At 44.2% G+C, this 115,343-nt stretch carries 92 protein-coding genes and 6 tRNA genes (2 of these 98 only partly in view); 70 read left to right on the top strand and 28 right to left on the bottom strand.

The features are described from left to right. The 8 genes from NEE14_RS08790 to NEE14_RS08755 form a co-directional block, all read left to right on the top strand. Window positions 1-217: the 3' portion of an O-acetylhomoserine aminocarboxypropyltransferase/cysteine synthase family protein gene (locus tag NEE14_RS08790; RefSeq protein WP_251968388.1), read on the top strand. The gene continues 1,064 nt to the left of window position 1, outside the view; the window shows 217 of its 1,281 coding nt (coding positions 1,065-1,281); the start codon falls outside the window, past its left edge; the stop codon is at window positions 215-217. Between the two features lie 186 nt (window positions 218-403). Then, window positions 404-1,792 carry a PepSY-like domain-containing protein gene (locus NEE14_RS08785; RefSeq protein ID WP_251968387.1) on the top strand — a complete coding sequence of 463 codons (1,389 nt, stop codon included), beginning with the start codon at window positions 404-406 and terminating at the stop codon, window positions 1,790-1,792. A gap of 78 nt (window positions 1,793-1,870) precedes the next feature. Next, window positions 1,871-3,196, top strand: coding sequence for a tRNA (N(6)-L-threonylcarbamoyladenosine(37)-C(2))-methylthiotransferase MtaB (mtaB, locus tag NEE14_RS08780; protein ID WP_251968386.1), 1,326 nt, complete (start codon window positions 1,871-1,873; stop codon window positions 3,194-3,196). A gap of 106 nt (window positions 3,197-3,302) precedes the next feature. Next, window positions 3,303-4,211 carry a lysophospholipid acyltransferase family protein gene (locus NEE14_RS08775; protein ID WP_251968385.1) on the top strand — a complete coding sequence of 303 codons (909 nt, stop codon included), beginning with the start codon at window positions 3,303-3,305 and terminating at the stop codon, window positions 4,209-4,211. Continuing rightward, the gene (locus NEE14_RS08770) at window positions 4,198-5,235 is read left to right on the top strand and encodes a glycosyltransferase family 2 protein (RefSeq protein ID WP_251968384.1); all 1,038 of its coding nucleotides are present in this window, start codon (window positions 4,198-4,200) and stop codon (window positions 5,233-5,235) included. The genes NEE14_RS08775 and NEE14_RS08770 overlap by 14 nt, the downstream gene beginning before the upstream one ends. Before the next feature lie 51 nt (window positions 5,236-5,286). Continuing rightward, a complete protein-coding gene (locus NEE14_RS08765) occupies window positions 5,287-7,272 on the top strand; it encodes an OmpA family protein (RefSeq protein WP_251968383.1) in 1,986 nt (661 codons plus the stop codon). Window positions 7,273-7,419: 147 nt separating this feature from the next. Continuing rightward, entirely contained in the window at window positions 7,420-8,691 is a 1,272-nt protein-coding gene (locus NEE14_RS08760) for an adenylosuccinate synthase (RefSeq protein ID WP_251968382.1), read from the top strand. Window positions 8,692-8,868: 177 nt separating this feature from the next. Beyond that, window positions 8,869-9,549 carry a zinc metallopeptidase gene (locus NEE14_RS08755; RefSeq protein ID WP_251968381.1) on the top strand — a complete coding sequence of 227 codons (681 nt, stop codon included), beginning with the start codon at window positions 8,869-8,871 and terminating at the stop codon, window positions 9,547-9,549. A gap of 74 nt (window positions 9,550-9,623) precedes the next feature. Here the strand turns inward: NEE14_RS08755 and NEE14_RS08750 are convergent, their stop codons facing one another. From NEE14_RS08750 to NEE14_RS08740, 3 genes are all read right to left on the bottom strand, one after another. Next, window positions 9,624-10,565: a ribose-phosphate pyrophosphokinase gene (locus NEE14_RS08750; RefSeq protein ID WP_251968380.1), complete on the bottom strand. Its 942-nt coding sequence runs from the start codon at window positions 10,563-10,565 to the stop codon at window positions 9,624-9,626. Between the two features lie 99 nt (window positions 10,566-10,664). After that, complete coding sequence (locus NEE14_RS08745) at window positions 10,665-12,362, bottom strand: alpha-amylase family glycosyl hydrolase (protein WP_251968379.1); 1,698 nt, start codon at window positions 12,360-12,362, stop codon at window positions 10,665-10,667. 24 nt (window positions 12,363-12,386) lie between these two features. Next, entirely contained in the window at window positions 12,387-13,217 is an 831-nt protein-coding gene (locus NEE14_RS08740) for a patatin-like phospholipase family protein (RefSeq protein ID WP_251968378.1), read from the bottom strand. Between the two features lie 460 nt (window positions 13,218-13,677). Here NEE14_RS08740 and NEE14_RS08735 point away from each other — a divergent pair, with 460 nt between their 5' ends. From NEE14_RS08735 to NEE14_RS08690, 10 genes are all read left to right on the top strand, one after another. Then, window positions 13,678-15,867, top strand: coding sequence for a glutamine synthetase III (locus NEE14_RS08735; protein WP_251968377.1), 2,190 nt, complete (start codon window positions 13,678-13,680; stop codon window positions 15,865-15,867). Window positions 15,868-16,084: 217 nt separating this feature from the next. Then, window positions 16,085-17,083, top strand: coding sequence for a type IX secretion system protein PorQ (gene porQ / locus NEE14_RS08730; RefSeq protein WP_251968376.1), 999 nt, complete (start codon window positions 16,085-16,087; stop codon window positions 17,081-17,083). A gap of 10 nt (window positions 17,084-17,093) precedes the next feature. Beyond that, window positions 17,094-17,792, top strand: coding sequence for a (d)CMP kinase (gene cmk, locus NEE14_RS08725; protein WP_251968375.1), 699 nt, complete (start codon window positions 17,094-17,096; stop codon window positions 17,790-17,792). Then, window positions 17,777-18,652, top strand: a complete 876-nt coding sequence (locus NEE14_RS08720; RefSeq protein WP_251968374.1) for a 4-hydroxy-3-methylbut-2-enyl diphosphate reductase — start codon at window positions 17,777-17,779, stop codon at window positions 18,650-18,652. Before cmk ends, NEE14_RS08720 begins: the two co-directional genes overlap by 16 nt. A gap of 88 nt (window positions 18,653-18,740) precedes the next feature. Next, the gene (gene pfkA, locus NEE14_RS08715) at window positions 18,741-19,721 is read left to right on the top strand and encodes a 6-phosphofructokinase (protein WP_251968373.1); all 981 of its coding nucleotides are present in this window, start codon (window positions 18,741-18,743) and stop codon (window positions 19,719-19,721) included. A gap of 177 nt (window positions 19,722-19,898) precedes the next feature. Next, window positions 19,899-21,083, top strand: a complete 1,185-nt coding sequence (locus tag NEE14_RS08710) for a 6-bladed beta-propeller (protein ID WP_251968372.1) — start codon at window positions 19,899-19,901, stop codon at window positions 21,081-21,083. Between the two features lie 9 nt (window positions 21,084-21,092). After that, window positions 21,093-23,060, top strand: coding sequence for a dipeptidyl peptidase 3 (locus NEE14_RS08705; protein WP_251968371.1), 1,968 nt, complete (start codon window positions 21,093-21,095; stop codon window positions 23,058-23,060). A 102-nt stretch (window positions 23,061-23,162) separates the two neighbouring features. Continuing rightward, window positions 23,163-23,855 carry a DNA alkylation repair protein gene (locus NEE14_RS08700; RefSeq protein ID WP_251968370.1) on the top strand — a complete coding sequence of 231 codons (693 nt, stop codon included), beginning with the start codon at window positions 23,163-23,165 and terminating at the stop codon, window positions 23,853-23,855. A gap of 62 nt (window positions 23,856-23,917) precedes the next feature. Beyond that, window positions 23,918-24,136 (top strand): hypothetical protein, encoded by a 219-nt coding sequence (locus tag NEE14_RS08695; protein ID WP_022457151.1) that lies wholly within the window; start codon window positions 23,918-23,920, stop codon window positions 24,134-24,136. 9 nt (window positions 24,137-24,145) lie between these two features. Further along, entirely contained in the window at window positions 24,146-24,550 is a 405-nt protein-coding gene (locus NEE14_RS08690) for a putative toxin-antitoxin system toxin component, PIN family (RefSeq protein WP_251968369.1), read from the top strand. 139 nt (window positions 24,551-24,689) lie between these two features. Here NEE14_RS08690 and NEE14_RS08685 read toward each other — a convergent pair whose 3' ends face one another. From NEE14_RS08685 to NEE14_RS08675, 3 genes are all read right to left on the bottom strand, one after another. After that, the gene (locus NEE14_RS08685; RefSeq protein WP_251968368.1) at window positions 24,690-30,362 is read right to left on the bottom strand and encodes an MG2 domain-containing protein; all 5,673 of its coding nucleotides are present in this window, start codon (window positions 30,360-30,362) and stop codon (window positions 24,690-24,692) included. 111 nt (window positions 30,363-30,473) lie between these two features. Further along, window positions 30,474-30,971, bottom strand: a complete 498-nt coding sequence (locus NEE14_RS08680; RefSeq protein WP_251968367.1) for a dihydrofolate reductase — start codon at window positions 30,969-30,971, stop codon at window positions 30,474-30,476. Between the two features lie 33 nt (window positions 30,972-31,004). Continuing rightward, a complete protein-coding gene (locus NEE14_RS08675) occupies window positions 31,005-31,799 on the bottom strand; it encodes a thymidylate synthase (protein WP_251968366.1) in 795 nt (264 codons plus the stop codon). Window positions 31,800-32,136: 337 nt separating this feature from the next. Between NEE14_RS08675 and NEE14_RS08670 the strand changes: the two genes are divergently transcribed. The 7 genes from NEE14_RS08670 (at window position 32,137) to NEE14_RS08640 (ending at window position 42,570) form a co-directional block, all read left to right on the top strand. Next, window positions 32,137-33,357 (top strand): S-adenosylmethionine:tRNA ribosyltransferase-isomerase, encoded by a 1,221-nt coding sequence (locus tag NEE14_RS08670; RefSeq protein ID WP_251968365.1) that lies wholly within the window; start codon window positions 32,137-32,139, stop codon window positions 33,355-33,357. Window positions 33,358-33,549: 192 nt separating this feature from the next. Further along, window positions 33,550-34,776 carry an MFS transporter gene (locus NEE14_RS08665; protein WP_251968364.1) on the top strand — a complete coding sequence of 409 codons (1,227 nt, stop codon included), beginning with the start codon at window positions 33,550-33,552 and terminating at the stop codon, window positions 34,774-34,776. A gap of 422 nt (window positions 34,777-35,198) precedes the next feature. Then, a complete protein-coding gene (locus NEE14_RS08660; RefSeq protein WP_251968363.1) occupies window positions 35,199-36,953 on the top strand; it encodes an alpha/beta hydrolase in 1,755 nt (584 codons plus the stop codon). Continuing rightward, complete coding sequence (locus tag NEE14_RS08655; protein ID WP_251968362.1) at window positions 36,946-38,340, top strand: alpha-L-fucosidase; 1,395 nt, start codon at window positions 36,946-36,948, stop codon at window positions 38,338-38,340. Before NEE14_RS08660 ends, NEE14_RS08655 begins: the two co-directional genes overlap by 8 nt. A 444-nt stretch (window positions 38,341-38,784) precedes the next feature. Beyond that, a complete protein-coding gene (locus tag NEE14_RS08650; RefSeq protein WP_251968361.1) occupies window positions 38,785-40,260 on the top strand; it encodes a sulfatase-like hydrolase/transferase in 1,476 nt (491 codons plus the stop codon). A 64-nt stretch (window positions 40,261-40,324) separates the two neighbouring features. After that, window positions 40,325-41,188, top strand: coding sequence for an alpha/beta hydrolase (locus NEE14_RS08645; protein ID WP_251968360.1), 864 nt, complete (start codon window positions 40,325-40,327; stop codon window positions 41,186-41,188). Between the two features lie 32 nt (window positions 41,189-41,220). Further along, complete coding sequence (locus tag NEE14_RS08640; RefSeq protein WP_251968359.1) at window positions 41,221-42,570, top strand: Gfo/Idh/MocA family protein; 1,350 nt, start codon at window positions 41,221-41,223, stop codon at window positions 42,568-42,570. A 128-nt stretch (window positions 42,571-42,698) separates the two neighbouring features. Here the strand turns inward: NEE14_RS08640 and NEE14_RS08635 are convergent, their stop codons facing one another. Then, window positions 42,699-44,009, bottom strand: a complete 1,311-nt coding sequence (locus NEE14_RS08635) for a Gfo/Idh/MocA family oxidoreductase (RefSeq protein WP_251968358.1) — start codon at window positions 44,007-44,009, stop codon at window positions 42,699-42,701. A gap of 249 nt (window positions 44,010-44,258) precedes the next feature. Here NEE14_RS08635 and NEE14_RS08630 point away from each other — a divergent pair, with 249 nt between their 5' ends. The 3 genes from NEE14_RS08630 to NEE14_RS08620 all read left to right on the top strand — a co-directional run bounded on the left by NEE14_RS08630 (window position 44,259) and on the right by NEE14_RS08620 (window position 48,156). Continuing rightward, window positions 44,259-45,338 (top strand): DUF2027 domain-containing protein, encoded by a 1,080-nt coding sequence (locus NEE14_RS08630; protein ID WP_251968357.1) that lies wholly within the window; start codon window positions 44,259-44,261, stop codon window positions 45,336-45,338. A 66-nt stretch (window positions 45,339-45,404) separates the two neighbouring features. Beyond that, window positions 45,405-45,878, top strand: coding sequence for a CYTH domain-containing protein (locus NEE14_RS08625; RefSeq protein WP_251968356.1), 474 nt, complete (start codon window positions 45,405-45,407; stop codon window positions 45,876-45,878). Window positions 45,879-45,996: 118 nt separating this feature from the next. Continuing rightward, entirely contained in the window at window positions 45,997-48,156 is a 2,160-nt protein-coding gene (locus NEE14_RS08620) for a S46 family peptidase (RefSeq protein ID WP_251968355.1), read from the top strand. Between the two features lie 78 nt (window positions 48,157-48,234). On the opposite strand, the gene NEE14_RS08615 is transcribed toward NEE14_RS08620, so the two are convergent. From NEE14_RS08615 to hemW, 3 genes are all read right to left on the bottom strand, one after another. Beyond that, a complete protein-coding gene (locus NEE14_RS08615; protein WP_251968354.1) occupies window positions 48,235-48,405 on the bottom strand; it encodes a hypothetical protein in 171 nt (56 codons plus the stop codon). Then, the gene (locus NEE14_RS08610) at window positions 48,398-48,973 is read right to left on the bottom strand and encodes a zeta toxin family protein (RefSeq protein WP_022456869.1); all 576 of its coding nucleotides are present in this window, start codon (window positions 48,971-48,973) and stop codon (window positions 48,398-48,400) included. The genes NEE14_RS08615 and NEE14_RS08610 overlap by 8 nt, the downstream gene beginning before the upstream one ends. A gap of 142 nt (window positions 48,974-49,115) precedes the next feature. Then, a complete protein-coding gene (hemW, locus tag NEE14_RS08605) occupies window positions 49,116-50,243 on the bottom strand; it encodes a radical SAM family heme chaperone HemW (RefSeq protein ID WP_251968353.1) in 1,128 nt (375 codons plus the stop codon). Window positions 50,244-50,447: 204 nt separating this feature from the next. Here hemW and NEE14_RS08600 point away from each other — a divergent pair, with 204 nt between their 5' ends. The 13 genes from NEE14_RS08600 to NEE14_RS08540 all read left to right on the top strand — a co-directional run bounded on the left by NEE14_RS08600 (window position 50,448) and on the right by NEE14_RS08540 (window position 68,801). Beyond that, window positions 50,448-50,807: a helix-turn-helix domain-containing protein gene (locus NEE14_RS08600; RefSeq protein WP_251968791.1), complete on the top strand. Its 360-nt coding sequence runs from the start codon at window positions 50,448-50,450 to the stop codon at window positions 50,805-50,807. Continuing rightward, window positions 50,708-51,802, top strand: a complete 1,095-nt coding sequence (locus NEE14_RS08595; protein WP_317259029.1) for an IS3 family transposase — start codon at window positions 50,708-50,710, stop codon at window positions 51,800-51,802. Before NEE14_RS08600 ends, NEE14_RS08595 begins: the two co-directional genes overlap by 100 nt. 486 nt (window positions 51,803-52,288) lie before the next feature. Then, on the top strand, window positions 52,289-53,437 hold the full coding sequence (locus NEE14_RS08590) for an aldose epimerase family protein (protein ID WP_251967797.1): 1,149 nt from the start codon (window positions 52,289-52,291) through the stop codon (window positions 53,435-53,437). Between the two features lie 143 nt (window positions 53,438-53,580). Then, window positions 53,581-55,368 carry an aminopeptidase P family protein gene (locus NEE14_RS08585; RefSeq protein WP_251967729.1) on the top strand — a complete coding sequence of 596 codons (1,788 nt, stop codon included), beginning with the start codon at window positions 53,581-53,583 and terminating at the stop codon, window positions 55,366-55,368. Window positions 55,369-55,453: 85 nt separating this feature from the next. Continuing rightward, window positions 55,454-55,990, top strand: a complete 537-nt coding sequence (locus NEE14_RS08580; protein ID WP_251967730.1) for a gamma carbonic anhydrase family protein — start codon at window positions 55,454-55,456, stop codon at window positions 55,988-55,990. Window positions 55,991-55,996: 6 nt separating this feature from the next. After that, window positions 55,997-57,100 (top strand): carbohydrate-binding family 9-like protein, encoded by a 1,104-nt coding sequence (locus tag NEE14_RS08575; protein WP_251967731.1) that lies wholly within the window; start codon window positions 55,997-55,999, stop codon window positions 57,098-57,100. 233 nt (window positions 57,101-57,333) lie between these two features. Further along, window positions 57,334-58,695, top strand: a complete 1,362-nt coding sequence (locus NEE14_RS08570; RefSeq protein WP_251967732.1) for an MATE family efflux transporter — start codon at window positions 57,334-57,336, stop codon at window positions 58,693-58,695. A 104-nt stretch (window positions 58,696-58,799) separates the two neighbouring features. Next, complete coding sequence (gene mnmA, locus NEE14_RS08565; protein ID WP_251967733.1) at window positions 58,800-59,894, top strand: tRNA 2-thiouridine(34) synthase MnmA; 1,095 nt, start codon at window positions 58,800-58,802, stop codon at window positions 59,892-59,894. 75 nt (window positions 59,895-59,969) lie between these two features. Continuing rightward, window positions 59,970-61,325 (top strand): histidine--tRNA ligase, encoded by a 1,356-nt coding sequence (gene hisS, locus NEE14_RS08560; RefSeq protein WP_251967734.1) that lies wholly within the window; start codon window positions 59,970-59,972, stop codon window positions 61,323-61,325. Between the two features lie 273 nt (window positions 61,326-61,598). Beyond that, on the top strand, window positions 61,599-62,147 hold the full coding sequence (locus tag NEE14_RS08555) for an RNA polymerase sigma-70 factor (RefSeq protein ID WP_251967735.1): 549 nt from the start codon (window positions 61,599-61,601) through the stop codon (window positions 62,145-62,147). A gap of 106 nt (window positions 62,148-62,253) precedes the next feature. Then, window positions 62,254-63,339 carry a FecR family protein gene (locus tag NEE14_RS08550; protein ID WP_251967736.1) on the top strand — a complete coding sequence of 362 codons (1,086 nt, stop codon included), beginning with the start codon at window positions 62,254-62,256 and terminating at the stop codon, window positions 63,337-63,339. Window positions 63,340-63,361: 22 nt separating this feature from the next. Next, window positions 63,362-66,898 carry a TonB-dependent receptor gene (locus tag NEE14_RS08545; RefSeq protein WP_422394642.1) on the top strand — a complete coding sequence of 1,179 codons (3,537 nt, stop codon included), beginning with the start codon at window positions 63,362-63,364 and terminating at the stop codon, window positions 66,896-66,898. Window positions 66,899-66,917: 19 nt separating this feature from the next. Then, complete coding sequence (locus tag NEE14_RS08540; RefSeq protein ID WP_251967738.1) at window positions 66,918-68,801, top strand: RagB/SusD family nutrient uptake outer membrane protein; 1,884 nt, start codon at window positions 66,918-66,920, stop codon at window positions 68,799-68,801. A gap of 173 nt (window positions 68,802-68,974) precedes the next feature. Here the strand turns inward: NEE14_RS08540 and NEE14_RS08535 are convergent, their stop codons facing one another. Then, a complete protein-coding gene (locus tag NEE14_RS08535) occupies window positions 68,975-69,727 on the bottom strand; it encodes a DUF6261 family protein (protein ID WP_251967739.1) in 753 nt (250 codons plus the stop codon). 600 nt (window positions 69,728-70,327) lie between these two features. Between NEE14_RS08535 and NEE14_RS08530 the strand changes: the two genes are divergently transcribed. The 7 genes from NEE14_RS08530 (at window position 70,328) to NEE14_RS08500 (ending at window position 76,128) form a co-directional block, all read left to right on the top strand. Beyond that, entirely contained in the window at window positions 70,328-70,558 is a 231-nt protein-coding gene (locus NEE14_RS08530; protein WP_251967740.1) for a hypothetical protein, read from the top strand. Beyond that, window positions 70,542-70,724 carry a hypothetical protein gene (locus NEE14_RS08525; protein ID WP_251967741.1) on the top strand — a complete coding sequence of 61 codons (183 nt, stop codon included), beginning with the start codon at window positions 70,542-70,544 and terminating at the stop codon, window positions 70,722-70,724. Before NEE14_RS08530 ends, NEE14_RS08525 begins: the two co-directional genes overlap by 17 nt. A 52-nt stretch (window positions 70,725-70,776) precedes the next feature. Continuing rightward, the gene (locus NEE14_RS08520; RefSeq protein ID WP_251967742.1) at window positions 70,777-71,961 is read left to right on the top strand and encodes a 6-bladed beta-propeller; all 1,185 of its coding nucleotides are present in this window, start codon (window positions 70,777-70,779) and stop codon (window positions 71,959-71,961) included. Window positions 71,962-72,048: 87 nt separating this feature from the next. Then, complete coding sequence (locus NEE14_RS08515; protein ID WP_251967743.1) at window positions 72,049-73,527, top strand: glycoside hydrolase family 30 protein; 1,479 nt, start codon at window positions 72,049-72,051, stop codon at window positions 73,525-73,527. A gap of 152 nt (window positions 73,528-73,679) precedes the next feature. Next, on the top strand, window positions 73,680-74,531 hold the full coding sequence (locus tag NEE14_RS08510; RefSeq protein ID WP_022455273.1) for a sugar phosphate isomerase/epimerase family protein: 852 nt from the start codon (window positions 73,680-73,682) through the stop codon (window positions 74,529-74,531). 39 nt (window positions 74,532-74,570) lie between these two features. After that, window positions 74,571-75,608 carry a DUF6340 family protein gene (locus tag NEE14_RS08505; protein WP_251967744.1) on the top strand — a complete coding sequence of 346 codons (1,038 nt, stop codon included), beginning with the start codon at window positions 74,571-74,573 and terminating at the stop codon, window positions 75,606-75,608. A 58-nt stretch (window positions 75,609-75,666) separates the two neighbouring features. Further along, window positions 75,667-76,128, top strand: a complete 462-nt coding sequence (locus NEE14_RS08500; RefSeq protein ID WP_251967745.1) for a hypothetical protein — start codon at window positions 75,667-75,669, stop codon at window positions 76,126-76,128. Between the two features lie 37 nt (window positions 76,129-76,165). On the opposite strand, the gene NEE14_RS08495 is transcribed toward NEE14_RS08500, so the two are convergent. Beyond that, on the bottom strand, window positions 76,166-77,146 hold the full coding sequence (locus tag NEE14_RS08495) for an IS30-like element IS4351 family transposase (protein WP_005794072.1): 981 nt from the start codon (window positions 77,144-77,146) through the stop codon (window positions 76,166-76,168). A gap of 176 nt (window positions 77,147-77,322) precedes the next feature. On the opposite strand from NEE14_RS08495, the gene NEE14_RS08490 reads away from it, so the two are divergent. The 6 genes from NEE14_RS08490 to NEE14_RS08465 all read left to right on the top strand — a co-directional run bounded on the left by NEE14_RS08490 (window position 77,323) and on the right by NEE14_RS08465 (window position 83,226). Further along, window positions 77,323-77,395 (top strand) — tRNA-Thr (locus NEE14_RS08490). A gap of 333 nt (window positions 77,396-77,728) precedes the next feature. Beyond that, window positions 77,729-78,739, top strand: a complete 1,011-nt coding sequence (locus NEE14_RS08485) for a DUF4373 domain-containing protein (RefSeq protein ID WP_251967746.1) — start codon at window positions 77,729-77,731, stop codon at window positions 78,737-78,739. Further along, the gene (locus NEE14_RS08480) at window positions 78,705-79,379 is read left to right on the top strand and encodes a hypothetical protein (RefSeq protein WP_251967747.1); all 675 of its coding nucleotides are present in this window, start codon (window positions 78,705-78,707) and stop codon (window positions 79,377-79,379) included. Before NEE14_RS08485 ends, NEE14_RS08480 begins: the two co-directional genes overlap by 35 nt. An 88-nt stretch (window positions 79,380-79,467) precedes the next feature. Next, window positions 79,468-80,046, top strand: coding sequence for a porin family protein (locus NEE14_RS08475; protein WP_251967748.1), 579 nt, complete (start codon window positions 79,468-79,470; stop codon window positions 80,044-80,046). A 123-nt stretch (window positions 80,047-80,169) separates the two neighbouring features. After that, window positions 80,170-82,638, top strand: coding sequence for a replication restart helicase PriA (gene priA / locus NEE14_RS08470; protein ID WP_251967749.1), 2,469 nt, complete (start codon window positions 80,170-80,172; stop codon window positions 82,636-82,638). A 96-nt stretch (window positions 82,639-82,734) separates the two neighbouring features. Beyond that, on the top strand, window positions 82,735-83,226 hold the full coding sequence (locus tag NEE14_RS08465) for a low molecular weight protein-tyrosine-phosphatase (RefSeq protein WP_251967750.1): 492 nt from the start codon (window positions 82,735-82,737) through the stop codon (window positions 83,224-83,226). On the opposite strand, the gene NEE14_RS08460 is transcribed toward NEE14_RS08465, so the two are convergent. Beyond that, window positions 83,198-85,231 (bottom strand): HD family phosphohydrolase, encoded by a 2,034-nt coding sequence (locus NEE14_RS08460; protein ID WP_251967751.1) that lies wholly within the window; start codon window positions 85,229-85,231, stop codon window positions 83,198-83,200. The two genes, NEE14_RS08465 and NEE14_RS08460, sit on opposite strands and share 29 nt — an antisense overlap. Window positions 85,232-85,443: 212 nt before the next feature. Here NEE14_RS08460 and gltX point away from each other — a divergent pair, with 212 nt between their 5' ends. Together gltX and NEE14_RS08450 are read left to right on the top strand one after the other, a co-directional pair. Then, window positions 85,444-86,961 carry a glutamate--tRNA ligase gene (gltX, locus tag NEE14_RS08455; protein ID WP_251967752.1) on the top strand — a complete coding sequence of 506 codons (1,518 nt, stop codon included), beginning with the start codon at window positions 85,444-85,446 and terminating at the stop codon, window positions 86,959-86,961. Between the two features lie 182 nt (window positions 86,962-87,143). Continuing rightward, window positions 87,144-88,391 carry a 3-deoxy-D-manno-octulosonic acid transferase gene (locus NEE14_RS08450; protein ID WP_251967753.1) on the top strand — a complete coding sequence of 416 codons (1,248 nt, stop codon included), beginning with the start codon at window positions 87,144-87,146 and terminating at the stop codon, window positions 88,389-88,391. Between the two features lie 58 nt (window positions 88,392-88,449). On the opposite strand, the gene NEE14_RS08445 is transcribed toward NEE14_RS08450, so the two are convergent. Together NEE14_RS08445 and NEE14_RS08440 are read right to left on the bottom strand one after the other, a co-directional pair. Then, entirely contained in the window at window positions 88,450-89,031 is a 582-nt protein-coding gene (locus NEE14_RS08445; RefSeq protein ID WP_251967754.1) for an acyltransferase, read from the bottom strand. A 1-nt stretch (window position 89,032) separates the two neighbouring features. Next, on the bottom strand, window positions 89,033-89,737 hold the full coding sequence (locus NEE14_RS08440) for an SAM-dependent methyltransferase (RefSeq protein WP_251967755.1): 705 nt from the start codon (window positions 89,735-89,737) through the stop codon (window positions 89,033-89,035). Between the two features lie 53 nt (window positions 89,738-89,790). On the opposite strand from NEE14_RS08440, the gene NEE14_RS08435 reads away from it, so the two are divergent. Further along, window positions 89,791-91,182 carry an RsmB/NOP family class I SAM-dependent RNA methyltransferase gene (locus tag NEE14_RS08435; RefSeq protein ID WP_251967756.1) on the top strand — a complete coding sequence of 464 codons (1,392 nt, stop codon included), beginning with the start codon at window positions 89,791-89,793 and terminating at the stop codon, window positions 91,180-91,182. Here the strand turns inward: NEE14_RS08435 and NEE14_RS08430 are convergent. From NEE14_RS08430 to NEE14_RS08420, 3 genes are all read right to left on the bottom strand, one after another. Next, window positions 91,177-92,172, bottom strand: coding sequence for a DUF4837 family protein (locus NEE14_RS08430; RefSeq protein ID WP_251967757.1), 996 nt, complete (start codon window positions 92,170-92,172; stop codon window positions 91,177-91,179). The two genes, NEE14_RS08435 and NEE14_RS08430, sit on opposite strands and share 6 nt — an antisense overlap. An 878-nt stretch (window positions 92,173-93,050) precedes the next feature. Then, window positions 93,051-93,716, bottom strand: coding sequence for a hypothetical protein (locus NEE14_RS08425; RefSeq protein WP_251967759.1), 666 nt, complete (start codon window positions 93,714-93,716; stop codon window positions 93,051-93,053). 5 nt (window positions 93,717-93,721) lie between these two features. Next, the gene (locus NEE14_RS08420; protein ID WP_251967760.1) at window positions 93,722-95,803 is read right to left on the bottom strand and encodes an RNA degradosome polyphosphate kinase; all 2,082 of its coding nucleotides are present in this window, start codon (window positions 95,801-95,803) and stop codon (window positions 93,722-93,724) included. Between the two features lie 59 nt (window positions 95,804-95,862). Here NEE14_RS08420 and NEE14_RS08415 point away from each other — a divergent pair, with 59 nt between their 5' ends. After that, on the top strand, window positions 95,863-96,357 hold the full coding sequence (locus tag NEE14_RS08415) for a metallophosphoesterase family protein (RefSeq protein ID WP_251967761.1): 495 nt from the start codon (window positions 95,863-95,865) through the stop codon (window positions 96,355-96,357). A gap of 2 nt (window positions 96,358-96,359) precedes the next feature. Here NEE14_RS08415 and NEE14_RS08410 read toward each other — a convergent pair whose 3' ends face one another. The 4 genes from NEE14_RS08410 to cysK all read right to left on the bottom strand — a co-directional run bounded on the left by NEE14_RS08410 (window position 96,360) and on the right by cysK (window position 101,997). Next, window positions 96,360-97,511 carry a hypothetical protein gene (locus NEE14_RS08410; protein WP_251967762.1) on the bottom strand — a complete coding sequence of 384 codons (1,152 nt, stop codon included), beginning with the start codon at window positions 97,509-97,511 and terminating at the stop codon, window positions 96,360-96,362. Between the two features lie 174 nt (window positions 97,512-97,685). Then, entirely contained in the window at window positions 97,686-98,531 is an 846-nt protein-coding gene (gene lipA / locus NEE14_RS08405) for a lipoyl synthase (RefSeq protein ID WP_251967763.1), read from the bottom strand. 2 nt (window positions 98,532-98,533) lie between these two features. Then, window positions 98,534-100,705: a S9 family peptidase gene (locus NEE14_RS08400; protein WP_251967798.1), complete on the bottom strand. Its 2,172-nt coding sequence runs from the start codon at window positions 100,703-100,705 to the stop codon at window positions 98,534-98,536. Window positions 100,706-101,064: 359 nt separating this feature from the next. Next, window positions 101,065-101,997: a cysteine synthase A gene (gene cysK / locus NEE14_RS08395; protein ID WP_251967764.1), complete on the bottom strand. Its 933-nt coding sequence runs from the start codon at window positions 101,995-101,997 to the stop codon at window positions 101,065-101,067. A 188-nt stretch (window positions 101,998-102,185) separates the two neighbouring features. On the opposite strand from cysK, the gene uraH reads away from it, so the two are divergent. Both uraH and NEE14_RS08385 read left to right on the top strand, forming a co-directional pair. Then, the gene (gene uraH / locus NEE14_RS08390) at window positions 102,186-102,596 is read left to right on the top strand and encodes a hydroxyisourate hydrolase (RefSeq protein ID WP_251967765.1); all 411 of its coding nucleotides are present in this window, start codon (window positions 102,186-102,188) and stop codon (window positions 102,594-102,596) included. 104 nt (window positions 102,597-102,700) lie between these two features. Continuing rightward, a complete protein-coding gene (locus NEE14_RS08385) occupies window positions 102,701-103,462 on the top strand; it encodes a DUF5036 family protein (protein ID WP_251967766.1) in 762 nt (253 codons plus the stop codon). 210 nt (window positions 103,463-103,672) lie between these two features. On the opposite strand, the gene NEE14_RS08380 is transcribed toward NEE14_RS08385, so the two are convergent. The 3 genes from NEE14_RS08380 to mutA all read right to left on the bottom strand — a co-directional run bounded on the left by NEE14_RS08380 (window position 103,673) and on the right by mutA (window position 108,019). Further along, on the bottom strand, window positions 103,673-103,858 hold the full coding sequence (locus NEE14_RS08380) for a DUF6722 family protein (RefSeq protein WP_317259017.1): 186 nt from the start codon (window positions 103,856-103,858) through the stop codon (window positions 103,673-103,675). 130 nt (window positions 103,859-103,988) lie between these two features. Beyond that, window positions 103,989-106,136: a methylmalonyl-CoA mutase gene (scpA, locus tag NEE14_RS08375; RefSeq protein ID WP_251967767.1), complete on the bottom strand. Its 2,148-nt coding sequence runs from the start codon at window positions 106,134-106,136 to the stop codon at window positions 103,989-103,991. Window positions 106,137-106,150: 14 nt separating this feature from the next. Further along, a complete protein-coding gene (mutA, locus tag NEE14_RS08370) occupies window positions 106,151-108,019 on the bottom strand; it encodes a methylmalonyl-CoA mutase small subunit (protein WP_251967768.1) in 1,869 nt (622 codons plus the stop codon). A gap of 170 nt (window positions 108,020-108,189) precedes the next feature. Between mutA and NEE14_RS08365 the strand changes: the two genes are divergently transcribed. After that, window positions 108,190-108,262: transfer RNA gene (locus tag NEE14_RS08365), tRNA-Glu, on the top strand. A 95-nt stretch (window positions 108,263-108,357) separates the two neighbouring features. Then, on the top strand, window positions 108,358-108,642 hold the full coding sequence (locus tag NEE14_RS08360) for a hypothetical protein (RefSeq protein WP_251967769.1): 285 nt from the start codon (window positions 108,358-108,360) through the stop codon (window positions 108,640-108,642). Between the two features lie 443 nt (window positions 108,643-109,085). Here NEE14_RS08360 and meaB read toward each other — a convergent pair whose 3' ends face one another. The 3 genes from meaB to NEE14_RS08345 are packed head-to-tail and all read right to left on the bottom strand — an operon-like array spanning window position 109,086 to window position 111,736. Next, window positions 109,086-110,186, bottom strand: a complete 1,101-nt coding sequence (meaB, locus tag NEE14_RS08355) for a methylmalonyl Co-A mutase-associated GTPase MeaB (protein WP_251967770.1) — start codon at window positions 110,184-110,186, stop codon at window positions 109,086-109,088. A 12-nt stretch (window positions 110,187-110,198) separates the two neighbouring features. Then, the gene (locus tag NEE14_RS08350) at window positions 110,199-111,314 is read right to left on the bottom strand and encodes a DUF1573 domain-containing protein (RefSeq protein WP_251967771.1); all 1,116 of its coding nucleotides are present in this window, start codon (window positions 111,312-111,314) and stop codon (window positions 110,199-110,201) included. Window positions 111,315-111,355: 41 nt separating this feature from the next. Next, window positions 111,356-111,736, bottom strand: coding sequence for a DUF1573 domain-containing protein (locus tag NEE14_RS08345; protein WP_251967772.1), 381 nt, complete (start codon window positions 111,734-111,736; stop codon window positions 111,356-111,358). Window positions 111,737-112,240: 504 nt separating this feature from the next. Here NEE14_RS08345 and rpsU point away from each other — a divergent pair. From rpsU to tuf, 8 genes are all read left to right on the top strand, one after another. Next, window positions 112,241-112,432, top strand: coding sequence for a 30S ribosomal protein S21 (rpsU, locus tag NEE14_RS08340; protein ID WP_251967773.1), 192 nt, complete (start codon window positions 112,241-112,243; stop codon window positions 112,430-112,432). 69 nt (window positions 112,433-112,501) lie between these two features. Continuing rightward, complete coding sequence (locus NEE14_RS08335) at window positions 112,502-113,413, top strand: tyrosine-type recombinase/integrase (protein ID WP_251967774.1); 912 nt, start codon at window positions 112,502-112,504, stop codon at window positions 113,411-113,413. Then, the gene (gene hpf, locus NEE14_RS08330; RefSeq protein ID WP_243323038.1) at window positions 113,403-113,702 is read left to right on the top strand and encodes a ribosome hibernation-promoting factor, HPF/YfiA family; all 300 of its coding nucleotides are present in this window, start codon (window positions 113,403-113,405) and stop codon (window positions 113,700-113,702) included. The genes NEE14_RS08335 and hpf overlap by 11 nt, the downstream gene beginning before the upstream one ends. A 93-nt stretch (window positions 113,703-113,795) precedes the next feature. Further along, window positions 113,796-113,869, top strand: a tRNA-Thr gene (locus NEE14_RS08325). A gap of 83 nt (window positions 113,870-113,952) precedes the next feature. Next, window positions 113,953-114,035, top strand: a tRNA-Tyr gene (locus tag NEE14_RS08320). A 10-nt stretch (window positions 114,036-114,045) separates the two neighbouring features. Continuing rightward, window positions 114,046-114,118: transfer RNA gene (locus NEE14_RS08315), tRNA-Gly, on the top strand. Between the two features lie 5 nt (window positions 114,119-114,123). Continuing rightward, window positions 114,124-114,195: transfer RNA gene (locus NEE14_RS08310), tRNA-Thr, on the top strand. A 47-nt stretch (window positions 114,196-114,242) separates the two neighbouring features. Continuing rightward, window positions 114,243-115,343, top strand: the 5' portion of a protein-coding gene (gene tuf, locus NEE14_RS08305; protein ID WP_251967775.1) for an elongation factor Tu. Its footprint extends 87 nt past the window's final position; the window shows 1,101 of its 1,188 coding nt (coding positions 1-1,101); it begins with the start codon at window positions 114,243-114,245; its stop codon lies beyond the right edge, outside the window.

Genomic DNA, 115,343 nt, shown 5'->3' with positions numbered 1-115,343 from the left:
TATCCGCTTTATGGATCATCTGAAACTGGCAGCAATTGTTACCCATGTGGCCGATGCTCGTACTTGTGTTTTACATCCGGCCAGTCATACGCATCGTCAGTTGTCGGATGAACAATTGAAAGAAGCCGGTATTGCTCCGGACCTGATCCGTTTCTCAGTGGGTATTGAAAATGTAGATGATATTATTGCTGATATCGAACAGGCTCTGAACGCTTAATCCTTATCAGAAACGATAAAGAGTGAAGGCACGGAATCGCTCTCAAAAGAGCAGGATTTCGTGCCTTTCATTTATTATTTATCACTCGTCAACAAGTTTTGGCAACACTAATTAACGTCCGAATCATAGAATCTCTTCTGGTTTTCTGTAAGTTTGTAACATCAGTAATCAATAAATCATTGTATCATGGAAAAGAGAGTTGATAGAATATGTAGTTTCCTGATGGCATGTTTACTCCTGATTCATATCAGTTGTACTGAAAATAGTCGGGTAGAAGATCTTCGGAAAGAGTTGCCTGAGAATATTCAAAGTAGCTTGCAAGAACTTTATCCGGATGAGATTCCTCAGTCGACTGAGCAGATTATTGATCCGAGTACAGAAGAGGTCTGTTATTATGTAAGTTTTTCTGATGGAATCTATTTTGTATTTAATGCCGCAGGTGAGTGGACAAGTATCCATTTCAATTCGAAGGAACTTCCGTCTTCTATCCAGACTACCTATGAAGATGCTATCCGGCAGATCGAAGCCGAAACGACATCACCTATCCAGGCTCTCGATAAGACATTATATGGTATTGCTTTTGGTTTGGAAGACCAAAGATGGCTGGCTTACAGTACGGAGGATAAGAAATTATTGGGTAAGGAAATGGAACATAACACAGGCCTGCAGCCCAACCAATATTTGCCGGATCAGGTGTATGTTTTTGCGAGCTTTTCTTTTGATGCGGAAATCGAACATGTCATTGTCCCGCTGGATGAAAGCCAGTCCGACTTTCGTTATTCTTTGTGGTTAAGCAATCATATTGTTGTCGACTTCGACCAGAACAATGATTGGTTGGAGGTTCGCCATGCGGAGAAGGCGTACTTGCCTGATAGCTTTTATTCGTCGTTGCCAGGAGATGTGGTAGAACAGTTAACAGAAGCCTGTCCGGAAAAGAATATTTATCTGGTCCGGCAGATGAAGTCTGAACAGACGATTCAATATGATTTTGAAACAGACGATCAACAAATATGGGGGTTCTCCATTCCGAATCCGGATTATACGTCTCCAACTATACTCCCAGATAAAGAGGTCCGTGCTTTTATAAATAGATATTTTGGAGGATCTTTGTCTAATTCTATGGTCTTGCCTTTAGATAGTAAAGATCGGGTTGTGGTTTCTCTGTCGAATGGCTTCGACTTTACGGTCAATATGCAAGGCGAATGGATGAATATCGATAACCATAATTTCGGGTGGTCTGCGCTGAAAGAAGAACTTATATCTTCGGAAATCCTGAAGGCTGTAGAAGAAAAATATCAGACTACCATCACTTCGATCAGTCGTCCGCTCGACCAACCGCAAGTCCAATATATTCTGGCTGATGAGGGCGATCAAGTCTATTATGTGTATTCGGCAACAGAATTTGTAGCACAGGATTCACCACGTACTCCTTATGAAAAAGCCTATCGCTATATTCGTTATCATTATCCTACAGAGATTTCCTTCTGGCTTTCATATGAGCAGGGGAAATACCGGGCATTGTTGGATGACGGAACTTCATTACTCTTTGATGGGAAAGGCGAGTTGATCAAATGAAATTTTAGTTTATAAGGAAATTACCAGCTATTTTCCGTAATTTTGCAAACTATTAGTTCAGGAGATTGTTTTATAGATATGATTGATCATACAGTTTTTGAAAATAAGAAAGCAGCTTACTATACATTAGGCTGTAAATTGAATTTTGCCGAGACATCTACGATCGGGAAGGCCTTGTCTGAACAAGGCATCCGAAAAGTCCGCCCAGGAGAGAAGGCAGATATCTGCGTTATCAATACGTGTTCCGTAACAGAACTGGCCGATAAGAAGTGTCGTCAGGCTATCCGTCGTATCAGTAAGCAACATCCAGGTGCTTTTATTGTGGTAACAGGCTGTTATGCCCAGTTGAAACCTGAAGAAGTAGCCCATATAGATGGGGTTGATTTAGTTTTGGGAGCAGAACAGAAGCTGGATATTTTGCATTATTTGGATAATTTGCATAAAACGGAGGCTGATGGGGTAATTCATACTTCAGCCTCAAAGGATATTCGTACTTTTACTCCATCCTGTTCTGCCGATGATCGGACCCGGCATTTTCTGAAAGTACAAGATGGATGCGATTATTTCTGTAGTTACTGTACGATACCTTTTGCCCGTGGCCGTAGTCGCAATGGCTCAATAGAAAGTCTGGTAAAACAGGCGGAAGATGTTGCTGCCCAAGGAGGAAAAGAGATTGTTCTGACAGGAGTAAATATCGGAGACTTTGGAAAGACAACGGGTGAGACTTTCATCGATCTGATCCGAGCCCTGGATGAGGTAGAAGGCATTGAGCGGTATCGTATTTCCTCAATTGAGCCGAATCTGATTACGGATGAGGCAATTGATTTTGTGGCAGGCAGCAAACGGTTTGCCCCGCATTTTCATATTCCGTTACAGAGTGGAAGTGATGATGTGCTGAAACTGATGCGCCGTCGGTATGATACAGCTTTGTTCCGTCATAAAATCGAGAAGATCAAGTCGATTCTTCCAGATGCTTTTATCGGAGTAGATGTAATCGTCGGCACACGTGGGGAAACGGATGCCTACTTTGAAGATGCCCGTCGTTTTATCGAAAGTCTGGATGTTACGCAATTACATGTATTCAGTTATTCCGAACGTCCGGGAACACAAGCCCTGAAGATTGACTATGTAGTGGACCCGAAGGTAAAACATGCCCGCAGTCAAGTATTGCTGGAACTGTCAGAGAAAAAACTTCAGGCATTTTATGAAGCTCATATAGGCCGGGAAGCCAAAGTCTTGTTCGAGCATACGAAGAAAGACGGCATGATGCACGGATTTACGGAAAACTACATCAAGGTTGAAACACCTTATGATACTTCATTAATAAATGAAACGAGACGGATTCGTTTGGGTGGTTGGAATTCAGATAAATCAGCTTTGCAAGTTGAGTCATTTATCGGATAAATACAGGAGATGCAAAATTCTCCTTGGAGGAGGAAAATCCTGCAAAGGAGGAACGCCGGAGCGAACAGTAGGAGATGTCAATGACGAACGGATGTAAACATACTTTATGTGGACGCGTATACAATATATATTAATTTACGGATGGATTAAAATACATGCACTGCTGCCTATGCGGCTTTTGTATGTATTATCTGATTTTCTCTATTTGATTATTTCTTGGGTAATCAGATACCGTGTTCCTGTTGTACGTAAGAATTTAAAGTCTTCTTTCCCAGATAAAAGCGAAGAAGAACTTAGACAGCTGGAAAAGGCTTTCTACCATCATTTTGCTGATTATATTGTGGAAACACTTAAGTTGGCTCATATCTCTCTTCAGGAATTGCAGGAAAGAGCTTATGTCCAGAATCCTGAACTCATTGATAAGTTGATGGATAATGGACATCCTTGTTGTTTGTTCCTGATGGGACATTATGGTAATTGGGAGTGGTATTCGGGCTCAAACTCTCGGTTTAAAGATGCCCGTTTATATCAGATTTATCGCCCATTAAATAATAAGGCGGTTGATAAGATATTTATACATTTACGGACGAAGTTCGGCTCGTTGGGTATTCCTAAGAATGATACAGGCCGTGAAGTGGTACGGCTTGTAAGAAATAAAGTCAGATCGGGAGTTGTATTCTTGGCAGACCAAACACCAAGTCCAAGTAATTTACATTACTGGACAAATTTCCTGAATCAGGATACTTCTGTCTTGACTGGAGCAGAACGGCTAGCCCGGAAGTTAAATACACCTGTGGTCTTTCTGGATGTCCAGATGGTAAAGCGTGGCTATTATACTCTCGAAATCCAATTAATTACTGAGAATCCAAAAGAGACTCCTGAAAATTGGATTACAGAAGAATATGCTCGGTGTTTGGAAAAAAGTATTCTGCGTAAACCGGAAGGATGGCTTTGGACGCATAAGCGGTGGAAATATAAACGAAGTGACGCTGTGATACATCATGGAAATAACTAAGAGTAAGAAAATAGCAATTGTTATATTGAATTGGAACGGCTCTGCATTGATGGAACGATATCTTCCTTCTGTTGTCCGTTATTCGCCAGCAGAGTGGGCTGATGTGATTGTCGCAGACAATGGTTCAACGGATGATTCGCTACAAATGCTGGCTGATAAATTCCCTTCGGTGCAGATTATCCGGATGGATAAGAATTATGGATTTGCAGAAGGTTATAATCAGGCCTTAAAGCATATAACGCATCCTTATTGTGTCTTGCTGAACAGTGATGTAGAAGTAACACCTCATTGGCTGGAAGCTCCTTGCCGGTTATTGGATACACAAGCGGATGTGGTAGCTGTTCAGCCGAAGATTAAAGCAGATTTGCAGCGCTCTCTTTTTGAATATGCCGGCGCTTCGGGCGGTTTTATGGATAAATATGGTTATCCGTTCTGTCGGGGTCGTCTGCTGCATGTTGTTGAAGCAGACAAAGGGCAATATGATTCTCCGATTGATGTACTTTGGGCAACGGGAGCCTGTTTATTTATCCGTACAGATATCTATAAGGCTGTTGGCGGATTAGATGGCGATTTCTTTGCGCATCAAGAAGAGATTGATTTGTGCTGGCGTCTTCGCTCTCGTGGACACCGGTTGGTTTGTACACCTCAGTCGGTAATTTATCATAAAGGTGGCGGTACTTTAAATGCCGAGAGTCCACGAAAGACTTTCCTGAATTTCCGGAATAATCTGCTGATGCTGTATAAGAATCTGCCGGAAAAAGATTTGAAGCCGGTGATGCGCTTGCGTTTCTGGTTGGATTATCTGGCGGCTCTTAAGTTCTTCTTGACGGGGCATGCTGCGAATGCCCGGGCAGTTTATCAGGCGCGGCGTGAATTTTATCAGTTACTCCCGAAGTTTGAGCCTAAACGTCTGGAAAATCAGCAAAAGACCATTCTATCAGAAATACCGGAATTGAAATCATACAGTTTGTTGTGGCAGTTTTATGTGAGAGGACGAAAACATTATTCGGACTTACCGCAATAATATCCTGGATTTTACGTTATAAGTAAGATATTTACCGAGATGTCCAAAGCAATGAATCAACATACATCCTACATATTAATTGGTTTGCTGGGTATTTTTCTGTCATCGGTGTTCTTCTCCTGCAAAACTGCTAAATTAAGTGATGCAGAAGAAAAGCAACGTATCGGAGAATACTATGAAGCTGCAGCTATTTACCGTAAAGTTTATACGAAAACTTCACCTAAGAAACGTGACTTGCGTGGATACATCGCTTTCCGTATGGCTGAATGTAATCGGTTGATCAATAGTACGGACAAAGCCATCAGCGGATATATGAATGCCTTGAGGTATGAATATCCGGATTCTATCTTGAATCTGCGTTTAGGTCAGATGCTTCAGCGGAAGGGCCGTTATACGGAGGCCATTAAACAATATGACGCTTATTTAATGTATAATCCCGAAAGCCAGTTGGCGTTTAATGGGATAGAAGGTTGCCAGCTGGCTCCTGAATGGAAGAAGAATCCAACCCGGTATGAAGTTCGCCGTATGGAGAAATTTAATTCACGTCGGGGCGAATTTTCTCCTATGCTGACCGGTGAGAAATATGATCAATTGTATTTTGCTTCTTCCCGGACAAAAGATAAAGAAGCCAAGGTGAGTGCAATTACCGGCCAGTATAATAACAACTTCTATTTGGTGAAACAAGATGAAAATGGAAATTGGTTGAATCCGGAAGAGCTGGAAGACGAAGTAAACACGGAGTTTGATGAAGGAACGCCTTCGTTTTCTGCGGATGGAAATACGATGTATTATACGTATTGTTCGCAGGATGAAACAGGCGACCGGACTTCTGAAATATATGTTTCTACCCGTAGTAGTGCCAAATGGGGAAAAGGTTCACGGACGACGATTGTAAAAGATTCGGTAACGGCTTTAGGGCATCCGGCTATTTCTCCGGATGGAAAATATCTTTACTTCACGTCGGATGTAGTGGGCGGCTTTGGAGGAAAAGATTTATATCGGGCTCGTGTCGCAGGAAGTGATTTTGGTCCTATGGAAAACTTAGGTCCGGAGATTAATACAACAGGCGATGAGATGTTTCCTTATGTACGTGATTCCGTAACTATATATTTTGCATCCAACGGTCATCCTGGAGCTGGCGGTTTGGATTTGTTTAAGGCAACTCAAGATAGTACAGGTCATTGGAAAGTAGAGAACTTAGGATTCCCGATCAATTCTTCAAGTGATGATTTCGGTATTACGTTTGAGGGAAATAAAGAGAAAGGCTTTTTCAGTTCGAACCGGAACGATGCTCGTGGGTTTGATCATATTTATTCGTTTGAAAAACCAACCATAACAGTCCGGATTGAAGGGATTGTTAATGATGTGGACGAATATCCAATTGAAGATGCAACGGTTCGGATTGTGGGCAAAGACGGACTGAATGCCAAGGTGCAGACTAAAAAGGATGGAACTTATGAAGTGGAACTGGAACGGGATATTAAATATGTCATGATGGCCAGTGCCCGTGGTTTCCTGAATCAGAACTATGAACTGCACACCAGTCCGGAAGAAAAGAGTGAAACGTATATTGTTGATTTCTTCCTTTCACCGATTAGCAAACCTGTTGTTATTGAGAATATCTTCTATGACTTTGATAAAGCAACTTTGCGTCCAGAATCGAAAAAGGCTTTGGATGAAATGATCAAGATGCTGAATGATAATCCGAATGTGACGATTGAATTAGGAGCACATACTGACCGGAAAGGTACAGACAAGTATAATGAAAAGCTGGCCCAGCGGCGTGCCCAGTCAGTTGTCGATTATCTGATTGCCGGAGGAATCGCTCCTGATCGGCTGGAAGCTAAAGGATATGGAGAGAGTGTTCCGAAAACGATCAATAAGAAGATGGCCAAACAGTTTGATTTCTTAAAGGAAGGAGACGTTTTGACGGAAGACTTTATCTTGAAACTGACTCCCGAACAGCAGGAGATTGCGGATCAGATCAATCGTCGTACAGAGTTTAAGGTTTTAAGGACGAATTACAACTTGTTCTAATTGGCTTGACTGGAAAAAAGTGGGGAGAATCGTTCGGTTTCTCCAATAAAACCACTACCTTTGTCAATTGTGTTGAGGCTTGTATGTGAAGTGGCAAGCCTGTCACGCATACAATTGAAATATTAACGGCCTATATAAATAAAAGCAATGAAAGTAGATGTTTTATTAGGATTGCAATGGGGTGACGAAGGCAAAGGTAAAGTAGTCGACGTTCTTACTCCGAAATACGATGTGGTCGCTCGTTTTCAGGGCGGACCTAATGCTGGACATACATTAGAGTTCAAAGGTGAAAAATATGTGCTGCGTTCTATTCCTTCCGGAATTTTCCAGGGTGGAAAAATCAACGTGATTGGTAATGGTGTTGTACTGGATCCGGTATTGTTTAAGGAAGAGGCAGAAGCTTTGGCTGCCAGTGGACATGATATTACGAAGCAATTGTATATCTCTAAGAAGGCTCATTTGATCCTGCCGACTCATCGTATCCTGGATGCGGCTTACGAAGCAGCAAAAGGCGCAGGCAAGATTGGTACTACCGGAAAAGGTATTGGTCCGACTTACACAGATAAAATCAGTCGTAATGGTGTGCGTGTAGGCGATTTGTTGCGCGATTTCAAATCTATTTATAGTGCCGCTAAAGCCAGACACGAAGCTATTCTGAAATCATTGAATTATGATTATGATATTACGGAACTGGAAGCAAAGTGGTTTGATGCTTTGAATTACCTGAAACAGTTCAAGCTGATTGATAGTGAACATTTCATCAATAATTTATTGAAGAGCGGCAAGAATGTATTGGCTGAAGGCGCTCAGGGAACTATGCTGGATGTCGATTTCGGTTCTTATCCATTTGTTACTTCTTCGAATACGATTTGTGCAGGTTGCTGTACAGGCTTGGGTGTTGCTCCTCGCAATATCGGTGAAGTATATGGTATCTTCAAAGCTTATTGTACTCGTGTCGGCAGTGGTCCGTTCCCAACAGAACTGTTCGATGAAGCAGGTGACAAGATCGGTCAGATTGGACATGAATTTGGTGCAGTAACTGGACGTAAACGTCGTTGTGGATGGATTGATTTGGTTGCTTTGAAGTATGCGGTAACTATCAATGGCGTCAGTCAGTTGATCATGATGAAGGGCGATGTGCTTGATTCTTTCGAGACCATTAAAGCCTGTGTTGCTTATAAGATTAATGGGGAAGAAGTAACAGAATTCCCTTATTCAATCGATGGCGATGTAGAACCGGTTTATGTTGAATTACCGGGCTGGCAGACGGATCTGACAAAGATGAAGAGCGAAGATGAATTCCCTGAAGAATTCAATGCTTATTTATCATTCTTGGAAGAAGAATTAGGTGTGCCCATCAAGATCGTTTCAGTAGGTCCGGATCGTGAGCAGACAATTGTCCGTTATACCGAAGAATAAAGAAAAGACAAATTGACCGAAAGACAGGCAGATAGCTTTTTCTGTCGGGTAAAGATATTGTCAGGAATGGCAGAAGATGTGTTCGATATGGCACATCTTTCTGCCATTTCTTTGTTTGGTAAGGATTTTGTTCTATATTTGAGAACTGAATTATTTTATTTATAGTAATTTACAATTATGTATTGGATTATTTTTATAGGATTCGCCCTATTGAGCTGGTTAGTTTCATCTAACCTGAAGCGAAAATTCGAGAAGTATTCTCAAGTACCCTTACCCAATGGAATGACAGGACGCGACGTTGCCGAACAAATGCTTCATGACAACGGTATTTATGATGTTCAAATCACTTGTACTCCAGGTATGTTGACTGACCACTACAACCCGATGAACAAAACAGTCAATCTGAGTGAAGGCGTTTATTATAGTAATAGCGTAGCTGCTGCCGCTGTTGCCGCACATGAATGCGGTCATGCCGTTCAGCATGCCAAGGCTTATGCGCCGTTAAAGATGCGTTCAGCGTTAGTTCCGATTGTGAGCTTTGCTTCCAATATTGTTTCTTGGGTATTATTAGGCGGCATGTTGTTATTGCATACTTTTCCGCAGCTGATGTTGTTTGGTATTATTCTTTTTGCCACAACCACATTGTTCAGCTTTATCACACTGCCTGTTGAAATCAATGCGAGCCAACGTGCTTTGGTTTGGTTGAATAGAGCAGGAATTACGAATGTTTATACACATGATAAAGCCGAAGATGCCCTGAAGTCGGCTGCCTATACATATGTTGTAGCAGCTTTAGGTTCGCTGGCTTCTCTGATGTATTATATTCTGATTTTCTTAGGTGGAAGTCGTGATGAATAATGAAATAATGGATAAAACAAAAAGAACCGGATGCTTTTGCACCCGGTTCTTTTTGTTTGTATAGTTGTTTGTTATTAGATCGTATACAGAGAGCTGATAGATTCGCCACTGCAAACACGGCGGATAGCTTCAGCAAACATATCTGCGATAGACAGAATCTTAACCTTTTCGCATTTCTTGGCGTAAGGAATAGAATCGGTAAAGATCATTTCTGTCAGAGCTGACTGATCAACGCGAGTAGAAGCCGGATCAGACATCACTGCATGACTGGCGATTGCACGAACAGACTTAGCACCGTTTTCCATCATCAGGTTGGCTGCTTTTGTGATAGTACCGGCTGTATCAACCATATCGTCTACCAACAGGACATCCAATCCCTTTACATCACCGATGATGCGCATTTCAGCTACTTCATTGGCACGCAGACGAGATTTATGGCAGATTACCATCGGCAGTCCTAAATATTTAGAATAGCTGCTGGCACGTTTTGTTCCACCTACGTCGGGAGTTGCGATACATAAGTTGTCTAACGGCAGTTCGTTCTTGATATAATCCAGGAATACGCTTGATGCATACAAGTGGTCAACCGGCACATTGAAGAATCCCTGAATCTGGTCAGCATGCAAATCCATTGTGATCAGACGATTGATTCCGGCTGCGCTCAGCATGTCGGCAATTAATTTTGCTCCGATTGCTACACGGGGTTTATCCTTTCTGTCTTGACGTGCCCAACCAAAGTAAGGGATAACTGCGATAATAGAATGGGCAGAAGCACGTTTGGCAGCATCAATCATCAGGAGCAACTCCATCAGGTTGTCTGAATTTGGAAATGTAGATTGTACTAAAAATACATCACGCCCACGAATAGATTCTTCGTACGAAACAGAGAATTCTCCATCTGCGAAGTGTTGAATATTCATTTGTCCCAGAGGACAACCTAAACTATTGCAGATTTTTTCTGCCAAGTAACGGGAATTTGTTCCCGAAAATACTAAGAAAGGAGTTTGTGCACTCATTATTCCGAATATTTATCTTTAGTAAAATAGATTATTTGATCTGCAAAATTACAAAACAATTACAAAAGGACAACTATATGGTCCGAATAATCTCTATTTCTAATAGGTAAACTTCAATACTTTACCCGAACATGCCGGTAATTTCACTTTAAACGGCCAGGCTGTAGTCAGTGTACTGATCGTTTCTTTTCCTGTCATCAGATCTTTCTGTATCGCTGCTTCGTTATCTTTTATACCGAGTGTTCTGAAGGCATCTTCCGGTATATTTACCCATACATTCTGTTCTGAATGGGTGAAATTGGCAACGACCAGAATAACTTCGTTTTTGTATTTCCGCAAGAACGCATATTGGTTGCGGTTGTTGAAGAAACGGTTCTTTTCGTTGGTATACATCAGGTCGAAGAAGTCTCCTTGCGTAATTGCCGGTTCATTTTGGGCAATATTCAGAATGGTGATGTATTGCTGGCGCAGCTGTTTCTGCTGATCCGTCAGTTTGCCGCCATCAAATTTACCTCCGTTCTTCCAGTTGCGCAATGTCGAAACACTCCAATAGTCAAAGATGGTAGTGCGTCCGTCGAGTCCACTGAATCCTTCTTCATCCATGCCTCTTTCGCCTAATTCCTGTCCGGCATAAATCATGAACGGATTCGTATTCATCAGCGCAGAAACCAGCAGACCGGATATTCCGGCAGCAGGATCTTTGGCAAAGAAGTCGGATGCCAGGCGCTGTTCGTCGTGATTCTCCAGGAAATTCAGCATGTGCGACTGAATACCTTCCAGCGATTGCCAGCAGGCCGGAATGTTACTGGCCGGAGCCTGTCCGCAAATAACAGCCCGCAAGGTGTCGTACAGGCCTACTTTATCATAGAGATAATCAAAATGCCCGGTAAAGATGTAGCTTCTGTATAAAGCCGGATTATATACTTCGGCAATGAAGATAACCGGATAATCTTTCTTTACAAGCGGAATAGCCCATTCCCAGAATTCGACCGGCACCATTTCTGCCATATCGCAGCGGAAGCCGTCTATCTTTTTGCCGGCCCAGAAGCGGAGGATGTCCAGCATTTTATACCATGTGTTGGGTATCGGGTTAAAATGCTTGCTTCGGCCATTCAGATAATCTACTCCGTAGTTCAGTTTGACGGTCTCATACCAATCGTTACAGGTCGGGAAAGCATCAAAACGGTCATTGCCGGTCGCCTTGGCCGGGAATTCGCTGTATTGCAATCCGTCGTCATCATCCGTAAACGGAAGAGTCAGCGGTTGTCCCGGGATGTAATAGAAATTGTTGTTCGGATCGAAGGCTTTAGACGTGTTGTCATTTTGTCCGAGTTCTTCGATGAAATTGTACTGGGCATCCGAATGATATTGCCGCGCTACGTGATTCGGAACGAAATCGATGATGACTTTCATGCCGGCCTCGTGGGTCCGGGCTACCAAAGCCTCGAATTCTTCCATTCGGTTTTCCACATGGTCGGCCAAATCCGGATCGATATCGTAATAGTCTTTGATGGCATAAGGCGAACCGGCTTTACCTTTTACAACGGCTGTATGGTCTTTCTGTATGTGATAGGCCGTATAGTCTGTCTTTGTAGCATGTTCGATAACTCCTGTATACCAGATATGTGTGGTTCCTAACTCCTTGATTTTACTCAGTGCCAATGGCGTGAAATCCGAAAATTTGCCTACTCCATTTTCTGCAAGGCTTCCGTTACGGATTAGTTTTGTTTTTGTATTTCCAAACCACCGGGGAAACACTTGATAGATGATCATCTTTTCTGTTTTTCTTGATTCCATATTTTTTGAATTATTATTGACGATTTATGGCAGCATGCCGTTTGGGTGTGAGTTTATGGCTTTGATCAGGGTTTCGTGTTTGTTCTCCTGTACTACTTTCTGAAAAGCCTCGACTGCTGCTTCATAGCCTATTTCAGAAATCAGGTTAATATTTTCCAGATCAAATGTCTTGTAAAGTCCCACTTCTTTAGCTTCAATTAGTATATCACATAATTCTCTGTCCTCAATAGCATTTGCCTTGAATACGTAATGATACGTTCGTTGGGCGATATGCAAAAGGGTCTGTTTGTATCGTTGAGGAATCAGCGGACTTACGTTTACACCGATTACGTATTCGCATTCGTCACGTATGGTCGAAACCGGGAAATTCCGGAAAAGTCCGCCGTCTACGTAATGTACGCCATCAATAAGAACCGGACTGAATACAATGGGCATACAGCAGGATGCGGTGACAGCTTCAACGATAGGTCCTGAACGAAATTCATGGCTGCAACCACGATCCAGATCAGTGGCAACGATTACTGTCGGAATCGGCAGATCTTCAATCCGCTTGGTCCGTAAATGTCGTCTTAAAAAGTCCTGAAAACGATCGTAGTTGAATAAACCGGATTTTGGAATCTGTAATTGTGCAAATTCAGAGAATTCTCTTCCGATAAACATGTTTTTGATTTCTTCGGCCGAATATCCGTCGGCAAATAATACACCCATGAGTGAGCCTGCACTTGTTCCTGAGATGATTTCCGGTTTCAGTCCACTTTCTTCTAATAATTTAAAAACGCCCAGGTGTGCAAATCCTTTGGCGCCGCCTCCGCTGAGCGCTAAACCAATTTTATAGGGTTTCGGTGTCGCTTCCATTGTTGTTCCTCAATTTTTGAATATCAACTTAAACCGGGGTCAAATATGAGACTTTTTTTACAATATCAAAAGGATTTGGACTTTTTTCTTTCGTTTTTCTTGCAGGTCGGGGAAAAACAGGGCTGTGTCTGAAAGTAAATTGTTAGAAAGACGCCTGGAAAAGATAGAAATATGGTGTATTAAAAAGTAGAAAGATACGAGAGAAACTTTAGTTCACGGCGTGAACTAAGTAATCCACGGCGTGAACTAAGTAGTTCCCGACGTGAACTAAGTAATTCCCGGCGTGAACTAAAGTTTTCTTCGTGACTCTTGATCTTTTATTCAGGCAGGTTCGGAACAAGGTCTAGGCAGGAAGGAATGAATTGTATAGCCCAACCATCGACTTTCTACTTTTAGGTATGGTAATATTCCAATTTCTTTCTCTAATTTTGCAGTCGAAACATTTTCTAATAAGTACGTTATGTCTATATTCCGCTTTAATGCAGTAGAAAAAGCTTCCAACCGGAAGGCTGTGGAAGCCAGTACACCCGATCAGAAAGTATCGGAATATTTTGGAGAAAACGTCTTCAACCAGAAGACTATGCAGAAGTATCTCTCCAAAGAAACCTTTAAAGCTTTGACCCAGTCTATCGATAACGGTACGCCAATTGATCGCGAGATCGCTAATCATGTAGCTGCGGGGATGAAAATGTGGGCACTCGAAAAAGGTGTGACACATTATACACACTGGTTCCAGCCGTTGACTGATGGCACGGCCGAGAAGCATGATGCCTTTGTCGAACACGACGGCAATGGCGGTATGATTGAAGAATTCAGTGGCAAGCTGCTGGTACAACAGGAACCGGATGCTTCGAGTTTTCCGAACGGAGGCTTGCGCAATACCTTCGAGGCCCGCGGTTATTCTGCCTGGGATCCGTCTTCTCCTGCATTCATTGTTGATGATACCTTGTGTATCCCGACTGTATTTATCGCTTATACCGGCGAGGCTCTTGATTATAAGACTCCGCTGATCCGCTCGATCGAAGCGTTGAACAATGCGGCAACCGAGGTTTGCCGGTATTTCAGTGACGATGTGAATAAGGTGTTTGCCTACTTGGGATGGGAACAGGAGTATTTCCTGATTGATGAAGACTTGTATTCGGCTCGTCCGGACTTATCGCTGACTGAAAGAACCTTGCTGGGACATGAAAGTGCCAAGAACCAGCAGTTAGACGATCATTACTTCGGGGCAATTCCTTCGCGTGTGCAGGAATTTATGAAAGACCTGGAAGTAGAATGTTACAAATTGGGTATTCCGGTCAAGACGCGTCATAATGAAGTGGCTCCGAACCAGTTTGAGTTTGCGCCTATCTATGAAGAATGTAATCTGGCAAACGATCATAACCAGCTGCTGATGTCGGTGATGAAACGGGTAGCCCGCCGCCATAATTTCCGGGTACTGTTGCACGAGAAACCATTCAAAGGAGTAAACGGTTCGGGTAAGCACTGCAACTGGTCAATGGGAACCAATACGGGCATCAACTTGTTCTCGCCGGGGAAAGACCGTGAAGACAACCTGCGCTTCATTACCTTTATTGTCAATACCATTACAGCTGTTTATAAATATAATGCTTTGTTGAAGGCTTCGATTGCTTCGGCTACCAACGCTCATCGTCTGGGAGCCAACGAAGCGCCTCCAGCTATTATCTCTACATTCTTGGGTACTCAGATTTCTGAGATACTGGATCGCTTTGAAAACAGTTCAATTGAGGATGCCATTGAAGTGGATGACAAGAAACGTCTGCACTTAGGCTTCGGACAGATACCGGAACTGCTCTTGGATAATACCGACCGTAACCGTACTTCTCCGTTTGCCTTTACCGGAAACCGTTTTGAATTCCGTGCCTTGGGCTCGTCGGCCAATTGTGGTTCGGCCATGCTGGCCCTGAATTCGGCCGTGGCTTATCAGCTCCGTCAGTTCAAATCGGATGTAGAATCGCTGCGGGCTGAGGGAAAGAGCAAGGAAGCGGCTATCTTTGAGGTGCTGAAAAACTATATCAAAGAATCTAAACCAATCCGTTTTGACGGTAACGGATACAGCGAAGCCTGGAAGGAAGAAGCTTTCCGCCGCGGACTGGACTGTGAGAACAGTGTGCCGTTGCAGTATGATGCTTATCTGAAGCCGGATGTTATCCGGATGTTTGAAGAGACAGGCGTATTAAGCCGGAAAGAACTGGAAGCCCGTAATGAAGTGAAGTGGGAAATCTATATCAAGAAGGTACAGATTGAAGCCCGTGTACTGGGTGATTTATCGTTGAATCATATCATTCCGGTGGTGATCCGTTATCAGACGATTTTACTTGAAAACGTAACGCGTCTGAAAGATGTATTTTCGGCAGAAGAATATGAAACTGTTTCAGCCGAACCGCGTCGTCTGATCCGTAAAATTTCTGCCCACATTGCCGCTGTCACCACGAAGGTGGATGAAATGGTAGAGGCTCGTAAGAAAGCGAACCGGATTACCGATATGCGTGAAAAGGCAATTGCTTATCATGATACGGTGGCTCCTTATCTGGATGATATCCGTGATCACATTGATGATCTGGAACTGATGGTCGATAACCAGAGCTGGCCGTTGCCGAAATATCGGGAATTGCTGTTTATCCGTTGATCAATATGTTTGCCATAAGCATATAAGTTTGGAATTGGCGGGGCTTCATCCGAAGTTCTGCCAATTTCTTTATAAAAAGGTGTGTCCTGACTGTATTCAACCATGGCCTGTGTCTTGTCTTAGCGCAATAAATCACTCTTCCATATACTTTTTTACTTTTTTATCCGTTTTCTTTACATGAAATCGGCGTATCTTTGAACTCTGTTATAAAAGAAGTATGAGAAAAATCCTGTTTTTTCTGTTGGTAAGCCTGTGGGCGACTACGATTTATGCGCAGTTGGGCGATGAAGCGTACAGCTTTCTTCGTATCCCTTCTTCTACCCGTGTCAGTGCTTTGGGCGGCGACAATATATCGGTAGTGGAGTGTGATCCTTCCTTGGGTTTCCATAATCCGGCCTTGTTGGGGAAAGAAATGGACAATATGTTGAATCTGAATTATATGAATTATATTTCGGATGTAAATATCGGAAGCGCTATCTATACGAAGGCCTTTAAGGAAAAAGGAGCGTGGGGCGTAGGAGCCAGCTTCTTCAGCTATGGCAAGATACCGGGTTATACGGAAGAAAACCAGCAGACGGGCGATTTGTCAGCAAAAGACATCAACATTCAAGGCTTCTTTTCGTATGATTTAAGTGAGAAATGGCGCGGTGGCCTTTCTCTGAAGTTCCTGTATTCTTCGATGGCCGAATACAATTCATTCGGGATGGGCGTAGATGCCGGATTGAGTTATTACGACTCTGAGAAGAATTTCTCTTTCGGTTTTGTCTTGAAGAATATCGGAGCACAGTTCAAGTCGTATTATGACGAACGGCAGAAGATGCCGTGGGATATCCAGATGGGTATCAGCAAGCGGATGGCTCATGCTCCGATCCGTATTTCATTGACGGCCGTGCATTTGAACCGCTGGAAGTTCGACTATGTGGATGATTCGGATAAAGAATACGACGGCGATTCGTTCGCGCAAGCTTTGTTAAAGCATTTCGTCGTTGGTGTAGACTGGCTTCCGTCGGATAACTTCTGGGTTGGGGTTGGTTATAATCCGAAACGGGCGATGGATATGAAGCTGAGCGGAGGAAATGCCTTGAGTGGCTTTTCGGCAGGAGCCGGTATTCATGTCAAGATGTTTGACGTGAGTGCTTCGTTGGCCAAATATCATCCGTCGGCCCTGTCGATGATGATTACGGTGACGACTTATATATCTGATTTCAAGTTGTAAGAATCTATATATGGAGAAAAAGATTATCATAGCAATTGATGGCCATTCGTCGAGTGGTAAAAGCACGATGGCGAAAGATCTGGCCCGTGAGATTGGTTACATTTATATTGATACAGGTGCCATGTACCGTGCAGTGACACTGTATTGCCTGCGGAAAGGATATATTCAGGGTGACAAGATTCAGGAAGAGGCATTGAAAGCCGATCTGGACAAGGTGGATATATCATTCCGGTACAATGCCGAAACCGGTCGTCCGGATACTTATCTGAACGGGGAAAAGGTAGAAAAGGAAATTCGCAGCATGGAAGTAGCCGATAAAGTCAGTCTGGTGGCTGCTTTGGGCTTTGTCCGTCGGGCCATGGTTGCCAAGCAGCAGGAAATGGGCAAGGCGAAAGGCATCGTGATGGACGGCCGTGATATCGGTACGGTTGTTTTTCCAAATGCAGAACTGAAAGTCTTTGTAACGGCTTCACCGGAAGTACGGGCACGCCGCCGTTTGGAAGAATTGCAGGCCAAAGGCGAGCAGACTACGTATGAAGAAGTATTGGCGAATGTAAAGAAACGGGATTATATTGATTCCACCCGCGAAGAGAGTCCGTTGCGTCAGGCGCCGGATGCGTTGGTGCTGGATAATTCGAATATGACAATCCCGGAACAGAAACAGTGGTTGCGTGATAAATTTGAGGCTGCGGTATGTTCATCGAAATAGACAGCGGATCGGGTTTCTGCTTTGGTGTGGTGAATGCCATCAGCAGTGCGGAGCGGGAACTGAAGAATACGGATATTCTGTATTGCCTGGGTGACATTGTGCATAACAGTCTGGAAGTGGAACGGCTGGAAGCAATGGGCCTGCGAACAATCGATCATGAGGAATTTGCCCGGCTGAAAGGAGAGAAGGTCTTGTTGCGGGCGCATGGCGAACCGCCTTCAACCTATGCGGTAGCCAAACAGAATCAGATTCAGATTGTAGATGCAACCTGCCCGGTGGTTTTGCAGTTGCAGAAGAAAATTCACCGGTGTTATCAGGAAACGCGCGACAGTCATACGCAGTTAGTAATCTATGGCAAAAAAGGGCATGCCGAGGTGAATGGCCTGGTCGGACAAACGGAAGGCACGGCAATCGTAATCGAGAAGGTGGAAGATTTGGATAAACTCGACTTCAACCGCAATATCGCCTTGTTTTCGCAGACAACCAAGTCGCTCGATGGTTTCCGGCAAATCGTCGCAGAGATAGAGAAACGGATTTCTCCGGAAGTTTCATTTCAGTATCATGATACGATCTGCCGGCAGGTTGCCAACCGGTTGCCGAATATTCAGCGCTTTGCTTCGGAACACGACTGGGTCTATTTTGTGGCCGGCAAGAAGAGCTCCAATGGAAAGATGCTTTTCGAAGAATGCCGGAAAGCCAATCCCAATACGCAATTCATTTCTTCGGCATCCGAAATTACGGAGCGTTTGCCCGAACAAGTCATGCGTGTAGGCGTTTGCGGTGCGACTTCCACGCCGAAATGGTTGATGGAAGAAATCGCAGAAAGAGTAAGAGAATTGAATCAGCCCGTTAAGGGTTGAACGAAAATTGATAACATTTTGTTCACTAAAGCGTGCGCCGTAAAAGAAGAATTACTACTTTTGCAGCGAACATTTAAATTTAAATCCTATGCCAGCAATAAAGTGTGTCGGAATCTTAACCTCAGGAGGTGATGCTCCGGGTATGAATGCAGCTATCCGTGCCGTGACACGTGCTGCTATTTATCAAGGGCTCAAGGTAAAAGGTATTTATCGTGGTTATAAAGGAATGATCACGGATGAAATCGAAGAGTTCAAAACACAGAATGTTAGTAATATAATCCAGCGTGGAGGAACTATCCTGAAGACGGCTCGTTGTGCTGAATTCAAGACGGCTGAAGGACGTAAGCAGGCTTACGACAAGCTGATGGAACATGGCATCGACTCGCTGGTAGTTATTGGTGGTGATGGTTCACTGACAGGTGCCCGTATCTTTGCGGAAGAATACAATATGCCTATCGTGGGACTGCCGGGTACAATCGATAACGACTTGTATGGTACGGATGTGACGATCGGTTACGACACAGCATTGAATACCATCATGGAATGTGTCGATAAGATCCGTGATACGGCTACATCACACGAGCGTTTGTTCTTCATCGAAGTCATGGGTCGTGATGCCGGATTCTTGGCTTTGAACGGAGCGATTGCTTCGGGTGCTGAAGCAGCTATTATCCCGGAAATCTCGTTGGAAAAAGACCAGTTGGCAGAGATGATCGAAACCGGTTTCCGTAAATCAAAGAACAGTAGTATCGTCCTGGTGGCTGAAAGCGATGTAACAGGCGGTGCGATGGGCGTAGCTGAACGTGTGAAGAAGGAATATCCACAGTTTGATGTCCGCGTTTCTATCTTGGGACACCTGCAGCGTGGTGGTTCTCCTTCGGCTCAAGACCGTATCTTGGCTACTCGTATGGGTGTTGCGGCTATTGATGCGTTACTCGATGGTCAGCGTAATGTGATGATCGGTGTCCAAAACGATGAAATAGTCAATGTTCCTTTCTCTAAAGCGATCAAGAACGATAAACCAATTAATCGTGATTTGCTGGATGCCTTACGCATCTCGTCTATTTAATAGCGAATACATAGAAATGAAGATAGGGAAGTTTCTTTGGGAGCTTCCCTTTTTTATGTTAGGCAATTATAAAGTTTCCGAGTTATATATCTGACAGATGAAAAAGATGAACTATCATACTTACTTTTTGCCTGGGTAATCGTATATTTGTGAAATTCATTTTTAATACAGGTATTTATGAAAAACTTACATTACTTTACTGCAGCAGTATTAGCAGGTTCTTTGTTGGTAGCTTGCCAGTCGCCATCAAAAGAAGGAGAAGGTGTGATCACAGTTCCGGTTCGTACTCAATTGGCACAGCAAGACGTTATCCCGGTATCGGATGATGTGGAGAAGATAGAGTATATTCCACTGGAGACGAACGATTCTTGTCTGATCAGCAATATTCTTTCGATGCAAGTCAGCCGCGATTACCTTTTTATCTATAATGGAAAGACCAGCCAGGTCTTGCAGTTCGACCGTGCAGGCAAATTCGTGCGGACAATCGGACGTGCGGGCAACGGACCTGGAGAATATACGCTGGTGAGCGATCTGGCAATCGACGAAGCCAATCAGCAGCTTTATATCTTCTGTTATGGAGAAGCACCTCGGGTATATGGTTTTGACGGGCAGTATCAGCTGTCTGATACAACCCTGCAAGGTAGTAGCTCGGCCGTTCTGTTGGATGAACAACATATCGCGATGAGAGGCTTGCGAATGTATCCGAATGCTTGGCTGGCTGCTTTGAAAGAGAAAGGTGGAGAATTTACGATGAAGATCGATCCGTATGAAGCTTCATTGGCCGAAGACGTCAGTTATATGGAGAATCCGATGCTTGTTCCGGCCGGTAAATCAGCATTGGCTTTCTCAACCTGCAATGATACTGTGTTCCGTCTTTCGCCTGAAGGTATCGAACCCGCTTATTGTCTGGCACGGCAGAATCGGGAGGCTTTCTATACGGATGTAGCGGATATTCGTCAGCGAAAGAATAATCCGATTCAAGATACGGATTTGGATTTGTATGATTTCTTCGAGACGCCGCGTTATTTATACTTACGTGTTACACAGGCCGGAGAAATTTATATTCAGCGTTATTCGAAGGAAGACGGAACCTGCCTTTCATGCCGTGTTCCCGAAGCCTATCTGTCGTGCAGCCGGATGATACCGGGGAACAATGTAATTGGTTTGACCAACGATGTCGATCAGGGTGTTCCTTTCTGGCCGGAGTTTGCTATGAATGGCCTAACAAGCGCTCAGGTAGTAACATACGATCTGGTCAGCGGATTACAAGAAGAAGGATATTTGAAAGATATGCCCGAAGCCTTGAAGGCGTTGGGCGCGGATGATAATCCGCTTATTATCATTTATACATATAAGCAGTAATAACAAACAATGAAAGAAGAGTTTTCTTACATAGTTGATCAGTTTGCCGATTTGCAAATTCTGCGCTACCAAGTGCCGGGATTTGCAAATCTCTCTTTGCGTCAGAAGCAGTTGCTCTATCATTTATCGGAGGCAGCTTTGATGGGACGCGATATTTTATTTGACCAGAACGGTCGTTATAATCTGGTAATACGCCGGACGCTCGAGGCGGTTTATCTGTACGGGAAAGTAGATAAATCATCGGCCGATTATCAGGCCTTCGAGGTCTATTTGAAGCGGGTTTGGTTTGCCAACGGTATTCATCATCATTACGGAGAAGATAAGTTTATACCCGGTTTCTCGGAAGCCTTCTTCGATGCGGCTGTCCGTTCGGTTGATACTTCTCTATTGCCTTTGAAAGCAGATGAAACAGTTGATGCCTTGCTGGCTTGTTTGAAGCCGGTGATCTTTGATCCGTCTGTGATGCCTAAACGTACTGTTCAAAGCGGAGATACTGACTGGATTCAGGCGTCGGCCAATAATTACTATGGCGAAGATGTTACCCAGGCTGAAGTAGAAGCCTTTTACGGGAAGATGAAGGCCGAAGGCGACAGTCGCTGTCCACTGTCTTATGGTTTGAACAGTCGATTGGAAAAAGAAAACGGTCAGTTAGTCGAACGGGTATGGAAAGTAGGTGGCCTGTATTCGGAAGCCATCGAACGGATTGTGGCCGAACTGGAGAAAGCAACTGCTTTTGCCGAGAACGAGAAACAACGCCGGATCATCGCTACACTGATAGATTATTATCGTACCGGCGATCTTCGTACCTTCGATGCCTATTCTATTCTTTGGGTGGAAGATACCGACTCGCAAGTTGATTTCGTGAATGGCTTTATCGAAACCTATGGTGATGCCTTGGGATTAAAGGCCAGCTGGGAATCGACGGTGAATTTTCGGAACGAAGAAGCCACTCGTCGCACACAGATCATCAGCGAGAATGCTCAGTGGTTTGAAGATCACTCGCCTGTGGATAAACGGTTCAAGAAGGAACGGGTAAAAGGTGTGAGTGCGAAGGTGATCACGGTTACGATGTTGGGTGGCGACTGTTATCCTTCTACGCCGATAGGAATTAATCTTCCGAATGCCGATTGGATTCGTCGCGACCACGGTTCGAAGTCGGTTACCATCGAGAATATTATGGAAGCCTATGACAAGGCTTCGCAGGGCAGCGGCTTTAGTGATGAGTTCGTCTGGAGTGATGAAGAACGCAATCGCATTAAGACATACGGTTTCCTGACGGATATGCTGCATACTGATTTGCATGAATGTTTGGGTCATGGTTCTGGTCAGCTGCTTCCCGGCACAGATCCGGATGCCTTGAAAGCCTACGCTTCTACATTGGAAGAAGCCCGTGCCGATTTGTTCGGCTTATATTACCTGGCTGATCCGAAGATGCAGGAATTAGGCTTGGTTCCTGACGGCGAAGCCTTTAAAGCCGAATACTATAAATACATGATGAACGGCTTGCTTACCCAGCTGGTTCGTATCGAAGAAGGTAAGGATGTAGAGGAAGCTCACATGCGAAACCGGCAGTTAATCGCCCGCTGGGTATTTGAACAGGGAGCAGCTGATAAGGTAGTAGAACTGAAAAAGCGTGAAGGAAAGACCTTTGTTGTCATCCATGATTATCAGCAGTTGCGCGTTTTGTTCGGGAAACTCCTGGCAGAAGTTCAGCGTATCAAGAGCGAAGGCGATTATGAAGCCGGACGATCGCTGGTGGAAAACTATGGTGTCAAGATCGATCCTGTATTGCATCATGAGATACGTGAACGCTATGTCCGTTTGCATCTGTCGCCTTATAAAGGATTTGTCAATCCGGTTATGCGTGAAGTTAAGGACAATTCCGGTCATGTAACCGACATTACGTTGGATTATACCGAAGGATATGCCGAACAAATGCTGCGTTACAGTCGGGATTATTCTTATTTGAGTTTGTAAGTAAAGTTTCAGTTGACAGGTCAACAAGAAACGGGTAAACAGGGTGTTTAAGTTTATAGAGAACCTTGTCAACTTTAGTTATAGATTTTAGTTTATACAATTGTGGAAGATTTAAGAGATATACGAAAACAATTGCGGCTGGCGATGAACGGAGTGATTTCTACCAGCATGCGTCAGAAAGGAATGAATTATAAGCTGATCTTCGGTGTTCCATTTCCGGAGATCAAGCGGATTGCCGCTACACACGAACCCGATGCTGAACTGGCTCGTGCCATGTGGCAAGAAGATGTCCGGGAAATGAAAATCCTGGCAACCTTACTTTTCCCAACGGGTAGTATGACGCAGGAAGAAGCTTTGGCCTGGATGCGTGAAATCCCTTATCCGGAGATTGCCGAACAATGTTGCAATAACCTTTTCCCTTCAGTACAACAACCGGATCAGCTGGCTTTGAAGTTCTTGGCAGATAAGAAAAGTCCGTTCGGACGCATGTGTGGTTTTCTGCTTTGGGCACAGTTGTTCAAGAAGAACCTGGCAGTCGAAAAGAGTCGGGTAGAAGCCTTTCTGGCAGAATGTACGTGTACGATGCATCCGGATGTAGAGGCTGGAGCTGCTGAATCTTCTTGGCAAGAGAAACAGGCTGCGGTACAGGCGTTGAAATTCTTCGGTCGTCTTTCTCCGGCAAATGCTCAGGATGCTTTATCGGTTATCGCAGAAGACGGACAGCCGGAAACGGAAGAATTAAAAGCCTATTACGATGATCTGCAGTTTGAGTTCGCTTATTATGAGGAAAAGTAAACCAGATTTGATTGAAATAAAAAGAAAATCGTATCTTTGAGAAATTCAATCAGAGATGTGTTATGGAATCTACCGAATTTAATCAAGCCCAGATGCAATTGTTAGAGATGATGTCGTTTGTTCGAACTCCTGAATCTCTTGCAGATTTAAACAAAGTTATTTCTGATTATTTTGCGCAGCAAGCACAAGAAGAAATAAATCGTTTATGGGCGACTGGAGAATTGAACGATGAGAAAGTTGAGAACTTTCGTCATTTGCATGAACGTACACCTTATAAATAGGCATTGATTATGCAGTCGATAGTTCTTGATACGAATGTTTTGGTGATGTCTATTTCTGCCCGCAATGTTTATCATAAGGTATGGCAAGCGTTTCTGCAAGGAGATTATACATTGTGCGTAAGTAATGAGATTTTGGAAGAATATGTGGAAGTATTAACCCGAAATATCAATGCTCGTGTTGCAGAAGCAGTTGTTTATGCAATTTTGACTCGATGGAATGTTCGTAAGCTAGATCCTCATTATCGATTTCATTTGATTAAAACAGATGAAGATGATAATAAATTTGTGGATTGCGCAATTGCCGGAAATGCACGTTATATTGTAACAGAAGACCATCATTTTGATGTGCTAAAGGAAATTTCGTTTCCTAAAGTCGCTGTGATAAATATTGATGATTTTGCAAGCCAATTTTAAAGTAGATAAATTTTCATAGACAAAGCCCCAATCATTCCTCCATAAAATAAACGAGAATCGGAAATGTTTCCCTTTGGATTCATTCCCGATTCTCGTTTGTTTTGAAAGGCTATGCTGTAAGAATAGCCGGTGTCTGTGATTACTCGGTTACCAAGAGCCGGTTGCCTTCGGTGCGACTGATGAATTCGGGCGCATACAAACACTGAATGGTGCTGATGCCACCGGTGTATGAACCACTCCGGGAGACAACGACCGGATATTCCAATACAAACGTACCTTGTGGCAGATGTTCGATATAGATGTTCTCGGAAAGATCTTTCGATGAACGATAATACCAGATGCCATCCCGGTATTGGCTGCCGGAAAGCGCTTGGGTTGGCTCGAAACAGCCGGCACGCAAATCTTTCAGGAATACGTATTCCATATCACGATCGGAACGGACGGTCAGACGGACGATGACTTTATCTCCGACTTTCAACGGCTGTGCTTCGGTTACCGGACGAATTTCTCTCTTACCTGATTCGTTCGTTTCCACAAACAGTTTCTTCTCTACATTCAATACGCCCTTTTGCTTCTCTACTTCGTCTAAGGGTGCAAAATACTGGATATAGATGGAACCCCAAGCCGGAGCCTTTCCGCTTTTCTGGATACGGACAACCGGACTCTTCACGGATGTAAGCTGGGTGATTGTCGGATTCACTTTCAGATAACCGGTGCCTGTCTCACCATCTGTAGTGCTCCAAGTCGCATCATTCAGGCGGATGTGGCAGACATTCGTCTCTTCTATCCACGAATTTCCCGTCAGTAACAAGGCATAGATGGCATTTTGTGTTGCCGGAACCGATTCCCAATTCTGGGTTCGCTTCTGGTTCAACAGCCATTGTTTCATCCGGTCGGTCTGTTCCTGATTCGGATCGGTCTGCTGGAAGAGAGCCATGATCAGACAATGCGTCTCAATGGCACTCCGGTTAGATGCAAACGTGTTCCGGTTGTTAGCCCAATACATACCTTTCTCGGCATGATCGGTTGCCGTCTTCCGAAACCACGCGACGATATCTTGTGTCGTTTCTTTCTTTCCATTTTGATACATGAGCCAGGCTATGGCTGCCCGGCTGTACAATCCGTATTCTTTCCAGTTCGTTTCTGCCTGCCGGGTGTAGTAACGGATGGCTTCACGGGCTTCACCCAATTCCGGAATATCCCGATATAAACTGCGGACAAACAGATATTCTACTTGTTCGTCGGTTGGAATAGCTGTAGGTTCTCCTGTTATCTTCAACAGTTGTTCGTAATCTTCCTGTATGGACTGATCCAGGAAACGAAGCGCTTTTATCTGCATTTCCTTTTCGGTCTGGTTGTATGTTACGGCATTCAACTGAATGAGTTGTGCCATACCTTTCAGAATCTGTAAGGTGATATACCGGCTGGCGGGCATACCTTTCATCCAGCTCCAGCCACCATTCGGAAGCTGTTGTTTCAGCAATTGCTGCAAGGCTTCTTCCCGTACTTGCGAAGTTCGGTTCGTATCAAACAGCAATTGTAGGCGTTGTTTCTGTTCGGTCTCGTTGGCAGCATCCAGTACCCAAGGTGTTTCTTCCAATAAAATTGTCTTCAGTTCCTCATTCTTTTCCAGGTTGGAAAGAAGCGTTTCCATATTTTCTCCGGCCGCTTTCCATTGGTCGATTACCTGTTTGATACGCGGATGAGCCTGGGCTATATAAGCAGATAACGTATTGCTGTAATAAACGCTGAACCACGACAGGATATCTTCCTGCTTCGGCTCGTTTAATGTGGATAAAGCTTGCACGACATACCAGATTGGATTACTGCTGACTTCGAAAGTGATCCGGTACGGATTCGTCAGGGCCTGTTTCGGAAGCTTGATGGCCAGTACCTTTTCATCCGTCAGGTAGAAAGGAATACTTTCCGTAATCAGTGTCTGGTTCGGGAGAACAGGCAGCAGATGCTGTTCACCGTCACTGTCGGCTGCACCGACAGCCTGAATACGACAACCCACTACACCCAGTTTATCCCAGTCTTTTACCTGGAAGTTCCATTGTATCGTTCCGGTTTCATCGGCTGTCAGCGAGAACGGCTTCTCTACCTTCAACAAGATTTCTTCGGTCTCCGGATTGAATAATTCCAGTTTAGCCTTTCCTTGGATAGCTTCCGCCATCTGGTTGATGATCTGTGTTGAGATGACGGCTTCATCTCCGTTTCGCAGGAAGCGGGGTAAATAAGGAGAAACCATGATTGGCTTACTGGTGACGGCTTCTTTCGACAGATGCCCGTATTTCATGTCTTTGGTCTGTGCCAGTAATTGAAGTTTCCAGGTAGTATTACTTTCCGGAACGGTAAAGTTGAAGGAAACATGTCCGGTCTCATCGGTCTGTAATACCGGGTAGAAGAAAGCCGTTTCGGCAAAGTTTTCCCGGAAGGAAACGGTTTCTGTCTGGGCTGGTGCCGGAGCTGCGCTGGCTTCTTCTGCCATGACGGTATTCGCACTGCTTACTTCCGGTTCACTCAATACAGCACTGTCTTCGGTTATTTGTAAGGCTTCGATAACATTGGCTGCTGATTTAGCCATCGTGCCGCGTAGCTTCAGTCCACCTGTCAAGGATCTGGTCGACGATGCCGCATAGAACCGCAGATTCTGTTGCAGCATTTCCGTCCAGGCCTGGTACATCTGGTCGTAACTGTAAGCCGGAACATCCTGCAAAGACAGTTCTGCGTATTGCGAACGGTTCTGGGTCTGGAAAGAAAGTCCGGTCTGGAAATAGTTTCTCCAGAGAGATACGTGCCGCTGAGGTGTGAAATACCAGTGGAAAGGCAGGATCTGATCTAAAGAAGCATCATACATACTGGCCAGGACTTCTGCCTGAACAGCCGAAGAATCGGCATCTACCAGCCGGAATTTCCAGTTTTCCTGACTACCCGGTAGCAGATGATCCCGGAATGTTTCCGTATGGAATGTCAGTTTCCGCTCCGGTTCTTTCCGAACGATGGAACAGCTATTACTATACAGCTTGCCACCTTTGACGAAAGAGAAAGAGGCTGTCATGCCTTCGCCATACGATTCCTGGTACAATACCGGGAATGCCCGGTTCTCATTCCGCATAGAAACGAGTTCCCGATGAATACGGGTTCCGTTGGCGGCAAAGAGTTCATATATGACGTATGCCGGACTTTCGGAAGTACCGAAATAGACATCGATGGTTTCTCCCGGAAGCGCTTCATAATTTCCTTCCGGCATCCAGGAAGATATGAATACCGGCATATGGCGATCTTGCAGACTGTATAAAATGAAATCACCTTCTGCCCTTACCGTCACGCCTTTCTGATCCATTGAATGGACTTGTAAGCGATATCGTCCGGCTGCCAGGTTCTTGAAGGCATCCGTAAGGGTTTGATCCGTAGAGAAAGGTCCGACGGCCAGGATCGAATCCGTCTCGTAAACGATTGAACCGGTTTTCGGGTCTTTCTTCTCTGCCAGTTTATAAAGGGTATAAGAACCTTGTGCCTTTACCTTTTCTCCGTTGAGGGTTTGCGCGATGACTTTCGCTTCGGCTTTTTCCTTTTCCTGCCAGTAATTGAGTTGAAGAGAAAGCACGATGCCAGCATCTCCTACTGAGAATACATACGATGTCTCCTGTGTCTCGCCTTTACTGTCGGTCAGGCGTGCCTTTACTTCATACGACTGGCAAACCGGGCGGTCGGAATCGGTTTGTTCTCTTTCCGGAACAAAGGTGAATTGGAATTGCCCTTTCTGATTAATATCGGCTGTTCCTTGGGCTACTTGTTCATAACTTTGGTTATAAGGATCAGGCATATACGCCCGTAACCAGAACGGAAGGCGGGTGATGGTCCATTCTACTTTCCCTTCTTGCAATGCTACGCCTGAGAACGATTCGGCTTTTCCTTGGATTTGAATTTCTTTTCCGAAGCTGACTTCTTCTTTTATCGGTCCGATATCCAGTCGGAACGAAGGACGTTTATATTCTTCTACGCGGAAAGAAGCAGAGGTTTTATCTGTTACCAGGGTAAAGTTTCCATTCAATCCTTGTTGAGGCAAGATGAATTCACCGTGGAAAGAACCAAAAGCATTGGTTGTAAATTCTTTCCGGGCAATTTCCTTGTAATTGGCATCACGCAGGGATACCGAAACCGTTTCACCTTCGTTGGCAGTTAACTGCTTTTTATCGTCTGTATAGACAATTCCCTTGAAGGCAACCGTTTGTCCCGGTCGGTAAATACCCCGATCTGTAAACAGGGAAACATACGTTTGCGACTTGTTGTCGGTCATCTGTCGGTATGAAGCCGAAATACCTGTCAGCAAAGCCGCTGTATCCTGAGGCAGAACCGGACGGACTGCATCAATCTGATTCCGGTTTTTAACGGCAAGCAAGGCAAATCCCTTTGCATCGGTCTTGACGGTTGCCAGTTCTTTTACTACCCATTGCAGCGTCGTGTTGTAACAGATCACCGGAATATCCGCCAGCGGTTTTCCCGTTTCAAAGTCGGTTACAAACACTTCCTGCAAGCCTTCTGCATTCGGACGATAGGTAAGAGCTAAGCGACTTACACTAAACGGCGCACGGTTTGTCAGACTTTTATCGGTTGTGGATACTTCATACATAAACAATCCCGGTTGTTCCATCGGAATAAGTAAGGTTGTGTCTTTTGTCAGCAAAGGAGAAGCTTGGGGCAAACGGACGGTCATCTCTTTGACGAGCTTTCCGTAGTAAGCCGTATTGTCTTTGCTTCCCTGACGTAAGGCCGTTACCGTAGCAGCCTTGTTTTGGTACACTTTTACCTGGAGTTCCGTTACATGCTTATAACGGATTTTGAGTTCTTGTTCTTTTCCCGGATAAACCTGGTTCTTATGCTGGATAGAGACAGAGGCCTGTTCCATCCGTTCGATGGCGTTCTTGAACTCATTGGCCCGAGGATAAGCGGCAAATGCCTGGACTTGCTGCTGGCAGAAGTCGTAAACGAGTTGGCGTACCGAATCCTGCTGGGCATTGTTCGCGTAATAATACGGTTCTTGCTGTAACCACTCCAGGCGGTTCAGCTGTATTTCCAGCTGGGATTCCGGATCAGTCGTACGAGTCAGTAAAGAGTCGAGCGACTGTTTGTACATACTTCTTGTTTTCTCTCCTTCCCGGTATTGGTATTGCAGGTAATCCAAGGCTACTAAGGTTTCAGCTTTTGGATTCGTTTGCGTCTTGCGGAATTGTAACCAAGCCTGATAATAGGCATCGTCGGCCTGTATGTCGATTGCCCGTTGCAGCAGGAAATCATATAAGGTAGGGCGCAATGTCCGGGCATCCTTTCCCTGTTTCATCACCTGGGCAAATCTTTCAGCCGGTGTGTTCTGAAGTGTCTGAACCGGAGATAAGGACTGCTTCAGTTCATCTGTTATCTTTTCTTCAAACAGATTAGATGTCCATTCCCGCATATCTTCCGGAACATAACCTTGTAGCGGCGTACGCTGGCGAATCGTCCATCCTTTCTGGTTATAGTAGGACTGATACATTTCGGCCAGCAGTGAATGTAAGAAGGCTGCGGTGGCCGAATCCTGAACCTGCCGGGTATATTCGGTCGTTTCCTGGATCAGATCCGGAAACTTATCCGCATCTTTCTCCAGTTCATCGTGCATGTGCTGTACGAGTGTCTGAATGACTTCCGATGGACTTTTATCTTTCGGAATCGAAAACCCGGAGCTTGTTTCCTGGTGGGCAGCCGCATAGTAGGCAGTTAAAGCAGCTACCGGGATCAATAGGGCGGAAAAAAATAATGCTCTTATCTTCATATCTTATATGTTTTAAGCTTCGCCATGCGCACGAAACTTGAATTGTCTTTATATATAAGATAAGAAGTAAGAGCAAAAAGTTGTAAAGAATGTGTTAAATTCAAGTAAAACTTATGCTTTGCGAACGTATGTCAGGAAAGTATAAGGATAAGTATTCTTCTCGTCTGCCGGGAATTCCTGTCTGTCTACTTCTTCCCATAAATCCCAGTTCACTACCGGGAAGAAAGCATCCGCATTTTCAAACTCATGATGTACACGGGTAATGTACATTTTGTCGGCTTTACTTAGAGCCTGACGATATACCAGAGCTCCTCCGATAATGAATATTTCGTCTTCCTTTTCACACAAATCCAAGGCGTCGCGCATGGACTCACAAGGGAAACAGTTTACGAAACCTGCTTCAGGAAGCGTAGTCAGTACTACATTTTTACGCTCTGGCAACGGACCGTTGGGCAGGGATTCGAAAGTCTTCCTTCCCATAATAATAGCATGACCAGTTGTCAATTCCTTAAAATGCTTCATGTCGGCCGGTAAATGCCACAGAAGCTGCTGATTTTTGCCAATAGCATTGTTGTCGGCTATGGCAGCGATAATAGAAATAGTACTCATAGTATAACACAATTATTATATATCCTTATTTGATCAGACAGCGACAACGCCCTTGATGTGCGGGTGTGGGTCGTAACAGATCAAATGAAAATCTTCATATTGGAAATCGAAGATACTTTTGACATCCGGGTTCAGCTCCATACGCGGAAGCGGACGAGGCTCGCGCGTCAGCTGGAGTTTTACCTGCTCCATATGGTTGGAATAGATATGGGCATCGCCTAATGTATGGACAAAATCTCCGGCTTTCAATCCGGTTACCTGCGCCATCATCTGCAATAACAGGGCATAGGAGGCAATGTTGAACGGAACGCCCAGAAAGATGTCGGCACTACGCTGATACATTTGCAGGCTCAATCGTCCGTTTGCCACATAGAATTGAAAGAAAGCATGGCAGGGCGGCAGATTCATATTCTCCAAATCTCCCACATTCCAGGCACTGACAATGATACGGCGGGAATCGGGATTGTGTTTGATCGTCTCGACAGCTTCGCTGATCTGATCAATCGATCCTCCTTTATAATCGGGCCACGAACGCCATTGATAACCATAAATGTGTCCTAAATTCCCGTCCGGATCGGCCCATTCGTTCCATATCCGCACGCCATTGTCCTGCAAATACTTTACGTTGGTATCACCTTTCAAGAACCAGAGCAATTCATAGATGATGGATTTCAGGTGAAGCTTTTTCGTTGTCAGCAACGGAAAGCCCTCTTCCAAGTTGAATCGCATCTGATGGCCGAAGATACTGGTTGTGCCCGTACCGGTACGATCTTCTTTATGAACGCCTTCTGTCAGTACACGGTTGAGCAAATCAAGATATTGTTTCATTCTATTTTTCTGCTTAATGGAACAAAGGTACTATTTATTTCTGTATTTCCGGGTGTGATGGCGGAATTCTTTCATCAGAAAGCGCCGGGATATTTCTTTTGTTGCCTGTAGATAAACTTCCGAAGGTGCCTGGAAATTCTTTAGTTCACGGCGCGGATTACTTAGTTCACGGCTTGGATTAAGTAGTTCACGTCGTGGATTACTTAGTTCACGCCGTGAACTAAAGAATTGTTCGTCTCTTTCGGATGTATTCTTGCCGGGATTTAGGAAATAAACCGGAGGCAGGAAGTATTTATTCAGCCTATATTTGTACTTTTGCAGGATAAAAAACAGGAAGATGAGTAACAAGACACAACAGATACGCATAGAAGATTACGATTATCCGCTGCCGGATGAGCGAATTGCCAAATTCCCTCTGGCAAAACGGGATGAATCGAAACTGTTATTATATAAAGACGGACAGATTTCGGAAAGTGTATTCAAGCATATAGCCGATTATTTGCCCAAGGGTTCACTGCTGGTTTACAACAATACGCGGGTTATTCAGGCAAGGCTTTTGTTTCAGAAGGCAACCGGTGCGCGGATTGAGGTATTTTGCCTGGAACCTGCCGAACCGCATGATTATGCCTTGATCTTTCAACAGACGGAACGATGCAGTTGGATTTGTCTGGTGGGAAATCTGAAGAAATGGAAAGAAGGTATTCTGACCAAGAAGGTGACTGTTCAAGGCGAGGAAGTGACGCTTTCGGCCGAAAAGAAAGAAAGTCATGGCGACAGCCACCGGATTGAATTTACCTGGGATAATCCAAAATATACGTTTGCCGACCTGCTGGATGCGGCCGGAGTTCTGCCGATTCCTCCTTATTTGCACCGGGAAACGGAAAAGAGCGATTTGGTAACCTATCAGACGGTTTATTCTAAGATAAAAGGATCGGTAGCGGCTCCGACTGCCGGTTTGCATTTTACACCCGAAGTTCTGGCGGATGTAGATGCGCATGGTATCGGCCGTGAGGAAGTAACCTTGCACGTGGGTGCCGGGACTTTCAAGCCGGTCAAGAGTGAAACCATCGAAGGGCACGAGATGCATACGGAGTTTATTTCCGTCCGTCGTTCGTCAATCGAACGTATTCAGAAGAACTTGGGAAAGATAATTGCCGTGGGAACTACTTCTGTGCGTACTTTGGAAAGTCTGTATTATATAGGAGTGAAACTGGCTTTTCATCCGGATGCTACTTCAGAAGAGCTGGTTGTGAACCAATGGATGCCTTACGAGGAGGCAAACAACCAGATTCCGGTAGCCGATGCCCTGCAGTTGATTCTGGATTATCTGGACCGACATCAGGCCGATAAGCTGGTTACGGCTACGCAGATTATTATTGCCCCGGGCTATGAGTTTAAGGTTGTCCGTGGAATCATTACGAATTTCCACCAGCCCAAGAGTACATTGCTGTTGCTGATCTCGGCTTTTGTCAAAGGGAACTGGCGGACTATCTATGATTATGCCCTCAGTCATGATTTCCGATTCTTGAGTTATGGCGACAGCTCGTTGCTGTTATAAAGAATAGTTGTGATTAAATCAGACAAGGTTTCAGTCTCTGCAAGCAGGCAGTAAGGCTGAAACCTTGTCGTTTTATGCCCTTTTTCGGTTTTATCAATAACGCTTATAGAAAAAAAGAATTTTTGTCATACCAGGCCTTTCCGACAAATCATCTACTTTTGGGGCATCAAACATTATGTATTCAACATTATCATGAAGTATTCATCAGCTATACATCCGAGCGACGAAGTGAAGAAATTCCATCGGATTCGCAATTGTATGTTTCTTTCCGGCTTATCCGTATTCGCCCAATTATATTTGTTTCAGCCCATGTTGTCAGATTTGTGTCGTTCTTTTCAGGTCGATTTGCCAACCAGCAGTCTGGCTGTATCCACTTCAACCATCGGAATGGCAACGGGTTTGTTGTTCTTTGCTTTCAAGGCCGACGCTTTTCGGCGGGAGAAACTGATGGGCATGGCTCTGCTGCTCTCTTCTTTGCTGACGATAGCCTCTTCGTTTATCACCGGATTCATGTGGCTGCTGGTCATCAACTTCATGAAAGGCTTTGCCTTATCGGGAGTATCGGCCGTCGCTTTGGCTTATCTGACCGATGAAGTAGACCGGTCGGTCATCGGACTTGCCATCAGTCTTTATTTAAGTGGCAATACCATTGGCGGAATGTCAGGTCGTGTTGCCAGCACATTGCTTTCGGGTTGGGGCGGATGGCAGTACGCAGCGGCGCTGATAGGTCTGGTCAGTTTGCTGTTAGGCTATATTTTTGTCCGGAAGATTCCGGCATCACAGCATAATATCCGTAGGAAGCTTTCCGTAAGACAGCAGGTAAATCAGATGAAGATACTCTTGGGGCAGCCTGTCTTTCTCCGGATGTATGGAATTGCCGCCCTTTCCATGGGAACTTTCGTCAGTGTTTACAATTATCTTTCCATCCTGCTGGAATCCCCTTCGTTTGGTTTGCCCCATCAGTGGGTTGCCATGATCTTTATGATGTACATAACCGGAGTAGCCGGTTCGATTGTAACCGGGACCTTGTCAGACCGGTATCGCCCGGAAGTCCTGTTACAGGCTTCGCTGCTTCTCATGTGTATAGGTCTGTCTCTGCTCTGGATTCAGCAGTTGGTCGCCATTATCGTCGGATTAGGAATCTTTACCTTTGCCTTTTTCAGTGCCCATACAATGGCAAGCCGGATTGTTTCCATCCATGCCGGCGAAGCCAAAAGCAGTGCGACCAGCATTTACTGGCTGTTTTATTATGCAGGTTCCAGTTTGTTAGGTTCGTTAACCGGCATTATTTTATCACAATACGGCTGGAATATCTTTGTCGGAGTTCTGCTTATCCTCTTGATGATGGCTTTAGCCACATCTTTTCATGCCGTATATTATCGAATGAGCTGGGCTTTGAAGAAGCTACATAGAAGCTGACAGATTTTATGAAGAGTAAAAACCAGAAATAAAAAGAAACCGTTTCAAATTTATAGTTAAGGCTGTCTCTTACGGTGAATAATGTTTATATTTGCACAATCGGGAAATCTGAAGAGGTAAATTAAGTACAGCTTTTTGAATACGGCTCTTTGATGTTAAATGAAGTTATACCTTCTTTGGATCTGAGAAAGTCAAATATGGAAAAGTATTCATATTTGAATGAAGTTGAAGCAGACTACGGCAACCCATGATTGTATGACATTATGTAAAGGATACGTGAAAGACATATCTCCTAATTGAGTCGGGATGAAAAGCCCGCCAGTAATTCCGCATTATGATTATTAACTACAAAAATGGTAAACCGGTTCGCAATGTTGAATAAGCACTGAGTTAATTCCGTTAATATGTTAATAGTGAAAAATATGGATGCAAAAGTTGAATTGAAGAGGGTAATGTTTCTCTTGGTTGGGCTGTTATGTGCCTTTTATGGTAATGCCCAAGAACGTCAGCCTATCTGGCCTGCAGACAAGATGCCGGATGCGCAGTCACATCAGATAGCTTCTATGTTGGATGAGGCAGAGAAGGCTGACTTTGATGCCGACAAACATCGGATTGCTTATCTGGAATGGTATGAAAAGCCGGATCCGGCCATAGCCAATAAGGCATGTATGGTGCTTATATCAGGTGGCGCTTATAACAGTTGTTGTGATATGAATCTGATTGAACTGTGGAAGAAAACATTCTCTGATTTAGGATTTCAATGTGTGAATCTGGTTTATCGTACGCCTCGTCCCATCGGAATACCTATTTATCAGACGGCTTGGGAAGACGGACAACGCGCAATCCGCCTTGTTAGAAGTGAAGCGGGGAAACATGGCTTTGATCCTGAAAAAATAGGGGTTATTTCCATGTCGGCAGGTTCTCATCTGGCGTTGATGTTGGCTACGAGTTCTTCTGTTCCGGCCTATGAAGCGATTGATCAGTTTGACACAATCCCTTGTCATATCAATTATGCGATTGTAAATGCACCTGCTTACGTAACAACGGATGGTGAAGCCGGAATACCTGCCTGGTTACAAGGATACGGACCTGATGTACGGCTGTCTGCTTGTTTCCGTTTTGATGATAAAACCTGTCCGATGAGTCTGCATCATGGAGGAATGGATGAATATTCTCCCAACGGCAGTACGTTGGTTTATCATAAACTGCGCAGTATGAATATACCGGCTGAATTGCATTTGTATCCTAACAAAGGGCATGGAGCTTATGGCTTAGAGCGCGGAGTCGAGTTCCTTCGCCAGATAGGTATTATGGGACCGCTTGATCAGGAGGTTGATATTATGACACGTTATGCGGGTGATGAAGACCGGAAAGAAGTAGTGAAACAAAATGTATGGCCTGACGGTAAGATGCCCAATGCACAAGAACATCAGCTGTTGCCTTATATTGAGTGGCACTTCCCCAAAGTATTAAAGACAAAGGCTATACAAATTATCTATAGTGGAGGATCGTATGAAGGCAATGATCCGAATGGGTTTGAAGTTGCTCCGGCACGTAGACTTCTCAATAAACTAGGTATGACTGTGGTTACGCTCCGTTACCGGACGCCTCGTCCTAAAGGATTATCCAAACATATAACAGCTTGGGAAGATTTGCAGCGTACAATCCGCCTTGTTCGTTCTCAGGCTGCAACTTACGGACTTGATCCGGATCAGATAGGTATAATGGGCAGTTCGGCTGGCGGACATCTTACGTTGATGGGTGTTACCTCTTCTCGACATAATTCTTACTTGCCGATAGATGAAATTGATAAACTTCCTTGTGATGTGCAATGGGGCATTGGCATCTATCCGGCTTATGTTCTTTCAGATGGCTTTGATGGGCCAAATACAAATAAGGGGAATGATGAGAATGTGACGTTAGCTCCGGAATTCAGTTTCGACCTAAGTACAGCACCGATGCTTTTCATTCATGGCGATGCCGATGTATATTCTGCCATGGGTTCGGTAAAAGTATGGGAAAAGATGCGAAGCATGGGCATTCAGTCCGAGCTTCATACCTTGGCTTTGCGCAATCACTGTTTCCAAAGCAAGGCGAGTCCTGGAACCGGAAGTTACACTTGGTTGGACCGTATTGTGGATTTTCTGAAGGAACAAAAGAAACTTGATCATGAATAAGAAATGGATGCTGGCTACTTTACTGGCTGGTTGTATCAGTCTGGGCTGGGCGGAAGAGAAAACATCTGTTCCACTGCCGAAACCGGCACAGATTACCTGGCAGGAGGCGGAGCTGACGGCTGTATTTCATTATGATCTGCATGTATTTGACGGGAAGCAATACAATCAGGAATATAACCGGATTACGCCGATTCCGGACATGAATATCTTCTATCCGGAGCAGTATGATACGGATCAGTGGATACGAAGTGCCAAAGGCATGGGTGCGAAGATTGCAATTCTGACGGCAACACATGAGACGGGCTTTGCGCTTTATCAGTCGGATGTCAATCCGTATTGCCTGAAAGCCTTGAAGTGGAAAGACGGAAAAGGAGATATTGTGCGCGACTTTGTCAATTCTTGCCGGAAGTATGGCTTGAAGCCGGGTATTTATATTGGCATCCGTTGGAATTCATTCTTAGGAGTGCATGACTTTATGATGCCGCAGGATGGAACGAAGTTTCAGGAAAACCGGCAGGCATTCTATAATAAGATGTGTGAAGGAATGACCGAAGAATTGATGTCCCGTTATGGCGATCTGGCGATTGTCTGGTATGATGGTGGCGGTCACGGACCCGAATTAGGTGGAGCTGATATTTTGCCGATAGTAGAGAAATACCAGAAGAATATTATTTTCTACCACAACAGTCAGCGGGCCGATATTCGTTGGGGCGGATCGGAGACGGGAACGGTCTCTTATCCTTGCTGGGGAACTTATCCTTTTCCTTATTCGCATTCTAAAAACCAGGATGAGATCTTTAAGGATGGCAATCATTTGCTGAAGACGGGCGATCCGAACGGCGGCTATTATATGCCGGCCATGTCGGATACTCCTTTGCGTGGTTATAATGGTCGGCATGAATGGTTCTGGGAGCCGGGCGATGAGGCACACATCTTTCCATTGGAGAACCTAATGGATATGTATGAGAAGTCGGTTGGCCGTAACTCGACCTTGATTTTAGGTTTGACTCCAGACGACCGGGGCTTGATTCCGGCTGCTGATTCCTTGCGTTTGGCTGAATTTGGGCAAGCCATTGCTCAAAAGTATGGTCATCCATTCAAACAGATGGGAGGCCAAGGCAATGAATATATACTTTCTTGGGAAAAACCGGCAGAAATAACTCATGTGGTTATGCAGGAAGATATTACGCAAGGTGAGCGGGTCCGGAAATACATACTGGAAGGAAAAGCCGGGAAGAAATGGGTCCGGCTGGCCGAAGGCAGTTGTGTCGGACACAAACGGATTGAATTATTGGAAAATCCTCCGTCGCTTTCGGCTCTTCGTTTGCGGATTGTAGAATCAGCTGATACGCCCCTTATCAAGAATCTTTCGGTATATACCAAGTAAGCCGTATCTGTTTTTTCTGAATGAATAAGTTGGCAAGGAAGAAAAGGACCTGAATCCGGTCTGTAATTCCTTGCCAATTATTGTTTTATCACGGAATAATTTAGATTCCTCCTCAGGTTATTTATTTGAAAACTTTTGACAGATTATTTGATTCACATAGGTAAATTAATTGATTCATATTGGTGAATTGATCGCATCATATTAGTGAATTAATTAATTCACTATGGTGATTTAATTAAAAATAAACGAAGAAAATAGTAAGTCTTCCCGTGAAAGACATGAATTGTCAATCTTCTTTCCTTGATTTTGTCGGTATTTGGAGGATCAGATTATCATTTCTATATAAAATTGTCTCTTTTTGCTGTTTTTATGTCAACAGTTTTTTATCTTTGTGGAAGTTTGGCTTACGTTGTGAAGCTACTGGATTTTATATGGATAGCAAGCATGAAAAACACTGAAAATAATCGGATATGGCTGATCGGCTGCGTGGGTTTATTTGTCTCTTCGTATAGTGATGTTGAGGCTGCTACCGAAGAACATCCCAATTTGCTGGTGGTGATGGCCGACCAGTTTCGGGGCGATGCGCTGGGTTTCCGGGGAAAAGAGGCGGTTAAAACACCGAATCTGGATCGGTTTGCTCAGGAAGCTGTCGTTCTGACTCAGGCAGTCAGCGGTTATCCGGTATCTTCTCCGGCAAGAGGTATGTTTTTAAGCGGGGCTTATCCGCACGAGAATGGAGTGTTGACCAATTGCCAGTCGGTATCAGCGCATCAGAATGTGGAACTGCGGCAGGATCTGACCTGTTGGTCGGATGTATTGGCACAGGCCGGATATGCAACGGCATACATCGGGAAATGGCATTTGGATAAACCTTACGCTCCGTATGTGGACTGTTCGAACAACAAAGGAGAAATGGCCTGGAATGAATGGTGCCCGCCCAAAAGAAGGCATGGCTTTGATTATTGGGTAGCTTATGGAACATACGACCAGCATTTGCGTCCGCTTTACTGGAATAAAGATTCAAAAAGGGATGAGTTTTATTATGTAAATCAATGGGGACCGGAATATGAAGCCGACCTGGCGATTCAGTATCCGGACAGTATCCGTTCGGCAGGCAAACCTTTTGCCCTGATGGTGTCGATGAATCCGCCTCATACTGGATATGAGCTGGTCCCTGACCGGTATAAACAGGAATATGCGTCGTTGAATGTGGATTCGATTGCCCGGTCTTTACCGAGTCTGATGCAGTCTGACGAAAAATATATCGACTTGTTCAAGCGGAGTGTGGCGGATTATTATGCCTGCATAACGGGAGTGGACGAACAATTCGGACGGATTATTCGGGCGCTGAAGGAAAATGGGCAGTATGACAATACGATCGTCGTCTTTGTCTCGGATCATGGCGATTCGATGGGAATGCACAATAACATCGGGAAGAATATCTTTTACGAAGAGGCTATGCGGGTTCCTTTTCTGATTTCGTATGGGAAACAGCTTACTCCGAGGAAAGACGACCAGTTGCTTATCTCTCTTGAAGACTTCTGTCCGACGATCTTGTCGCTGATGGGCTTTCAGCAGGAAATTCCCGTTACTGTCCAGACCCGCGACTTGAGTGAACAGATCCGGGGCAGCCGGGAGAAGATGCCTTCTTCCCAGCTTTATATGTTTTATGGTGCCGTAAATGAAACCGGAAAGAACCTGACAACAGGTGCGCGTGGCGTACGGACTCTTCAATATACGTATGCTGTCCGATACAAGGATGGTGTGATAACGGATGAATATCTGTTTGACCGGAAAGCTGATCCTTTCGAACTGGATAATATAGCCGGTAAACATCCGGAACTTATCCGTCAGTTGCGGGCAGAACTGAAGCAACGGATGGAAACCGTGCACGATCCGGCATTCACCATATTGAAATAAGTCGGACGGCGGTTGCGAGCTAAGTATTAAATCAATAAAGAACCTATAAAATTGTAGTATGGTTATGAGAAAATTAATTTTAGGAATCGGCCTCTGCCTGTTAGTCTGTTTGCAGCTGTTCTCGCAGAGTGTCGTAAAAGAGTCATTGCAGTTCCGTAGTGAAAAAATGGGGAAAGACATCCGTTATTCCATTTATTTACCGGATGGATATGACGTATCTGACCGGAAATACCCGGTGCTTTATCTGCTTCATGGCTGGACAGACGATGAGACTTCCTGGCTGCAGATGGGAAACATGCAACGTATCACCGATGATGCGATTAAGCAGGGTATTGCTATTCCAATGGTTATCGTCATGCCCGATGCGGGAGAAAGCTGGTATGTCAATTCATACGATGGGAAAGTCCCTTACGAGGATATGTTTTTCGAGGAACTGATTCCTTATATCCAGCAGACTTACAAGGTTCGGACGGATCAGCAGTATCGGGCCATTGCCGGTTTGTCGATGGGAGGTTACGGAGCGTTTCTGTATACCTTGCATCATCCGGATTATTTTACGGCATGTGCTCCGTTGAGTGCCGCCATTTATACGGAAGAACGGATGAAGGAATCGTTGCATACGACCCGAGGAGAGCTTTTCGACCGGATATACGGTAAAGGGAATCTGACGGAACACTGGTATAAAAACAGTGTGCTGCACATCTTGAAGGACTGGAAAGAAGACACGCCGCTGAATGTACTTTATTATATTGATTGTGGCGATGATGATGTTTTGTTGCATGGCAATAATGAAGCACATGAACTGTTGCAGCAGAAAGGTATCAAGCATGAGTTCCGGGTTCGTGACGGCTATCATTCATGGACGTACTGGCGGACAGCATTGCCTTCTGTCCTTGAATTCATCAGTAAGCGGTTTAATCGGAGTTGAACTTATTATTTACTATTAATGGAAACACTTATATGGAAAACGGAAAAAAGAAAGGAATGACGCGCCGGGAGTTTCTCGGCTTTTCAGCATTAGGTCTGGCGGGATTGACTATCTTGCCGAGCTGGAGTATGAATGGAATTCGTATTGCTCCGAGCGATCGGGTTGTATTGGGTTTCATTGGTTTGGGACAACAAGGTCTGAGCGATTTTGGCGGATTTGCCCAATGTCCGGGCGTACAGGTCGCAGCGGGTTGTGATGTCGATTCGATGAAGCGCGAACGCTTCGTTCGGCGTATTACCAAATGGCAGGCAGAAAACGGAATGCCGCAGCGGTGTGATCAGTATGAATTCTATGAGGAGATACTCGAACGCAAGGATATTGATGCCATCGAAGTAGCTACTCCGGATCATTGGCATGCCTTGTGTACCATTCATAGTTGCCAGTCGGGAAAAGACGTATATTGCCAGAAGCCTCTGGCTTATACCATTACGGAAGGACTGGCGATGGTAAAAGCGGTACGGGAGAATAAACGGGTTCTTCAGGTAGGTAGTCAGCAACGTTCGGATAAGGAGTTCCAACAGGCCATCGCATTGGTACAACAAGGAGCCATCGGTCATATTGAAAAGATCTATGCGCGGGTAGGCGAGCCTCCTAAACCTTTTGATCTGCCGGAACAGCCAGTTCCCAATAACTTGAACTTCAACCAATGGATGGGCCCGTTGAATGATCCGAAGATTCATTATCATCCGGATTTGTGTCCTCCTATATCCTTGGATCCGGAAAAGAATGAACAGTTGTGGGGCGCTTGGCGCTGGTATCGCGAGACTGGAAACGGTTATACTTCCGACTGGGGCGCACATATGTTTGATATTGCCCAGGCTGCCATCGGAATGGATGGTTCCGGTCCGGTAGAATATATTCCGAAGGGATATAACGGAACGAAATATGCAACCATGAAATATGCCAACGGCATTGTGATGACCGAGCAGCCGTATCGGGAAGATAATCCGAATGCGCAGGGCATTCAGTTCATCGGAGATAAAGGTTGGATTAAGGTAGCTCGTGGTTATATCGAATGTTCAGATCCGTCGTTGTTGGAGAAGAAAGAAACGAAGATCGCCAAAGGACAGTATGAAACCAGCGCGCCGCACATGCAAAACTTTATCGATTGTGTCCGTTCGCGTGAGAATCCGATTGCCCCGGTTGAAGTGGGTTGCAGCACCAATACGCTTTGTTGTCTGACAAATATTGCTCTCGAGTTGGGACGTCCGGTGAAATGGAATCCGGCTACGTTGAGTTTTGTCAATGATAAAGAAGCCGCAGCTCATCGTCTGTACTGGTATCAGTACCGGAATCCGTATTCTTTGCCGGACTGGTATTAATTCTTCTGAAGGATAAAAGCAGTCACCTTCTTGACGAGAGGCTGAAATAAAACCCGGATTTCTCGGTCTGATATGAAATCATTACCTGAGAAATCCGGGTTATATATGATCTTCTTCCGATAAAGCCGTTAAATCTTCGGTAATTCCCACGGCGCACGATACTGTTTGCACAGGTAAGCATCGGCTTCACTGTCGTGGAAACTTGTTCCGTCCCAGCTTAACTTCTTGCCGGTCCGGTAGGCAATATTCCCTAACTGAGAGAATTTGGCGATGTGTGCTCCAATCTCAATGCTGGCATTACAGTTACGGTTCCGGCTTTTGATGCATTCCAGGTGATTCTTAACATGCAGGTTCAATCCGCCTTCGCCGTAGGCTTTCTTCAGAGGAACAGCTTCCATGCGGGCCTGTCCGTTTACTTTCTCCGGAATGACTTCCCAGCCTCCACGGTCGACAACCAATGTTCCGTTTTCTCCCACAAAGCCTAATCCATGGTTTCTTCCGTAGGCTCCGTCATCAATGCCGATGGCATGATCCCACATAACAGTGAAACCGTCGAAGGTATAAATCGTCTGTAATAAATCAGGGGTTTCGCAGGCATCATCCGGATAACCGAATTTACCACCTGACGCCATAATAGACTTCGGCGCCGTTACATTCATGCCAAATAAAGCATAGTCGAGCAAGTGAACGCCCCAATCTGTCATCAGTCCGCCAGCATAATCCCAGAACCAACGGAAAGTAAAGTGGAAGCGGTTGCGGTTAAACGGGCGTTTGGGTGCCGGGCCTAACCACATATCGTAATCAACACCGGCCGGAACAGGTTCGTCAGGCTTAACCGGAATAGACGGACACCAGCCTTGATAAGAGAATACACGTACGGTTCGGATCTTTCCTAATTTACCACTGTGTACGAAAGCCATCGCATCTTGCCAGTGCGGGTCACTTCGTTGCCACTGGCCAACTTGTACGACGCGGTTATACTTCTCGGCAGCCCGAACCATAATATTACATTCTTCAATACTGTTGCCTAAAGGCTTTTCGCAATAAACGTCTTTTCCGGCCTGGCAGGCATAGACAGCTTGCAGGCAGTGCCAGTGATCGGGTGTGCCTACAATAACAATATCAACATCTTTATTGTCGATTACCTTACGCCAGTCTTTATAAAGGTGTTTGACTTTCTTTCCGGTTATTTTCTCTGTCTCGGCAGCCCGGTTGTTAAGTACACTTTCATCGATATCGCATAATGCAATACATTCTACTTCGGGATTACGGAGAAAAGCTTTCAGGTCTTCAAATCCCATACCGTTACAACCGATTAATGCCACTTGGATTTTGTCATTTGCTGAGACAGCATTCGATGCTTGAATAAAAAAAGGACTGAATGTAAGTCCGGCTCCTAACAGAGAAGCCTGCTTGAGGAAATCTCTACGCGTTGTCATGGTTTATATCCGTTTTTATAGTTAACAATCACATGTGACAAATATAATCATAATAATTTGATAACTGTATATGGGCCGACAATTATTTGTTTATGTGTTGCATATCCTTTACTTTGTAAGGACAGGCAGCGTTTAACCACAAGTCTTGCCCTTTCCTATGAACAAGTGAAAGAAAAATATTACTTTTGTGAAGACTACTGGAAGCAGTAGCTTACGAAAAGAAAAAGAACAATAAAAACACAAAAGAATATGAGTAATATAAAAGTAGGAGACAAGGTCCGTTTCCTGAACACAACAGGCGGAGGCATCGTAACGGCTTTCCGTGGGAAAGATCAGGTTTTGGTAGAAGATGAAGATGGTTTTGAAGTACCGGCTTTGATTCGGGAATGCGTAGTAGTGGGCGATGGTCCGCAAGTGCATAGTTCGAATAAGCCGAAAGTCAATGCGGCTGAGTTGGAAAAACAGATTACCAGCAAGCGCCAGCAACCGGAAGAGCCGGAGGAAGAAATAGAAGAAACTCCCGAAGGTGAACGTCTGAATGTGTATCTGGCTTATCTTCCGACCGATCCGAAAGCGATTCAGCAGTGTGGTTATGAGGCTTACTTTGTGAATGACAGCAATTACTATCTGTTCTTTAACTATATGAGCCGGGAAAATAACAGCTGGACAAGCCGTTATAACGGAACCATCGAACCCAATACCAAGATTTTCCTGGAAGAGTTTGAAAAGAAAGACCTGAATGCACTTGAGCGCATTTGTGTTCAGCTGATTGCCTTTAAGAAAGACAAACCTTATTCCTTGAAGAATGCCATTTCAGTAGAGCTCCGTTTGGATACCGTGAAGTTCTATAAACTGCATTGCTTTATGGAAAATGACTTCTTCGACGAGGATGCGATTATCTGCCCGATTGTGCGTAATGACTTGCCGGAACGGGAAATGCTGGTTTCTGCTTCAGAGTTGCAGGAAGCCATGCAGCAGAAGGTGCGTAATGATAGTCCGTCAAAGCAGCCTAAGCAATCCATTATCAAGAAAAAGGAAGCGAACTCATCAATCCTTGAAGTCGATTTGCACATTGCTGAACTGTTGGATGACATCCGTGGTTTATCGAACAGTGATATGTTGAATTATCAGCTGGATAAATTCCGGGAAGTAATGGATCAGTATGCTTCTCAGAAAGGGCAGAAGATCGTATTCATTCATGGAAAAGGTGATGGCGTGCTGCGTAAGGCGATTGAAAAGGAACTGAATACTCGTTACAAACAGCATTACTATCAGGATGCTTCTTTCCGTGAATATGGCTTTGGTGCGACGATGGTAACAATTAAATGAACAATTGAAAAGTGACAATGGGTAATTCATTGTCTGCTTTCAATTCTTAATTTTTGAGTAGAGAATATGCACACTGAAATAGAACGGAAGTTTTTGGTTACGGGTGATTTCTCGGCAGATGTGTATGCCAGCAAACGGATCGTGCAAGGTTATATCTGTTCTCAACCGGGAAAGACCGTACGTGTCCGGATTCAGGATCAGAACGGTTTCCTGACAATTAAAGGTCCTTCCGACGAAAAAGGCATGAGCCGGTATGAATTCGAACAGACTATTCCTTTGGATGATGCCGAACAACTGCTCCGTCTTTGCGAACCGGGAGCTATTGATAAGGTACGTCATTTGGCTAAAGTCGGGAATCATGTATGGGAAATCGACGTTTTCCATGGAGCCAACGAAGGATTGATTATGGCAGAAATCGAACTGGAAGCTGAGGATGAACCGTTTGTCATGCCGGCTTGGGCAGGAAAGGAAGTGACTGGTGATCGGAGGTATTACAATTCGATGCTTACCCAACATCCTTTTACAGAATGGAACCAATAGGTGATGAGTTTTTGGGTTGATAAGTTCTGTTGCTTTAAGGGAAAGAATCGTGAGAACTGGCAAGCTCAAAAACTGACAAACTAAAAAAGTGATTTTAATAACAAATAGAACAATGCGTATGAAAAGATTATTCTTATTTGTCGCTACTGTCTTGTTGGCGTTGCCTTTGAAAGCGGATGAAGGTATGTGGATTCTTCCGTTGCTGAAGGAGCAGAAGTTCGACGAGATGAAAAGCCTTGGACTCAAGTTGCAGGATTATGATATCTATAGTCCGGATCAGGCATCACTGAAAGATGCGGTAGTCATCTTTGGTGGCGGTTGTACGGGAGAAATTGTTTCGCCCGACGGCTTGTTGCTCACCAATCATCATTGTGGATATGGATCTATCCAGTCACATAGTACGGTTGATCATGATTATCTGACGGATGGTTTCTGGGCCACCACACGTGATCAGGAGTTACCGAATCCGGGACTGACGGTTACGTTTATCGACAAGATTGATGAGGTAACAGATTATGTGAAGGCAGAACTTGCTAAAGATAAAGATCCGAACAGTATGAATTATCTGTCACCCAGTTTCCTGAACAAGCTGGCAGAAAAGAAAGTCGGCAAGAAGTTCTTGCAGAATAATCCGGGGACGGAAGTAGAAATCAAGCCTTTCTTCGGAGGTAATCAGTATTATATGTTCACGAAGAAGATTTATTCGGATGTCCGTCTGGTAGGAACGCCGCCTTCGGCTATCGGAAAGTTTGGCGCTGATACCGACAACTGGATGTGGCCGCGCCATACAGGCGACTTTTCTGTCTTTCGTGTCTATGCGGATAAGAACGGAAATCCGGCTCCTTATTCCGAGACCAACGTGCCTTTGCATCCAAAGCGCTGGATGAAGATCTCGATCAAGGGCTTTCAGGAAAACGACTTTGCCATGATTATGGGTTTCCCCGGACGGACCAATAAATATTATACTTCCTGGGAAGTGGCTGAACGTCGTGATATCGACAATGCCGTCCGAATTAATATCCGGGAGTTGCGGCAGAAAGCCATGCTCGAAGAGATGCTGAAAGATCCGAAAGTGCGTATCCAATATGCCAGCAAGTATGCCAGCTCTGAGAATGCCTATAAGAATTCGATTGGAAGTAACTGGGCTATTAACAAGCGGAACTTCGAACAGGTCAAACGTGATGAACAGGAAGCTTTGCTGGCTTGGGGAAAGAAAGAATGCCAGCCGCAATATGAAGAGGCACTGCTTACTCTTGAACAGATTGTATCAGACCGTAAGGATCTGCGTTCCCGGAAATGGATGTTGGACGAAGCCATCGTAAGAGGTATTGAATTTACCAGTGTGCCAACCGATGTGGATACGTTGATTACTGCTTTGACAAAAGACGATCAGAAAGGAATCAAGAAACAATTGTTCCTGTTGTCGAATGCATTCCGGCGTTTCTATGATAAAGACTATGCACCGGAGGTAGACCGTAAAATAGCAAAGGTTATGCTGAAAGAATATCGCCGTCTGGTTCCTACGAAAGTAGAGCCGGCTTATTTCGCCAATATCGATAAGAAATATAAAGGTGATGTCGATAAGTTTGTCGATGAACTGTTTGAAAAGTCTATCTTCGGCAGTCAGGAAAACTTCAGCCGCTTTATTGCTCATCCTACGGCAAAAGAACTGGAACAAGATCCGATGATTCAGTTTGCCCTTTCCGTGAAGGCTGAACAACGGGAACTTAATCAGGCGCTGAAGCAGTTTGATGACGGATATAATCTGGCTCACCGTACGTATGTGGAAGGTTTGTTGCGGATGAATAAAGGAGAAGCTCAATGGCCGGATGCCAATTTCACCCTGCGTTTGACGTATGGTCAGATCAAAGGATACAGTCCGCGGGATTGTGATTATTATGGTTGCCAGACAACACTTGACGGTGTGATGGAAAAGGAAGATTCGACCAATTGGGAATTCGTCGTTCCGCAGCGCCTGAAAGACTTGTATGCGAAGAAAGACTTCGGCCCTTATGCTGCGGCCAATGGAAAGATGCCGGTGGCATTGTGTGCGACTACGCATACGACGGGCGGTAATTCCGGAAGTCCGGTGATGAATGCTGAGGGCGAATTAATCGGTATTAACTTCGACCGCAATTGGGAAGGTGTCGGCGGTGATATCGAATATCTGCCTGATTACCAGCGAAGCATCATTGTAGATATTCGCTATGTCTTATTCCTGATTGACAAGTATGCCGGAGCCGATTATCTGTTGAAAGAAATGGAAATCGTGAAATAGACAAAAAAATAACGGATAGTTCCGAAAGGAGCTATCCGTTTTTATAAAGCTGTGTTCTTTTGATATCGAGAATTTTAATTAAGACATTACCTTATCGAGCTCAGAAGCCTTTACTCTGAAGATATGTCCGTTTCGAGAAAATACCAGTTCGCCGTCTTCTTTCTTTTTCTGACTAACTAAGCGCTGAAATGCAACATTCGCACCTTTCACAATATTCTCCTCGAATTCTCTAAGTTCTTGCTCACTCATGACTTTCAAGTTTTTGATAAATAACCTGATTGAATATTTCTTTTTTCTCATTCTTGAAGCCTTTGGCAATTACTTCCATCGGCGACATAGAATTGTCTGTAATCATCCAGTAATCACAAATAGGAAGATATAATTCAAAAAGATTATGTATTCCGGCTTCGTATCTTCTACGAATGGTCATCTCCGGAATATTGTGACCGCCAGCGGCCACTCTCATTTTGACACGTTCAATCGCCAATTCCGGCGTGTTCAGCCAGAAATACAACAATGTCACGTAATATCCTTCCCTTTGGGCTTCTTTGATCAGATTCGCAACCGATCTCGTAGCCAGTGTCGTTTCCATTGCAAAAGTTTGACCTGCTGCAATGAGTTCTTTGATTCGTCTATACATAATACGACTTGCTTCCACGGCAACCGCAATGCTATCGGCATTAAAGGGAGATAGACCTTTTGCTATCTCATCGGAATTAACGAACTCCTTACATTTCAGCATTTCCGGTAGAATCGTGAAGGAGGCAGTTGTCTTGCCTGCTCCATTACAACCCGCTATTATATATAAATAAGGCACTTCTATCTGTATTTTTACGGCACAAATATAGAGAATAGTTTTCTAATTATGCAAATCTTACAACACATTTTTTGTCTTTCTGTGCAAAAAATGTACTCGTTAACATATACTTCGTCCTAAAAACCGGCGGTTTTGTTAAAATTCATACCCAAAGCAGGTCACTCATGATTCCGTCGGAGACGAAGATTCCTTCTTTTGTCAATGTTAATTTTCCGTCCTTTTGCAACAATAAATGACGTTTCTCGTACGTTTGTGCTAAGTTCAGGCAATATTTTAACTTTTTCTCTCCGAATTTCTCTGACAGTTCGTTCAGATCAATTCCCCACATCGTGCGCAGATGAGTCATAATATATTCATTATAACGCGTATTTTCATCCAGTTGTTCATTTTCGAGGGCAGGCTTTCCTGTTCGGATGCCTTTGATCCATTCGGGAAGAGAGGCTACATTCCATTCGCGTTCCGTGCCGTTGTAGGAATGAGCCGACGGACCAAGACCGAGGTATTTCTTGCCTTTCCAATACGAACTGTTGTGGCGCGCGTACCAACCTGGGCGGGCAAAGTTCGAAATCTCGTAATGCTGATAGCCGGCAGCCGCCAGGTTTTCAATCAGAAGGGTGAAAAGAGTCAGGCTGGTGTCTTCATCGACTGCAGTGATTTTCCCGGCTTCCAGCAAACGGTATAAGGCAGTTCCTTCTTCATAGATCAGATGATAAGCCGAGATATGCGGTATATCGAGCCGGAGAACCTCGTCGAGATTCTTCTGCCATTTCTCGGGTGTTTGTCCGGGAAGTCCGTAAATCAGATCTATACTTATATTATATAAATCGTGTTCCTGGCAGAGACGTACGGCACGGAGCGCTTCCTCGCGGTCGTGACGCCGGTTGAGAAACTTCAGGTCGGCTGCATCAAAACTCTGTACGCCCATACTGATCCGGTTGACAGGCAACGAGCGCAGTGCGGCCACATAGGCAGGAGTCATATCATCGGGATTGGCTTCGAGGGTGATTTCCATATCCTGATTCACCGGGAAATTCCGGTAAATGGCTTCAAATAGCTGATTGAGATTTTCAACAGATAGCTGAGACGGCGTTCCGCCACCGAAATAAATGGTTTCCAATGTTTCTCCTTCCAGATAATTCTTGCGGAGTTCCATCTCCCGGATCAAAGCCGAAAGATAAGCTTCTTTGTATCCCATGTCGGTATTGGAGTAGAAATCACAATACAGACATCGTTTCTGACAAAAAGGAACATGTATATAAAGGCCTGCCATACGTTGTGTATTTTGCTCGGGAATTCGAGCCTTTTCCGTGTACTGATAATCGTTTTTCTGAAGGTTGTTGCCAATCTTCTGTTTCTTTCTCTAGGCAAAGATAAAGGGAATAGATGAATAAGAGATCCTTTTCCTGTTATAATTTTATCGTTTCACCCTTGTGTGTCTTTTTGTAAATAAGGTTGACTCCTAAAAAACAAGAAGATGAAAGAAAGCAATTATGAACAAGAGAAGTTTCGGAAGAATCAGGAAAGAGAGATTTTCCGTTTGGTAAAGCAAGACAACGTCTCCATCCAGGAAGTGGTTCAACAATATGGAGTAAGTCGTTCGAGCATTTATCGAATAATAGCTACCTTTGAACGAGAAAATCCTCTAGAAGCAGAACTCATGAAAAAGCAAGGAAAAGACGTGACGCCGGAAGACTACAAGAAGCTCCTCGAAGAGTTGTCGTCACTGAAGAAAGCATTGGCCGAAGAGCGTTTGCGCGCAGATTTCTACCAAGAGATGGTCGCCTATGGCGAGGAAGTGTATGGCATAAAGCTAAAAAAAGCTGGCACCAAGTAGTCCGTAGGCTGCATGAAAGGGACAGGGAACGGTATAAGGTCGTTCCCCTGTGCCGTCTGCTTGGTGTGAGTAAACAAGCCTACTATAAGCATGAGGACAAGGTACTGCAACGTCTGATGGAAGAATCTTTCGTTGTGGAGTTTATCAAGGAAATCCGAGGGAAAGATCCGGGCATAGGAGGGAACAAGCTTTGGCAGATGTACCAGAGCCGGTTTGGTTCCCATAGCGTGGGTTATAACCGTTTCTATGACATCATCGAACGTTATGGCCTGAAAGTCCGTAAACGGAAAAGACGCGTCAAGACAACCGATTCCGACCATGAGTATCCAGTCTATCCGAATCTGATTAAGACATACATTCCGGATCGTCCCTGCCAGCTGATAGTCAGCGATATCACCTATATACCTTACTGGACAAAGCCGGAAACGGGCGAGTACGATTTCTGCTATCTTTCTTTAGTAACGGATTACTACACAAAGGAAATCATCGGTTACAGTGTGGGCGACACGCTGGAAGCCCGTTATCCTTTGGACGCATTGAACATGGCCTTGGCCTATTATAAGGGCAAGGATCTTAATGGATTGATCCATCACTCGGACCGTGGTGTCCAATATGCCTGTTACAGTTATATCTCCCGGTTGAAGGAACATCATATAAAGATAAGCATGACCGAAAGCGGCAATCCCAAAGATAATGCCGTGGCGGAACGAGTCAACAATACAATTAAGAATGAACTCCTTTTGGGGCAATCCTTTTACGGCGTATCGGAAGTTAAATCAGCTATAAGGATAGCGGTCGATTTCTATAACAATGAGCGTCCTCATTTGAGTCTGGACGGTATAACTCCTGCTGAAGCCTCCGCAATGAGGGGAACAATAAAGAAACGCTGGAAGAGTTATCGGGAATTAGCCATCCAAGGAGAAATGTCTAATGCCTTCGTTTCTGCCAACCAGGTGGAGACAAACTCTTTGGAGGCTTCGCGCCTCCAGCCGTAAGGCAAACCACCGCGGTGGTTTTTTCATTATTTTTATCAGGATAAAAGATCTTTGTTTATTTTTGCCCAAAATAAGAAAAGACAACCTGCAGGGTGAATAACAAAAAAATGAGTCAACTCAGTATATAAATAAGTTAAACTACAGTCAACCCCTTCTATTTATAAAGAGATTTTAAGTCAACCAAATTCGTTAAATGACAGTGGAATGATCGTTTCACCTATGTGGAACGATCGTCTCACATAGGTGGAACGATCGTCTCACCCGGGTGAAACGGTTTATTTAAAAAGACATTTTAATAAGATATTTACAGCTTCGGGGAATAAAGTCTGTTTGTTCTTTATCTGTCAGGCCTTTTTTTACTTCTTGTTTGCGAAAAAGATTTGGTGGGAATTTCGAGAAGAAAGAATCAATAGGATTTTGTCTTGCTTTATCCAGGAAAAACGTATCTTTGCTGGCAATTGAGAATCTTAAATTTTAGACACGATGATTAAAAAATTTTGTGTGGCAGCCATGGCCTTGTGCATGATGCTGTCGTGTGCTCAGAAACAACAGCAAAAAGAAGAAGCCGCAGCTCCGGCAACAACTCTTTCTGGTTTGAATCCGGCCGATTTTACTTCTGAAGTAGATGGCAAACCGGTAGCTTTGTATGTATTGAAAAACGCAAAGGGCGCTGAAGCTTGTATTACCAACTGGGGCGGCCGTTGGGTTTCGATGATGGTTCCTGACAAGAACGGAAAAATGACGGATGTCGTATTGGGTTATGATAAATTGCAGGATTATATTTCCAGCACAGGAAATTTCGGTGCTTTGATCGGCCGTTATGGCAACCGTATTGCGAATGGTAAGTTTACTTTGGATGGCGTTGAATATACACTGCCGCAGAATGATAAGACGAACTGCTTGCATGGCGGACCGAACGGTTTCGACCGTCAGATATGGGATGCCAAGCAACTGAGTGATAATTCTGTTGAATTGACGTATGTGTCAAAAGACGGAGAAGCCGGCTTCCCGGGTAATCTGAATGTAAAGGTTGTTTATACCTTGACTGACGATAATGCAATGGATATTAAGTATGAAGCAACAACCGATAAGAAAACAGTGGTTAACTTGACTAATCACAGCTATTTCAATCTGTCGGGTGTGGCAGGTTCTACGATCTTGGATCATCAGCTTTCTATCAATGCCGACAATTACACTCCGGTAGATACGTTGTTTATTCCGACGGGTATCGCTCCGGTAGAAGGAACTCCGATGGATTTGCGTGAACCGGTTACAATCGGCGACCGTATTAATGGCGACTTCGAACAGCTGGTAAAAGCTGGTGGTTACGATCATAACTGGGTATTGAATACGAAGGGTGATATCAATCAGGTAGCAGCAACGGTCGTTGCTCCGACCAGTGGCATCCAGATGCAGGTTTATACTAACGAACCTGGCCTGCAGGTTTATTGCGGAAATATGATGGCTGAAAAGGAAAATGGAAAACATGGTGTCGTTTATCCACGCCGTGGCGCCATCTGTCTGGAATCACAACATTATCCGGATACTCCGAATCATCCGGATTTCCCAAGTGTCGTATTGGAACCGGGACAGACTTACAAGAGCGAATGTATCTATAAGTTCAGTGTGAAATAAAATTACGGAATATTTTGTAATGTCAAAGGCGTTGCCGGAAGCAAAATGACTTCAGGCAACGCCTTTTTTATTCACCGGATTCTGCCTTGTAAGATTAAATAAAATGATTAACTTTGCCTTTGACATTAAAAAAATAGCATGCGATGAAAACACAAATACCAGAACGGCTTTCTGCCTTGCGGGAAGCCATGAAAAAGCAGAATATTTCAGCTTATATTATTCCAACAACCGATCCGCACATGAGTGAGTATCCGGCAGCATGCTGGAAGTATCGGGAATGGATTTCCGGTTTTACCGGGTCGGCAGGAACTGTAGTGGTAACATTGGAAAAGGCCGGTTTGTGGACTGACTCCCGGTATTTCCTGCAAGCTGAAGCGCAGCTGGAAGGCAGTGGCATCGATTTATATCGGTTGAAATTGCCCGATACTCCTTCAATTACGGATTTCTTATTGTCTGAATTGAAGTCGAAGGAAACAGTTGGGTTGAATGGTGCTACTTACAGTGCGGCTGATGCTAAAAACCTGAAGCATTCGTTAGCTCGAAATGGTATCGAACTGAATACAGACTGTGCATTGTTGGACGAGCTGTGGAAAGATCGTCCGGCACTTCCGGGAGCTCCCATTTTTGATTTGCCGGTAGAACTGAGTGGTCGCTCTACGGAAGATAAACTGAATGATATCAATTTGCGTCTGCATCAGGCTGGAGCTGATTGTACGGTGCTTTCAGCCTTGGATGAAGTAGCCTGGACTTGTAATATCCGTGGAACAGATGTAGCCTACAATCCGGTTGGGGTTGCATACATGTTTGTATCCAATGATGAGAACGTTCTTTTTATTGACCCGAAGAAAGTGCCAGTTGAAGTGGGAGAACGTCTGAAGAAGGAAGGCGTCGTTTTGGCCGACTATTCTTGTCTGACGACTTATCTGTCCCGTTTGCCGGAACATACGCGCGTTTATCTGGATACAGCGCTTACGAATGTGGCTATTTGCAATGCATTGCCTCAATCTGCCCAGATTATTGAAGGTATCTCTCCGGCTAATACATTGAAGAGTATCAAGAATGAAACGGAGCGGAAAGGATACCGGAATGCCGTTGTGAAGGATGGCGTTGCCTTGACCAAATTCTATTATTGGCTGGAAAAACAGATGGCTGCCGGCGAGAAAGTAACCGAACTGAGTGCCAGTCACAAGCTGACGGCTTTGCGTGCTGAACAACCTTTATACGTTATGGATAGCTTTGCCAGCATTTCCAGTTACGGTGCGCATGGAGCTGTGGTTCATTATTCTCCGACTCCGGAAACCGATGTGGAGCTGAAACCGGAAAGCCTTTATCTGCTGGACAGTGGTGCCCAGTATCTGGATGGAACAACGGATATAACCCGTACGATAGCCTTGGGTGAACCGACTGAACAGATGAAGAAAGACTTTACCCGGGCATTGAAGGGAACTATCAGCTTGGGTAAATGTAAATTCCCGGTGGGTATGAGAGGTAGCCAGTTGGATATTTTAGCACGTAAAGCTCTTTGGGATGCCGGCATCAATTACCTGCATGGCACCGGACACGGCATTGGGCATTGCCTGAATGTACACGAAGGTCCGCAGAGCATTCGAATGGAAGAAAATCCGGTTGTTCTGGAAGCTGGTATGGTAATGAGTGACGAGCCGGCTATGTATCGTGCCGGACAATACGGAATCCGTACCGAGAATATGATCGAGATATGTGAAGACAGCGAGACGGAATTTGGTAAATTCCTGAGAATGGAAACGCTGACCTTGTGTTATATCGATACGCGTCTGGTAATTGTTTCTATGCTGTCGGCCCGTGAACATGCTTGGTTGAATAAATATCATCAGACTGTATATGAAAAGCTGAGTCCGTATCTGACAGACGACGAACGCGCTTGGCTGAAGGAAAAGACAGCCGAAATTTAAAGAGATGGCAAAAGAATAAGTTGACGGGGAAACTTTGTCTGCCCGTCAACTTATAAAACTATAAACTAAATAACTCACAAGCTCTATGGCATTAATTAAATCAGTAAGAGGTTTTACTCCGAAAATCGGAAAAGATACTTTTTTAGCCGATAACGCAACGATTATCGGTGATGTTGAAATCGGTGAAGGTTGCAGTGTCTGGTTTGGAACTGTTGTACGCGGCGATGTCAATTCCATCCGTATCGGTAATGGTGTGAACATTCAGGATGGTTCGGTGTTGCATACGTTGTATGAAAAATCGACGATTGAAATCGGTGATGATGTTTCCATCGGTCATAATGTAACCATCCATGGCGCCAAGATTTGTCATGGCGCACTGATCGGTATGGGAGCCGTCGTCATGGACCATGCTGTCATTGGAGAAGGCGCTATCGTGGCTGCCGGCTCTGTTGTATTGAGTAAAACCATTGTTGAACCGGGAAGTATTTATGCCGGTGTTCCGGCCAAGTTTGTCAAGAAAGTTGATCCGGAACAGTCGAAAGAAATAAACCAGAAAATCGCCAAGAACTATCATATGTATTCTTCGTGGTACACGGAAGAAGACAACAAAGAACATAAATAAAATAATATGAAGAAGGAACTGATGACTTTAGGAGCGCTCTCATGGGCGCTGCTGGCTTGTACGCCACAACCACAAACGGAAGAGAAAAACATTGATTTTTCTCCGGTAACACCATTGAATGCACCGACGTATGTTTGCTACAAGGCTCCGGGTGAAATCAAAATCGACGGAAAGCTGACCGAATGGGATGCTATTCCGTGGACTTCTGATTTTACGGATATCGAAGGAGACAAGCGTCCGGCCCCGTTGTATCAGACGCGGGCTAAAATGGCATACGACGAAAAAGGTATGTATTTTGCTGCCTGGATGGACGAGCCTCATGTGTGGGCTTATCAGACAGAGCATGATTGTGTGATTTTCCTGGAGAATGACTTCGAGATCTTCCTCGATCCGACAGGTGATACGCACAATTATCTGGAATATGAAGTAAATGCCTTGGGTACAGACTGGGACTTGTATTTGAGCCAGCCATACCGGAACCGTCCGGCTGTATTGAATGGCTGGGAATTTGCGGGTATGAAATCGGCTGTTTGGGTGGATGGCACGATCAATAATCCGAATGATACCGACAAAGGCTGGGGTGTGGAAGTCTTCATCCCGTGGGAAACTTTAAATCAGGTTATGAATGATCATAAAGGTGCTCCGAATAAGGGTGATCAGTTCCGGGTGAATTTCTCTCGGGTGGAATGGACTACCGAGGTAAAAGACGGCAAATATGTGAAGATCCCGATCAAGGGTGAAGATAAGATCCGTGAATATAACTGGGTTTGGGCACCAACCGGAATTATCAATATCCACTTGCCTGAATACTGGGGTTATGTTCAATTCTCTGATAAAGTGGCTGGCCAGGGCGAAGATACTTTCCAGGAAAAGCCGGAGGAAGCGGTGAAGTGGATGTTGCGCCAGTTGTATTACCGGCAGAAAGAATATCAGGAAGCGACAGGCGAATTTGCTGCTACAGCAACGGCGCTGAAGGCTTCAGATATTTGTTCGGCTGAACAGGTAGCTAAAATGACCGTAGAACGGACAGCTTCCTTGTTCGAAATCTCATTGCCGGCAGCAGATGGTTCAGTATGGCGGATTAACCAGGACGGTTTCGTCTGGAAATAATCAGCCCGTTCTGTTACTGAAATAACAGAAGAAGAAGGAAGAAAATAAAGGGCAGCCAGGTAACATCGCTTTTTTCATCGGAGTAGCGTTGGTACCTGACTGCCTTTCCAATACCTGCTTGAATCTATCTGTTGGAAGAACCAGTTAATGTGGAACAAGATGTTCCGTTTAGGCCTGAATCGGGAACAATGGATTCACGGCCTTTGGGGAAATGGCAATAAAAAGAGATAAAGATGCATCGAACAAAAGACAATTTTAAGTATCTGACGACGGCTCCGGTGCCTAAAGTGATTATGACACTGGCCGTTCCAACCATTGTCAGTATGCTGGTTACTTCTTTCTATAACATCGCCGATACCTATTTTGTGGGGAAGATTAATACTCAGTCGACTGCTGCAGTAGGAATTGTATTTTCTGTCATGTCGATCATACAGGCTGTCGGCTTTTTCTTTGGTCACGGTTCCGGTAATTATATTTCCCGCAAATTGGGAGCTAAAGAAGATGAAGCTGCCAGCAGGATGGCGGCTACCGGATTTTTCCTGGCGTTGTCGCTGGGCGTGATTCTTATGCTGCTCGGACTATTGCTGCTCCGTCCGCTTTCGTATGCCTTGGGCTCGACGCCAACGATTCTACCCTATACGGAGCGGTATCTGGGAATTATATTGTTGGGTTCTCCCTTTATGATTGCTTCGCTGGTCTTGAACAACCAGATGCGTTTTCAGGGAAATGCTGCTTATGCCATGGTGGGAATTGTTGCGGGTGCGGCAACCAATGTAATCTTGGACCCGATCTTGATTTTTGTCTGCGATTTAGGAATTTCAGGTGCGGCTATAGCCACTGTAATCAGTCAGGTGTTTAGCTTTTGCCTGCTGTTTTATATGGGGCGTCGTGAAGGTAATATCCGCATTCATTACCGGAATTTTACTTTTTCATGGAGCTTCGTGAAAGAGATTATCGGAGGAGGAACACCTTCATTGGCCCGTCAGGGACTGGCCAGTATTTCGACTATCTTCTTGAATGTGTCTGCCGGTAATTATGGTGATGCTGCCATTGCCGGCATGTCTATTGTGTCGCGGATCGGTATGTTTATCAATTCATTCCTGATAGGTTTCGGTCAAGGTTTCCAGCCTTTATGTGGATTTAATTATGGAGCCGGGTTGTATGCTCGTGTTCGGCAGGGTTTCTGGTTCAGTGTCAAAGTGGGTTTTATCTTTTTACTGTGCTGTTCGGTGGCCGGAATGGGTTATGCCGAAGAAATCGTTGCCTTGTTCCGGAAAGGCGATCCGTTGGTGATTGAAACCGGTTCGGCAGCTTTGCGCTGGCAATTGATTACTTATCCGTTAGGCGCGTGGATCATATTGAGTAATATGATGCTGCAGACCATTCGTAAATCGGTCAGAGCTACTATCCTGGCATCTGCCCGTCAGGGATTGTTTTTCATCCCGTTGATTTTTATTCTGCCTTATTACTTAGGTTTGCAGGGTGTTGAAATGTGTCAGGCTGTATCAGACATGTTTACCTTTGTATTGGCTATTCCGCTGTCAGGAGGCGTATTGTTGGAGATGAAACGAAAAGAAGCAGTGGCCAAAAGATGAATACAAAAGATGAATAGTTGGCAGCTGAAATATCATTTGGTTAAAAATGCAGGGTATTCCTTAATAATATGTACCTTTGCAGGGGAGAAAGAAAATAGATATTTATGGAAATAGCAGCTTTAGTTTCAGGCGGAGTAGACAGCTCGGTTGTCGTACACATGTTGAAGGAGGCCGGATATGATCCGACTATCTTTTATATCCGTATCGGAATGGAAGACAAAGACGGATACATTGATTGCCCGGCAGAGGAAGATATAGAAATAACTTCTTATATCGCCAAGAAATATGGTTGCCGCTTTGAGCAAGTTTCGTTGCATGATGAATATTGGGACAAAGTGGTGAGTTATACCATTGATTCGGTGAAACGCGGACTGACTCCGAATCCGGATATGATGTGTAATAAGTTCATCAAGTTTGGTTGCTTTGAAGAGAAATGGGGAAAAGACTTCGACAAGATTGCAACCGGGCATTATGCGACGACGACGGAAATCGATGGGAAAGTCTGGCTTTCGACGGCTAAAGATCCGGTAAAAGATCAGACCGACTTTCTGGGGCAGATCACGCGGTTGCAGATACAGAAACTGATGTTCCCGATCGGACATCTGATGAAGAGCGAAGTCCGTGCGATTGCTGAAGCACAGAAATTACCCAGTGCGAAACGTAAAGACAGCCAGGGAATCTGCTTCTTGGGGAAAATCAACTATAATGATTTTATCGAACGCTATTTAGGTAAGCGACCAGGAAAGATTATCGAGCTGGAAACGGGCAAAGTCTTGGGCAAGCACAACGGATACTGGTTCCATACCATCGGTCAGCGAAAAGGCCTGGGATTAAGCGGCGGTCCGTGGTTTGTCATCAAGAAGGATATCCGTCGGAATATTATTTATGTATCCAATGGCTATGATCCGGAAACGCAGTATGGCAAAGTGATCAATATGCACGGCTTTGATTTTATCACCGAAGATATCTGGGGCGAATTTGACGACGCCAAGGAAATAACCTTTAAAGTACGTCATACGCCTGAGTTTACGCATGGCTGTATCCGCCGGATTGGAGATGTTTACCGTATCGAATCGGATGATAAGATCCAGGGTATTGCTCCCGGACAATACGGTGTGGTTTATGATAAGGACCATCATTTGTGTCTGGGCAGCGGTATGATTATAAACGATGAAACAGGTAACGAGTTGACAAGATAACGGCGTTCAGTATCTAAAGCCTTGTCAACGGAAACCTTACTCAATAAGAATGAATAAACTAAAAACGAAATAAACATGCAGAAACCATCTATCCCTAAAGGAACAAGAGACTTTTCGCCGGAGGAAATGGCGAAACGTAATTATATATTCAATACAATCCGTGATGTCTATCATTTGTACGGATTCCAGCAGATTGAAACACCGGCCATGGAAAACCTGTCTACCCTGATGGGTAAATATGGCGAAGAAGGAGACAAACTGCTTTTCAAGATCTTGAATTCAGGCGATTGTTTCTCGAGCATTTCCTGTGAAGAGCTGCTGGAAAAGAATCCGGTGAAGTTTGCGGCAAAAGCCTGCGAAAAAGGCTTGCGTTATGACTTGACCGTTCCGTTTGCCCGTTTCGTGGTGCAGCACAGGAATGAGATTTCTTTCCCGTTCAAGCGTTATCAGATACAGCCGGTTTGGCGTGCCGATCGTCCGCAGAAAGGCCGTTATCGTGAATTCTATCAGTGTGATGGTGATGTGGTTGGTTCGGATTCTTTGATCAATGAAGTGGAACTGATTCAGATCATGGATGAAGTATTCCATCGTTTCGGTATCCGGGTGTGCATCAAGATGAATAACCGGAAAATCTTGTCGGGAATAGCCGAAATATTAGGCGCGGCAGATAAGATCGTTGATATTACCGTGGCTATCGACAAACTCGATAAAATCGGTTTGGAGAAGGTGAACGAAGAGCTGCGTGAAAAGGGTCTTTCTGAAGAGGCCATCAGTAAGCTGCAGCCGGTGATTATGTTGAGCGGAACGAACCGGGAAAAGATCGCTTCATTAAAAGAAATTCTGGCAACTTCTGAAACCGGTATGAAGGGAATTGCCGAGATGGAATTCATCTTGGATCGGATTGAGAAATTAGCTTTGCGTGCCGAACTGGAATTGGATTTGACGTTGGCCCGTGGCTTGAACTATTATACGGGTGCTATCTTCGAAGTGAAAGCCTTGGATGTGCAGATCGGAAGTATTACCGGTGGTGGCCGCTATGATAATCTGACAGGAGTGTTCGGAATGGAAGGCGTTTCAGGAGTAGGTATTTCCTTTGGTGCTGATCGTATCTTCGATGTATTGAATCAGTTGGATCTGTATCCGAAAGATGCTTTGCAGACAACACAACTTCTGTTCGTCAATTTCGGAGAAAAAGAAGAAGCCTATCTGTTGCCTTTAGTTGCCCAGGTTCGCGCTGCCGGTATTCGTACCGAATTATATCCGGAGTCAGCCAAGATGAAAAAGCAGATGAGTTATGCTGATACGAAAAAAATCCCGTATGTGGCTATCGTCGGCGAAACCGAAATGACAGAAGGCAAAATCAATGTCAAGAATATGATCACTGGCGAGCAGCAGTTGCTTACAGTGGATGAATTGATAGCGCTGTTCTAAAGTTATCAGGCGATTTTATATATCTCAGCAAAAAATCCAAAAGTTACTATTGTTATAAAAGGCAATAGAAACTTTTTTTGTTGAGTGTTTTGTATAGTGAAATATATGAATGTGAATCCTTTTTTGTTATAGATTATTTGGGACAAAGAATAAATGGATGAAGTAAACATTGATTTTAGAAATAAATGAGTATCGTTATTTCATTTTATTTAATAATTTTGTCGTATAAATTATATATGGACTGTAATGATAGTCGTGTATGAAATATGTGCAATGGTACGAGGACTTATTGCTCAATTAAGTTCTGGTAACAGTCGGGCGTTGCGTGATATTATGGATGTATATCAGAAGCGCTTGTATAAGTATGCATTGCAATATGTCAAAAACGAATTTGTTGCAGAGGAAATAGTCGAGGACGTTTTTGTAGCCTTATGGAATAAACATGCCGAATTAAAAGATGTAGAAGATATAAGTGGCTATTTATTGGTAATTACTCGGAATTTGTGTTTAAATTACTTGCGAAAGGAACATTTGGAAATGGTTGATTTGTCTTCTTTGACAGAGGAGCAAATTTATCAGCGTAGTAATTTATATGTATTGGAAGATGAAACATTGTGTTCTTTGCTATCGAATGAATATGAAGTGAAATTGAAAAATATTCTTAATAAATTGCCACAAAAAACAAGGCAGATTTTTTTAATGAGTAGAAAAGAGGGTTTGAAAAATAAAGAAATAGCTGAGAGAATGCAACTATTAGAAAAAACAATAGAATATCACATTACAAAAGCCTTATTGGAGATTAGGAAAGCCTTTTTTGAATAATTCTTTTTTGATATTAACACTTTTTTATTCAAATATTGCCATTTTGTTTTAGGGTGTATCTCTATTTTACGTGTATTTTAATTTAGAGAAGGTTAATATTTTGAATATGTCTGACGAACTTTTGATTAAATATATAAAAGGAGAATGCACGATAGAAGAAGCTCGGGCTATTCTTTCTTGGATTGAAAAGGATGATAAAAATAAGACTCGTTATAAAGAGTTGATGTTGATCTGTTCTTTGACTGATTTCTATATACCTTCTTATCAGAAAGAGAAGAAACAAGCTCCATGGATAAAAATAGCGATTGGTATTGCTGCTTGTTGTTTAGGAGTGTTTTGGGGAATGTCTCAGTTTGTTGGTTCTAATCAAGATTCTATAGAAGAATATCAGGCGCTATTGAGTGATGTTGAGAAAAGAACAGAGATAACTTTAAAAGTTGCTGATAAGCAGATTGTTTCATTGAAAGATTCTTCTGCTCTGATTAGTTATAATAATAATGAAAAGATTGTTATTAATGACTCGACTCAAATTGAAAAAAGAGAAGGAAAGCAATTAAATGCAGTGTTTGTTCCTTACGGTAAAAGAACAAAATTAGTTTTAGCAGATAACTCGATAGTCTATCTTAATTCTGGCTCTTCTTTGGTTTATCCTGATGAGTTTGACTCGGAGAAAAGAGAAGTTTATTTGGAAGGTGAGGCTTACTTTGAAGTAGTAAAAGATGGCAAAAGTTCTTTTTGTGTAAGGACAGCTTATAAGACGGTCGAGGTTTTGGGTACTAAATTTAATGTACTTTCTGATCAAGAGGCAGAATTGTTTCAGGCAGTATTAGTTTCGGGCAAGATAGCATTGGACGGAAACAAAGAAACAATGATTTTGGAGCCGAATCAATGTTATACTTATGCGGCGGATAAAGCAAATGAAAAGCTTGAGTCAGTAGATGTCTCTAATTATATATCTTGGATAGATGGTCGTTTGAAATTTGAAAGAGAACCACTGAAAAATGTCATTCGAAAATTGGAAAAAATATATAATGTGAAAATTGTTTTGAAGGATGAGAATTTGGATGGGATGTTGATTTCAGGGAGGTTGGATTTGAAGAACCCATTAGTAAGTATTTTAAATTCTTTGCTTTTTACCGTATCTTCAGGAGAGGTGGAATCGAAGTATGAAATAAAAGCTAACGGAAAATAACATATTAATAAAATCTAGTATTATGAAGCGTTTATTAAATTATTCTCCTCAATTGTTGATGAGACAAAAGTCTATTAGGCGAGTTTTAACAATTGGGTTGTGTAGTTGTGTTTCAGTTGGAATGTATGCAAATATTCTTGCTGATGAAGTTTCCTTAACTTGTAAAAACAAAACTTTAAAACAAGCCTTAGAACTAATAGAAGAACAGGCCGGTGTAAGTATTGTTTATTCAAACAACGTATTAAATGATGAAGCTAGAGTGACATGCAAGACTGAAAATGTAACTTTGGAAGAAATGTTACATATTCTCTTGAAGGATCAAAACTGCTCATTTAAAGTAGAAGATGGGCAAGTCGTTCTCTACGCTTTAAATGACAGAAACACAGAAGATGCTGGACCGACGGTTACTCAGGAAGGTTTTAGAGTTAAAGGACGTGTTTTAGATGCAAATGGTCCTTTGATTGGTGTGAATATCATGGTGAAAGGAACGATGACCGGTGTTGTTTCGGATATGGATGGTAATTTTGAAATTATGGCTCCATATTCTGGTGCAAGCTTGGTGTTCTCTTATATTGGTTATCAGGCTCAGGAAGTTAAGATTAATGGGCGGAGTGATTTGACCATTAAGATGGTGGAAGACTCGAAAGCTTTGGAAGAAGTGGTTGTTGTCGGTTATACGACACAAAAGAAAGCAACCATAACGGGTTCTGTATCTACGATTACTACCAAAGATTTGAAACAAAGTCCGACTGCCAATTTGAATAATGCATTGGCTGGTCGAATGCCTGGTTTGATGGTCAATCAGTTTGGTGGTGGTGAACCAGGTGTAGATAGAGCTGATTTGAGAATCCGTGGTATGGGTACTTATGGTGATAAATCACCAATTGTTATTGTGGATGGAGTAGAACGTGACATGAGTTATCTGGCTCCTGAAGAAATCGAAACATTTACTATTTTGAAGGATGCTTCAGCAACAGCTCCTTATGGTGTACGTGGTGCCAATGGTGTTATCATCATTACAACAAAACGTGGTAAAGCTTCTGAAAAACCAAGTGTGAATTTCAAAGCTTCTGTGGGAACAAACTCTCCAGTAAAATTCCCTAAATATTTAGGTTCAGCTGATTATGCGACTTTATATAATGAGGCGATGATCAACAGTAATCCGACAACCGATCCAAGTAAGTTGGAATTATTTACTGATGAAGCAATTGCCAATTATCGGAAGGCTAAAGGCGATAATTCAGATGGATTAGGTTATAATTGGGATTATTTCGATTATGCTTTCAAACCCGGTATGCAGCAAGATTATAGTTTGTCAATACGTGGTGGTTCTGAACGTGCCAGATATTATGTGATGGCTAACTATTATTCACAAGGTGGAAACTATAAGCATACGGATGTAACAGAAACAGATACTCAAGCTAAATTTAAGCGATATAACTTTAGAGCGAATGTAGATGTGGATATTACCAAAGATTTTTATGTTCGCGTAGATTTGGGTGCTCGCATTACAGATAGACGGGCTCCTGGAACATCTGCTTCTGAAGTAGTTAAATTGTGTAATACTCTTCCTCCTTATCTGCCAATTGTTGTAGAAAGTAATGGTAATCCTGCCAATGAAACATATGAATTGAACAATCCATATGGCATGTTATATGGTGATTATAAGCATCGAAGAAATATTTTGGGTGAATTGTCAAGACGAGGATATTTGCAGGAAAAGAATACCTATTTGAACGGATCATTTGCTATTGGTCATAAATTAGATTTTATCACTAAGGGATTAAAAATCGAAGGTGTCTTCTCGTATGATGCTTCTGAAGGTAACTGGATTAACCGAAAATTAGGGGATCGAGCAGATGGATACATGAATTTCTCAAAATATGCGACTTTCCAACCTGCTGAAGGCAGTTATGGTTCTATTTATATGAATAATCCGAATTATACAGGGGCTTATATTTTAGGAAATCCGTGGTATGATCAGGATGAAACGATAGAAAATGGATTTAGTCATAACGCAGCCGAAAGTAAAACTTATTATCAGTTAAAGTTGGATTATCTGAGGACTTTTGGCGATCATGATGTTTCTGCCATGGTTTTGTTTAATCGTTCCAATAGAAGTTACGATAATCGGGTAGCCTATCGTTATCAAGGTATGACGGCACGTGCTACATATGCTTTCCAGAATAAGTATTTAGCAGAGTTCAATATTGGATACAATGGATCTGAAAACTTTGCTCCTGGTAAACGCTATGGTACATTCCCCGCAGGGTCTATCGGATGGGTGATTTCTCGTGAACGGTTTATGCAGGGTGCAGAAAAATGGTTAAGCAATTTGAAGTTAAGAGCTTCTTATGGTTTGGTCGGTAGTGATAAGATCTCTGATAACAATGATGACCGTTTTGCTTATTTGCAGTTCTTTCAAGGAGGTGATGGCTATTCATTTGGTGTAAATGAATTTGGTAATGGTTATTCAGGATTAAAAGAAGGTAATTTTGCGAATCCTAATCTGACTTGGGAAAAAGCTCGTAAGTTGAATGTCGGACTTGATGCTTCTTTCTTTAATGAACGATTAACCTTCTCTGCAGATTATTTCTTCGAACATCGCTATGATATCATTACGAACCTGAGTGATGGGAATAAACTGGGTTATCCGGGAATTGTCGGAAAAGACGCTCCTTTCATTAATTCAGGTATTGTAGATAATCAGGGGATTGATTTTGAAATTGGATGGAATGGAAATATTGGTGAAGATTTCAGATATTATATCAAGCCGAACTTTACATTCGCTAGAAACAAAATCAAGTTTATGAATGAGGTCTCTTATGAGAATGAATGGAGAGCCAATACAGGGAAAAGAATTGATGAATATTTTGTTTATGAATTTGATCACTTTGTATATGACCAGGCTGAAGCAGATAAGTTGAATGCCATGAATGGTGGATCAGGTTTCCAACCTTGGGGTAAATTGTATCCGGGTGATGTAGTGTACAAAGACCAGAATGGTGATGGTAAGATCGACGATGAACATGACCGCCGCGCCATGGGTAATCCGCGAACACCTGAAATCCAGTTTGGTATTCCGGTAGGTATCCAGTATAAAGGGTTTGACTTGAGCCTATTGTTCCAGGGAGCTGCTAATTCCAGCATTTTGTTAAATGGCGCTGCTGTATGGGATTTCCCACAGTTTGACCAAGACCAGATTGGTAAGGTGAAGCCTATGCATTTCAATCGTTGGACTGAAGAAACGAAAGATGTGGCAACTTATCCACGTTTAACAATTGGTACAAATGACAATAATAAAAATTCGAATAGTAGTTTGTACTTGTATAATGCTTCTTACCTACGTTTGAAGAATGTGGAAATTGGATATACATTACCGAAGCATCTTATCCGTTTTGCCGGATTACAAAATGTACGTTTTTATGTTCAAGGTATGAACTTGTTGACATTTGATGGATTGGATGACGTAGATGTTGATCCGGAAACAAAAAATGGCGATGGTTCATGGTATCCAATTCAGCGTATATTCAATTTTGGTATAGATATAACATATTAATTAAGGAGGAAGAAAGAATATGAAAAGATTATATATATTGGCGGGTTTGTTAGCAGGTCTGTTGAGCTTTACTTCTTGTGAAGACTATTTGGATCGTACACCGGACGACAAGACAACAGAACAGCAAGTTTTTACTCGTTTTGACAAAGTAGAATCGTTAGTTACAGATTTGTATGCACATGCAAAGTTTGCCAATCGTCCGTTATTGTATTTAAACCATTTTAGTATATCTAGTATTTCGGATGAGTGTAGTGCTAGTAGTCATGAAAGTGCCATTCCTTATCAGTTTTGGGTAGGAAATTATGGTCCGTCTCAGGGTATGCCTTCCAATAGTAGTTATTGGCAATATTGGGATGACTTATATACGACCATTCGTTCAGCTAATATTATATTAGAAGGTGTAAAGAAATATAATACTCCGGATAATCCGCAAGATGGCCGTGAAGGTGATTTGCAGAGAAGAATTGGTGAAGTTTATTTCTTACGGGGTTATATGCATTATTTATTAATTCGTGCATATGGTGAAGCTGTTTATGTAAACCGAGTCATCAATCCAGGTGATGATATGACTTTTGAAAAAGAATCATTTCATTCGATGGTAGATAAGATCTGTGCAGATGCTGATTCTGCTTATGCACGGGTAGATGCATGGAACGGAGGCCAATATTTTGGACGTGTTGATAAAGGAGCTTGCTTAGGCTTAAAGGCTATGGTTCGCTGGATGGCTGCAACTCCGATGTGGAATGGTGGAAACTTACCCAATGATACACGTGTATTTAAGTCTGAATATGGTTATGATCCGAAGCGTTGGGAATTAGCCAGAGATGCTGCTAAAGCTGTATTAGAATGTAAGAAAACAGATGGTTCGCTTCGTTATAAATTGTATGAAACATACGATAAGGACGACTTCCGAGATGTAGATGGAAATGCTGAAACAAATAATAAGAAAGTTCAACAGCGTTTGTGGCAAATGATGTATGACATGAATGCTATTCAGGATGAGTGGGTTTGGTTCGTAACAAAAGATAAGGATACAGGTTGGTCTGGTGACGTATTGCCTCCTTCTCAGGGTGGACACGCTCGTCAGCGTCCGTTGCAGGAACAGGTAGATGAATATGAATATATCGGTCCGGATGGATATGGTTATCCAATTTATTGTGACCATGCTGTGAAAGATGGCTATGATGATGGTAATCCATATGAAAGTGTACAAAGAGACCCTCGTTTCTATCGTGATATCCGTTATCATGGTTCTTGGTATGGTGGTGCACAATTGAATACAGCAGAAGGAAACGATGCTGTAAGTGGCAGTTATTTGGATCAGGCTTCTCATACAGGATACTATCTGAGAAAATTCTATAAAGATGGTTGGGACAGAGGTCATGGTGGACATTCAATAAGCGGTCCGGCAATTTGGCGTTTACCTGAATTTATCTATATCTATTGTGAAGCTGTCAATGAATTGAGTGGTCCGAACGAAGAAATTTATGATTTGATCAATCAGGTACGTGCCCGTTCATTTATGTCTCCGATGCCGCCGGCTGTTAAGACCGATAAAGAATTGATGAACGAATATATCCAGCGTGAACGTCGTGTGGAATTGTTCTATGAAAACAATCGTTATTGGACTTCTCGTTTGTATCTGGAACCGGAGAACTACGGTACTGAATCGAATGTTGATCCTTCAGACTGGCCTTATCCGAAGAACCAGCGTCAGTCTCATGGTATGAGACCGGTAGAAGATCCGAACGGTAAGATTGTTGTAAACGGTAAGACGTATCGTATGGAACGTTTCACGGTAGAGGATGGACGTGTATTTACTTCTCCGAAGTCTTATCTGTATCCGATTTTACAGGAAGAATTGAAGAGATGTCCGTCTTTAGTACAAAATCCGGGTTGGTAATGCCAATGTATAAATATTAGTGCTAATTTTGAGAGGCTGTACAAATCGATGGAAAAAGTTGCGTCGCTGACGCCTGTTTGTGTCTCCCTATTGAAATGAAAAAAGCAGGACTGTGTTCCTGCTTTTTTCGTTTACGTATATTTGTTCTTTTATTCGTATTCCGGATAGAACGGTTAGGCATTGGTGTCGCTATCAGAAGTAGAGCTATCGTCTGCCTTCTTCGTTTTCGGGGTCAATTCCTGTTCCTTGTAGTGTTTGATCTGAGCGTTCAGTTCGTCGATTAGTTGTCCGTATTCGTCGGCATTCACTTCATCTACGATCGCCAGGGCGTTGATCTTCATGATGATCTTGTTGTAGATTTCGTCCGTTTCGCTGCGGGCTGTCAGTACGGCGGCCTTCATCTTTCCGGCACTTCGGGCATCACGGGCTTGCAGGTTGGTGTCGACCGCGGTGTTGCCCTCTTTCATCATAGTGACGAATGGCGTCAATCCCAAAGAGGTGACCTGCGAGGTATAAGTCGTCTCCAGATCTTCAATGAGATTCTTCATCGCACCCGTTTGCTTGATGAGCGACATGCGGGGCGACAAATTGAAATCAGACAAATGCTTGTCCAGCTTTTTGGCCGCTTCATATTGCTCACCGCTTTTCAAACATAAGAATCCTTTCAGCACTTGGGCATATCCGCTCAACCCGTTGTCGCGTTGGTCGTCGCCCACCTCGATCTCTTCGGTCAGGTCGTTTTTCCTCGATTGTACCAGCACTTCGTTTTCATTGTCCAGTTTTTCTTTAAAAATTGGGAGTTCTGTTGTCAGTTTCTCTCCCAAAATAAGCAATGAACTCATGTTTTTATACACAACATCCATATAATTGTAATGTGCGTAATTGGAAAACCTGCTAAGGGCGATGGTGTCAACTTGTTTTTCCATATTCATAGGCGTTTTAAAAATTAACAACTAAAAAACTGTGTGATAGACTCTTGTTGTGCTTCAAAATTTTCGTGCAGGCTTGCATGAATCTGTCGTAGCCCTACAAAAACCCCGTGTAGCCTGCATGAACCCGTCGTAGGCCTACGGAAACGCCATGCAGCCTGCAAGAGACTTTTGTAGGCCTACGGAAACGCCGTGCAGCCTGCAAGAGACTTTTGTAGGCCTACAAAAACGCCGTGCAGCCTGCATGGGACTTCTGTAGCCCTACACCGACTTCGTGCAGCTTACACGGAAACTTTGAAGCAAAACAAAGATCGCTCACGCCGATAAAGGTATAATAAATAGGGGAAAAAAGAAAGAATGAGGAATGATTTTCTCAAAAAACATTTGTTTTTATTTAAAAAAAGCTACTTTTGTGTAAGGCTTAGTATGATTTTTCTCTAGGCTATGCGAATTTATAATCAGTTGATAAAATCTCACAATTTAGCCATTGTATGAAAGCGAATACCATGTTTTACACGTTAAGACCTGATGTACTTGTAGGCCTTTTTTCTTATCGTTGGAAGTGAAAAAAATCATTAATCTAAAAAACAAAATACGATGAACAAACACATTTCTATTTTGGTAACCTTAGTCTTGGGGTTCTCCTGTACAGGTAAAAAACAAGCAGCTCCGGAAGTGGATCAACAGGAAATGAAACTGGTGGTCAGTGATAATGTCGGCAATATTCCTCGGGTTGAAAGTGATTATACTGAGATTGATGCAACCGATATGAAAGCCTTATCGTACACGCAATCAAGTGTTGAAAAAAGGTATGTTTTCGATCGGTAATCCCATTTGCCTGTATGGCGACTTTTTTGTCACCTCATTCACACCTGTTCCTATCAAGGAAAACGCGCATTTGGCCAATGAAGAGTATCTGAAAATCATGAATGCGGGTACGGATGATACAAATCCGGCATTGGTGTTTTATAAATTGAATCCGGCGTATGAGTAGGCTTTTCATGTTGAAATCAAATAATTCTCAACTAACTTTATACTTCAAGAAAATGAAAAAATATCTTTTATTATCCATCGTATTCAGCCTGTTTTTGTGTGGCTGTACCCAAAAACAAAGTGAATCTAATGAATCTTCCGGTATGGAGAGTATTCCGATAACCGACTTTGAAACCTACAACGGAAGGTTTTCTGAGTTTGCGGAAGCAGTAGAAATGATACCATTAGAATTTACGGATGAATCCATTTTAGGGGAAATCAAAAAAGTAGTGCTGTCTGAAGACTTCATTTTTGTGATGGAACGATTCAATAGTGCAGGTATTTATACGTTCGACCGTAGTGGTAAATTTTTATACCGGATCGGTAGCCGGGGGCAAGGACCGGAGGAATGTGCTGATGTGGATGATTTTTCGATTAATGAAAAAGACAGGTTGATATACATATTTGATGGTGTCCGGAAGAAAGTATTTGTATTTTCCTTCGATAATGAATTCATAAAAACAATCCCGATGGATTATTCTGCGACGAATATGGAGTATCAGGATGGACTGTTCTATTTATATAGAGAAGATGCACGTTATGGTGTTCCTCTTTATTCCTTGGTCATTAAAGATATCAATGGAGACTTAGTTGAAAAATATTATCCCATGTCCGACTTGCCCAAAAGTCATGACTGTGTATTCTGCAAAAGAGAAAACGACATCTTGTTTGCGCAAGATATGAATGACTCTGTATTTGTTTTGTCAGGTGAAAAATTATCCCCTGTATATTATATCGATTATAAGGATCGAAGCATGGCACCGGAGGATAGGATGGATATCAAGCATGACGTTCGCCGCTCCATAGATGTCCTTTTGGAAAAAAGGACGATAGCAGGAATTCAAGGTGTTTTTGAAATCCACGATAAGGTCTTTATCAAAAGTATCAATGTGATTGTCCCGGTTCTGAGCATTTATGACAAAGTGAAAAAAGAGGTCAAGACTTACCAGTATTGGAACGACGATTTTCTGTTTATAGGAAGTGGCCATCCTATAGGTCAGTATAAAGACTATCTGCTTTTACTACGAGACGTAGATTTAATACAAGGAAGTCTGGATCATTTTGATGATCGGATAAAAGAAGGTGCTTTAACTACAGAAAAGGCAGATAAACTAAGAAAAATGATCGAAGAGAAATTACCGAACATAGATACGGATGAGTGTAATCCGGTTTTGTTTATGGTTAAAGTAAAGGAATGATTACCTTTGCATCTGAGTGTGATCTTCATTTTAATCTTCAATTTTATGGATATAAATTCTATAGTCGTCAAATTTTAAAGGGTTTATATGAAAACACATACATTACTTGGTTCAATTATTTTGGTAGGAGGTTTGCTTTCTTGCCAGGGCAAACCCCAGTTAGAATGGGTCGCTTCTACAGAAACGGCTTGCTGGCAAACGGAAGAACCGCTTCCGGTGGCAGAGGCGAGTGTGGAACCTTTGGTCACGATCAAGACAACCGATGTGCAACAGCAGATCGAAGGCTTCGGGGCCTGTTTCAATGAGTTGGGCTGGATGTCGTTGAATAAACTCGAACCGGCCGATCGGGAAAGGGTACTCGAAGAATTGTTTTATCCCAACTTCGGGGCCAACTTCACCATCGCTCGCATGCCGGTAGGCGCCAACGATTTCTCACGCGACTGGTATTCGTATGATGAACAGGCGGGCGATTTTGCCATGGAGTCGTTTACGATAGCCAATGATAAACAGACGCTGATTCCGTTTATCCAAAATGCCTTGAAGTATAATGCGGATTTGAAGCTGTGGGCTTCTCCGTGGTCGCCACCTTCGTGGATGAAGCATAACCAGCATTATGCAAGTGTTTCGACTCCGAAAACGGCGGGCAGCCTGAACAAGAAACTGCAAGAGGGCGAAAGTACGTATATGACAACCATTGTGGATAATGGTTTGCCGGAAGATCGTCAGGGGCGTGAAGGAACGGATATGTTCATCTGTGAGCCGGAATATTTCTCGGCCTATGCGCTTTATTTCTCCAAATTCATCGATGCCTATCGGAAAGAAGGTATTAACATCTCGATGGTGATGCCGCAGAATGAATTCAATTCGGCACAGATATTCCCGAGTTGTTGCTGGACGGCAGCCGGACTGGCCGAGTTTGTGGGCAACTATCTGGGCCCGGCCATGGAAGAGAAAGGTATCGAAGTGATGTTCGGAACAATGGAACGTCCGAATGCCGCCTTGGTAGATACCTTGCTGAATGATCCGGAGAGTAGCAAATACATCCGTGGCGTCGGTTTCCAATGGGCTGGGAAAGGAGCCATCGCATCCATTCACCAGCGTTATCCAGCGTTGAAGCTGTACCAGACAGAACAGGAGTGTGGCGACGGAAAGAATACCTGGGACGCGGCATTGTACGCCTGGCAGCTGATGCAACATTATCTGAACAACGGAACTTCGGCTTATCTGTATTGGAATATCTCGCTCGAAGACGGAGGCATCAGTCGCTGGGGCTGGGCTCAGAACTCTTTGGTAGTAGTTGATGCAGACCAGAAATCCTATCGCTATACTCCGGAATATTATATCATGAAGCACGTCAGTCACTATGTGCAACCGGGTGCTTTCAAACTGGCAGCCGATGGCGATGCAAAAGGATTACTGGCATTTGTTAATCCGGATCAGAGTATCGTAGTGGTGGTATCGAATGAATCTGCCGAACCGAAAGTATATCCGTTCTCTGTCGACGGACAAATCTATGCGCCACAACTCGCTCCGCGTTCAATCAATACGTTTCTTTGGCGGAAATAAAGAGGCAAAGCAGGTACTTTCCGCTTTCCTAATAAGAGATAATCACCCTTAAAAATTAGGGTAGGAGAAAGAAAAAGTAGTTGTTTCATAGGAAGCAACTACTTTTTTTGTGTACATTTGCTTCAAATGATTCAACTTTAATTCTGATATATATGAACAATACGAGGAGAAAATTCTTCAAACAGAGTTTGGCAGGTGCCTTGTTGTTGGGTACATCAGCCATGTCGCACGCCGAAGAAAAGTCGCGGATTATTCCGAAGGCACCTAAGTCTGTCAATCCGTTCCAATTGGGAATGGCAGGTTATACATTCGTCAATTTCGACTTGGACACGACGCTTCGCACGATGCAGCGACTGGATGTCCATTATTTGTGTATCAAGGATTTCCATTTGCCATTGGATAGTACGGACGAACAGATCAAGGCTTTCCATGCCCGTTGTGCCGAATTCGGCGTTACCGGTTATGCCGTGGGACCAATTTACATGAAGAGCGAGGCGGAGATCGACCGGGCTTTCGAATATGCCAAACGGGTAGGAGTGAAGCTGATTGTCGGTGTTCCTAATTATGAGCTGTTGCCTTATGTGGATAAGAAAGTAAAGGAATATGATTTCCATTATGCGATCCATTTGCACGGACCCGATATCAAGACTTATCCGGATGCAACCGACGTCTGGGAACATACGAAGGATTTGGATCCGCGTATCGGTATGTGTCTGGATGTAGGCCATGACTTGCGTAACGGCTGTAATCCGGTAACTGATTTGGAGAAGTATCATACGCGTGTATTCGATATGCACATCAAGGATGTGACCGATTCGACTAAAGCCGGACGCGGCATCGAAATAGGACGCGGAAAGATTGATTTCCCTGCCTTGATCCAGATGATGAGGAAGGTGAATTATACAGGTAAATGCAGCTTGGAATACGAGAAAGACATGAAAGATCCTTTCCTCGGAATTGCCGAGTCGATCGGGTATTTCAAGGCTGTAAGTGAATTAATTTGATGACAGTGAAGGCCGATTGCCTTCAGGAAATATTGTGATATGAAAAAGGAGATATACTTAGGAGGTTTGTCGTTATTGTTGACAGCCTGTGGAGGAATAAATTATGTAGGCATCGAGACCTGCAATCCAGGTGAAGTCACTTTCCCACAAGACGTACGGAAAGTGCTGATGGTGAACAATGCCATTGCACAGCCGGAAAAGTCGGGTTATACCTATTCTTTGTTGGGTGTTGTGCAGGATACGGCTCGTGCCAAGGCCGACAGTGCCTTGTTCGATCTGTGCGCTTCGTGCGGAACGGCCATTCTGGATGCCTCCTACTTCGAGGATGTTCTCCTTTTTCATGATCCTTTGCGCGATGCAGGCAGCAGCCTGGTCGACCAGAAGCTGACACGCCGTCAGGTAGATGCTTTGTGCCGTTCGAACGATGCAGATGCCGTTATCTCGCTCGATAAGATGCTTTTTGCCATGGAGCGCAAAGACGTGAACATTGGCGCTGGTTATTTAACGGGAACCATCACCGTCAAAATGCAGGGTGTGATGCGGGCTTATCTGCCCGATCGCGACAATTCGCTAGCAACCATCCTCATTGAAGATTCGGTTGAGTTCCAGCAGGCTGCCGAGGATTTGAGGATGCTGAACTATTACTTGCCGACAGCCGATGAGGCCTTGCGGATGGCCGCTTCGGCATTGGGCAGCAAAGTGTCGGGCTATTTTGTTCCGCACTGGACTGAAGAGACGCGCTGGTATTACAGTAATGCCGATTCCCGTTGGAAAGAAGCTTCCGCCTTTGCCTCTTCCAGCAAATGGGATACAGCTAAAGCTATCTGGCTCCGCGAGTTTGAGTCTACTTCGTCGAAGCATCAGCAGGCCAAGTTGGCGTCTAATATCGCCCTTTGCTACGAAATGCAAAGCCAGCTGGATAAAGCCTATGAGTGGGCGAAGAAATCGTATGATTTTTTCATGGAGTCGTATGGCGAAAAAAGTCGGAATACGGAACTGCTGAAAGCCTATTCAGAGGTATTGAAGGCACGAATTCTGGCAGATAAGAAACTAAATACACAAATTGGTAGCAGATAATCCAAATTATTACTACTTTTGGTATCCAAACGAATTAATTAAGGAAAGGAGTATAACTATGGCAGCAAGTCCGTCGCAAATACAATCGGTTTTAGAATCATTTCTGACATCCACCGTTGAGAAGATGGTAGCCGATACCAAACTGAACGATATCAGCGATATTTATGTACAGGCAGATGCTGAAAGTGGCGAATTGCAGGTATATGATGAGGATGAAAATCTGGTAGACAAAACCATTATTTTTGACTGGGTGAATAACTCGGAAGAAGAAAATGCCTTCAACAAACGCGTCATTACGGCCGTCAAACAGGCTTTGTCGACTTTGGTAGCCAAGAACGTGTTTGAGAATCCGCGTTTTGTCAAGCCGTTGTCAATCAGTCTGACCGACGAATCGTTCGTAGTCATCGACGAACTCTTGTTTTTAGATGATGATACCTTGCGCCTCGACGACCCGCTTCTGAAAGATTTGGATGCAGATTTAGATGATTTTTTGGCTAAACTTCTTTCAGATGTCAAATAGAGTTTATATCTTTGCGGCGGTTTAAAGAAAGCTGAATTCAACTTGCAAATGCAACAGAATTCTGATTAATAATTTGTTTAAATTTTTCGTTTGGCGTGAGGTATCCAAGTCTTTTACGAGGTCGATTATTGAGTTTATTTTCAATCCACTTAATCTGTTTGTTGGTTACTTCACTAAAGTCCTTACCCTTTGGGATATACTGCCTGATAAGCCCGTTGGTGTTTTCATTGGCACCACGTTCCCATGAGTGGTATGGTTTGCAAAAATAGAATTTTATTTCCAATTTTTGCGCAATTTCCTCGTGCTTTGCAAACTCCTTTCCATTGTCAGCCGTAATTGTGTGTATTAAGTTTTTCACTTTCCGCAGTGCCCATACTGCAATCTTAGCTACCGGGATGGCTTCTTTTCCCGACAACTTGCGTATCCAGACCCTGCTTGTTGCTCTGTCGTTAATGGTAAGAATGGCACCTTTGTGGTTCTTACCAATAATTGTATCTATCTCTAAATCACCAAATCTCTCCTTCAGTTCCACTATCTCGGGACGCTCATCAATATCCACCCTGCCTGGGATAAATCCTCGCCCTGCATTTTTAGAACCACGTTTGGCATACCTGCGACCTTGTCTGCGAAGATATTTGTGCAGTTTGCCACCCCGCCGCTTATCCTCCCAAATCCAGCGATATATCGTTTCGTGAGATACCATCGCAATTCCCTCCAAGCGGCTCCTGCCGACAATCTGCTCCGGGCTGAATCCTTTCTTCAACAGCTTTATTATCCGTTTTCTCATTGCCGGTGTAAGCACTTCCTTGCGATGTTTTTGCTGCTTGCGCCTGTCTGCTTTTCGCTGGGCAAGCTCCATGCTATAGCTACCACTTCGGGCGTCGCAATTGCGCTTTATCTCCCTGTAAACAGTGCTTTTATCTACTCCGATAGCTTCCGCTATTGCTTTTTTGCTCATCGGTATTTGCAACATCATAGAAATTGCATACCTTTGTTCCTCGGTTATATGTTTGCTCATCTGCAACTTTTTTTTCTTTGGACGGACAATTAAAGCAAAGATAGCAAACTTTATCCATTCAGAGTGAGAGAAAGGGGGACATTGTCTCTCTTTCCTCTCTGAAAAATAAATGTTTTTATTGCTTATTATCCGCACCCAAAAAGTTGCATTTATAAGTTGAACTCAAGAAAATCATTGCCGAAATGGCTCAGTTGGTAGAGCGACGCATTCGTAATGCGTAGGTCACGGGTTCGAGTCCCGTTTTCGGCTCTGTGGAGCAGCTATTTTTTGATAGCTGCTCTTTTTGTTTTTTGCCTTTCCGGAAGGCGTTAATTTCCTGCCTATGTTTTCATCAATTCCTGCCTACCTTTTCATGAAAATACGCCGGTTTTTTGTTCAAAAGTAACGAGAGTTAAAAATCAGCGTCTGATTTTTCATCCACTTTGATCCCATTTCATCCACATTGATCCCATTTCGTCCACATTGATCCACACTGATCCACATTGATCCACACTGCGATTTTGGGCTGCCGTATCTTTGTTTCGTGACAAGAGAGGAAGAGGCGCTGTTGCCGAACCCATAAAAACTTGTCCTGATACTTATATGGCAAGGCCAGTAAAATTAGGATTAGATTATTTCCCGATCGACACTCATGTATTGAAAGATATCAAAATACGGCGTTTGATGAAGAAGCATAAAACGCCGGGTGTCCTTCTGTATTTTATGCTTTTGTGTGATATCTACGAAAGCTCATTCTATGTGCAGGTTGATCAAGACTATTTGTTCGATCTGTCGGACCAGTTGGACATCGAAGATGAGGAAGTGAAAACCATGCTTGACTATATGGTTGAAATCGGCTTGTTCGATGCCGGATTGTGGAAACAGAGTATTCTGACGTCTAAAGCCATTCAGGAACGGTACATCGCGGCGAAGGGCCGTTACCTGAATGAACGGAAATTGGAGAAGCAATACTTGCTTGTTCCGGTTACGGCAGTGAAAGAAGAAATGGCAGCGAATACATCAGTTAACGCAGAGGAAACTCTCATTTCCGCAGCTGAAACGCCAGTTCAAACCGTGGAAAGTGCACAAAGTAAAGAAAAGGATAGTAAAGAAAATGAAAGTATATTTATAATTGAGAGAGAGAGTGGCGCGCCTGCGCGCGAAAACGATCAATCGTTATTGAAAGATCAATGGGATCAGTGGAAAATGGATCTGCTGAATGACGGCGACTGGTGTAACCTACTGATTCGCATCAGTGGGAAAGGCACTTCATTGCTGGAAAATGCCTATGATGCCATGAGATACTTCGACGATTTCAATCTTTTGCGGGCACTCGGAGATACCGTAAGGACCCGGAAAGAATATCAATCGCGGTTCATCGCCTGGTGGCGACATAACCATTGGGAAACGGATATGCAGATTTTGGCCGGAAGCAAAACGGCGGCGATCCCGCAAGTCAGGATCAACAAGCCGGCGGCACGGAAATCAAGATACGAAGAAATGATGCAGGTAGCAGAAGAAGCAAAATTATTAACCCAACAAATGTTTGAAAACCATGGCTTTGGATATTCGTTTACAAATGGCATTGAGACAGCCTCCGATTACACAGTTTGACAATCAGTTTGTCAGTAAAAGAATGGTTGATCTGCTTTCCGATACGTATATGCTGTTGGGCTTTAAAATCCCGATGCGGCATGAACTCACTTTGCTGGCGGCACAACTGACCAAAGACCTCTATGAAAGCTACGGCTTTTTACGGATGGAAGAGGTTTGCATCTGTTTTGAATTAGGAGCGAAAGAGGAGTTTGGCGACTACGTCGGACTGAATTACAGGACTTTCAGTAAATGGTTGAAAGGCTATAAAATGAGTGATCTCCGGTATCGTGCCGTCAAGCGGGCAGAACAGGAAAAGAATGTCCGGGCGTTACCAGGCGTAAGTAAGGAATACAATGACGAGTGCATGAACCGTTTGCTTATCAGACGGTTTCATGACTATAAAGCTCATCCGGATTCCGAAATTCCGTTAGCCAGTATCCTTTACCAAGAATTGCAAAGCCGGGGCATTATTCGTAATACGCTGGAAGAAAAGCTCAATGCCATGGCCCAGTTTGAACGCTGGCGGCCGCAGAACCAACGGCACTTCAGCGAAGATTATCGCCAGTCTATGATCAAACTCAAGGCTCAGGAATGGTTGTTGAAGCAATATTTTAATTCGGTAGAGCGCTTGCCGTTTGAGTCTATTCGGATCAGTTGAGAATTTCCGGATAATAAAAATCTTTTTTCTCAACATTGTATGTATTATCTTTGTTTACATAAATAGATAATCATTAAAAGCAGGAAGTATGAAGCGAGTTTATTTGTTGATATTGGCGTTGGTTGCCTGGATGGCGGTTCCGGCTCAAGCCCAGTTTAAGTGGGGTATTAAAGGTGGTGCTAATATATCGAGCATCCACTTTACAAATTTGCCGGAGAATTTTTCTACGGAGAATCTGACGGGTTTTCATATCGGTCCGACCATTGAACTGATGGCTCCGTTAGTGGGACTGGGTTTTGATGCCTCTATTCTGTATTCGCAGACAGGTATGGAAATAGGCACACAGACGGTCAAGTCTGATTATTTGAATATACCGGTCAATTTGAAATGGAAGATTGGCATTCCGGCTGTGAAGGTGTTTGCTGCAGCAGGTCCGTATGTCGGTTTCCGTCTGGGCGGTGGCAAGTTCTGGGACGTTCTGAGCGATCAGATTGAATCCAAATCCTTCAGTGCCGGCCTGAATATAGGAGCCGGTGTGGAGCTGATCCAGCATTTGCAGATCAGTGCGACCTATCAGTTGGGCTTGACTGACAATTATAGTATAAAGAAGTTGGAAATAGACGGAAAGAACCGTGGCTGGCTGATTTCGGCAGCGATTCTGTTCTAAGGTGATAAAAACGATTTGGAGGAAATAAGTTGGCTGGACTTCTGAAGATTGGAGTCTGGCCAACTTGTTTTTTATGGGGAAAGTGCTTTGTTTGCTTGTATCTGTTTGTATCTTTGCTCTACAATGAGTACCTACGCAGATGTCATACTCCCGCTTCCGCTGGAGAATCAATATACGTATCGGATTCCGGCCGACTTGGAGTCGCTGGTGGTCCGTGGCAGTCGTGTGATTGTGCATTTCGGAAAGAAACGCTTTTACACGGCGATTGTGGTAGATGTGCACGATCGTCAGCCGCAGACGGACTATGAAGTGAAGGAAATCTTTTCGATTTTGGATGCGACACCTATTTTACGCCGTCCGCAATTACGCTTCTGGGAATGGATTGCCTCATATTATATCTGTAAACTGGGCGATGTCTATAAGGCGGCCTTGCCTTCCGGCCTGAAGCTGGAAAGCGAGACAACAGTTACTTATAACCCCGACTATGAGGCTGATGCTCCGTTGAAACCCAACGAGCAGGCAGTATTGGATGCTTTCGGACGGAATGTAGTCAAGCAGACGGTTTCTGATTTGGAGAAGAAAACCGGTTTGCGTAACATTGTTCCGGTTATTGCTTCGCTGATGGGGAAAGGAGCTGTGGGTGTCAATGAGGAACTGAAACAAGGTTTTGTTCCTAAGACGCAGACGTATGTCCGACTACATCCCGACTGGGCAACCGAAGACCGGATGCAGGAAGCCTTTGATGTCGTGAAACGGGCAAAGAAACAGGAGCAACTGCTGGTCAGCTTTCTCGATTTGACCCACGCATTGAATCCGGTGCTAAAGCAGGAAGTTTCGAAAAAGGAATTGTTGGAGAAAAGCGGGCAGAGTGCTGCGATTCTCGATGGTTTATTGAAACGGGGCATCTTGCAGAGTTATGAGAAAGAAGTCAGCCGCCTGCAGACAAGGATGTGCCGTCTGGAAGAACCGCATGCCTTAACCGACGAACAACAGGCGGCGTACGGAAAGATTCTGGATGTCTTTGCCGAAAAGGAAGTGTGCCTGTTACATGGAGTTACTTCGTCGGGAAAGACCGAAATCTATATTCATTTGATCCGGCAGGTCTTGAGAAGTGGGAGACAAGTACTTTATCTCTTGCCCGAGATTGCGATTACGACGCAGATAACCGACCGTCTGGTGAAGATATTCGGGGATCAGTTGTTGGTATATCACTCCAAATTCTCGGACAACGAACGGGTGGAAGTATGGAACAAGCTGTTGCATGGCAAAGGTCCGATGCTGGTTTTGGGCGTGCGTTCGTCGATCTTCCTACCGTTTAGCAGTCTGGGATTAATTATCGTTGATGAGGAACACGAAACGACCTATAAGCAACAGGATCCGGCGCCTCGTTATCATGCCCGTAATGCAGCTATTATTCTGGCACAGATGCATGGGGGCAAAGTGCTGTTGGGTTCGGCTACGCCGTCGATCGACTCTTATTTCAATGCCATGACCGGCAAGTTCGGCTTGGTAGAGTTGCCGGTTCGTTACGGAGCCGCTTCGCCTCCTGAGATGATCCTGGCCAATATCCGCGAATTGAAAAGGCGGAAGCAGATGAAAGATACGCTTTTCTCACCAATCCTGATAGAGAAGATGCGGCAGGCGCTCGAAAGCGGACAACAGGTGATCTTGTTTCAGAATCGCCGTGGCTTTGCGCCGATGATAGAATGTAAGGACTGCGGTTGGATTCCGCGTTGCCAGCACTGTGATGTGAGCATGACCTATCATAAGTTTCACCAGAAGCTGGTGTGTCATTATTGTGGCTTTACTGTGCGTGTTCCGTCAGAATGCCCGGAATGCCATTCGGTGAATATCCGTCCGTTGGGCTTTGGCACTGAAAAGGTGGAAGAAGAGATCGCTTTGCTCTTTCCTGCTGCACGGGTGGCCCGGATGGATTTGGATACAGCCCGTACGCGTACAGCCTATGAACGGATCATTGGCGACTTTGAGAAGCAGAAGACTGATATTCTAATCGGTACGCAAATGATTTCGAAAGGACTGGATTTCAGTCATGTGGCCGTGGTGGGTATTCTGAACGCCGACGGTCTGATGAATTATCCGGACTTTCGGGCACATGAAAGGGCTTTCCAGCTGATGATGCAGGTGAGCGGCCGCACCGGAAGACGGGATAAACAGGGTGTCGTAGTCTTGCAGACTTCGCAACCCGATCATCCGTTAATCCAGATGGTGACGCAGCGGGCATATAAGGAAATGGTCAGCTGGCAACTGGCGGAACGGAGCATGTTCCGTTATCCGCCTTATTACCGCCTGATTATCCTGGTTCTTCGGTCGAAGAATCCGACGGTGCTCGATGAACAATCGCGGCAGTATGCTGAACGGTTGCGCCGGCGCTTGGGCGACCGCGTGCTGGGTCCTGTTACGCCGCCTGTTTCCTATATCCAGCTGCTTCATATTCGCAAGATCGTGATGAAAATCGAGATTGCCGCTTCAATCCCGCAAGTCCGTGACATACTGGAGTCCGTGCAGCAGGAGATGAAGCAGAGCACGGAGTTCCGTCAATTGCTGGTACATTATGATGTGGATCCGTTGTAAGTAGGAGAGGTTTCAGAAGCTTGCCGGTTTATAAGTTCCCCCAGCAACCGAAGCCTTGTTTATCCGTCGATTTGAAAGCAAACAAACTCAAAATATATGGAAAAGAAATACAAAATCCTATTTGTGTGTTTAGGGAATATTTGCCGGTCGCCGTCGGCCGAAGCAGTGATGAAGAAGCTGGTGAAAGATGCCGGAATGGCAGATCGTTTTCTGATTGACTCGGCCGGTATTATCGGTTATCATGAAGGAGAACCTGCTGATCCGCGGATGCGAGCCCATGCTATCCGTCGGGGCTATCGGTTGGATTCCATTTCCCGTCCGGTCCAGACACAGGATTTCTATGATTTCGATCTGATTATCGGAATGGATAATCGGAATGTAGACGACTTGAAGGAAATGGCTCCCGATCTGGATTCGGAGAAGAAAGTTCATCAGATGATGGAATATGCGACGAATCGGCTGTACGATTATGTCTCTGATCCCTATTATAGTGGAGCAGAAGGTTTTGAGCTTGTCCTCGACCTGCTGGAAGATGCCTGCCGAGGACTTCTGGCCCGTGTTATTTCTTCTTCAAGTCAGGATAACTGATGCGGGTGTGATACATGATCTTCAGCTTCTCGATGAAGACCTGCTTGATGGATTCCACATCCCGGAAGGTGAGCGGAGCGTTCTTCAGCAATCCGTCGGCAATCTGCGTCTCGATGATCTTATTGACCAGTTGCTGAATACCTTCCACGGTGTGTTCCTTCAGGCTGCGTGAAGCCGCTTCGACCGAGTCCGCCATCATTACAATGGCCGTTTCTTTGGAGAATGGATTCGGTCCGGGATAAGTAAACAGTTCTTCATTCACTTCCCTGTCGGGATATTTGTTCTTAAAAGAGTTGTAGAAATACTTGGCTTTACCGCGTCCGTGGTGGGTGCGGATAAAATCAATAATTTCTTTGGGCAAAGAGGCTTTCTCTGCAATCTTGACTCCTTCTGTGACGTGGCTGATCACCATCTGAGCACTTTCTTCGAATGACAGACCGTCGTGCGGATTCTGCTGGTTCTGATTTTCGGTGAAGAAGATCGGATTACACATCTTGCCTATATCGTGATACATGGCTCCGGTTCTGACCAGCTGTGCATTGGCTCCAATTTTGGCAGCTGCTTCGGAAGCGATGATGGAGACTTGCAGTGAGTGTTGGAAGGTGCCTGGACACGTCTCACTCAGTTTCTTCAAGATGCCTGAATTGATGTTCGACAGTTCCACTAATGTTATGGTTGATAGATAGCCGAATGTCTTTTCCAGCATATAGACGAGAACATAGGTAAACATAAGCAGGATAAGGTTGATGCCGAAGTAAAGCATCATCATCCAATGGATTTTGTTGAGGTCGGCATCCTGGTAAAGCACCAGTCCCAAGTAGGCAAGTGCGTATGATAGGAAGACGAAGAACGAACAGCGCATCAGCTGGGATCGTTCAGATAATTCGCGCAGACTGAAAGTCACCACCATGCCGGCAATGATCTGCAGGATAAGGAACTCATGCGGGAAAGGTGCCATGATGGAGCAGACCAGCACAGTGATCAGGTGCGTGAACAAGGCCGTCCGCGAATCGAAGAACGTGCGGACCACAATCGGAACGATGGCATACGGAATGATATAGATGTTGAAAATGCTGTATGTTACACAGATCTCGGTTAGAAAGACAGGCATGAAAATACAGCATATCAGGAAAAAGGCATTACGCCGGTTATGCATGAACTTGATGCGGAACGACCATAAATAAAGCCAGTAGCAGAAGAGGATACCGAAGACGAGGATGATTTGTCCGGCCAGCATCAGGTTGTGCCGCTGATTTCCTCCGGATTTGGATTCATAGACTTTCTTTAAAGAACGAAGCACATTGTAAGTTTGGGAGTCAATGATCTCTCCCCGGTCGACAATGCGTTCGCCGGCCTGAACGACACCGGTCGAAATCGGGACGCTTTGCAGCAACTCCTGTTTGACGCGGTCGGACATATCAGTATCATAACTGACATTCTCAACCAGATAATTATTGATGTCGCATGCCTGCAGCAGCGATCGGTTTAACGTAGTAGGACAATTGTTGATAATAAACTCATAAGCCGATTTGACAGTGAAAAAGTCTGATACGTAGTGTGGAGAAGAAACGGTATTGCGCAGCAGATTAATCTGTGAATATCCTTCTGCGTGCAACTTCTCCATTTCTTCCGCTGAGATAATTCCGTTACCATACAGCTGCTGGAGCATCTTTTCAATATACTGCATATAAGCTGCTGTGACGCGCTGGTTCAGGCGACTGTTGTAATCGGCACGCAGTTTATCGATCTGGTTGGACTCGATTTCTTGGTTCACCCGGTAATACGGCTGGAACTTTTTCAATACGCTGTCTTGTTCTTCCTTCACCTGTGCGTCGGTTTTATAGATAGGAAAATTGGTCGGAGCCGTCAGCAGTCCGTAACGCCAGGGTTTCCCTTCGTAGAACTGATATTTGAACTTTGCGTCACGTGGAAAGAAGTAAGCCATCAGTAAGGCTGCTATGATAAAAAATATAGACGGATGTACGTTGTAATTCTTAATATTCATATCTCGTTTATTCGTTTTTGAGTTGATGAGTTGCCCCGGTTCTCGTTGGCAAGTTGATAAGGTTAACTTACAATCTCATAACCTTATAACCTCATTTATTCATAACCAGACAACTTCCCATATTCATTTGTCGGCGAAATGTACGCAAAAAAGTTTATTAACAGAAAAAAAAGGCGTACTTTTGCCCCAATATTATTTAATCCAGTAAGATTATGACTCAAAGAAAGGTAAGAGTCCGTTTTGCACCGAGCCCAACAGGAGCTTTGCATATCGGAGGAGTTCGTACAGCTTTATACAATTATCTATTTGCCAAGCAAAATGGCGGAGACTTGATTCTCCGTATTGAAGATACTGATTCACAGCGTTTCGTGCCGGGAGCAGAGGCTTATATTATTGAAGCACTTACCTGGTTAGGTATTCATTTCGATGAGGGAGTCGGTTTCGGAGGAAACTATGGCCCATATCGCCAGAGCGAACGTCGTGAAATATATAAGAAATATGTAGACCAGCTGTTGGAAGCCGGTCATGCCTATATTGCTTTTGATACTCCACAGGAACTGGAGGCAAAGCGGAAGGAAATTCCAAACTTCCAGTATGACGCATCTACCCGTATGCAGATGCGTAATTCACTGACTCTTTCTCCGGAAGAGACAAAGGCGCTGATAGATGCCGGCAATCAGTATGTTGTTCGTGTCAAGATTGAACCGAATGAAGACGTACATGTGCATGATTTGATTCGTGGAGAAGTAGTTATCAATTCATCAATTCTGGATGATAAGGTGCTGTATAAATCAGCAGACCAACTGCCAACCTATCACTTGGCTAACATTGTAGACGACCACCTGATGGAAGTAACACACGTGATCCGTGGTGAAGAGTGGTTGCCAAGTGCTCCGTTGCATGTTCTGCTGTATCGTTATTTCGGTTGGGCCGATACGATGCCTCAGTTTGCCCATCTGTCATTGCTGCTGAAGCCCGAAGGTAACGGAAAGCTGAGTAAGCGCGATGGCGACCGTCTGGGATTCCCGGTTTTCCCGTTGGAATGGCATGATCCGAAGACCGGTGATGTTTCTTCGGGTTATCGTGAAAGTGGCTATCTTCCGGAAGCGGTTGTCAACTTCCTGGCTTTGTTAGGCTGGAATCCGGGAAATGATCAGGAAGTGATGAGTATGGACGAACTGATCAAAGCCTTCAATCTGGCTCATTGCAGCAAGAGCGGTGCGAAGTTCGACTACGAGAAAGGAAAATGGTTTAATCACCAGTATATTCAGCGGAAAGACAACAAGGAAATTGCCGCTTTGTTCATGCCAATCTTGAAAGAGCATGGCGTGGAGGCTGATCCAGCCTATGTCGAGAAAGTGGTCGGCATGATGAAAGACCGCGTCAGCTTTATCAAGGAGCTGTGGAATGTATGTGCCTTCTTCTTTGTAGCTCCGACTGAATATGACGAAAAGACCCGGAAGAAACGCTGGAAAGAAGACAGCGCTGCCCAGCTGACAGAGTTCATCGAAGTCTTGCGCGCACATGAGCCGTTTGATATTGAAAGTACCGAAAATGTGGCAAAAGCCTGGATTGAAAGCAAAGGCTATCACTTGGGAAATATCATGAATGCCACCCGTTTGGCTTTAGTTGGCGAAGGCAAGGGTCCGCATATCTTTGATATCACAGAAGCCTTGGGTAAGGAAGAAACGATTCGTCGTATCCAGCGTGCTATTGACGTTTTGGGATAAGAAGAAATGAAGCAGACCGTTGATAAAGTGACGGATTGACGGGACTTCATTTGATAATAGAAATAAAACAAACAGAGTGGATAAGTTGATAAGCAGATGAATAAACAAGGAAAGATAAGACTTCAGTCCTTGTTAATTTGTTCTCTTGTCAACTTGTCTACTTATTAACCTCCTAAATAACCATGTACAGCCTGCTTATTCATTTATACTCCCTGATCATCGAATTGATCGCTCCGTTTCATAAGAAAGCACGGACCATGCGTCTGGGGCAATGGCGTACCAACCGTATTCTGCGTACACAGATTCAGCCGGGAGAAAAATATATCTGGTTCCATGCGGCCTCGTTGGGCGAGTTTGAGCAAGGACGGCCTATGATGGAGAGGATCAAGGCCCGGTATCCGCAATATAAAATCCTGCTGACATTCTTTTCTCCTTCGGGATATGAGGTACGCAAGAATTATGCCGGTGCCGATGTCATTTGCTATCTGCCCTTCGACACTCCTTATCGGGTGAACAAATTCCTGAAGCTGGCACATCCGGTAGCTGCCGTCTTTATCAAATATGAATTTTGGGGGAATTATTTAGCCGCTCTCAAGAAACGGAATATTCCGGTTTATATTATCTCCGCCATTTTCCGTCCTGACCAGTTGTTCTTCCAGTGGTTTGGCGCTCCTTATCGGAAAATGTTACACTGCTTCACGCACTTGTATGTGCAAGATGAACGTTCAAAGGCGTTGTTGGCCGAATATGGCATTCACAATGTGACAGTAACAGGCGATACGCGTTTCGACCGGGTTCAGGAAGTTCGGAATCAGGCCAAGGATTTGCCGCTGATCGACAAGTTCGTGCATAATGAAAAAGGAGAGAAACTGCTGACATTAGTGGCAGGCAGTTCCTGGCCACAGGATGAACAGGTAATTATTCCGTATTTCAACAAGCAGGAACGGATGAAACTGATCATTGCTCCGCACGAAATTCACCAGAGTCATCTGGTTTCGATTGCAGCACTGCTGGAACGGCCTTTTATCCGTCTGACGGAAGTCCAGTCAGAAAAAGACTTGGAAGGTAAGGATTGCCTGATTATAGATAACTTTGGCCTCTTATCCTCAGTCTATCGGTATGGCGAGATGGCCTATATCGGTGGTGGTTTTGGAGTCGGCATCCACAATACACTCGAAGCGGCTGTTTATGGTATTCCGGTGCTGTTCGGTCCGAATTATAAGAAGTTTAAGGAAGCCAAAGACTTAATAGAGGTTGGCGGTGGTTTCTCAATTCATTCGATAGCAGAGTTTGAAGATAAGATGAACGAGTTTATCACGCACCCGGAAGTGATGCAGGCCGCCGGAAAAGCCGCAGGCGATTTCGTGGCCAGCCAGGTAGGTGCGACCGATAAAATACTTTCCGACATTTTGCCTGCGCTTGATCATTGACAATCTAAAAATATTCCTAGTAGTGAATGGATAATTGCAATCGGAGTTCGCCGGTCAATTATCCATTCTTTATTTTCCGCACTTGATTATTCTCTAAGATGTAATGTTCTCCGCTTTCCGGACAGACAGCGTGGCCGTGTTTGTCGAATTCGAGGCGGCAGCCGTATTCACTGACCCAGCCGATTTGTCGGGACGGATTGCCTACGACTAAGGCATAAGGCGGAATGTCTTTGGTAACAACGGCTCCCGCTCCGATGAGGGCATATTCGCCGATGTCATGTCCGCAGACAATGGTGGCATTGGCTCCGATGGTGGCTCCTCGTTTCACACGGGTACTCCGGTATTCATGCTTGCGGGAAATGGCGCTTCTCGGATTGATTACATTGGTGAAGACACAACTGGGTCCTAAGAAAACTTCGTCTTCACAGATAACACCGGTATAGACAGACACGTTGTTCTGAATCTTTACCTGATTACCGATTTCTACACCGGGCGAGATGACTACATTTTGCCCGATATTACAATACTTCCCGATACGGCAGCCTGACATGATGTGCGAGAAGTGCCAGATGTGTGTGCCTTCTCCGATCTGACAGCCTTCGTCGATGACGGCTGTTGGATGTGCTTCGTAGTTTCCCATATTATTTATAGATTAAGAAGATGGTCGGTTTCTTGTCGAAATCGGGTAACTTCCCGGCCCAATCCTTAACCGGACGTGTCTGGATACATTCATCTGCACAAGTGATATTCGACGCAATACACAGCTTCGTGGACGGGCGGCAGGTACGGATCAGTTCTTCTGCCAGTTTACGGTTGCGGTAAGGCGTTTCGATAAAGAGCTGCGTCTGGTTCTCGGCATAAATCCGTCCTTCCAGCTTCTTGATGGTACTGGTACGTTCCGCTGCATCGATAGGCAGATAACCATGAAAAGCAAAACTCTGTCCGTTAAATCCGGATGCCATCACGGATAAAATAATAGACGACGGACCTACCAGAGGAACGACCCGATAATGTTTGCGCTGGGCAATCGCTACCACATCGGCTCCCGGATCGGCTACAGCCGGACAGCCGGCTTCGGAAATCACACCTACCGATTCGCCTTGAGCCAGCGGATTCAGATAGCCTGCCACCTGCTCAGGCGATGTGTGCTTGTTCAGTTCATAGAAAGTCAAGTCGTCGATCACAATGGATGGTTCCACTTTCTTCAAGAAGCGGCGTGCCGTGCGGACATTCTCGACAATGAAATGACGGATGCCCAAGATGACATCCCGGTTATAGTCCGGCAATACCCGGCGATGTTCGGTATCGCCCAAGGTGACCGGTATCAGATATAATGATGCTTGCATAGTTCTAATTTTCCGCAAATGTAGTACTTTTGCACGAAACAATTCATGCACACATGGCACTTCCTATTGATTTTATTACCCGTACGCGGGTACTTTTAGGCGACGAATATACAGAACTGGAAAAAGCGTTGATGGCGGATGTCCCGGTTAGTATCCGAATAAATCCGAAGAAGAGCGACAAGCGGCCGGAGGCAACTCCGGTTCCGTGGAGCCAGCTGGGTTATTATCTGCCCGAACGCCTTTCGTTCACTTTCGACCCGTTGTTCCAAAATGGCACTTATTATGTACAGGAGGCTTCGTCGATGTTCCTTGAACAGGCAGTCCGGACGTATGTTCAGGAACCGGTGGTCTGTCTGGACTTATGTGCGGCACCGGGAGGAAAATCTACTCATCTGTTGAGCCTTCTTCCCGAAGGAAGTGTACTGGTAAGCAATGAAGTAATCCGGTCGCGCAGCTATATTCTGGCAGAGAATATCCAGAAATGGGGCTATCCGAACCATGTTGTCACGAATAATGATCCGGCAGAAGTGGGGGAACTGACTCATCTCTTTGATGTGATTGTAACAGATGTGCCCTGTTCGGGCGAAGGCATGTTCCGTAAGGATACAGATAGTACGGGTGAGTGGAGTGTGGCGAATGTCGGGCTTTGTGCTTCCCGTCAGCGGCGTATCCTTCATGATATCTGGAATGCCCTGAAACCCGGTGGCTTGCTGGTGTACAGTACTTGTACGTATAATACGGAAGAAGATGAGGAGAACATCCAATACATCATCGATGAACTGGGAGCCGAGCCATTGTCTATTCCGATCGAAGATGCTTGGGGCGTGTGTGGAGCCTTGAAATATGCAAATCCGGTATATCGGTTTTTCCCACATCGGACACGCGGTGAAGGCTTTTTTCTGGCGGCTCTGCGGAAAGCAGATGGCGAACGAGAGGAGCTTCGGATCAAGACCAAGAATAAAGACAAGAAACAGAAAGGTAAGAAGCAACCCGACATCCCGGCATCCATCCTTGCTGCTGTTCGTGCAAGCGAGACTTATCAACCCGTCTGGAATGATAGTCGTCTGTCTTTGCTGCCCTCCGAAGTACAAGCAATCTATCCATTACTGCAAGAGAAACTTCATATCCTTTCTGCAGGAATCGAATTGGGCGAATGGAAGGGAAAAGACTGGGTGCCGGCGCAAGCATTGGCGTTGAGTACAGCCTTAAATCCAACAGCTTTCCCCCTATGTGAAGTGGATGATGAGACGGCTATCCGTTATTTCCGGAAAGAAGCGCTGGTGCTTCCGGCTGATGCGGAGAAAGGGTATGTCTTGCTGACTTATCAGCAGCGTCCTATCGGATTCGTGAAGAATTTAGGAAACCGGGCGAATAACCTTTATCCGCAAGAGTGGCGCATCCGCAGCAGTTATAATCCGGAAGAAATCCGTCGGTTAGTGTTATAAAATCCGTGCCGTGAGCAGGGCGGATTCCAGCCGGTGCATATAGAGTTTCTTGTTGGTTTCGGGAGCATAGACGAATCCTTCTGCTACAACTACCCGATGGCGGGGCGCATCATACCAGGCATACGAGACAAATGGTCCGCCCATCATGTCGCCTTGCATTTTCCACAAGCCACGTATCACAGCACCTGGCTGTTTCCCGTTGGGTAATGGTTCATATTCGACTGGAAAACGACTTTCTGTTGTCATGTACGATCCTTCAAACGAACCTGGAATATGCAGTCGGGTTACTGAGTCTCGCATGGCTACAAGATGCGACTTGTCAAGCGCGTCAGCATTTTCTGCTGGAAAAGCATAGAAGATCAGATCCATCCGTCCGGTGTTCGCATTGTTGGAAAACCAGAGAAATGTAGAATCGATCTGCGAAGAATTCATCTCTTCCGGGGCACAGATTTCCAGCTGCAGAGATGAACGTGTCTTTTCTGCCAGCAGGCTGTTGTGGTTTTCCTGCAGATATTGGGCATAGCGTTTCTGTTCCAGTTGCCGGATATAGGTTAGAATATCATTGTTCTTCCCTTGCATATACAACAACAGAGAATCTGCTGAAGGAGACTGAAGACGCATCACTTGTTGCCCATTGGCCCATACATCCTTGTCGGCAATGAGTGAGACTTTTGTATAAGCGTTAGGATTGATATCCACCAACAGGATGTTGCGTACATAACGCATGAAATCGTTGAAAGATGCCGGTTCGCAATAGGAGATGGCAGCCGTTGGTTCCGCCTGAGGCAGGGCAGGGTAGGATTCCTGGAGTTTATCGCGGACTGCTTCTCCAACTTGTCCTTTCCATAAGCTCGTATCCATTACAACCAGTACTTCATACGGAACTCCGGTGGCCCGCTTGATGATGGAACCGGAATTACAACTCGCCAGTCCGAGTAATGCGATTCCACTCAACAGGAGAGGAATCGAGAGTAGATGTTTCGTTTTCATAAAGCCATTTTCTATTAAACCTGAATAAACAAATATGAGTGAAAAAGTACAGAGGCAAAGGTAGTATGGCTTTATCGGATTCCTTTATTTTATAGGCGGACAAATGGAACTCTTCTCTATCTATTGTGGTTCAGTAGTTTATAAGGACAAGGAAGATAAAATACGGGTAGAATGCGGACAGATAAGGGAGGAAAAAGATACGCAGGCAATCGCTCTTGCAGACTTGCAGGAGGTGTCTGTCGGTCTTCAATCTCCCCTTGTGACCTCGCAACAGGTGTTTGTCGATCTTCAATCCCCTCACGCAACCCCGCAACGGGTGTTTGTCGATCTTCAATCTGCCCACGCGACCCTGCAAGGGGTGTTTGTTGGTCATCAATCTGCCCATGCGACCCTGCAAGGGGTGTTTGTCGGTCTTCAATTTGCCCACGCAACTCCGCAAGGGGTGTTTGTCGATCTACAATCTGCTCCTGCACCCTCGCAACAAGTGATTTGGTGCATCAAATGTACCCTTGTACCCTCGCAACGGGCGATTTGGTACATCAAATGTGCCCACGCGACCTCGCAACGGGCGATTTGGTGCATCAAATGTGCTCACGCGACCTCGCAACGGGCGATTTGGTACATCAAATGTGCCCACGCGACCTCGCAACGGGCGATTTGGTGCATCAAATGTGCTCACGCGACCTCGCAACGGGTGATTTGGTGCATCAAATGTGCTCACGCGACCTCGCAACGGGTGATTTGGTGCATCAAATATGCTCACGCACCCTTGCAACGGGTGATTTGGTGCATCAAATGTGCTCACGCGACCTCGCAACGGGTGATTTGGTGTATCAAATGTGCTCCTGCAATCTTTTTCGCTCTTTTCGGGAGATGTTTCAGTGTTGGTTTAAGCACTGTTGCCAGACAAACCAATCCAAATCGGTCTTGTCGTCGAGTTGGAGATGCTTTTTGAGGCGGTTCTTCGATTTGGCAAGTGCTTCGGAGGTATTGTTGAAGACGGCAAGTTGTTCCTTGCGGGAAAACTGCCACTTCAGCAGGCAACAGATTTCCTGCTCATGGCGGGTGAGGTTATATTTCTCCTGCAAGGACGAGAGGGTGTTGTTGAATAACAGGTCGGTGAAGGCAAACAAGGTTTCCCATTCCTGCCGGGAAAGATTGGTATGCTGTGGATCTTCCTTTAATTGCAGGAGAATCGATAAGCCGGGATGTTCTGTTTCAGCCGACGAGAGTTGTTTGATCTGCTGTTCACAGATCAGAATCTTCTGCCGATAGAAAGCAATATCATCCAGCTTCTGCTGATAGTCTGCTGATTCCTGACTGATCCGTCCGAGTTCCTTTTCCAAGAACTGGATTTTCTCCAGATATTGTTCCCGTTCCGTCTGCTGCCGGCCGATCAGGAATTGTTTCTGCTTCCACCGTTTCCGGCTGATGGCAACTCGTTCCTGCCGTTTGCCTACATGTAGACCTAGGCCATACGCTAACATGACCGCTGCAATCAGTCCGATACCGAAGAGGAAAGGATAAAATTCGCTCCAGTCCATGTCCTTTATTTCGTATTTCTGCTTTTGATGTACTCGTAAATTGCCAGCTGTGCGCAGACTTTCTCCGGATGATAGTCCACTTTCGGGATATTCTTCAAATGTTCATCGATCCAGCAGGCTTTGACATTATCTTTCAACTGGATTTGCAGGATATCGATAATCTGCTGTTTGATATCAGGATCCAGAATAGGGAATGCCGTTTCGATGCGGCGGTTCAGGTTTCTCCTCATCCAGTCGGCCGATGTCAGATATAAGTCTTCTTGCCCGTCGTTATAGAAATACCACACGCGGGCATGTTCGAGAAACATATCCACGATGCGCGTGATCCGGATATGCTGGCTATAAGGCTGATTAGGCACCAGGCAACAAATTCCCCGGACAATCAGATCGATTTCTACACCACATTCACTGGCATGATACAGGCAGTCAATCATATGTTTGTCATGCAGCCCGTTCATCTTGAGGACAATTCTTCCTCTTCGTCCCTGGCGCACATGTTCAATCTCCCGTTCAATCATCCGTTCCAGCTCAGGTACCATGTTGAAGCGTGCTACCAGCAGATGAGAGAATGTCGGGTTCGACAGGCGGCCTTCCAATACGGCAAATACTTTGTTGATGTCTTGTACTAAAGCTTCATTGCAGGTTAGCAGGGCCATATCCGAATATATGCGGGCTGTCTTCTCGTTGAAGTTCCCGGTGCTGAGGTAGGCTATATCTTTTCGTTTTCGTCCGTCGTCAGCGTCTTTCCGGAGAATGACGGCTACCTTCGCATGGACTTTCAATCCCGGAATACTATAGATAATCCGAATGCCTGCCTGCATCATCCGTTCGGCTGCGCTCATGTTGTTCTCTTCATCGAAACGAGCCTTCAGTTCCACAAATACGGTGACTTTCTTTCCGTTCTGGGCCGCGCTGATCAGTGTATTGATCACGGCGGAGTTTTCGGCAACGCGGTATTGCGTAATCTTGATTTCATCTACTTTCGGATCGAAAGCAGCTTCCATCAGCAGACGGATCAGGTAATCGAAAGACTGATATGGAAAATGCAAGAACACATCCCGCTTCTTGACTGCCCGGAACATTGAGCCCATCTCATCTAGGAAAGGTACGCGCATGGGTGATGGAACCTGACGTTCCAATTCCTTTCCCCGTGGATTGGGCAGTTTGGCCAGATCTTGCAGATTATGATAACGGCCGCCTTTTACCAGATCTTCTTCCGCAATATTAAAGGCCTTGCACAGGAAGTCTACAAAGTCATCCGGCATACTCATGTCATACATGAAACGGCTTAAGGCTCCAATCTTGCGTTTCTTCAGTTTCTTGCGGATGTTCTCGACAATACTGCTGCTGGTCTCATCTTCCAGGTATATGTCGGCATCACGTGATATCTTGATGTTGTAGCATGAATCAATGTCATAACCGGGGAAAATAGAAGATAAGTTCGCCCGGATGATATCATCGATAAACATGATGTAATATTCTCCATCGTGGCTGGGTAGCTCGATGAAGCGAGGCACTTTGGAATAAGGTATTTTCATCAGCGCATATTGGTAAGGCGGTTGTCCTATTGTCAGAGCAGCATCCTGAGTATGCCTTTTCTTTGTCATTCGGATTACCAGATAAAGACGGCGGTCGCGGATAAAGGTCCGGATGTCATCTTTCTGGATCATCACCGGAGCCAGGAATGGAAAGACTTCTTCATTAAAGAAGTTTTGGACAAACGCTTCATGAAAAGGTTCCGGCTGACTGTCGAGATACAAATGAATGTGCTGACGCTTCAGTTCGGCTACGACTTCCCGGAAGACCCGTTTGTACTCTTGCTGTTGCCAGTTTACTTCACGGGTGATTGCTGCCAGTGTTTCTTCGGCTTCTTCCGTACTTTCTTCGGTATAATTCTTCTTCATGATTACACCGCGGTGTTCGGCCACACGGATTTCATAGAATTCCTCCAGGTTGGATGAATAGATCGAGAGAAACTTGATCCGTTCATACACCGGCAATGATTCATTTTCGGCTTCCATCAGTACCCGGTAGTTGAAAGACAGCCAACTAATATCCCGCTTGAAATATTGATAAACATTTTCCATAATATGCTTCGCTTGGAATCGTAAATATAGATACTTTTGTCAAACAAACGAATGGAAATATGAGAAAAATTGGGCTCTTGTCGGATACCCATGGTTATTGGGATGACAAATACAGAAAATACTTTGCCGATTGTGATGAAATCTGGCATGCCGGAGATATTGGCTCGGATGAATTGGCGGCCCGTTTGGCGGCTATCTGTCCTTTGCGGGCCGTTTATGGAAATATAGACGGTCAGAATCTGCGCCTGGAATATCCGAAGATCGCGCATTTCCAGATTGAACAGGTCCGCGTGATGATGACGCATATCGGCGGTTATCCGGGGCGTTATAATCCTGAAATCCGGAAAGAACTCTTTGATACGCGTCCGCAGCTGTTCATAGCCGGGCATTCTCATATATTGAAGGTGGCGTTTGATCCGACTTTGTCATGCCTGTATATGAATCCGGGTGCAGCCGGGAAAAGCGGTTTTCACCTGAAAAGAACCTTGCTGCGTTTTAATATTGATGGTGATAAGATCAAGGATCTGGAAGTCATTGAGCTTGGAAACCGTTAATGCTATTCTGGCTTTGCTTCTTGCTGTTCACCGCACAGGCACAGATTTTCGGCCAGCAGGATTGTGTTCTTCAAATAGGAGAATTCACGTTCGAAGTAAACAGAGAATATACCTTTCCCTAAATTCTCTTCGATCTGCTGGATAGACCACAACTTGCCGTTTTGCACTTGCTTGTACTGTTCGATCACCTGTTCATCCTGGATGCAGATGACAAATAAGGAAACCTGGTGTTTTACCCGTTCGTTTTCGAATGTATAACGGATAAGCAAGCGGGGCTGAATCTTACCGACCAAGGTTTTCAGTCCTTCAACAGCCTCCTGTGCTGCCGCTTCTATGCTCTGGCGGAACAAAACGTAACGGTAAAACGGATAATCGATCATGGAAGCTGATACGTAAGCGTATTCATTCCGTTTGGCCAGATAAAGCATGCCTTTGTGGACAAGAGCTATGCGGACAATCGGGTGGTAGTACTTTTTGGGTAGCAGACGACTGACGGAATAGGCTATACAACCAATAACCGAACCTTTGTCATTGAGTACGGGTAGCCACATTTCTTTCTTCAGTCGTCCACGGACCATGAGCAAACGGATTTGTTCGTAGACAATAACCGCCACACCGATAATCAGTCCCATATCCCGGTACAGAAACCGGTTGAAGCGGATATCTTTCATCTCTTCCGGCAGAATGTTATAGAAGGCGATTCCTAATAGGTGAAGAATATATAAGTTTCGGAAGAGCTGGGCGATAAAGAAGAACTCATTCAGCATGGTCAGGTTGTGTGTCTTTTCGTAGGCCGGATGCTGGGCGTCGCGTACGCGATGCAGCAACGGTTTCTTGACAATCTTGACCACCGTCAATACGATGATGAGAAGAATTTCTGTAATCAGTGGTGTATAGACGGCCAGAACTTCTTCCACGCGCATGAAGATAAGAAAGAAGGCGTAGAGGATTAAGGTGAGAAAAGACGGCAGCAGCATGAATGAATATATTTTGTCTTTCCGCAAAATATGGAAGACAAACATACTCAAGACGCAGAATATGGCCGATACTGTATAAGCTTGCAGATAGGAAATATAATTATCCAGCAATAAAAACAACAGTAACGGCAATATTCCTAGAGCTTGATTTTCCCAACTTTTTCTGATACGAGTCATAATTCTTGTTCTTATTTCAATTACTCCTGATCGTTCTCTTTTCTTTCATTTTCAATGAATTTGGCAGGAAACCTTCTGTCTTTCCTTGTGTTTTTTTGATCAGTTTCAATATAAGAACAAAAATGTACCAGAAAAAGTTCTGTTTTTCTGAATAAATATCCACCATACACTCTTCTATACATGCTTTTCGGCATGATAAGAGGAACGGACTAGCGGAGCACTTTCTACATGTTTGAAACCCTTTTCCAAGGCGATTGTCCGGTATTTCTCGAATTGATCGGGATGAATATAAGCTGATACGGGAATGTTCTTGCGGGATGGCTGCAGATATTGACCGATGGTCAGCACCGAAACACCGACTGCCAGCACATCGTCCATCAGTTCGCAGACTTCTTCTTCCGTTTCTCCCAGTCCGACCATGATACCTGTTTTGGCAACAATGTTTCGCGATGCAATCCGCTTCAGAACCGACAGGCTCACGTCATAGCGGGCAGCACTACGCACCAGTGGTGTGATACGCCGGATGGTTTCCATGTTGTGTGAGATAATTTCGGGAGCAGCGTCGATGACCTGATCAACTAGTTCCAGCTTGCCTTGAAAGTCGGGTATCAGCACTTCGAGTGTAGTCGTCGGATTCACCCGTTTGATAGCCCGAATGGTAGCAGCCCAGTGGGAAGCGCCTAAGTCGGGCAGATCGTCCCGATCGACTGAAGTGACAACGGCATGTTTCAACTGCATCAGCCGGATACTTTCTGCTACATTTTCAGGCTCTTTCGGGTCCAGTGGCAGCGGCTTACCGGTCAGTGTGTTACAAAAGCGGCATGAGCGGGTACAGATATCGCCTCCAATCATGAAGGTTGCTGTTCCACGGCTCCAGCATTCGCCCATATTCGGACATTTGCCGCTGGTACAAATGGTATGCAGACAATGCGATTCTACAATTCTTTTTGTCTGCGTGAAATGTTCATTTCCACGAAGCCGGATTTTCAACCAATCCGGCTTCTTGATATGTTCTGCCATGTTTATAGATTATCGAACAAATAATTAGACATCTTGGTGTATAAGTGATAGCGGGTGTTTCCTCCCGAAATGCCGTGATTGCGGTCTTTATAGACGTGCATGTCAAATTGCTTTCCGGCCTGAACCAACGCTTCGGCATATTCCAGAGATTGCATGAAGTGTACGTTGTCGTCGGCTGTTCCGTGGATCAGCAGCAGTTTTCCTTGCATGTCTTTCACCCGGCGTAACGGTGAAGTTTCAGCATAGCCTTCAAAGTTTTCCTGCGGCGTACGCATGTATCGTTCGGTATAGACGGTATCATAGTATTTCCAGTCGGTCGGAGGCGCTACGGCGATACCGACTTTGAAGGTTCCTTTTCCAACCGTCAGCGCCATCAGCGTATTGTATCCGCCGAAACTCCAGCCCCAGATTGCCATCCGGTTCTTGTCGATATAAGGCAGTTCGCCTAAGGCCTGGGCTGCTTCAACCTGGTCTTGCGATTCCAGGATTCCCATCTTCATATAAGTACATTTGCGGAAGGCTTCTCCACGGGCACCGGTTCCACGTCCATCTACTGAAACTACGATGATTCCTTTCGATGCCAGATATTGTTCCCAGTCCATGCCGTACTGATCCAGTACTTGTTGAGAATTCGGACCGCTGTACTGAACCATCAGTACCGGATATTTCTTGTTCTTGTCGAAGTTAACCGGTTTCACCATCCAGGCATTCAGTTCATAACCGGATTTTGTCGTGACGGTCATGAATTCTTTCGGAGAATAAGATTTGGCAGCCAGCTTCTTGGTGAGTGCCGTATTGTCCTGAAGTACGCGCAGTACCCGATTCTTCTTCGTTTCGTTGACTGTAATCTGCATCGGCGTATTGACATTCGAGAAACGATTGACGTAATAGGCGAAGTTCGCGCTGAAATCAGCATGGTTCGTTCCTTCTTTCGTTGATAACTTCGTCTTGACTCCTTTGGCATCAATCTTATAGACAGCCCGGCGGAGCGGACTTTCTTCGGCCGATTCGTAATAAGTCGTTTTGGTCAGTTCGTCATAACCCAATAAAGCCGTGACATCCCAGTTACCTTTGGTGATCTGGCGCTGCATGACGCCTGTCGGAGAATACAGGTAGATGTGAGAATAGCCATCCTGTTCGCTGACGTAGGTGAAACCGCTTTCCATAAAATGAATGGAAGTCAGCCACTCTGAATCTACATAACATTTGTTCTCATCCTTCAGGATCAGCTTAGATACACCACTCTTCGGATTCGTATAAAACATATTGAAACGGTTCTGCTGGCGGTTCAAGGTCATGACTGCCAGTTGTTCGGGTTTCGTCGTAAAGGTGATACGCGGAATATAGCCGTCGGCATCCATCGGAATATCCAGCTTCTTGGTATCCTTGCTTTCTACGTTATAAGCCATGACCGATACCGTTGAGTTTTTCTCGCCGGCTTTCGGATATTTGAAGTTGTAATAACCGGGATACAGGCCGTCGCCATAAATCTGCATGGAGTATTCCGGTACTTCCGATTCATCAGAACGGACAAAAGCTAGGATTTTACTGTCGGGCGACCAGGCCATCAGGTTTGTCACCGAAAACTCTTCTTCATAAACCCAGTCGGTGATACCATTCAGAATGGCATTCTGTTTGCCGTCTTTGGTAATCTGTATTTCCGTATCATAGTCAAACTTGCGGATCCAGATGTTATTGTCTTTCACATAGGCACACATACGGCCATCCGGCGAGAAAGTCGGAATCATCTGCTTTCCCGGAGTATCGCTCAGCGGTTTCAGGTAGTTACGGCGTACGTCATAGTCATAAACCATTGCCTGTGTAGAGCGGCGGTAAATCGGTTCCACATCACAGAGAATCAGGATCCGGTGCCCGGTACTGCTGATTTCGTAATTATCGAACTTGTCGATCGTGCATTCACGGGCTGTAGCCACATTGAATAAAGTATCCACCGGATTGCCGGTACGATAAGAATACTTCACGATCATCGTCCGTTTCGGATTCATGGCCGTATAATATTCGCCATCGGGCAGCGACCGCATTTCTCCTACATTGGTAATCTGCCGGAACTTTCCGCTTGTAATCTCTTTCAAATCTATCGGCTCACTTCCTTGCTGAGCCCAGCTTCCGGCCACACAAGCCGAAAACAGCAGTGCCATACTGATTCGTTTCATATTTATTCTTTCCATGATTTTTTACACCAAAGCCCCACGGCCTCTTTTCAGAGGGCAAATATAACAATTTCTCTACTTTTTTGTATGGAGATAACGAGCAGGTTGCTTAGAGGAGGATTCAATTACTTTATGTTGCTAGTAATAAATCATCAGAAACTGATTTTTCTACTTTCCAAATAGGTGTTGGTAATATCCTAAAATAAGATAAACGAGAATCGAAAACGATTCTCGGGAGAGTTGAAAATGGTTCTCGTTGGTTTTGTTTGAAAATATGCCGGCTTTTCAATAATTCCCGGCGTATTTTGGATAAAAGCCGGCATATTTTCATCAAAAGGTAGGCATGCATATTTTATCAGTTTTTAAGCATGTTGAAACAACTCCGTAGAGAGGTAGCGTTCGCCGGTATCAGGTAATAAGACAACAATGCGTTTTCCCTGATTAGCTTCATCTTTTGCGATTTCTCGGGCGGCGAAAGCAGCAGCTCCGGATGATATACCCACCAATAAACCTTCAGTTGCTGATAATTCACGACTGGTACGCATAGCGTCTTCGTCTGTGACAGGAATGATTTGGTCAATTAGGCTCGTATCTAAAATCTTAGGAATGAATCCGGCTCCGATACCTTGTATTTTATGTGGACCGGCTTTTCCTCCGGAAAGGACGGGCGATCCGGCTGGTTCGACTGCTACGATCCGGATATTCGGATTTTTCTTCTTTAATCCACGGGCTGTTCCGGTCAGTGTTCCGCCTGTGCCGACTGAGGCAACGAAGATATCGATTTGTCCGTCGGTGTCTTGCCAGATTTCTTCTGCGGTAGTACGTTCATGGGCAAGCGGATTAGCCGGATTCTCAAACTGCTGTAAGATTAACGAACCGGGTGTTGCCGCCTGTATTTCCTGAGCTTTGCGGATGGCACCACCCATTCCTTCACTTCCCGGCGTAAGAACCAGTTGAGCTCCGAGGGCTTTCAATAGATTGCGACGTTCCAGACTCATGGTTTCGGGCATGGTCAGGATAAGTTTGTATCCTTTTACCGAAGCAACCCAAGCTAGTCCGACACCGGTGTTTCCACTGGTTGGTTCGATGATGAGGGCGCCGGGCTTTAACAATCCCTTTTCTTCGGCATCGGTAATCATCGAAAGGGCAACGCGGTCTTTTACGCTTCCTCCCGGATTGAAATATTCTACTTTGGCAACGATTTCGGCTGCTAATTGCTGTTGTTTCGCCCAACGGCGAAGAGCCAGTAACGGCGTATGACCAATCAATTCGGTCAAGCTGTTCTTGATATTCATAATCTTTGTAATTTGTCTGTATGCAAAGATAGAATAAATCTGGATATAACGACTTTTAAGCAGAGATTAACGCTTCAATACATAACTATTCTTCTTTTCGTTCTGTTCTTTTTATATGAGAGTGGGTGGTATATTCTTACCTAATTTTATTTATTAAACCGTTTATTTCAAATCTAAAAGTTATGAGAATGAAGCAGATTTTTATGGTGGCAGTATTGGCCGCATGGGCTCAGTTCAGTTGGGGACAAGAGGCCTCTTATCAATTATCGAGTCATATTTTGGATATCAATAAAGGTGCTCCGGCTGCAGATGTAAAGATTCGCCTGTCAAAATTGGATACTCAGACAACGTCTTGGGTTCAAATTGCAGAAAAAATGACGGATGCCAATGGGCGGGTAAAGGATTTCTTGCCGGAAGACGGAACCAATCATCAGGGTATTTACAAGCTGACGTATGAAACTGCTCCTTATTTTAAGGAACAACAGCAGGATACTTTTTATCCTTTCATAGAAGTCATATTTGAAATTAAGGATGATAAGCATTATCATGTGCCGATAACTCTTTCTCCTTTTGGATATTCTACTTATCGGGGCAACTGATCATCTCTAAATTATTATTAAAAAGTATCGGTTGTTATAGTGATAAATCCGGATAGCAGGACTCTTCATCAGAAAAGATTTGATAAAACTAAAAAGAAATGAGTATGATGAAGAGTAATCTTGTTGTTTGGGTAGCCTTGTCTTGGCTGATAGCCTGTTTTTCGTGTTCAGATGATTTGAGTGAGGAAGAATTGTTCCCAGAAGGCACGGCAGCCTTGTATATGATGGACGAATGGCACGGAAAGACCTTGTTAGGGAATTCGGATGTGTATATAACGAGCGAGAGGAATTTCCATAGTAACCGTTTCCCTATTTTTGATATGGGAAAGAAATCGGGTATTGGCGATATAGAAATGCCCGATTTCATAAATATGGCTCCACAAGTAGCTGTACAACCAGGAAATGGTTATGTGATTTGTGATGTTGATGATATATTGGAATTTGAAGAATCCGGGCACTTGGCCATAGCAGAGTCCGCTTCCGTCTATCGGGTATTTGTTGATTCCTGGATTCAGCGAGGAGACAGTATTACCGGTGCAAATGTCCGTTTTCTCTTAGGGAAACCATCGGAAGGGCAATTGCCCGTTTGGGGTAGTTCTCTTGGAACGATCTGGTTGGATCCTTATCTGTCTTCTATCGACGAACAAACTCCATTAGTTGTTGATTCGCCTTCGTCTCATCCGGAAGATATGGAAATCGTTTTGTTAGGAAAGGCTCAAGATGGACTTACTTATACGGTTGAAGGAAAACAATTAAAACTAAGAGCAGCTTCTTTTGGTTGTGTAGACTCTGAGTATCGTCTGATAATCCGTTACAAGCATGTCTATACAGAAGTCTCTGTATGGGTGAAGTGGAAGAATTCGTAAGTTTGTCTTTGTTGGAAATTCTCAGAAGAATGTTTTGTCTGAGATATTGGAATAAAAATAGCACCGCGGTATCAGGATACTTTCCAATACCGTGGTGCTGTTTATTTAGATTGTTTATTCTTCTCTTCTTTTTTATCTTGATAATTGAAATAAAGAACACCTGTAATAGCTATAATTAAAAGTGTAATGCAACTCATGATTGTTAGCATATTATACTCCTTCCTTTTTATCTCGTATCAGCCACAAGCCGAGTACAAGGATTAATACTATAAAAAATAATAAAGACAGATAGTATAACCATGTTTTATCCATATCTGTAATAATAGATGACAATATGGCAACTGTCATTAGATACTTGGCTATGTCCATTAGCCATTTCCCGAATTCTTTTTTCATATCTTAGGGTTTTGTTTTGGCAAATATAAGGAATATCAAGAAATAGTAGCTATGGTTTTGTGTAAAAATAAACCCCGCCAGACAAATCTTCTTTATCTGACGGGGCTATGGTTTTAGGGAATAAAGTTAATTATTCACCCAACAAGATTTCCATGATCTGACAAGCAGCCTTGGTTACAGAAGTACCCGGACCAAAGATAGCTGCTACACCAGCTTTATACAAGAAGTCATAATCCTGTACTGGGATAACACCACCAGCGATTACAACGATATCCGGACGACCTAATTTCTTCAGTTCTTCAATAACCTGCGGAATCAATGTCTTGTGTCCTGCAGCCAATGAAGAAACACCCATTACGTGAACGTCGTTTTCTACAGCCTGACGAGCAGCTTCGGCCGGAGTCTGGAACAACGGTCCCATATCAACGTCGAAACCACAGTCTGCATAACCTGTAGCAACAACTTTTGCACCACGGTCGTGTCCGTCCTGACCCATCTTAGCGATCATGATACGTGGCTGGCGACCTTCTTTCTTAGCGAACTCAGCTGTCAACTGGCAAGCCTTTTCAAAGTCCGCATCTTTCTTAGTTTCTGATGAGTACACGCCTGAAATAGTTCTAATAATTGCTTTATAACGTCCTACAACAGCTTCGCAAGCGTCAGAGATTTCACCCAGAGTAGCACGAACTGCAGCTGCTTTAACAGCCAGATCAAGTAAGTTACCTTTCTTGGTCTTCACGCACTCAGTGATGTCGGCCAATGCCTTCTGTACAGCAGCTTCATCACGATTAGCACGCAACTGTTTCAACAGTTCAATCTGTTCGTTACGAACGGCTGTGTTATCAATTTCCAGAATATCGATCGGATCTTCTTTCGGCAGACGATATTTGTTAACACCAACGATTGTCTGGATACCAGAGTCAATACGAGCCTGAGTACGGGCAGCGGCTTCTTCGATACGCATCTTCGGCAGACCTGTTTCGATAGCCTTTGCCATACCGCCCATGCTTTCGATTTCCTGGATCAAAGCCCAGCCTTTGTGTACCAGTTCGTTTGTCAGAGATTCTACATAGTAAGAACCACCCCACGGGTCGATCTGCTTGCAGACTTTCGTTTCTTCCTGGATATAGATCTGTGTATTACGAGCAATACGGGCAGAGAAGTCTGTCGGAAGAGCGATAGCTTCGTCCAATGCATTGGTATGTAATGACTGAGTGTGACCTAAAGCTGCAGCCATAGCTTCAATACAAGTACGGCCTACGTTGTTGAACGGATCCTGTTCAGTCAGTGACCAACCTGAAGTCTGGCAGTGTGTACGCAAAGCCAATGATTTCGGATTCTTGGCACCAAAGCTCTTTACAATCTTAGCCCACAACATACGGGCAGCACGCATCTTGGCAATTTCCATGAAGTGATTCATACCGATTGCCCAGAAGAATGACAGACGTGGAGCAAATGCATCGATATCAATACCTGCATTTACACCAGCACGAAGATATTCCAAACCATCGCACAAGGTATAAGCCATTTCGATATCAGCTGTTGCACCAGCTTCCTGCATGTGGTAACCAGAGATGGAGATAGAGTTGAACTTCGGCATCTTCTGTGAAGTATATTCGAAGATATCAGCGATGATACGCATTGAGAACTCAGGCGGATAGATATATGTATTACGCACCATGAATTCCTTCAGGATATCATTCTGGATTGTACCGGCCATTTCTTCCAATTTAGCACCCTGTTCCAGACCTGCATTGATGTAGAAGGCCATGACAGGAAGAACGGCACCGTTCATGGTCATAGAAACTGACATCTTATTCAATGGAATACCATCAAACAGCGTCTTCATGTTTTCGATAGAGCAGATGGAAACACCCGCTTTACCAACATCACCTACCACGCGGGCATTATCAGGGTCATAGCCACGGTGAGTCGGAAGGTCGAATGCTACAGACAAACCCTTCTGACCGGAAGCCAGGTTACGACGATAGAATGCGTTTGATTCTTCAGCGGTAGAGAAACCTGCATACTGGCGGATTGTCCAAGGGCGCAATGGATACATAGCGCTGTACGGACCACGCAGATAAGGAGGAATACCAGATACGAAGTTCAGGTGTTCCATACCTTCCAAGTCTTCTTTTGTATAGACCGGTTTCACATTGATGTGTTCCGGTGTTTTCCAATTGGCTTCAATGCCATTGGCTTTTGCCCATTCAGCTGCATTTGTAGCAGCGAAGCCGGCATTTTTAATATCTATGTCTTTAAAATTTGGTCTCATTGTCTTTTGGATTTTTAAATACCTAACTTAGCATTGAAAGCCTGCAATGTTTCCAATACATTGCTCTTTACATTAATAAACTGATCAATACCCTGAGCCTTCAGGTCTTCCATGCAAGCAGGAGCACCTGCTACTACAAATTGAGCACGGCCATTCAAAGCCTTGAATGCTGCCGGAGCCAGTTCTGCATATTCGTCATCGCTTGAACACAAGACAACGATGTCTGCACCTGCCTTAACAGCGGCTTCTACACCTGCTTCAACTGTATCAAATCCTAAGTTATCAATTGTCTTGTAACCTGCGCAAGCAAAGAAGTTGCAAGAGAATTGAGAACGAGCCAAACGCATTGCCAAGTTACCGATTGTCAACATGAATGCTTTCGGAGTCTTACCACTCTTTTCAGTAGCTAGACGCAAAGCTTCAAATTGAGAGCCGCCACGTGCAAAGTTCAGTGTAGCAATTTCCGGTTCGCCACAGCTGTGACCTTCTTTGTTCTGGCAGCAGCAAGCGCCTTCTTCTTTCTTGATCTTTTCAGCTGCTACTTCTGTGAAGTTCGGGAACTGGTTCGTACCCAGCAAGGTCTCACGGCGAGTAGCAACAGCTTTGTGGCGAGCTTCGTTGGAAGCATTGACAGCAGCCTGGATTTCTCCGGCATTAGCCTGTGCGCCGAAACCACCTTTTTCTTCTGTTTCCAGGAATAACTTCCAGGCAACATCAGCAATTGAGTTGGTGAATACTTCAACAGTATATGAACCGGCAGCCGGGTCAACAACCTTGTCGAAGTGAGATTCTTCTTTCAGCAACAACTGCTGGTTGCGGGCGATACGTTCAGAGAAGTCATCTGGAGTTTCGAAGGCTTCGTCGAACGGACGAACTGTAATTGAGTCAACACCTGCAATCGCAGCAGACATGGCTTCTGTCTGTGAACGCAACAAGTTTACATGTGCGTCATAAATTGTCATATTCCATTTTGAAGTCTGGGCATGAACAGCCATCTTGCAAGCACATTCGCAAGCAGGTTTGTAAGCGGCTACGATTTCGGCCCACAACCAACGAGCTGCACGGAATTTAGCAATTTCCATGAAGTAGTTTGAGCTGATACCAAAGTTGAATTTGATTCTCTTGGCTACTTCATCTACGCTGCAACCAGCATCTGTCAGTTTAGCCAACAGTTCGTTACCCCAGGCTAAAGCATAACCTAATTCCTGAGCGATATAAGCTCCGGCATTGTTGAATAAGAAGGCATTAACAGCCAAAACTTTGTAGTTAGGAAGTGCTTTTGCAGCTTCTAATACAGCTTTAGCGCCTTCTACCCAGTTTTCGTTCTTATGGCCTTTGATTAACGGCTTTTTGAACGGATCAAAGTTTACTGAACCTTCGCATTTAGCTGCATCAACACCTTTAGAAGCATAATAAGCAGCTAAGATTTCGATTAACTTGGCAGCCTTACAGTTGCAAGTATTAAAGTTCAGTTCTACGCTTGCCGGACAAATGCCTTCAAGCAAGGTCGCAATGTTTTCAGCGCTTACTTCGTCGCCTTTAATGATAAAGCCTAATGAAGTAACTCCTTTGTTCAGAATGTCCAATGCCTTTTCGTTAGCCGCTTTGAAGCATGTAACTTCAATGTTTTGGCGTACTTTCCAGTCATTGTCTTTCTTCGTACCACGTACATACGGGAATTCGCCTGGAAGTGCAGTAGTAGTTTTCAGACCTTCCAGATCTTCCAAACGATAGAACGGATTGGCATTAAAGCCTTCACCTGTTTTCCAAACAAGCTTTTTCTCAAACGGAACGCCTTTCAGGTCGGCCGTGATTTTCGCAATCCACGCTTCGGTTGAAACGGGTTCGAATTCAGAGAAAAGTTTTTCTTTTTGTTCTGCCATAATATTAGTTGTTTATTAAACTGGTATTAGTAATGTTTTTCTATTAATTACCATGTTAGTTATACACGATACCTAACGACTTACAAAGGTAAGAGAAATAATTTTTTTGCAAAACTATTTGTCGGATTAAAATAAATCTTTACTTTTGCACTGTCTTAAGGACAACAAATGGCGCATTCGTCTAGTGGCCTAGGACGCGGCCCTCTCACGGCTGAAACCCGGGTTCGAGTCCCGGTTGCGCTACTTATTAAGGATGTTACTTGGTGGTAAGTGACATCCTTTTTTGTTTCAGCGTATATGTTTAGCGTAATAAGGGAAAGACAGACACTCAGAGGAATTTGGCATTTGATATATTTCAGGATCAGGAAAAAATGATGATTCCTATTATCCTTAAAGGAAAGAAGAAATTGTCTGGTGCACAAACAACTTTTAATCGATTGAATAAAAAGATCGCAAAGTTGAAAATGATTATAGATGAATTGCCACAAAGGAAACATGTCATTAAAAAGTATTTTGATGAAAAGCGAAGAGAGGCTTTAGAGGCGATCCGTCAATATTATATGCAGATTAGTACGGGACTTGCCCAAGAAGAAATAAACAAAAAAGGTCTGGAATCAATGTAAATCCAGTTATGATTTCCTATTTTTTTGCCTATAATTTTATTGATTCACTAATATGAATTAATTAATTTACAATTGTGAATTGATTGAATCACTATTGTAAATTGATTAATTCATATTAGTGAATTAATTAATTTGTGGCATAAAAACAGTAGTTTGTGGCAGGGAATATATGAATATGTCTATGGATAAAACTTACTGTTTCATTTGCTGGAGATAGGAGAGGAGGAGAGATGGCGCTTGTTACAGCCTGGAATTCGGAAATTAGTATGGCAGGGATGGAGATATTGAGTGAAACTTCTTAAATCACCATAAGATTTTGTTTTATAGAGGTATATTGGAAAAGTGAAAGATGATTCAGGAATAAAAAGAGAGACACGGAGATCGTTGGTAAATGAACTCCGTGTCTTTCCAAGATTGCTGTATTAAAAAGTGATCTGTTCTAATTACTTCGAGCTGGAGATGTCTCCCAAGAATAAATCCATCATGCGTTTGGCTGCTACAAACGGCGTAATCTCGTTTTGCAGAACTTGCTGCTCCGTTTGATTGAGCATGGAGCTGACTGCCGGATTGTTGTAGAACGTATCACGCAAGGTGTCGTTGATGCTTTCATACATCCAGTATTTGGCCTGTTCGCGTCTCTTATATTCGAAGTAGCCGTTCTTTTTGGTGAAAGCCATGTATTCATCAATCATATCCCAGATCTCTTTGACACCGATGTTGTAATAACCGGAGTAGGTGAGGACTTTGGGCGTCCAGCCTGATTCGGTAGGCGGGAAAAGATGCAGGGCGTTGCGGAACTGAGATGCAGCCATCTGGGCTTTATCCACATTGTCTCCATCGGCTTTGTTGATGATGATGCCGTCTGCCATTTCCATGATACCACGTTTGATGCCTTGTAATTCATCGCCGGTTCCTGCCAATTGGATCAATAGGAAGAAATCGACCATTGAATGTACGGCTGTTTCACTCTGACCGACACCGACTGTCTCTACGAAGACCGTATCAAATCCGGCTGCCTCGCATAAGATAATCGTTTCTCTTGTCTTACGGGCTACACCGCCTAAGGAGCCGGCCGATGGCGAAGGGCGGATAAACGCATCTTTCTCTCTCGACAAAGTTTCCATTCGGGTCTTGTCTCCTAAGATACTGCCTTTCGAACGCTCACTACTCGGGTCGATGGCCAAGACTGCCAGCTTATGTCCTTTTTTCAGGAGATGCATACCAAATACATCGATTGACGTACTTTTTCCAGCACCCGGCACACCCGTAATACCGATACGCATGGATTTTCCGGCATAAGGAAGGCATTTCTCTATGATTTCCTGGGCGATCTGCTGATGTTCGTGTTTGGCACTTTCTACCAGTGTTACTGCCTGGCTTAAGATGGTGATGTTGCCTTTCAGAATACCTTCTACGTATTCTGCCGGCGTATATTGTCTGCGTTGTACTCGTTTCTTAAGGTATGGGTTTACCGTTGGTACGTCAACTATACCTTTATTTACTTTTAATCCTTTGTACAAATCGTCATTTTCTGGGTGTTCCATGATTGTGTTGTTTTATTTATGGGCTGTTACTTTTAATAAACGAACCGGTCCGTTCGGATCATTGCTGATAATGTTCACTAAGGCCTCCAGGCGAACTTTTACATCTTTGGGGCGTATGGAAACCTTATAGGTGGTTGTTTCTCCCGGTTTGATTTCCTTCTTTCCCCGGTTGATGGAGATCAGCTCGTTGTCGGATGTAAAGCTATGAATGATCAGGTTCGACTTTCCCGTATTGGTAATATCCACGGTTCCGGTAATTTTGCTGCTGATAAAAGGAATCTTGTTCTTCTTCGATGGCAGTTTGCCGAAATCCAGTAGCGTTCCCGATATATGGATTGCCGGTCCTTTCGCTTTCTCGCGTGCCGACATTTTACTGAAGTCGTCGATCACATTCGCGGCCAAGGCTACAGACTCAGTTGTATTTTTTTCTCCGGCAGCTTTGACTGTCAGAGGAATGTGTACCAGTTTCCGCCCTTTGTGCTTGATTTTCCGTCCATCTATCAGGAAGGTGATTTCTCCCGTCTCTTCCGGTTTCAGGGACGTCGGTTTCATATCCGCGATGATGAAATCCGGCATTTTCCCGAATTCGACTTGGATAGACGTTTTCCCTTCATTCTTAACACTGATCTTTTCGCCCAGGCTCTCGTTTTGCCGGAGGTTGTTGAAAAGAACATTTTTCGTATGCAGCTTTAAGTTTCCGATAGCATACGGATAAGAAAACTCAGGAGTCAGTTCTTTAGGAATGACATTCCCTTTGATGGCTACATTATATCGCCCTTTTCCCGCATTGCTGTAAAGCGTGATTGTCTTATAGAAAGGACCGGGCCTGCCGTTCGGATTATAGGTCACTTTGAGAATACCCGTCTTGCCGGCGGCAATCGGCTCTTTGGTCCATTCCGGCCGCGTACAACCGCACGAAGCAGTCACACGCGAAATAACCAGCGGCTTGTCGCCCGAGTTGGTGATCGTAAAAACATGCGAAGTAAGCCCTTTCGCTTCTTCAATCGAACCAAAGTTAAACACCTGTTGGTCTACACTGATCTGAGGTGCATTCTGGGCCATACCTGCAATAATGCTACCAAAGAGCAGAACGATTGCGCATATAATCTTTTTGATGTCCAATATCATTACGGCAGTTTTATTAATAATGTATGCTCTGTTGGGATGCGTTATTTGACTTTCCCTTTAATCGTAAGAATATAACTTCCTTTCTTCCCGTTGCTGTATATCGAAATGGCTTTGGCAAAGACTCCAGGTCTGCCGGCCGGATTGTAAGTGATTTTTACATCACCGCTTTTTCCCGGCGCAATCGGTTCTTTAGTCCATTCCGGAGTTGTACATCCGCAGGAAGCAATCACACGAGTCAGAACAAGCGGAGCGTCGCCTGTATTGTCGATCTTAAATGTATGAGAAACTTTTCCATCTGCTTCTTTAATCTCTCCAAAATCGTAGATGGTTTCCTTGGCTGAAATAACAGCTTTCTTCTGCTGGGCAGAAAGAGCACCTATGGAAAGTACAAGTGCTGTTAATAAGAAAATTATACGTTTCATTTCTCTCTTAAATGTTAGAATAATACTAGGCAAAGATAAGAATTAAGCCGAAATGTCTGCATATATTTACTTCTATTTTAAGAATAATACAGATATAAAGACCGGCTCAGCCGGATGTTAGCTGGCCCGTATGGACAAAAACAGATCTTTCGCATTGAAAATCTTGTAGGTAAATGTGGAAAATAACCCCGTAAACTTTAGAAAGTATTTGGATAAGAATTTGAAAATGCATACCTTTGCACCGTTTTTTACTGCCGGAGTGATCCGGATAGGGGAACTGAACCGATGTTTAATTAAAATCAGACTTGGAAAGGAGGCTGTTGAATTATTTTATAAATTAAGATAGAGATATATTCGCTAAGAAATATAAGGTAAACGAAAGTACCATAAAAATAAATCAAATTGAGAATTATTGGCAGAAAGTTTGGCTGATAGCGAAACTATCCGTAATTTTGCTGCCCGTTTTAAGGATGTATTAATTAAACAAAATAACAAATTAAAATTATGATCGTAGTTCCATTAAAAGAAGGCGAAAACATTGAAAAAGCGCTGAAGAAATTCAAAAGAAAATTTGAAAAAACAGGTGTTGTAAAAGAATTGAGAAACCGTCAGGCTTTCGAAAAACCATCAGTTACGAAGAGAAAGCAAATGATGCGTGCCATTTACGTACAGCATTTGCAGCAAACTGAAGAATAATTGAAAAAATACTTGTTTTTTTAGAATCTAATTTCTATATTCGTTGCAGAATAGTTGATGCAATGAAGCATGTTGGTTGATAACTTTTTGAATTACTTGCGTTATGAACGCAATTATTCAGATTATACGATCGAATCGTATAAAAAAGACATAAGTCAGTTTGAGGCTTTTGTGAGTGAGCAATCGGTGTGTTTGAATTTTCCGGTTGACGTAGATGCTGATTTGGTAAGAAACTGGATTGTCCAGTTGATGGACAACGGTTATTCACCGGTGTCAGTGAACCGGAAATTAAGCTCTTTGAAATCTTTTTTTAAATATCTCATGAAGCAGAAAGTAATTTCTGTGAATCCGATGCGTATGGTGGTCGGTCCGAAAACCAAAAAGCCGCTTCCGTATTTCGTAAAAGACCGGGATATGGAGATGCTTTTGGATGAAGATCAGCCGGTGTCGGATGAGGATTTTGAAAGCGTGAGGAATCATTTAATCGTAGAAATGCTTTATGATACGGGAATGCGTCGATCAGAATTGGTTGGCTTGCAGGATGCAGATATTGATTATGAGCTGATGCAGATTAAAGTAACAGGAAAGCGTAATAAGCAGCGATTGATTCCTTTTGCGAATGGTTTGAAAGAGTTGATGCAGAAGTATCAGCAGATTCGTAATCGGGAAGCCGGAAGCGGTAAATGGTTTTTTGTCCGGTCAAATGGTGAACAAATATCGGCGGCAATTGTTTATAATATAGTAAAGCGAAAGTTGTCGGAGATACCTACTTTGGCTAAACGAAGTCCACACGTATTACGACATTCATTTGCAACAAGTATGTTGAACAATGGGGCAGAGCTGAATGCGGTGAAAGATCTGTTAGGTCATAGCAGTCTGGCTTCAACCAGTGTTTATACACATACATCCTTTGAGGAATTAAAAAAAGTGTATCATGCTCATCCTCGAGCGCAAAAAGAAGGAGGTCATTATGGAAATTAGAATTCAGGCGATTCATTTCGATGCAACAAAACAGTTGGAAGCTTTTATTCAGAAGAAAGTAACAAAGTTGGAGCAATACTTCGACGGCATTATATCAGCAGAGGTGACATTGAAAGTTGTGAAACCAGAAACTGCGATGAATAAAAATGCCAACATTTTGTTGAAGATAAAGAATGGAGACTGCTTTGCGGAGAAAACTGAGGATTCATTTGAAGCGGCCATCGATGAATGCGTGGAAGCTTTGGAAAAACAATTAGTTAAATTCAAAGAAAAAAGCAGATCTAAATAAAAAAAACGGTAGAAAATTTGGTATGTAAGAAATAATGCCTAAATTTGCAGCCGTTTCGACGTAGTGCCGGAACGGCTGCTTATTTGAGCAAATGCCTCTTTAGCTCAGTTGGCCAGAGCACGTGATTTGTAATCTCGGGGTCGTTGGTTCGAATCCGACAAGAGGCTCAAAAAGAATGACAAGGGAGAATTGACAATTTACAGTGAAAATAAATTATCTATTCTCAATTTTTAATTGTCAATTAAATTGGGGGCAGTTACCAGAGTGGCCAAATGGGGCTGACTGTAACTCAGCTGGCTTACGCCTTCGGTGGTTCGAATCCATCACTGCCCACTCAAAAATTGCGGAAATAGCTCAGTTGATAGAGCACTAGCCTTCCAAGCTGGGGGTCGCGGGTTTGAGTCCCGTTTTCCGCTCAAATGCCTAAATAGCTCAGCGGTAGAGCACTTCCTTGGTAAGGAAGAGGTCCCGAGTTCAAGTCTCGGTTTAGGCTCTGATTAAATCGAATAAATTATTAATCATATAAAGAACAATTAAGTTATGGCAAAAGAGAAATTTGACAGATCGAAACCACATGTTAACATTGGTACGATTGGTCACGTTGACCACGGTAAAACAACTTTGACAGCTGCAATCACTACAGTATTGGCAAAGAAAGGTCTTTCAGAACAGCGTTCTTTCGATTCTATCGATAATGCTCCTGAAGAAAAGGAAAGAGGTATCACTATCAACACAGCTCACGTAGAATATCAGACTGCAAACCGTCACTATGCTCACGTTGACTGTCCGGGTCACGCCGACTATGTAAAGAACATGGTAACTGGTGCTGCTCAGATGGATGGTGCTATCATCGTAGTTGCTGCTACTGATGGTCCTATGCCTCAGACTCGTGAACACATCCTGTTGGCTCGTCAGGTAAACGTACCGCGTTTGGTTGTTTTCTTGAACAAGTGTGATATGGTTGACGACGAAGAAATGCTGGAATTGGTAGAAATGGAAATGCGTGAATTGCTTTCATTCTACGGATATGATGGCGATAACACTCCTATCATTCGTGGTTCTGCCCTGGGTGCTTTGAATGGCGATCCGAAATGGGAAGAAAAGATCATGGAATTGATGGATGCTTGCGATACTTGGATTCCTCTGCCTCCGCGTGAAATCGATAAGCCGTTCTTGATGCCGGTTGAAGATATCTTCTCAATTACTGGTCGTGGTACTGTAGCAACAGGTCGTATCGAAACAGGTGTTGTTAAGGTAGGTGATGAAGTTCAGATTATCGGTTTAGGTGCTGACGGAAAGAAATCTGTTGTAACAGGTGTTGAAATGTTCCGTAAGTTATTGGATCAAGGTGAAGCTGGTGATAACGTAGGTCTGTTGCTTCGTGGTATCGATAAGAACGAAGTTAAGCGTGGTATGGTAATCTGCCACCCGGGTCAGGTTAAGCCTCACTCTAAGTTCAAAGCTGAAGTTTATATCTTGAAGAAAGAAGAAGGTGGTCGTCACACTCCGTTCCACAACCACTATCGTCCTCAGTTCTATATCCGTACTTTGGATGTAACAGGTGAAATCACTTTGCCGGAAGGAACTGAAATGGTTATGCCGGGTGATAACGTAACTATCGATGTAGATTTGATCTATCCG

Source organism: Parabacteroides sp. AD58, assembly GCF_023744375.2.
Lineage (GTDB): Bacteria > Bacteroidota > Bacteroidia > Bacteroidales > Tannerellaceae > Parabacteroides > Parabacteroides absconsus.
This window is presented reverse-complemented; position numbering and strand designations above follow the sequence as displayed.

What these genes read in the sequence shown, in the direction of transcription:
- NEE14_RS08785 (WP_251968387.1), top strand. Translation starts at nt 404, where the DNA reads ATGGAAAAGAGAGTTGATAGAATATGTAGTTTCCTGATGGCATGTTTA.
- mtaB (WP_251968386.1), top strand. Translation starts at nt 1,871, where the DNA reads ATGATTGATCATACAGTTTTTGAAAATAAGAAAGCAGCTTACTATACA.
- NEE14_RS08775 (WP_251968385.1), top strand. Translation starts at nt 3,303, where the DNA reads ATGTGGACGCGTATACAATATATATTAATTTACGGATGGATTAAAATA.
- NEE14_RS08770 (WP_251968384.1), top strand. Translation starts at nt 4,198, where the DNA reads ATGGAAATAACTAAGAGTAAGAAAATAGCAATTGTTATATTGAATTGG.
- NEE14_RS08765 (WP_251968383.1), top strand. Translation starts at nt 5,287, where the DNA reads ATGAATCAACATACATCCTACATATTAATTGGTTTGCTGGGTATTTTT.
- NEE14_RS08760 (WP_251968382.1), top strand. Translation starts at nt 7,420, where the DNA reads ATGAAAGTAGATGTTTTATTAGGATTGCAATGGGGTGACGAAGGCAAA.
- NEE14_RS08755 (WP_251968381.1), top strand. Translation starts at nt 8,869, where the DNA reads ATGTATTGGATTATTTTTATAGGATTCGCCCTATTGAGCTGGTTAGTT.
- NEE14_RS08750 (WP_251968380.1), bottom strand. Translation starts at nt 10,565, where the DNA reads ATGAGTGCACAAACTCCTTTCTTAGTATTTTCGGGAACAAATTCCCGT.
- NEE14_RS08745 (WP_251968379.1), bottom strand. Translation starts at nt 12,362, where the DNA reads ATGGAATCAAGAAAAACAGAAAAGATGATCATCTATCAAGTGTTTCCC.
- NEE14_RS08740 (WP_251968378.1), bottom strand. Translation starts at nt 13,217, where the DNA reads ATGGAAGCGACACCGAAACCCTATAAAATTGGTTTAGCGCTCAGCGGA.
- NEE14_RS08735 (WP_251968377.1), top strand. Translation starts at nt 13,678, where the DNA reads ATGTCTATATTCCGCTTTAATGCAGTAGAAAAAGCTTCCAACCGGAAG.
- porQ (WP_251968376.1), top strand. Translation starts at nt 16,085, where the DNA reads ATGAGAAAAATCCTGTTTTTTCTGTTGGTAAGCCTGTGGGCGACTACG.
- cmk (WP_251968375.1), top strand. Translation starts at nt 17,094, where the DNA reads ATGGAGAAAAAGATTATCATAGCAATTGATGGCCATTCGTCGAGTGGT.
- NEE14_RS08720 (WP_251968374.1), top strand. Translation starts at nt 17,777, where the DNA reads ATGTTCATCGAAATAGACAGCGGATCGGGTTTCTGCTTTGGTGTGGTG.
- pfkA (WP_251968373.1), top strand. Translation starts at nt 18,741, where the DNA reads ATGCCAGCAATAAAGTGTGTCGGAATCTTAACCTCAGGAGGTGATGCT.
- NEE14_RS08710 (WP_251968372.1), top strand. Translation starts at nt 19,899, where the DNA reads ATGAAAAACTTACATTACTTTACTGCAGCAGTATTAGCAGGTTCTTTG.
- NEE14_RS08705 (WP_251968371.1), top strand. Translation starts at nt 21,093, where the DNA reads ATGAAAGAAGAGTTTTCTTACATAGTTGATCAGTTTGCCGATTTGCAA.
- NEE14_RS08695 (WP_022457151.1), top strand. Translation starts at nt 23,918, where the DNA reads ATGGAATCTACCGAATTTAATCAAGCCCAGATGCAATTGTTAGAGATG.
- NEE14_RS08690 (WP_251968369.1), top strand. Translation starts at nt 24,146, where the DNA reads ATGCAGTCGATAGTTCTTGATACGAATGTTTTGGTGATGTCTATTTCT.
- NEE14_RS08685 (WP_251968368.1), bottom strand. Translation starts at nt 30,362, where the DNA reads ATGAAGATAAGAGCATTATTTTTTTCCGCCCTATTGATCCCGGTAGCT.
- NEE14_RS08680 (WP_251968367.1), bottom strand. Translation starts at nt 30,971, where the DNA reads ATGAGTACTATTTCTATTATCGCTGCCATAGCCGACAACAATGCTATT.
- NEE14_RS08675 (WP_251968366.1), bottom strand. Translation starts at nt 31,799, where the DNA reads ATGAAACAATATCTTGATTTGCTCAACCGTGTACTGACAGAAGGCGTT.
- NEE14_RS08670 (WP_251968365.1), top strand. Translation starts at nt 32,137, where the DNA reads ATGAGTAACAAGACACAACAGATACGCATAGAAGATTACGATTATCCG.
- NEE14_RS08665 (WP_251968364.1), top strand. Translation starts at nt 33,550, where the DNA reads ATGAAGTATTCATCAGCTATACATCCGAGCGACGAAGTGAAGAAATTC.
- NEE14_RS08660 (WP_251968363.1), top strand. Translation starts at nt 35,199, where the DNA reads ATGGATGCAAAAGTTGAATTGAAGAGGGTAATGTTTCTCTTGGTTGGG.
- NEE14_RS08655 (WP_251968362.1), top strand. Translation starts at nt 36,946, where the DNA reads ATGAATAAGAAATGGATGCTGGCTACTTTACTGGCTGGTTGTATCAGT.
- NEE14_RS08650 (WP_251968361.1), top strand. Translation starts at nt 38,785, where the DNA reads ATGAAAAACACTGAAAATAATCGGATATGGCTGATCGGCTGCGTGGGT.
- NEE14_RS08645 (WP_251968360.1), top strand. Translation starts at nt 40,325, where the DNA reads ATGAGAAAATTAATTTTAGGAATCGGCCTCTGCCTGTTAGTCTGTTTG.
- NEE14_RS08640 (WP_251968359.1), top strand. Translation starts at nt 41,221, where the DNA reads ATGGAAAACGGAAAAAAGAAAGGAATGACGCGCCGGGAGTTTCTCGGC.
- NEE14_RS08635 (WP_251968358.1), bottom strand. Translation starts at nt 44,009, where the DNA reads ATGACAACGCGTAGAGATTTCCTCAAGCAGGCTTCTCTGTTAGGAGCC.
- NEE14_RS08630 (WP_251968357.1), top strand. Translation starts at nt 44,259, where the DNA reads ATGAGTAATATAAAAGTAGGAGACAAGGTCCGTTTCCTGAACACAACA.
- NEE14_RS08625 (WP_251968356.1), top strand. Translation starts at nt 45,405, where the DNA reads ATGCACACTGAAATAGAACGGAAGTTTTTGGTTACGGGTGATTTCTCG.
- NEE14_RS08620 (WP_251968355.1), top strand. Translation starts at nt 45,997, where the DNA reads ATGAAAAGATTATTCTTATTTGTCGCTACTGTCTTGTTGGCGTTGCCT.
- NEE14_RS08615 (WP_251968354.1), bottom strand. Translation starts at nt 48,405, where the DNA reads ATGAGTGAGCAAGAACTTAGAGAATTCGAGGAGAATATTGTGAAAGGT.
- hemW (WP_251968353.1), bottom strand. Translation starts at nt 50,243, where the DNA reads ATGGCAGGCCTTTATATACATGTTCCTTTTTGTCAGAAACGATGTCTG.
- NEE14_RS08600 (WP_251968791.1), top strand. Translation starts at nt 50,448, where the DNA reads ATGAAAGAAAGCAATTATGAACAAGAGAAGTTTCGGAAGAATCAGGAA.
- NEE14_RS08585 (WP_251967729.1), top strand. Translation starts at nt 53,581, where the DNA reads ATGAAAACACAAATACCAGAACGGCTTTCTGCCTTGCGGGAAGCCATG.
- NEE14_RS08580 (WP_251967730.1), top strand. Translation starts at nt 55,454, where the DNA reads ATGGCATTAATTAAATCAGTAAGAGGTTTTACTCCGAAAATCGGAAAA.
- NEE14_RS08575 (WP_251967731.1), top strand. Translation starts at nt 55,997, where the DNA reads ATGAAGAAGGAACTGATGACTTTAGGAGCGCTCTCATGGGCGCTGCTG.
- NEE14_RS08570 (WP_251967732.1), top strand. Translation starts at nt 57,334, where the DNA reads ATGCATCGAACAAAAGACAATTTTAAGTATCTGACGACGGCTCCGGTG.
- mnmA (WP_251967733.1), top strand. Translation starts at nt 58,800, where the DNA reads ATGGAAATAGCAGCTTTAGTTTCAGGCGGAGTAGACAGCTCGGTTGTC.
- hisS (WP_251967734.1), top strand. Translation starts at nt 59,970, where the DNA reads ATGCAGAAACCATCTATCCCTAAAGGAACAAGAGACTTTTCGCCGGAG.
- NEE14_RS08555 (WP_251967735.1), top strand. Translation starts at nt 61,599, where the DNA reads ATGGTACGAGGACTTATTGCTCAATTAAGTTCTGGTAACAGTCGGGCG.
- NEE14_RS08550 (WP_251967736.1), top strand. Translation starts at nt 62,254, where the DNA reads ATGTCTGACGAACTTTTGATTAAATATATAAAAGGAGAATGCACGATA.
- NEE14_RS08545 (WP_422394642.1), top strand. Translation starts at nt 63,362, where the DNA reads ATGAAGCGTTTATTAAATTATTCTCCTCAATTGTTGATGAGACAAAAG.
- NEE14_RS08540 (WP_251967738.1), top strand. Translation starts at nt 66,918, where the DNA reads ATGAAAAGATTATATATATTGGCGGGTTTGTTAGCAGGTCTGTTGAGC.
- NEE14_RS08535 (WP_251967739.1), bottom strand. Translation starts at nt 69,727, where the DNA reads ATGGAAAAACAAGTTGACACCATCGCCCTTAGCAGGTTTTCCAATTAC.
- NEE14_RS08530 (WP_251967740.1), top strand. Translation starts at nt 70,328, where the DNA reads ATGAACAAACACATTTCTATTTTGGTAACCTTAGTCTTGGGGTTCTCC.
- NEE14_RS08525 (WP_251967741.1), top strand. Translation starts at nt 70,542, where the DNA reads ATGTTTTCGATCGGTAATCCCATTTGCCTGTATGGCGACTTTTTTGTC.
- NEE14_RS08520 (WP_251967742.1), top strand. Translation starts at nt 70,777, where the DNA reads ATGAAAAAATATCTTTTATTATCCATCGTATTCAGCCTGTTTTTGTGT.
- NEE14_RS08515 (WP_251967743.1), top strand. Translation starts at nt 72,049, where the DNA reads ATGAAAACACATACATTACTTGGTTCAATTATTTTGGTAGGAGGTTTG.
- NEE14_RS08510 (WP_022455273.1), top strand. Translation starts at nt 73,680, where the DNA reads ATGAACAATACGAGGAGAAAATTCTTCAAACAGAGTTTGGCAGGTGCC.
- NEE14_RS08505 (WP_251967744.1), top strand. Translation starts at nt 74,571, where the DNA reads ATGAAAAAGGAGATATACTTAGGAGGTTTGTCGTTATTGTTGACAGCC.
- NEE14_RS08500 (WP_251967745.1), top strand. Translation starts at nt 75,667, where the DNA reads ATGGCAGCAAGTCCGTCGCAAATACAATCGGTTTTAGAATCATTTCTG.
- NEE14_RS08495 (WP_005794072.1), bottom strand. Translation starts at nt 77,146, where the DNA reads ATGAGCAAACATATAACCGAGGAACAAAGGTATGCAATTTCTATGATG.
- NEE14_RS08485 (WP_251967746.1), top strand. Translation starts at nt 77,729, where the DNA reads ATGGCAAGGCCAGTAAAATTAGGATTAGATTATTTCCCGATCGACACT.
- NEE14_RS08480 (WP_251967747.1), top strand. Translation starts at nt 78,705, where the DNA reads ATGGCATTGAGACAGCCTCCGATTACACAGTTTGACAATCAGTTTGTC.
- NEE14_RS08475 (WP_251967748.1), top strand. Translation starts at nt 79,468, where the DNA reads ATGAAGCGAGTTTATTTGTTGATATTGGCGTTGGTTGCCTGGATGGCG.
- priA (WP_251967749.1), top strand. Translation starts at nt 80,170, where the DNA reads ATGAGTACCTACGCAGATGTCATACTCCCGCTTCCGCTGGAGAATCAA.
- NEE14_RS08465 (WP_251967750.1), top strand. Translation starts at nt 82,735, where the DNA reads ATGGAAAAGAAATACAAAATCCTATTTGTGTGTTTAGGGAATATTTGC.
- NEE14_RS08460 (WP_251967751.1), bottom strand. Translation starts at nt 85,231, where the DNA reads ATGAATATTAAGAATTACAACGTACATCCGTCTATATTTTTTATCATA.
- gltX (WP_251967752.1), top strand. Translation starts at nt 85,444, where the DNA reads ATGACTCAAAGAAAGGTAAGAGTCCGTTTTGCACCGAGCCCAACAGGA.
- NEE14_RS08450 (WP_251967753.1), top strand. Translation starts at nt 87,144, where the DNA reads ATGTACAGCCTGCTTATTCATTTATACTCCCTGATCATCGAATTGATC.
- NEE14_RS08445 (WP_251967754.1), bottom strand. Translation starts at nt 89,031, where the DNA reads ATGGGAAACTACGAAGCACATCCAACAGCCGTCATCGACGAAGGCTGT.
- NEE14_RS08440 (WP_251967755.1), bottom strand. Translation starts at nt 89,737, where the DNA reads ATGCAAGCATCATTATATCTGATACCGGTCACCTTGGGCGATACCGAA.
- NEE14_RS08435 (WP_251967756.1), top strand. Translation starts at nt 89,791, where the DNA reads ATGGCACTTCCTATTGATTTTATTACCCGTACGCGGGTACTTTTAGGC.
- NEE14_RS08430 (WP_251967757.1), bottom strand. Translation starts at nt 92,172, where the DNA reads ATGAAAACGAAACATCTACTCTCGATTCCTCTCCTGTTGAGTGGAATC.
- NEE14_RS08425 (WP_251967759.1), bottom strand. Translation starts at nt 93,716, where the DNA reads ATGGACTGGAGCGAATTTTATCCTTTCCTCTTCGGTATCGGACTGATT.
- NEE14_RS08420 (WP_251967760.1), bottom strand. Translation starts at nt 95,803, where the DNA reads ATGGAAAATGTTTATCAATATTTCAAGCGGGATATTAGTTGGCTGTCT.
- NEE14_RS08415 (WP_251967761.1), top strand. Translation starts at nt 95,863, where the DNA reads ATGAGAAAAATTGGGCTCTTGTCGGATACCCATGGTTATTGGGATGAC.
- NEE14_RS08410 (WP_251967762.1), bottom strand. Translation starts at nt 97,511, where the DNA reads ATGACTCGTATCAGAAAAAGTTGGGAAAATCAAGCTCTAGGAATATTG.
- lipA (WP_251967763.1), bottom strand. Translation starts at nt 98,531, where the DNA reads ATGGCAGAACATATCAAGAAGCCGGATTGGTTGAAAATCCGGCTTCGT.
- NEE14_RS08400 (WP_251967798.1), bottom strand. Translation starts at nt 100,705, where the DNA reads ATGAAACGAATCAGTATGGCACTGCTGTTTTCGGCTTGTGTGGCCGGA.
- cysK (WP_251967764.1), bottom strand. Translation starts at nt 101,997, where the DNA reads ATGAATATCAAGAACAGCTTGACCGAATTGATTGGTCATACGCCGTTA.
- uraH (WP_251967765.1), top strand. Translation starts at nt 102,186, where the DNA reads ATGAAGCAGATTTTTATGGTGGCAGTATTGGCCGCATGGGCTCAGTTC.
- NEE14_RS08385 (WP_251967766.1), top strand. Translation starts at nt 102,701, where the DNA reads ATGATGAAGAGTAATCTTGTTGTTTGGGTAGCCTTGTCTTGGCTGATA.
- NEE14_RS08380 (WP_317259017.1), bottom strand. Translation starts at nt 103,858, where the DNA reads ATGAAAAAAGAATTCGGGAAATGGCTAATGGACATAGCCAAGTATCTA.
- scpA (WP_251967767.1), bottom strand. Translation starts at nt 106,136, where the DNA reads ATGAGACCAAATTTTAAAGACATAGATATTAAAAATGCCGGCTTCGCT.
- mutA (WP_251967768.1), bottom strand. Translation starts at nt 108,019, where the DNA reads ATGGCAGAACAAAAAGAAAAACTTTTCTCTGAATTCGAACCCGTTTCA.
- meaB (WP_251967770.1), bottom strand. Translation starts at nt 110,186, where the DNA reads ATGGAACACCCAGAAAATGACGATTTGTACAAAGGATTAAAAGTAAAT.
- NEE14_RS08350 (WP_251967771.1), bottom strand. Translation starts at nt 111,314, where the DNA reads ATGATATTGGACATCAAAAAGATTATATGCGCAATCGTTCTGCTCTTT.
- NEE14_RS08345 (WP_251967772.1), bottom strand. Translation starts at nt 111,736, where the DNA reads ATGAAACGTATAATTTTCTTATTAACAGCACTTGTACTTTCCATAGGT.
- rpsU (WP_251967773.1), top strand. Translation starts at nt 112,241, where the DNA reads ATGATCGTAGTTCCATTAAAAGAAGGCGAAAACATTGAAAAAGCGCTG.
- NEE14_RS08335 (WP_251967774.1), top strand. Translation starts at nt 112,502, where the DNA reads ATGTTGGTTGATAACTTTTTGAATTACTTGCGTTATGAACGCAATTAT.
- hpf (WP_243323038.1), top strand. Translation starts at nt 113,403, where the DNA reads ATGGAAATTAGAATTCAGGCGATTCATTTCGATGCAACAAAACAGTTG.